This is a genomic window from Aeromonas sp. QDB68 (assembly GCF_027707405.1).
In the GTDB taxonomy this organism is placed as follows: domain Bacteria; phylum Pseudomonadota; class Gammaproteobacteria; order Enterobacterales; family Aeromonadaceae; genus Aeromonas; species Aeromonas caviae.
This window is the reverse complement of sequence record NZ_JAPCIQ010000002.1, coordinates 55,808-149,318: the sequence shown is the minus strand read 5'-3', so window position 1 is coordinate 149,318 and position 93,511 is coordinate 55,808. Positions and strand designations below refer to the sequence as shown.

Below are 93,511 nucleotides of genomic sequence, written 5' to 3'. Positions count from 1 at the left end.
CAGGCAGCCTGTCAAGGTATTCGAAGAGTACCGTCAGGCGGCATAGGCGAGTGTCGCACTTCGAAGTTGAATTCGCGTTTTGGTGAGGGCAGTGGCAAGATGAACGACTCCGACCCCTCCATCAACCGCGACGGTTACGATCCCCGCTCCCGTGGCTGGTATCAGGAAGCCATGGCCAAGGGCGGCATGATCGTCACCAAACCCTACCTCGACGTGGCCTACAACATTCTGGTGGTGACCCTGGCCCAGCCGGCCCAGGGCGGCGTGGTGGGGGGGGATCTCTCCATCGCCTCCCTGGTGGATGACATCACCAAGATGAAGCTGCCAGCGGACGGCTTCGCCATCCTGATGCACAAGGATGGCACCGTCATCGCCTACAAGGATGCGGCCAAGGCGATGAAGCCAGCCAGCGAGATCGACAACGATCTGACTAATGCCCTGATCGAGCAGAGCAAGGCGAGCAACAGCCTGGTGCCTGCTTTCTTCGACAACGAGGGGCGTGACAAGCTGCTGTGGGCGACGGACATTCCGGACACCGACTGGGAGCTGGTGCTGGTACTGGACAAGAGCACCCTGGAGGCGCCGCTCTCCTCCCTGCTGATGACCCAGCTCGGCCTGGCCCTGCTGGTGCTGGTGGGCAGCATTCTCGCCATCTCCTGGCTGGTCAGCCTGCTGCTCGGTCCCCTCACCAAGGTGTCCCAGGCCCTGGCCCGCATCGCCGACGGTAACGGCGATCTGACCCAGCGCATCAAGATCGACGCCAATGACGAAGTGGGCCAGCTCGCCGGCAGCTTCAACCGCTTCGTGGGCAGCCAGCATCAGCTCATCGCCAACATCCGTCAGCTTGCCAACGAGCTGAACGCCGATGCCGAACGCAGTCTGGTGACCAACCAGGCCGCGGTGGAAGAGCTGCAGCGCCAGCAACAGGAGGTGACCATGGTCGCCACCGCCGTCACCGAGATGGCGAGTGCCACCATGGAGATCGCGGGCAACGCCGAGAACACCGCTGCCGCCGCCCAGCAATCCGCCCAGAGCAGTGAACAGGGCAAGATCCTGGTGAACCAGACTCGCCAGTCCATCAACAACCTGGCCGAGGAAGTGGGGCAGGCGACCGGCGTCATCGGTGAACTGAGCCGTCACGCTCAGGCCATCTCCGGCATCCTCTCCACCATCCAGGGCATCGCCGAGCAGACCAACCTGCTGGCGCTGAACGCGGCCATTGAAGCGGCCCGTGCCGGCGAACAGGGTCGCGGTTTCGCCGTGGTGGCGGACGAGGTGCGGGTGCTGTCGCGCCGTACCCAGGATTCCACTCAGGAGATCCAGTCCACCATCGAAACCCTGCAACAGACCACGGCCCGCGCGGTGAGCCTGATGCAGACCAGCCAGGGGCTGGCGGACAACAGCGTGAAGGATGCCGACGCTGCCGCTGCGGCTCTGGAGGAGATCACCCAGGCCGTCAGCCTCATCTCCGACATGGCGGGCCAGATCGCCACCGCCGCTGAGGAGCAGACCCAGGTGACCGGTGAAATCACCCAGAACACCACCGCCATCAAGGATGTGAGCGACGAGATCACCGCTTCCGCCATGCGCGACCTGGATCAGGCGCACAACCTCAAGGGGCGTGCCACCAACCTGAACCAGCAGGTGTCGACCTTTATTTTGTAAGGAAGGTCAGGCCGCAGTCCTACCGTGGCGTCAGTAAAAAGCCCCGCACCTTGGTGCGGGGCTTTTTGTTGCCTGCCGTCGGCCCCTTGGTGGGGCTCGGCTGCACCGTCGTGGCAGCGTAACCCGTGGTGCCCAAGCGTCCAGGGGCCAGCAAGCAAAGAGCCCACCGCAAGGTGGGCTCTGTCATACGGGGCCTGCGTCCGGGATCACAGGAAGGGCAGGGCCAGGAACAGCTTGATCACCACGGCGTTGATGATGTCGATGAAGAAGGCACCGACCATGGGCACCACCAGGAAGGCCAGGTGGGAGGGGCCAAAGCGCTGGGTGATGGCTTGCATGTTGGCAATGGCAGTGGGGGTGGCGCCGAGGCCGAAGCCGCAGTGACCCGCCGCCAGCACGGCCGCATCATAGTTGCGCCCCATGACCCGGAAGGTGACGAAGATGGCGTAGAGCGCCATCGCTACCGTCTGCACGGCCAGCAGTATGAAGATGGGCAGGGCCAGGCTTGCCAGCTCCCACAGCTTGAGGCTCATCAGCGCCATGGCGAGGAAGAGCGACAGGCTGACGTTGCCGAGCAGGGAGACCTCACGGTCGCTCACTTCGTGCCAGTTGAGCAGGGTGAGCAGGTTGCGCAGCAGCACGCCGACGAACAGCACACAGACGAAGATCGGCAACTCGAAGACGCCGCCCTTGAGGTAGAGGGCCAGCATTTCGCCCCCTTTCAGGCTGATGGCGATGAGTGCCAGGGTCTCGATCAGGCTGAAGGTGGTGAGCGGGCGCTCCATGTCCGGCATCTCGAAGCCCTGGGGGGCGCCGTCACGGTTGTGCTCCTCACCGGGCACCTGCACTTTCTTCACCAGATAACGGGCCACCGGGCCGCCGATGAGGCCCCCCAGCACCAGGCCGAAGGTGGCACAGGCAATCGCCAGCTCGGCGGCGGATTGCACGCCGTATTTCTCGGTGAAGATGGAGCCCCAGGCCGCCCCGGTGCCGTGGCCGCCGGATAGGGTGATGGAGCCGGCCAGCAGCCCCATGTGGGGATCCAGCCCCAGCAGGGTGGCCAGACCCACCCCCAGGGTGTTCTGCACCAGCAGCAGGCCGGTGACCACCAGCAGGAAGGTGGCCACCGCCTTGCCGCCGCGCTTGAGGCTGCCCAGATCGGCGGAGAGGCCGATGGAGGCGAAGAAGGTCAGCATCAGGGCCGTCTGCAGGCTGGTATCAAATTGCAGTTCGATCTGCAGGGTGGAACGCAGCACCAGCAGCACCAGGGCAACCACCAGGCCACCGGCCACGGGTTTGGGGATGTTGAAAGTGCGCAGGGGTCCTATCTTGTTGACCAGCAGGCGGCCAAGCAGCAGCACCAGGGTCGCGGCGACCAGGGTGGCGTAGGCATCAAGTTGTAGCATTCAGTGCTCCCATGTTGATCGGCTGTGTCTTTGGCGAGAAAGACTCACGGATCCAGCCGGGATGAAACAGAGTGGCGAACGCGCCAGTGACAGAGGGGCCGCAGCCCCGTCCCTCTGCAAAAGAGGGGGTCGACACGAGCCCGTGTTCGTCGGGCGTCCAGATGAGATTTGTGAAAAATCCGCCGGATAATAGCAAAAAACACCAAGTACATCCACATATGTCACATTAATGATTAAAACATGGTGTTAACATGGCATTTAAAACTGCCTCGCCGAGTGTGCTCCGGATCGCAACAATGCTGCTGCCGCTGTCATTTGCAGCGGCACTCTTTATAATTCGCCCGGTTCCGCCCCCACGGGAGGACACAGACCCTCAAGAGGTCTGCTGATGACCGATATTGAGCCCGCCCGCACCATCTGAAGGACGGGGGCTGTATCGGTTGAGCCCTGTTTGATTTGCCGGTTTCCAGTCCAGAGAGAGGAGAGGGTGTGAAGAAGTCCATCTACATTGCCTACACAGGCGGCACCATAGGGATGCAGCGTTCCGACCACGGTTATGTACCGATGGCGGGCTTCATGGAGGACTGTCTGGCACGGATGCCCGAGTTCCATCGACCGGAAATGCCCGATTACCATATCCACGAATATGCCCCCCTCATCGACTCTTCCGACATGACGCCGGCAGACTGGCAGCGCATCGCCGAGGATATCAAGGGCAACTACGACAAGTACGACGGTTTCGTCATTCTGCACGGCACCGACACCATGTCGTTCACCGCGTCTGCGCTCTCCTTCATGCTCGAAGATCTGCACAAGCCGGTCATCATCACCGGCTCCCAGATCCCCCTGGCCGAGCTGCGCTCGGACGGTCAGCAGAACCTGCTCAACGCCCTCTATATCGCGGCCAACTACCCGATCCACGAGGTGACGCTCTTCTTCAACAACCAGCTCTATCGCGGCAACCGCAGCAAGAAGGTGCATGCCGACGGCTTCCACGCCTTCGACTCGCCCAACTACCCGCCCCTGCTCAATGCCGGTATCGCCATCTCCCTGGAGGCAGGTGAGCTGGGCGTGCCGTGCGATCGCCCCCTGGTGCTGCACGACATCACCCCCCAGCCCATCGGGGTGGTGACCCTCTACCCGGGGATCTCGGCTGAGGTGATAGCGAACATCCTGCAACAGCCGGTGCGTGCGCTGATCCTGCTCTCCTTCGGGGTGGGCAATGCGCCCCAGAACCCGGCCATGCTGGCGCTGCTCTCCGAGGCATCTGCCCGGGGCGTCATCATCGTCAACCTGAGCCAGTGCCTGCACGGCAAGGTCAACATGGGGGGTTATGCCACCGGCAACGCCCTCTCCCGTGCGGGAGTGATCTCGGGCTTTGACATGACCGCCGAGGCGGCGCTCACCAAGCTGCACTTCCTGTTGAGCCAGGATCTGCCGGCGCCACGCATCCGCGAGCTGATGCAGCAGTCCCTGCGCGGGGAGTTGACCCCCTGACTTTCCCTCTCACCCTAACCCTCTCCCAGCGGGAGAGGGGATAGATCGAGGTGGCGAGGTTTGCCATGAAGATCGCCGGCAGGTGGCCCGCTGACTGCTCGCAGGTGCGTGCCAGCTCCCTTCTCCCCTGGTGGAAGAAGGGCCGGGGATGAGGGGGATGAGTCATCCTGCATAGAGAGGAAAAAAAGAGGGGAGCCATTATGGCTCCCCTCTTTCGTTTCGTTACCGCGATAGGTGACGTGCGGCCTGTCTCAGTGGCTAAGGTCGACCCGTACTATCTCTTCCTCGTCGCGATACTGACGCTTGAGCTCGCTCTTGCTCTTCATCACGATCTCGCCGTCACGGCCGATGTTCATGTGCTCGGGGTTCTCAAGGTGCATCGCCTGCCAGGCCATCACGGCCTGCAGGGAAGTGGCCTTCTGCTCCTCTGTGAGGGGCTTGCCATCCGGCCATTTGCCGAGCTCGACCGCAGTCTTGAGCCGCTCGTACACCTCTTTGGGCATCTGCGCTATCGCTTGTTGAAACGTCACTTGCTGAGACGACATCCGGCCTCTCCTTGAAAATTGAGCCATGAACACGGGTTCAGGCGGGCAGATCCTGTCGGACTATACCGGTAGATCCTGGCGGACTACGCCAGCCATCTGCTCCATCACCCGTACTACCTGACAACTGTACCCGAACTCGTTGTCATACCACACGTAGAGCACGCAGTGATCCCCCTCGGCGATGGTGGCCTGGGAGTCGACGATGCCCGCAAAACGGGAGCCCACCATGTCGGAGGAGACCAGCTCGGTGCTGGCACTGAAGTCGATCTGGCGATGCAGGGCCGAGCTCAGTGCCATCTGCTGCAGATAGGCGTTGAGGCTCTCCCGATCGGTGGTCTGTTCCAGCGACAGGTTGATGATGGCCAGGGACACGTTGGGTGTGGGCACCCGGATGGCGTTGCCGGTCAACTTGCCCTTGAGCTCCGGCAGCGCCTTGGCCACCGCCTTGGCGGTGCCGGTGCTGGTCATCACCATGTTGAGGGCGGCGCTGCGACCGCGGCGCTCGCCCTTGTGATAGTTGTCGATGAGGTTCTGATCGTTGGTGTAGGAGTGGACCGTCTCCACGTGGCCATGGCGGATGCCGTACTTGTCCTGCATCACCTTGAGCACCGGGGTGATGGCGTTGGTGGTGCAGGAGGCGGCGGAGACTATCTTGTCATCCGGGCCTATCACCTCGTGGTTGACCCCGAACACCACGTTCTTCATCTCCCCCTTGCCGGGGGCGGTCAGCAGCACCCGGGCGGCGCCGCGGGCCTTGAGGTGCTCGGACAGCCCCGCCTCGTCACGCCAGACGCCGGTGTTGTCAACGATCAGCGCATTGTCGATGCCGTAGGCGGTGTAGTCGATGTCGGCCGGGCTGTTGGCGTAGATCACCTGGATGAAGGTGCCGTTGGCGATGATGGCACTGCGTTCTGCATCCACCTCGATGGAGCCGTTGAAGGGGCCGTGCACCGAATCGCGGCGCAACAGGCTGGCACGCTTCTCCAGATCCCCGTCGCGACCGCCGCGCACCACGATGGCGCGCAGGCGCAGGGAGTTGGCGGCGCCGGTGCGCTCGATGAGCAGACGGGCCAGCAGGCGGCCGATGCGACCGAAGCCGTAGAGCACCACGTCGGTCGGGGCGGGCACGGCACTGCGGTTCAGGGCCGGTGCCAGCTTGGCGCGCAGATAGTCCTCGATGCCGGCTTCATCCTGGTGATCCTGCCAGTAGCCCACGGCCAGTTTACCGAGATCGACTTCGGCGGCGGTGGGGTTCAGGGCGACGATGGCGCGCAGGAGAGGGAAGCTTTGCTGGATGGGCAGCGGGGTGCCCTGGTGGCGGCGAACGACCCGGTGGGCCTTGAGGATATCGATGGTGGAGGCGTTTTGCAGCGGGCGTCCGTAGAGGGTGATCTCTATCCCTTGCTGTCGGTAGAGGCGACCTATCAAGGGTTGCATGGCTTCGGCGAGCTCCTGGCTCTCCTGCCACGCCTGCAAGTAGTGCTCGTGGGTCATTAACCAGATCCTTTTATTTCACGTTGTTGAAGCAAGTTGCCTGGGCAAATTGAAATTCGTCGAAGGCAGATCAGTGTAGGGCTGATGGTTTCGTTATATTATTCTGCAATCGCGGCCTTATACGGCGCGCGCATTGTAATGGATATGTAGCCTGTTTGCTAGTTGGCGGTGGCCGGTGCGGGTTGCGATTGTTATCAACCAGATGTGAACCATGACCCTATTCTCACAGCGTCCGTTACTGCTTTCCCTCGCTTGTTGCCTGACGTTGACGGCCTGCGACGACGACAGGATCCACAACATCTGCTCCCAATATCCCGCCCTGTGCGCGGACCTGGTGGACGACGGCTGGTGTCGCTATGAGCGCAGCGACGTCATTCGCGGTCGTTACTATCTCCAGGAAGAGGGGACGGACAGGCGCAAGTACGATCTGATGCGCGGCCTGGAGCGTTATCTGCAGTGCGCCGAGCACTCCACCAACATCGAGTACAAGCGGGCCAGGGAGCAGAAGAGCCCCAGAGTGGAAGGGATGCTGGCCGCCGGCCGTCAACTGGAGCAACTGGATGCGCAGACCCGGGGTTCCCGAGATCCCTACCTGTTGCTCTGGCACTGGACCAACAACACCAGTCCCGAGGCCCGCGCCAGCTTCCTCGCGCAGGAGGGGACGCCGAGCCTCGAGGAGCCCGAGCTGCAACTGGCGCTCGGCGGCATTTATGCCAAGAGCGAGCCCGAGAAGGCCATCAGGCTGATGCACCATGCGCTCTCCCTCTATCGGGAGGGGGACAAGGTCAACAGCCGGATCCTCACCGCCCTCAGCACCCTCTACATGGGGCAGAAGCGATTTGATCAGGCCTATCTGTGGGGCAAGGTGAGCGAGTCATTCCAGGAGAGCCCCGAGGTCTCCGCCACCCGGCTCGGCATTTACCATGCCATCGGCAAGGAGGATCAGGAGACGCTGGACGACCAGGCGGCCACCATCGTCGATGCACTCAGGCAGGGAAGCTACCGCACACCATGAATCCGACCCTGTCAGAAGCCCGGGAGTGGGCCCATCCCTTCGATATCCGCCTCGTGCACGGCCAGATCCGCGGCGAGGACAGGGTGCTTGAACGGGCCACGGTGAGGGCCGTGGTGATGCGTGGTGATCGACTGCTGCTGGTGCACTCCCGCGTCAATGGGGATCTCATGTTCCCCGGGGGCGGCATCGAGCACGGGGAGGCGCACGATGCGGCCCTGGCCCGGGAGCTGCGGGAAGAGTGTGGCGCCGAGCTGGTGGCCGTGGGCCCCCTGCTGGGAGAGACCCGGGAGTATCGTGCCGCGCGCGAGCCGGATTACGATGCCTACTGCATCCGCTCGTCCTATTACCTCTGCCGGGTCGGGGAGGACTGGAGTGCACCGCGCCCCCAGCCCTACGAGATCCGGCTCGGCTTTACGCCGGGCTGGTTCCCCCTGGCCGAGGCACTGCAAACCAACAAGACCCAGCTGGCGGGTCCCTGTCCCCAGTGGACGGCGCGAGAGACCCGGGTGCTGGCAGAGTTGCACCGCTGGCAAGCGTCCGGCTTGCTGACCTGACAAGGCCGCTTGCCCCATAAAAAAACCGCCTGTCGGCGGTTTTTTTATGGCTGTCCCCGGCGTCAGGGGAGACAGACCGGGCAGAAGGCGTAGGTGCCCTGGGGATCGTTGAAGCGGGTCAGCGGGTCCAGAGTGCGGTTCATCTCCAGCAGCGCCTTGCCAAGCCCGGTGGGCAGCCAGCTTTGCAGGTGCGGGGCCAGCGCCTGGGCGCTGCTGTCAAACAGCTCGCGCAGGAACTTGTCCCTGGCCGACTCTTCCGGTGCGATGGGGGTGACCTGCCAGCTCTTGAGGTTGGCGAGATCGGCGGCCGCCTTGAGGGCGTCATCCAGATTGCCAAACTCGTCCACCAGCCCCAGTGCCTTGGCATCCTGCCCGGTCCAGACCCGGCCTTCGGCGGCTTTTTCCGCCTCTTCCGGGCTAAGGCCCCGGCCCTTGCCCACCAGGCCGACAAAGCGCTGATAGGTGTCTTCCACGCTCAGTTGAATGGCTTCACCCACGTGATCCGGCAGGGCGCGGGTCAGCCCGACCCCCACGAAGTCGGTGGTGCCGACGCCGTCGGTGTGTACCCCGTACTGGGAGAGCGCCTTGTCGATGGTGGCGAACATGCCGAACACCCCGATGGAACCGGTGAGGGTGGTGGGGGAGGCGAAGATCTTGTCCGCATCGGCGGAGATCCAGTAGCCACCGGAGGCGGCGTAGCTGCCCATGGAGATGACCACCGGCTTGCCCGCCTGTTTCAGGGCCAGCAATTCGGCGCGGATCTGCTCGGCGGCGAAGGCGCTGCCGCCGGGGCTGTCCACTCGCAGCACCACGGCTTTCACCTGATCGTCACGGCGGGCCTCGGCCAGCAGATCGGCAAGGCTGTCGCCACCGATGGTGCCGGCAGGCTGGACGCCATCCATGATGGCGCCGCTGGCGGTGATGAGGCCAACCTCATCCTTGCCGCTCTGGGGGTACTGTTCCGGGATGGCGGCCAGATACTCTTTCAGGCCCACGCCCTTCCAGCCGTGATCATCGGCCTCGCCCACTTCCTTGATCACCGCCTGGGTCATCTCGTCGCGGGTGGCGAGCTGATCCACCAGACCGTTATCGAGGGCGTAGCTGGCCGCATTGCCACCGGCCTTGCGCAGCAGTTCGAGGAAGTGATCCTTGTTCGGTGCCACGGCATCCGGCTCGATCTCCCGTTGCTCCGCCACGTCGGCCACATAGGATTGCCACAGCTGATCCAGCCAGCGCTGGTTCGCCTCCTTGCTCTCGGGGGACATCTCGTCCCGGGTGTAGGGCTCGACGAAGGACTTGTAGGTGCCGACCTTGAAGACGTGCGGGGTGATATTGAGCTTCTCCAGTGCCGACTTTATGTAGGTCTGGTAGACACCCAGCCCCTCGATCAGCACGGCACCACTCTGGTTGAGCAGCACGTGGTCGGCGTGGGCGGCGAGCAGATAGGCCCCCTGGCTGTAGTAGTCCGCCATGGCGATGACCGGCTTGCCGCTCTCCTTGAAGGCGTCGATGGCGGCCGTCACCTCCTGCAGTTTGGAGAGGCTGGCCCCTTGCAGACCCTGGGGCTTGATCACCAGCGCCTTGATGCGATCGTCATTCCCCGCGCTCTTGATGGCCCACAGCAGATCGGAGAGGACGATTTCGCTTGGCTGCTCGTCCCCCTTGTCCATCTGCCTGAGCAGTTGCACCGTGGGATCGGTCTGGGTGCGCTGTTCTACCAGCACACCGGAGAGATTGAGGGTGAGCGCCCCCTCGATGGGGGTGCTTGGGGTCTCGCTCTGGCTGACGCTGAAGACGATGACCAGCACGACGAGAAGAAACAGCAGGTTGACCAGCATCAAGCGGGTAAAGTTGAGCAGGCGCCAGAGGCTGCGAAAGAGCCATCCCAGACCTTTGAAAATAGACATAGCTGCGTTGTCGCCCTGTTAATGGGTTGAGAGCAGCCATTATTAACCAGTTGCGCAGCCAATTGCCATTTCCCCTTGAGTCGACTGCCCCCCGCCACTTCGGAACACGGCTGTTCGCTGAAAAAATGTCCAAACATTTGTTTGAAAAAGAGTTTTCGATTCTTTACTCTAGCTCCAGTTTGATAACAAAAAATTAACTGAAAGGCCCGATGAGCCGGCCCCATCTCCACCCACCCCCTTCTTTTTACTGCCCGTCACCCGAGGCAGCCAGGAAGGCTGGAGCATGACCCCGTGCACATCGACCTCGACAAGGAGTGCATCATGAGCCGTTATCCCACGCTGCTGACCCCCCTCGATCTGGGTTTTACCCAGTTGCGCAACCGCGTACTGATGGGGTCCATGCACACCGGCCTCGAGGAGGAAAAGGGGGGCTTTGACAAGCTGGCCGCCTTCTATGGTGAGCGGGCCCGTGGCGGGGTCGGTCTCATCGTGACCGGCGGTATCGCCCCCAATTTGCGGGGGCGGCTGGTGCCCCACGGCTCTCAGCTGAGCTTTCCCTGGCAGGTAGCCAAACACCGCAAGGTGACCGAGGCAGTGCACCAGGAAGGGGGCAAGATAGCGCTGCAGATCCTTCATGCGGGCCGCTACGCCTACCATCCGTTCAGCCTGGCGCCGAGCGCCCTCAAGGCTCCCATCTCCCCGTTCAAGCCGCGGGCCATGAGCGAGCGGCAGATCCGCGGCACCATTCGCGACTTCGCCGCCACTGCGGCGCTGGCCAAGGCGGCCGGTTATGACGGGGTTGAGGTGATGGGGTCGGAAGGCTATCTCATCAACCAGTTCATCTGCGAGCGCACCAACAAACGCACCGATGGCTGGGGCGGCAGCAGTGAAAACCGCATGCGCTTCCCGGTGGAGATTGTCCGCGCCATGCGGGAGCGGGTGGGCACGGATTTCATCATTATCTTCCGCCTCTCCATGCTGGATCTGGTGGAGCAGGGCTCCTCCCTGGAGGAAGTGATCGCACTTGGCCGGGCACTGGAGCAGGTGGGGGTCACCCTCATCAACACCGGTATCGGCTGGCACGAGGCGCGCATTCCCACCATCGCCACCAGCGTGCCGCGCGGTGCCTTCAGCTGGGTGACCGCCGAGTTGAAAAAGCACCTCAAGGTGCCCCTCATCACCACCAACCGCATCAACACCCCCGAGGTGGCGGAGCGCATCCTGGCGGGGGGGGAGGCGGACATGGTCTCCATGGCGCGCCCCTTCCTGGCGGACCCCGAATTCGTCATCAAAGCGGCTGAAGACAGGGCGGACGAGATCAATACCTGCATCGCCTGCAACCAGGCCTGCCTCGACCACGTGTTCAAGCAAAAGCGTGCCTCCTGCCTGGTCAATCCCCGCGCCTGTTTCGAGACCGAGTTGACGTTTGGCCGGGTGCCCCAGCCCAAGAAGCTGGCGGTGGTGGGGGCGGGTCCTGCGGGGCTGGCGTTTGCCTGCTACGCCGCTGAGCGCGGCCATCAGGTGAGCCTGTTCGATCAGGCGAGCGAAATCGGCGGCCAGTTCAACTTTGCCAAGCAGATCCCGGGCAAGGAGGAGTTTCACGAGACCCTGCGCTACTTCGCCAAACGGCTGGAGAAGTGCGGCGTCGAGCTCTATCTGGGCCAGCGCCAGAGTGCCGAGAGCCTGCTGGGCGGCGGTTTTGACGAGGTGATCCTCGCCACCGGCATCCGCCCGCGCACTCCCAATATCCCGGGTATCGAGCACCCCAAGGTGTTGAGCTATCTGGATGTGCTGCGGGATCACAAACCAGTCGGCCAGGCAGTGGCGGTCATCGGCGCCGGCGGCATCGGCTTTGACGTGGCCGAATACCTGGTGGAGAAGAGAGGATCACCGGATGCCGCAAGCCATCGCGATCACTGGCTCAAGGAGTGGGGCATCGACAAGCAGCTCGGCGAGCGCGGCGGCTTGACTACCCCCGAAATCGATGCCCCCGAGCGCCAGATCTGGTTGCTCCAGCGCAAGGAGAGCAAGGTGGGCGACGGCCTTGGCAAGACCACCGGCTGGATCCATCGCACCGTGCTCAAGAATCGCAAGGTGCAGATGCTCTCCGGCGTCCAGTATCTGCGTATCGACGATGCCGGGCTTCATATCCAGGTGGGCGACCAGCAGCAGTGCCTGCCGGTGGATCAGGTGATCATCTGTGCCGGACAGGAACCCCTCAAGGAGTTGCAGGCTGGTCTGCAGGCTGCTGGCAAGCCGGTGCACATCATCGGCGGTGCCGACGTGGCCGCCGAGCTGGATGCCAAACGCGCCATCCGGCAAGGGGCGGAGCTGGCTGCCGTCATCTAGCCTCCCGACCCTTTCGTATCCTGACAAACCCCCTGAACCCCAGGGGTTTTCTTCATCCAGTGCTGTGCTAAGGTAGCGCCATCATCGCCTTTGACAAGGAACTGCCCCATGGATGCCCTCCATCTGTTACTCAATCGCCACTCCTGTGGTCGTCTGGCCGAGCCTGCCCCGAGTGGCGAAGTGCTCGACAATATCCTCAAGGCCGGGCTGCGGGCGCCGGATCACGGCACTCTGACCCCCTGGCAGTTCATCCTGTTCGAAGGGGAGGGGCGTGAGCGCCTGGGGACATTGCTGGCCGATGCCGCCCATGCCCGTGGCGAGGATGCGGACAGTGTCGAGAAGTGCCGCGCCGCGCCACTGCGTGCTCCCCTGGTGATCGCGGTGGCGACCCGTTATCAGGCGCACCCCAAGGTACCGAAACTGGAGCAGGAGCTCTCTGCCGGTTGCGCCCTGATGGCGATGCAGATGGCGGCCCAGGCCCAGGGCTTCAACGGCATCTGGCGTTCCGGCTGGTTCATCTTCGACGAGCAGATCCATGGTGCACTGGGGCTGGCACCGGAGGATCAACTGGTGGGCTTCCTCTACCTTGGCACCCCCATGCTGGAGGCCCGCAAGCTGCGCGAGCTGCCCATCCAGGACTTCGTGCGCAGCTTCTGAAGCGCATAACGCCAAAAGCCCTGATTATTCAGGGCTTTTTTGTTTTCTGACAAAGCCGTCAGGCTGTACTGATAAATACGCACTTGCCAAGAGGGTAGAAGGGGGTTGACCGGACATTTTTTGAATTGTGAGAGATTCTTCTCACTCCTGGTTTATTACGCTATGTAAAACGTTTGCGCCACGTTATTATCCCACTGCCAGTTTAGAAGGTGACCCCTTCTAATTTTCTGCGATGAGAGTCGCAATTCCGTAGCACCTTTTTAGAGCCCAATGTCTTGATGACATTGGGCTTCATTTTTTGTAGGGCTGGCACGTCAGCGTTCTTTCTCCTCTGCCTCTTCTCTACCTCACCCGGCCTCTTTGTGGCGATCTTTTGCACAGCCATTGATGTGGCCTCGATTGGAATCAGGATCAGGGTCAAATATCCTGCATTTGCAGGTGAAATCCGGCCCGGGATCCGCCAGTATCGGCAGAGACAAGAGAGTCAGAGGCTTCCCTTTGACGTCGACTGTCCGCACCTTTGCCATTCGGAGGCCATATGTGGTTCAACCGCAAGCTTGAAAAAGAGAATCAACAGCTCAGGGAGGCGATGCTTCTCAAAGAGCAGCAGTACCAGAGCGAGCTGGCCGAATTGCGTGCCACCATCGGTGAATACGAGCACATGCAGCGCACTAGCCGGGAACGTGGCGATCTCTTCAATCAGGTGATCTCCTGCCAGAACCAGGGAGGTGAGATGCTGCAGAGCGTGCGGGAAGCGCTGGCTGGCAGTGCCGAGCACCTGATGGCGGAAAAGGGAGCGCTCTGCGAGCTGGATCAGCTCTTTGCCCAGACCCGGGGCGCCATCACCCGTCTCTCCGATCGCGCCCATGCCATCACGGATGAGGCGGCTCGCAGCCTCGCTGCCGTCCATCAGCTCGATGCCAGCACATCCGCCATCAATCAGTTCGTGACCGCCATCCAGGGCATTTCGGATCAGACCAACCTGCTGGCACTCAATGCGGCCATCGAGGCGGCCAGGGCCGGTGAAGCTGGTCGAGGTTTCGCCGTGGTCGCCGATGAGGTGCGTCAGCTAGCGAGCAAGGCCCATGAAGCCAGCAGCCAGATAGAGGTGTTGGTCAGACAGATAGTGGCCCAGGCGCAGGAGATCAAGTCCATCATCGATGACAACCAGGCCAGTGCCGCCGAAGTGGCGACCTCCTCCTCCCAGATCGATGTGGTGGTGACCCAGGTGTTGGCACAATCTGGCCGGATGCAGCAGGTGATCCACAGCGCGGCCACCACCTCCTTCCTCAATACCACCAAGCTGGATCACGCCGTCTGGAAAAACACCATCTATCGGCTCATCGATCAGCAGCATTTTCACGAGCCGGTGAGCGACCACGCTCAGTGCAGGCTGGGCAAATGGTATTTCGAGGGGCAGGGTGCGGAGCTCTTCGCCCACAAGCCGGGCTTTCGTGAACTGGACGGGCCCCACAAACGGGTCCACGAGAGCGGCAAGGCCGCCCTGCACGCGCGCGAGCAGGGGGATATCAAAAGCATGGTCGAGCAGCTCAAGACCATGGAAAACGCCAGCATGCAGGTGGTGCACTGCATCGACCGCTTGCTGGAAAGCGCCTGAGCGAGCCTCGGGCCTTCCGCTCAACCTTTGACTGGTAGCAGCCGTGCCGGGTTGCCTGCCACCCTGGCACCGGCCGGTACATCTCTGGTCACGACCGAGCCCGCACCCACGACGGCTTCCCGCCCTATGGTGACGCCGGGAAGCAGAATGGCGCCGCCGCCTATCCAGACCCTGTCTTCGATGGTGACCGGCAGCGCCGTCTCAACCCCCTGAATACGCTCATCGGCGTCCAGCGCATGGGCGGCGGTGTAGATCTGCACGTTCGGCCCAATCATTACCTCGGCGCCGATGCGAATGGAGGCATTGTCCAGCAGGGTGGCCCCCATGTTGATGTAGCTGCCCTTGCCAAGGTGGATGTGGCGGCCATAGGTGCAGTAGAAGGGCGGGCAGATGAAGGCACCCTGTGCCAGCTCGCCGACGATCTGCAGCAGCAGTGCCAGCTGTTCATCCTCCTCGTCGCTGCGATTGAAGCGGCGGTACAGGCGGGCCGTCTCCCGGCGCAACAGATCCAGCTCTGGCGCCATGCAGTTGTAAGGCTGGCTGGCGATCATCTTCTCGTATTCGGTCATGACTGGGCCTCGATGGGGGGAGGAAGAGAGGATAAGCCATCGGGAGGCAGAGAAGCGTGAGGCTCTCCCCAGAGTGGGCAGAAGGAGAACGGCGTCCGGAAACGACAAGGGCACCCTGCTGGGGTGCCCTTGTCGTTCAGCGACCTAAGTGTTGCCGCTGTGGCCTGTTGCTTGTCAGCCGAGTGTGCGGCCGATGGGTTGGCAACTGCCGTGGCTTGTTTTGCGGCCGATGGGTTGGTTGCCACAGTAGCTTGTTGCTTATCAGCCGAGTTTGCGGCCGGAGAGGCGGCACCACTCTTCCTTCACCGCAGTCGGGTCCATCTCGAACCACTGGCCGTAGATGGTCTCCAGCTCCGGCGCCTGGCTTTCCAGCACGCCGGAGAGGGCCATCAGGCTGCCCGCCTTGCCGTGGCCGGCGATAAGCGGCGCCAGCTCCCGCAGCGGGCCGGCCAGGATGTTGGCGACCACCACGTCCGCTTCGACGTCTTGCGGTTGATCCGCCGGCAGGTAGAGTTCGATCTGGTCGGCTACGCCATTTCGCTCGGCGTTGTCACGGCTGGCCTGGATGGCCTGAGGATCGATGTCGATACCGATGACACGGGCGGCCCCCAGTTTCAGGGCGGCGATGCCGAGGATGCCGGAGCCGCAACCAAAGTCGACTACGGTTTTGCCGGCCAGATCCAGCCCGTCCAGCCACTGCAGGCAGAGCGCCGTGGTGGGGTGGGTACCGGTACCGAAGGCCAGGCCCGGGTCCAGCATGACGTTGACCGCATCGGGGTTCGGCACGTCGCGCCAGCTCGGACAGATCCAGAGCCGCTCGCCGAACTGCATGGGGTGGAAGTGATCCATCCACTCGCGCACCCAGTCCTTGTCTTCCAGCTGTTCGACCTTGTAGCCCACGTCTTCACCGAAGATCTGCTGGAAGAAGGTGATGGTGGGAGCCGGATCGGTTTCGGCATCGAACAGTCCCATTACTTCGGTCTCGCCCCAGAGCGGGGTTTCACCAGGCATGGGCTCATAGACGGGCACATCCTTGGCATCCATAAAGGTCACCGCCTGGGCCCCACGCCCCAGCAGCATGTTGCTCACCTTGTCTGCGGTCTTGGCAGTGGCGTTGATTCGAATTTGTATCCAGGGCATGGCGTCGGCTCTTCATAAATGTGAAACCGCGGGATTCTATCATCATGGGCCCGTGCTGTCGTGGTTTGACCATGGCCTCATGGGGAAGGGAGGTAACTCTGCCAAGTTGGCACGGTTAATGTATTCCTTCATGGGTGACGGGAAGCAACTTGTTCCCGCTGAATGCTTTGCTCTATGAAGTTCCGTCATCTTTTTTCAGCCACCTTCGGGTGGCTTTTTTTATGCCGGTGCGCTGAAAAGCGGTTAATTGGGAGGGAAAAGCAGAGATTGGCACGCTATCTGCAAAGTTACAGATGTCCTGCATAAGGATATGTGTGTGATTGTTACCCCAACGTTCAGGTTTTTAGGGCCATCCCGACGGGATGGCCTCTTTTTTATGGTTTTTTCGGGGGAGATGCCCGTCAGGGACAAAGGTCACCTGCGGGGCTGTGCACTCTTGGGGCTTGTCACTGGTGATTTCACCCCATGATGGTGCATTTATTTACCTAAAAGGGAATAGGCTGGACGGTAAGCCCCGCCTGGGCTGTGCCTCAGCGATGGAAGCCGCTCATGTCGATCACCAGCTTGCCCACCATGCGACCCGCTTCCAGCTCGGCATGAGCCCGGGCCAGGGTGAGGGGCGTCAGTTCGGGCACCACCTTGCTGAGGGTGGTCTTGAGCACCCCTTCATCGATCAGGGCCGCGACCCGGCCGAGCAGGTTGTGCTGTTCTATCATGTCCGGGGTCTGGAACAGGGAGCGGGTAAACATGAACTCCTGGCTGAAGGTGACGCTCTTGGGTTTGAGCAGACCCAGATCCCAGGGGTCACTGGACTCGGCGATGGTGCAGATATGACCAAACGGACGGATGAGGCTGGCCATGGTGTTCCAGTGCTGCTCGGTGGCGTTGGTGCAGAAGATGGCATCCACCTCGCTGATGCCGAGCGCCTTGAGCTCCGCCTGCAGATGGTGATGGCTCACCACCTGGTGGGCCCCCATGTCCAGGCACCACTCCCGGGTTTCGGGGCGCGATGCGGTGGCGATCACCTCCATGCCGGTGAGCTGGCGGGCGAGCTGGATGGCGATGGAACCGACCCCGCCGGCGCCCCCGATGATCAGCAGTCGCCCGGTGCTTTCGCGGGTAAGGCTCATGCGCTCGAACAGGGTTTCCCAGGCGGTGATGGCGGTGAGCGGTAGGGCGGCGGCTTCCAGATCGGTCAGGGTGACTGGGGCGATGGCGGCAATGCGTTCGTCCACCAGTTGCAGGGCGCTGTTGCTGCCCGGGCGGCTGATGTCGCCGGCATACCAGACCCTGTCACCGGCCTTGAACAGGGTGACGTCGCTACCGACGGCGATCACCTCGCCCACGGCGTCCCAGCCCAGCACGCGGGGGCTGCTTTCGACCTTGTCCTTGGGGGCGCGTACCTCGGTGTCGACCGGATTGATGGAGGTGGCGTTGACCCGTACCAGCAGATCCCGCGGGCCCGGTGTCGGATCGGGTAGATCGCTCTCGATGAAGCAGTGGGGGTGGTTGCTTGGCAGATAGTGAGTCAGGGCGATGGCTTTCATGGCTTTTCCTTTCAAATAGCAGTGTTCGGGATTGCCACTCACTCTAGTCTGGATGATTATCAAGATTAAGATGGGTAATTGGTAAAGACTGTTTGAATATATGAACAATGTCGAACTGGAGTTGATGGGGCTGTTCGCCACCGTGGTGGAGCAGGGGAGCTTCACCGGGGCGGCCGAGGTGCTCGGCATGCCCAAGTCCTCGGTGAGCCAGAAGATCTCGCGCCTTGAATCCCGGCTCGGGGTGAGGTTACTGCAACGCACCACCCGCAGGCTCAGCCTGACACCCCAGGGGGAGGTCTATGTGGCCCATTGTCAGGAGCTGCTGGCACTGGCGCGCAGCGCCAATCTGGCGATGGCGCGGTTGCGCGCGGCTCCTGGAGGGCGGGTGCGGATCACTGCTCCCGAAGCCACGGGAACCTTGCTGCTTGGCCGGATACTGGCCGAATTTCGCGCCCTCTATCCCGAGGTGGTGCTGGAGCTGACCCTTTGCGATGAACAGCTGGATCTGGTGGGGGAAGGTTACGATCTGGCGCTGCGGGCGGCGCCGCTGAAAGATTCCAGCCTCATCTGCCGGCGCATCGGCCAGGTGGCGCGCCATCTGGTGGCATCTCCCGGTTACCTGGCGGCCAACGGGACGCCGCTCCAACTCTCGGAGCTGGCCGGACACGCCTGCCTGGTACATGGCTCCTTGCCGGTGTGGCCATTGCAGGAAGGGGGCTGGCGCCCTCGCGGGGCCTGCCAGAGCAACAGCCTGCTGGCGCTGCGGGAGCTGGCACTCCATGACGGGGGGATTGCCCTGCTGCCGGCCCATGTCTGCGGCGACGATCTGGCGGCGGGGCGACTGCTCAAGGTGCTGCCGGATCTCCTGGTTCCGGTGAACCCCTTCTATCTCATCTACCCGAGCCGGGAACACCTGGCCCCCGCCCTTCGCAGCCTGATGGACTTCGTGGCCGAGCGTCTTCCCTTTGCCTGATCACTGGTGCTGGCTAAGGGGAGCCTGAGCCGGTTCGAGACCGAGCGGGACCGACTGGCGTTCCGCCAGCATGCGGATCTGCCCTTCGATGAGGCCTGCATGGGGGCCGAGCACCAGCACCAGCTGATGTTCGTTGAGCACGACCCAGGAGAGGCAGCCCAGTCTGGCCAGGCAGGATTGATCCACCAGGGCCATGTCGCGAACCCGCAGGCTGAGGCGGGTCAGGCAGACGCTCATGGCCTGCAGGTTGTCCATGCCCCCCAGCATCTTGAGGTACTGGATAGCCAGCATCTGGGGATCGGTGGGGGCCACGGTCGCGAGCCGGGAGAGATCCTCGGCGATGGGCTTGCCCGGCAGACTGAGGGGGGCGTGTTCCAGCAGCCGGGAGAAGAGCAGGGCATAGACGACGAAGAAGAGGATGCCCAAGGGGATGAGCCAGAAGCTGTGCAGACCGGCGTGGTAGCTCAGCACCAGATCCAGCAATCCGGCAGAAAAGTAGCTGCCCACCTGGATGTCGAGCCCGCTGCAGATGGCCAGCGACAGCCCGGTCAGCAGGGCATGGGCCAGAAACAGCCAGGGAGCGGTGAAGGCAAACAGGAACTCGATGGGCTCCGTGATGCCCACCAGTGCCGAGGTGAGCGCCAGGGTGAGCAGCAGCCCTCCCTGGGGCAGTTGCTGCATCCGCTGGCGATGGATCCAGATGGCAAAACAGGCACCGGGCAGGCCGAACATGATGACCGGATAGAGCCCGGCCACATAGCCTTCATGCAGCGGCTGGGCGGTCGAGAGGGCTTGCAGGTTGCTCTCCCCGAGCCCGATGAGGCTGCCCAGCACCTGGTGCAGGCCGAGGGGGATCAGCAGTCGGTTCAGCACGCCGTAGCAGAAGGCGCCAAAGGGCGTGGTGAGCAGATCGGAGGCGAGCAGGGTGAGCCCCTGTTCCAGCAGCGGCCAGAGGATGGAGAGGGGGATCACCAGCAGCAGGCAGGCCAGCGCCGAGAGCAACATGCCCGGCAGATCTTCCTGCAGGGGGCGCAACCAGCCCGGCAGCCGCAGAGCGCGGGCCCGGGAGCAGACCATGGCGGTGACGAGCCCGGCCAGCTGGCCGCAGATCATGTCCGCATGCAGCCCGGGCACCAGGGTGCCCAGCGCCGAGCTCAGCAGCAGGAAGTTGACCGCACCGGCGAGCGCCTGGGCTCCTTGCCCCTGGCGACTCAACCCGAAGGCGATGGCCACCGCATAGATGAGCGGCATCTGGCTGAAGAGGGCGCGACCGGCGAGGGAGAGCACGGCGAGATCCAGCACGTCCGGTTGGCCGAGCCGGTGGAGCAGGGCGGCCAGGGGCAGGATGGAGACGGGCAGCAACAGGGCATAGCCGAGGCGCTGCAGGGACTGGGTCAGGATCTTTCTGGCGTTCTGGACTGGCATGGGGGCACGGTATTTGTGACGTGGCGCACATTTTACCCGTGAGCCCCCATTTGGGAATAGGCGAGCCTTCCTTTATTGATCCTTTTCTTAATTTTGATCAAACAATCGACGGACACGCTGATCCGGGGCAGGAGTGAGCAGGCTGACCAGGACAAAGGCCGCCAGGCCAAGGGCCAGGCTCGGGACGATGGCGTGCAGACCGGCCAGCTTGATCCCCCACTGGCTCAAGGTGCCGTAACAGAGGATGCCGCAGACCATGCTGGCCAGGGCTCCCGGGCCGTTGGCCCTGGACCAGTAGAGGCCGAGCACCAGGGGCCAGAGGAAGACCGCCTGCAGGCCGCCGAAGGCGAGCAGGTTGAGCCAGATGATCATCTCGGGGGGCTGGAGCGCCGCCAGCAGCACCAGGGTACCGAGGATCAGGGTGCAGAGCAGGGAGAGGCGCGGCACCCGGACCTCCAGCTTCTCCTGCCTGGGGTTGAGGTAATTGAGGTAGAGATCTTTCACCAGGGTGGCGGAGGCCTGGATCAGCTGGGAGTCGATAGTAGACATGATGGCCGCCATGGGGGCGGCCAGGAAGACCCCGGCCAGCCAGGGGGGGAGCACCTCCATCATCAGGGAGGGCATGATCTTGTCCGGGCTGTCCATGCCGGGCAGGATGGCGCGGCCCAGCGCCCCGGCCAGGTGCATGCCGAACATCAGCAGGGCGCAGACGATGGTGCCGATGAGGATGCCCCGGTGCAGCGCCTTGCTGTCCCGGTAGCCAAAGCAGCGCAGCGCAGAGTGGGGCAAGCCCACCACCCCGATGCAGACCAGCACCCAGAAGCTCAGCATGAAGGGCTGGGTCAGCATGTCGCCGGCCCCCTGGGGGCTCACCAGCTTGGGATCTATCTCCTTGAGCTGGTGGACAAGATTCGGCAACCCGTCACCGGCGATGAGGATGCCCGCCAGCAGGGCGCCAGTGCCGATGAGCATGACGATGCCTTGCAGGGCATCCGTCATCACCACGGCGCGAAAGCCGCCGATCACCGTGTAGAGCAGCACGCAACTGGCAAACAGGAAGAGCCCCTGCTGATAGCTGAGGCCGGTCGCCGTTTCCAGCAGACGGGCGCCGCCGATGAACTGCACCACCATGGTGGCGATGAAGGCGAGGATGATGGTGACCGAGCCCAGCACGACCACCGCCCTGCTCTGGTAGCGGGCCCACAGCATGTCGTTGATGGTCACCGCGTTGACCCGGCGGGCGATGATGGCGAACTTCTTGCCAAGCACCCCCAGAGTGAGCCAGACGGTGGGCAGCTGGATCATCGCCAGCAATACCCAGCCGAGGCCGACCTTGTAGGCGGCACCCGGCCCGCCGATGAAGGACGATGCAGAGGTATAAGTGGCCACCAGGGTCATGGCGAGCACCAGCCCCCCCATGCTGCGGTTGCCGATGAAGTACTCCTGCATGAAGTTGCCGCCGGTCCGGTGGCGACTGGCCCAGAAACCGACCCCCAGTACCAGCACCAGGTAGATGCAGAGCGGCAGCATCAGCTCAAGATTCATGGGGTGGTACCTCGCTATCCAGGGGAATATCGACGAACAGGCGATCCACCATGAGGGCGCAGAGGCCGATGAACAGCAGGGGCATCAGGATGCAGCTGAGCAGGAACCAGAGGGGCAGGTCCCACAGCTCGAGATCCTCGGGGATGAAATAAGCCGAGCCATACCAGGCGACAAAATAGAGCAGGGTCAGCAGCAGGCAGAAGGCTGCTTCCCGACGGGCGAGTGCGAAACGGTTCACTGTGGCCTCCGACGAGTGAGCGGGGCGCAAGAATAACAAAAAAGGGCCATGTCGCCATGGCCCTTTTTTACGTTGGCGATCCGGGTGGATCGCGCAATATCCCGATGAAAGGGGTCTTTGCAGACCCGACTTCTTGTGCTGGGAGTGGCTGTTCTGTGCTGCCACCGTACTCAATGGGTCGGGCCTCAAGCCATTACAGACCCAACTTCTTGTGCAGGTAGTGGATGTTAGTGCCACCGTGCTGGAAGTTTTCGTCCTTCATGATCTCTTTTTGCAGGGCGATGTTGGTCTTGATCCCTTCCACCACCAGCTCGTCGAGGGAGTGACGCATGCGGGCGATGGCCACGTCGCGGTTCTCCCCGTAGCAGATCAGCTTGCCGATCATGGAGTCGTAGTAGGGGGGGACCTTGTAACCCGCATAGATGTGGGATTCCCAGCGCACGCCCAGGCCGCCCGGCGCGTGGAAGCGCTGGATGAGACCGGGAGAGGGCAGGAAGGTGGCCGGATCTTCGGCATTGATCCGGCACTCGATGGCGTGGCCACGAATGCGGATGTCTTGCTGGGTGATCGACAGGGGCTGACCGGCGGCAATGCGCAGCTGCTCCTTGATGAGGTCGACGCCGGTGACCATCTCGGTGACCGGATGCTCCACCTGGATACGGGTGTTCATCTCGATGAAATAGAACTCGCCGTTCTCGTACAGGAACTCGAAGGTACCTGCACCGCGGTAGCCGATCTCGAGACAGGCGCGCACACAGCGCTCACCGATGAACTTGCGCATCTCGTCGGTGATGCCGGGGGCCGGCGCCTCTTCCACGACCTTCTGGTGACGGCGCTGCATGGAGCAGTCCCGCTCACCCAGATAGAGGGCGGTACCCTGACCGTCAGCCAGCACCTGGATCTCGATGTGGCGCGGGTTCTCCAGGTACTTCTCCATGTAGACCATGTCGTTCTTGAAGAACTGGCCCGCTTCGGATTTGGTCAGCGCGATGGCGGAGGCCAGTTCGGCCTCGTTGCGCACCACGCGCATGCCGCGACCACCACCGCCACCGGCGGCCTTGATGATCACCGGATACCCGATCCGCTTGGCGATGGCGGCGTTGCGCTTGGCATCGTTGTCCACCGGGCCGTCGGAGCCGGGTACGCAGGGCACGCCCGCCTTCTTCATCGCCTCGATGGCGGAGACCTTGTCACCCATCAGGCGAATGGTCTCGGCGCGCGGACCGATGAAGATGAAGCCGGATTTCTCGACCACTTCGGCGAAGTCGGCATTCTCGGAGAGGAAGCCGTAGCCCGGGTGGATGGCGACGGCACCGGTCACCTCGGCGGCGGCGATGATGGCCGGCACATTGAGGTAGGACTCACCGCTGGCAGGTTTGCCGATGCAGATGGTTTCGTCCGCCAGGAGCACATGCTTGAGCTCCCGATCGGCAGTGGAGTGAACGGCCACTGTCTTGATCCCGAGCTCTTTGCAGGCGCGCAGGATCCGCAGGGCAATTTCACCGCGGTTGGCGATGACTACTTTGTCCAACATGGGTGGCATTTTCCCTTATTCGATGATGAACAGCGGCTCGTCAAACTCGACGGCCTGACCATTTTCAACCAGGATCGCTTTGATCACGCCGGCCTTGTCAGACTCGATTTGGTTCATCATTTTCATGGCTTCGACGATGCACAGGGTGTCGCCGACATTGACGTGCTGACCGACTTCCACGAACGCCTTGGCTTCCGGGCTGGAGGAGCGGTAGAAGGAGCCCACCATGGGGGAGCGCATCAGATGACCGCTCGGGGCGGCATCGGCAGCAGGCGCAGCGGCTGCTGCCGGAGCAGCGGCAACCGGTGCGGCAACCTGAGCTGCGGCCTGGGGCATGATCATCTGCGGGGCAACGCTAACCTGGCCGGAGAAATTACGGCTGATGCGAACGGACTCTTCCCCTTCGGAGATTTCCAGCTCGGCGATGCCGGACTCTTCAACCAGTTCAATCAGCTTCTTGATTTTGCGGATATCCATTAGCATTCTCTTTCTTCTTTATCTGATCAGTGATTATCAAGCCGCGCGCAACTGATGCACGGCCGCGGTTAAAGCGAATTGGTAACCATCGGCACCCAACCCGCAGATCACCCCCTTGGCGACATCAGACAGATAGGAGTGATGACGGAAGGGCTCCCTGGCATGAACGTTTGACAGGTGAACCTCGATAAAGGGGATGGCCACACCCAGCAGGGCATCGCGCAGGGCAACGCTGGTATGGGTGAAGGCGGCGGGATTGATGATGATGAAATCCACCTGGCCCATGGCCTGATGGATGCGGCCGATCAGCTCGTGCTCGGCATTGGATTGCAGATGTTCCAGGGTGACACCGAGTTCGCTGGCGCTGCGCGTCAGATCGGCGACGATCTCATCGAGCGTCTTGCTGCCGTAGATTCCCGGCTCCCGCTTGCCCAGCAGATTCAGATTGGGGCCGTTAAGCAGGAGGATTCGGTGATGTTGCGACATATTGAGTACATCCTCGATGATTATGCTGCTATCTATCAGCTATCTTTGGACTACCAAAAATCTAGCCAATTTTTGCACAAATCGGTGTGCCCTGACACACAGATTTCGCAATTATATTGATTTCGTGAAAATTAGCAGCATTTTACTGGTCTAATCTCTACATCTGGCTATTTATTGGCCTGATTTACCCGCAAGCCCTGCTTGCCACCGAACTCTGCCTTGTCTGGATCCCGAAGACAACAAAGCCGGCACGTGGCCGGCTCTGTTGACGTGGGGAAGAGACTCACGCCGCTTCCGACTTCTCGCGGATCAGCTTGTCCACGACCCCCGGATCCGCCAGGGTGGAGATATCCCCCAGGCTGTCGGTTTCGCCGGTGGCGATCTTGCGCAAGATACGCCGCATGATCTTGCCGGATCGGGTCTTGGGCAGCCCTTCGGCCCAGTGGATCACGTCCGGGGTCGCGATGGCGCCAATCTCCTTGCGCACCCACTCCTTCACTTCCTTGTGCAGCTCGCGGCTCGGCTCTTCCCCGGCGATCAGGGTGACATAGGCGTAGATGCCCTGTCCCTTGATCTCGTGGGGAACACCCACCACCGCCGCTTCGGCGATCTTCGGATGGGCCACCAGAGCGGACTCGATTTCGGCGGTGCCCATGCGGTGGCCGGAGACGTTGAGTACATCATCCACCCGGCCGGTGATCCAGTAGTAGCCGTCCTCGTCGCGACGGGCACCGTCGCCGGTGAAGTAGCGACCCGGGAAGGTGGAGAAGTAGGTCTGCTCGAAGCGCTCGTGATCGCCGAACACGGTACGCATCTGGCCGGGCCAGGAGTCGGTGATCACCAGGTTGCCCTCGGTGGCGCCCTCCAGCGGCTCACCCAGGTTGTCCACCAGAGCAGGCTGTACTCCGAAGAAGGGACGGGTGGCCGAGCCGGGCTTGAGCGCGGTGACGCCGGGCAGCGGAGTGATGAGGATGCCGCCGGTTTCGGTCTGCCACCAGGTGTCGACGATGGGGCAGCGCTCGTCGCCGATGGTGCGGTAGTACCACTCCCAGGCTTCCGGGTTGATGGGTTCACCCACCGACCCCATGATGCGCAGGCTGGTGCGGGAAGTGCCTTCGACAGCCTCCTTGCCCTTGGCCATCAGTGCGCGAATGGCGGTGGGGGCGGTATAGAGGATGGTGACCTGGTGTTTGTCCACCACCTGACTCATGCGGTTGGTGGCCGGGTAGTTGGGCACCCCTTCGAACATGACGGTGGTGGCGCCGTTGGCCAGCGGCCCGTAGACCAGATAGGAGTGACCGGTGACCCAACCCACGTCGGCGGTACACCAGTAGATGTCCTCTTCGTGGTAGTCGAACACGTATTTGAAGGTGAGGGCGGCATAGACCAGATAGCCGCCCGTGGTGTGCAGCACACCCTTGGGTTTGCCGGTGGAGCCGGAGGTGTAGAGCACGAACAGGGGATCTTCGGCGCCCATGGCTTCGGGCGGACAATCCGGGCTGGCGGCATTGACCGCATCATGCCACCAGATGTCTCTGTGCTCGTGCCAGGCCACGTTGCCACCGGTGCGCTTGAGGACGATCACCTTGCTGACCTTGGTATCCGGGTGGGTAAGGGCCTCATCCACGTTCTTCTTGAGGGGGATGGGGCGACCGCCTCGCAACCCCTCATCGGCGGTGATGACGACGGAGGCGCCGGAGTCGATGATGCGGCCCGAGAGCGCCTCCGGCGAGAAGCCGCCGAAGACGATGCTGTGCACGGCCCCGATGCGGGTACAGGCCAGCATTGCGATGGCCGCCTCCGGCACCATGGGCATATAAAGGCAGACCATGTGGCCACGCTTGACCCCCTGGGCTTTGAGCACGTTGGCAAACTTGCACACTTCGGCGTGCAGTTCGCGATAGGTGATCTTGCGATCTTCAGCTGGGTTGTCCCCTTCCCAGATGATGGCGACCTTGTCGCCGCGCTCGCTCAGATGACGATCCAGGCAGTTGGCCGAGACGTTGAGCAGACCATCCTCATACCACTTGATGGAGACGTGGCCCGGATCGTAGGAGGTGTTCTTGACGCGGGTGTAGGGGGTCATCCAGTCAAGGATCTTGCCCTGCTCCCCCCAGAAGGCGTCCGGATCCTGCACCGACGCTTGATACATGGCTTCATAACCTTCCTTGTCCAGCAGGGCGCCGTTGCCGATGTGGGCCTTGACCGGGTAGACCTTGCTCTCGCTCATCTCTCACTCCTGTGAATACATTTTCTTAATGATTGAGTAACAACTTATACCTTTGGTTCCCGAGGGCAATTAGACTTTTGGATAGCGACGAAGTTAGCAGGTGAGAGGACACGTTGAGGGCAAAGAAGGGAGCCATGGGCTCCCTTCTTTGCTTTCGTGGTGGCGCGGCCAAGGCTCAATGGCGGAGGGGGAGCAGGGGAGGCAGGCTGGGTTCTGGCAGGGGATGGCTGAACAGGTAGCCCTGTCCCTCTTCGCAACGCAGGGATTGCAGGAACTGGCGCTGGGGCTGGGTTTCTATCCCTTCCGCCGTAACGGCCATGCCGAGGGAGGTGGCCAGCTGGACTATGGTACGGCACAGCTCGCGGCTGTGCTTGTCGTCGGGCAACGCCTGGACGAAGGCCCTGTCTATCTTGATGCGATCGATGGGCAGGCTCCTGAGCAGGCTCAGGGAAGAGAAACCGGTGCCGAAGTCGTCGATGGCGATCTGTACCCCCAGCGCCTTGAGGCGGGTGAAGAGCCGCAGACTGTGATCCACGCTCTGGATGATGCTCTCGGTCACCTCGATCTCCAGCCGCTCGGCAGGAAAACAGGTCTCGGCCAGAATGGCTGTCACCCGCTCCACGTAGTCGTGGGAGCGCATCTCCCTGACCGACACATTGACCGAGAGCCTGGGCACGGCGAGCTCTTCGGCCAGCCACTGCTGCCCTTGCCGGCAGGCGGTGCGCATCACCCATTCGCCCAGCGGTTCGATGAGACCGCACTCCTCTGCCACCGGAATGAAACGGTCCGGGGATATCATGCCAAGGCTGGGATGCTGCCAGCGGATCAGGGCCTCCAGGCCGCTGAGATGACCATCCGCCAGATCCGTCATGGGTTGGTAGAGCAGGCGGAACTGTTGCTGCTCAATGGCCTTGAGCAGTCCCTGCTCCAGCAGCATCCGCTCCCTGGTCTGTGCCGTGATGTCGGGGGAGTGGAACAGATAGCCGTTGCGGCCACGGCGCTTGGCTTCATGCATGGCGTTGTCCGCCGCGCTGATGAGGCTGTCCGGGGTCTGGCCATGCTCCGGATAGAGGGAGACGCCGATGCTGGCGGAGAGCCTCACCCGCTCCTGGCCGATGTCGGCGGGATCGTGCAGCCTGCGTTGCAACCCCTCGATGAGACCCAGCAGATCCTGGGTCTCCCTGATGGCGGGCAGCAACACCAGAAATTCGTCTGCCCCCAGCCGGATGGCGATGTCTCCGGGGCGCAGACAGTGGCGAATGCGGTCTGCCGACAGCTTGAGCAGCAGATCGCCGGCACTGTGCCCCAGGTTGTCGTTGATGAGCTTGAAGCCGTCGAGATCGATGAACAGCAGCGCCAGGACGTGGTGGTTCACCCTGGCCGTCTCTATCTCCAGGGTGAGGCGCTCTTGCAGCAGATGGCGATTGCCGAGATCGGTGAGGGGATCGTAATAGGAGAGGTGCTGCAAGCGGGCTTCGGCCTGATAGAGACGCAGTGCATGGCGGTGGGTCATCTCCTGCAGGCCGGGTGACGCGGGTGCGTCGAGGTGGGGGCCTGTCTGCGCGGATTCCCTCATCACGAGGAAGATGCCGCTGAAGGAGCCGTCCTCATCCAGCACGGAGCTGACGCTCACTTGCCAGCGTGCGGGGGAGGCCGCGCGGGAGAGACCGACCGTCTCCACCTCAAATGCGCATCGGGGGGCCCCTTGTCGCAGTTGTTGAAACAGCGGGAGCAGCTGGGGAGTCTGGGCAGGGACAATGTCGAACAGCGTCTTGCCCGGGTGCTCTGCCCGCGCGAGGCCGGTCAGTTCGGCAAAGCGTCCGTTGACGTCGCGGCACCTGAATTCGTGATCGAAGACTCCAATCCCGACGGGCGCCTGGGCGAACAGTTGTTGCAACTCGTAGGGAGAGAGCGGGCCTGACAAATGCCGTGTCGGAACCGATTCGGGTAGCACTTTTTCCATGGAGGCTCCTGAATTGATTGCTTTGTCATTTGGACGACTGTGTCAGTATGGCAGGAAGTGTCAGGAGAGAAAGAAAGTGTGAGAAGGGTGTGAAATCAACGAGATGTCAGCCTTTCTGGCGGCCAAACGCCTGGATCCCGCGAACAAATACCAGCCAGCCCACCAGATGAAACGGCAACGCCATGGCGTAGAGCACCAGCCAGTGGCTCTCGGTGCCGCTGCTGTTGATGAAATCTGTCCAGGCGGCGAGCAGGGCCAGCATGCCCGCTATCTGGAAGCGGCGACGCAGCACCACTTCCACCCCGAGATTGGCGAGGTAGAGGGTCAGCAGGATGCCGGCAAAGCCGGTGAGCTGGGCGGTGCCGTAGAGCGCGCGGTCCGGGTTGAACAGCAGCGTCACGAGGGGAGTGAGACCCTGATCCAGCGGGATCAGGGCCAGCAGCCAGCATGCGATAAGAAGCAGGGCTGTCTTCATGCCGGGCTCAGTCGGCGGACGGTGCCGGTTTGACCAGGGAGAGGTAGTTGGCGTCCATCTTGAGGAACACCCCCAGCAGGCGGGCACTGGCACCGTAGAAGCCAAACGTGTCGGCGGCCCGGCAGGCCTGCTCGAAGCGCTCGAACCAGCCCAGCAGGTGACCGTGCAGCAGGGACTCCTGCTCGCCAAGCCACGCCTCGCGCTGGTCGGCGGTGGTCGACTCGGCGGCGCGGATGATGAGGCTGCCCATCAGATCCAGCTCGATGGCCAGATGATCGGCAGGCTCATTGTACTTGTCGCTGACATTGATGCCGAGGCGAGCGAGGCGTGCCTGCATCTCGGTCATGGGGGCCTGCATCAGCTGCTTGCCTTCGCCCCGGTAGAGGGATTCGTAGGGCAGGGCACCCTGCTCGGGAGCGCTCAGGAACAGGCCGGCGAAGTCGGCGGCCAGGGCCGTCTGGCGCTCGGGGCGCACCAGCAATCGGGCGATGGCGTCGTTGAGCTCAGCCACGGCTTCGCGCATGGGATCGAGAGTGGAGAGGCTCTTCAAGAAGCTGCGCACGTCATAGGTGTCGTATTCAGCGATCTGTGCATCACTGAGTTCGGCAGCAAACAGGGTGGAAAACCACCAGTAAAGCTCGGCCCGGCGTTCGCTGGTCGCCATGAATTCCTGCATTTTTCCTCCGTGGATGACAATCGGGAGCCTTGATGGCCCCCGATTCTAACGACTTTAAAAATAAAGGAAACTCATGGGGCCTTTTGGCCGGATAGCGCCAGGCGAGGGGGTCGCATTCGCGGGATCACCGTGGGCGACGAGGAGGCCGACCTACTCCTCGACGCGATAGAGCACCTGCTTGCAACGGGGGCAGATGTGCTGGCGGCGGTAATCCATCTGGTGCACCAGGCCGACCTCCCGCTGCTGATGATGACCGCAATGGATGCAGAAAATGAGATCCCCGTCGGCGGCGCCGGGATGGGCCGCCAGGTACTGCTCCCGTGTGGGAAGTGTCTCCCAGTTGGCGGTGCAGGCACCCTTGCGGCTGGCGGTGTAGTAGACCCAGTAGAAGAGAGCGAAGACCGCGACAATCACGAACAGCATCAGATGATCCATCATGGCGTTTCCCCTTGTGTTCCGGGATGGCAGGGAGCGACACCCGCTCGTGCAGATGTCCCATGGCCTAAAGATGTTATCTGTTAGTAAATGCTATATCCATGATCTGGCTCTGGTTTTCATCGCCTTGCCCGGGAAGCGGGGACGATGGCTGGAGCCGGATTGCTGGTGTGGGGAGGCCGGGGGGATGAGCGAAGCCAGGGGGCGGGATTCGAAATTTGCGACGTATTTTACATTTTATAAACAATTTTTTGGGTGGTTGGACTGTCTCTTTGATCCAGCTCACGTTACAATGCGCGGGCCCACTTCACCTATCGCGCAAACGATTTTCAGGAGATAAACGGATGTTGAAACGTGACATGACCATCGCCGGCTATGATCCAGAGCTGTGGCAGGCCATCACAGACGAGACCCGTCGTCAGGAAGAGCACATCGAGCTGATTGCGTCCGAGAACTACACCAGCCCCCGCGTCATGGAAGCCCAGGGCTCCCAGTTGACCAACAAGTACGCCGAAGGCTACCCGGCCAAGCGTTACTACGGCGGTTGCGAGTATGTGGATGTGGTTGAAACCCTGGCCATCGAGCGCGCCAAAGAGCTGTTCGGTGCCACCTACGCCAACGTGCAGCCGCACTCCGGCTCTCAGGCCAACAGCGCCGTCTACATGGCCCTGCTGCAACCGGGCGACACCGTGCTCGGCATGAACCTGGCCCACGGCGGTCACCTGACCCACGGCTCCCCCGTCAACTTCTCCGGCAAGCTGTACAACATCATCCCCTACGGCATCGACGAGTCCGGCAAGATCGACTACGACGAGATGGAGCGCCTGGCCGTTGAGCACAAGCCGAAGATGATGATCGGCGGCTTCTCCGCCTACTCCGGCATCGTCGACTGGGCCCGCATGCGCGAAATCGCCGACAAGATCGGTGCTTACCTGTTCGTGGACATGGCCCACGTGGCCGGTCTGATTGCCGCCGGCGTCTACCCGAACCCGGTGCCCCACGCTCACGTGGTCACCTCCACCACCCACAAGACCCTGGCCGGTCCGCGCGGTGGTCTGATCCTCTCCGCCGCCGACGACGAAGATCTGTACAAGAAGCTGAACTCCGCCGTCTTCCCGGGTGGTCAGGGCGGCCCGCTGATGCACGTCATCGCCGGCAAGGCCGTGGCCTTCAAGGAAGCGCTGGAGCCCGAGTTCAAGACCTACCAGGCCCAGGTCGTGAAGAACGCCAAGGCCATGGCGGCGACCTTTATCGAGCGCGGCTACAAGATCGTCTCCGGCGGTACCGACAACCATCTGATGCTGGTTGACCTGATCGGTCGCGAGCTGACCGGCAAAGATGCTGACGCAGCCCTCGGCAAAGCCAACATCACCGTCAACAAGAACTCCGTACCGAACGACCCGCGTTCCCCGTTCGTGACCTCCGGCGTGCGTATCGGCACCCCGGCCATTACCCGCCGCGGCTTCAAGGAAGCCGAGTCCATTCAGTTGGCCAACTGGATCTGCGACGTGCTGGACAGCCACGACAATGAAGAAGTGCTGGCGACTGTGCGCGAGAAGGTGCTGGACATCTGCCGCCGCTTCCCGGTCTACGCATAATCAGCCTGACCTTCAGGTTGAAGACCAATGCCACCCTCGGGTGGCATTGTTTTTTGCAGCGTCTGGCAAGATGAGACAGAGGTGATCATGTGCGATGACATGGAAGAGGACGTGCTGGAGGCGTCACTGCGGCAGACGGTTCGCGCCCTGTACCACTTTCGCGCCAGCGAACAGGGACTGCTGGCCTGGGATGTGCGCCGCTTGATCCGGCTGAGCCGCAACCTGCCGGTGCAGGCGGTGGCACTCGGCGAGATTGCCGAGCTTGACCGCGACCACTGGTACGGCCATGGCGACGCCACGCCCACGGTGCGCAGCGTGGTGGCGCATTGCCAGCTCATGATGGCGGCGGATCTCGCCTATCCCATCCTGCTGGACAGCGCCGGTCGGGTGATGGATGGCATGCACCGGGTGGGCAAGGCGCTGATGCTGGGTCACAGCCATGTGGCTGCTCGCCGGTTCGCGGCGGATCCTGCCCCCGATTACCAGGATTGCGACCCCGAGGCGTTGCCCTATGACGACTGAGTCCTGCCCGAAGGTCTGGCTGGTTGTCCCTTGTTTTCATGGGCTTTTACCGGTTCTGGATGGCCGTGTTACACTGGCCGGCCTAGCGCCAGCCCCCGGGGCCCGCGCCCATTTTCATCCACGCCGGAGGTCAGATGCATTGCCCTTTCTGTAGTGCCGTTGATACCAAGGTGATCGATTCCCGTCTGGTGGCCGAGGGCCATCAGGTGCGCCGCCGTCGCGAATGCCTGCTCTGTCACGAGCGTTTTACCACCTTCGAAATGGCCGAACTGGTCATGCCCCGCGTCATCAAGTCCAACGGCTCCCGCGAGCCCTTCAACGAAGACAAACTGCGGGCCGGCATTCTGCGGGCGCTGGAGAAGCGGCCGGTGAGCATGGAGGCCATCGAGAAGGCGGTCAACCACATCAAGTCCCGCCTGCGGGCCACCGGTGAGCGGGAGGTGGCCTCCCAATTGGTGGGCAATCTGGTGATGGATGAGCTCAAGAGCCTGGACAAGGTGGCCTACATCCGCTTTGCCTCCGTCTACCGCAGCTTTGAAGACATTCGCGAATTCGGGGAAGAGATCGCCAAGCTGGAGAAGTAACGCCGGCCTGCGGCTCCCTATGTGAATAAGAGAGGGCCTGCCGTTGCGGCAGCGCCAGTTGTCACACCAGTGAGACATCTAGATAGCGCATCGTTGCACTGGTGAAAAAGTATGAGGGCGTGCGGCCGCATCCTGCGATGTGTGTGCCCGTCGCCATGGCGTCAGATGCCATGGCCGATCTGCCCGAGAAGGCGTGCGGCAAGCGCGTACACCCTATTTTCTTGTCCCATCGGATGGCCGTGCCACCGGGGACAGGTTGCTGGACACAGGAGCCCGGATGTTTAGTCAAGACGATTACCAATGGATGAGCCGGGCCCTCGAACTGGCCCGGCGCGGCCGTTACACCACGGCCCCCAACCCCTGCGTCGGCGCCGTGCTGGTGAAGGCCGGCGTGGTGGTGGGGGAGGGCTGGCACAAGCGGGCCGGTGAGCCCCATGCCGAGGTCTATGCTCTGCACGCGGCAGGGGAAGAGGCCCGCGGTGCCACCGCCTATGTGACCCTGGAGCCCTGCTCCCATCATGGTCGCACGCCGCCCTGCGCCGAGGCGCTCATCAAGGCCGGGGTGACCCGGGTGGTCGCCGCCATGGTGGATCCCAATCCCCAGGTGGGCGGGCGTGGCCTGCGGATGCTCTCTGAGGCGGGGATCAAGACCGATTTCGGCCTGCTGGCCGCAGAAGCCGAGGCCCTCAATCCCGGTTTCTTCAAGCGGATGCGCACCGCGTTTCCGCTGGTGACGGTCAAGCTGGGGGCGAGCCTGGATGGTCGCACCGCCATGGCGAGTGGCGAGAGCCAGTGGATCACCTCTGCGGAGGCGCGCCGGGACGTGCAGCGGCTGCGGGCCCGTCACGATGCGGTCCTCTCCAGCGCCGAGACCGTGCTGGCAGATGGCGCCTCCCTCACCGTGCGCTGGGACGAGCTGCCCCCCTCGGTCAAGGCGGTCTATCCCAAAGAGACCCTGCGCCAGCCACTGCGGGTCATCGTGGATTCGCAAAACCGGCTCACCCCGGATCTGCCCCTGTTCCAGAGCGAGAGCCCGGTATTGCTGGCCCGCCACAAGGCATCCGGTGAGTGGCCCGCCTGGGTGCAGCAGCTGGAGGTGCCGCTGCTGGATGGCAAGCTGGATCTGGTCAGCCTCTTCATGCTGCTGGCCAAACAGAACGTCAACTCGGTACTGGTGGAGGCGGGGCCGCGGCTGTGCGGCGCCCTGCTGGAGAAGGGGCTGGTGGACGAGCTGGTGCTCTATCAGGCGCCCAAACTGATGGGGGATGAGGGGCGCGGCCTGTTCCATCTGCCGGGGCTGACCCGGCTGTTCCAGGCTCCCAAACTCAACCTCAAGGATGTGCGCATGCTTGGCCAGGATATTCGCATCACTGCGAAAATAGCCTGATTTTTCAATGTTCACGGGGGCATCCATCGCCCCCGTCATCAGCAAGGTGATCTGCATGTTTACCGGAATTATCGAAGCGGTGGGAACCCTGGCCGAGCTGCGTCGCCAGGGGGAGGACATGGCCCTCACCGTGCACGCGCCGACCCTGGGCTTCAGTGACGTCAAGCTGGGCGACTCCATCGCCACCAACGGCGTCTGTCTCACCGTGGTGGCGCTTGGGGATCACAGCTACACCGCCGACGTCTCCCTGGAAACCCTCTCCCGCACCGGTTTTTCTGCCGCCAAGGTGGGGGATCCGGTCAACCTCGAGAAGGCGTTGATGCCCACCTCCCGCCTCGGCGGCCACCTGGTCTCCGGCCACGTGGACGGTATCGGCGAGGTGAAGAGCAAATCGTCCAGCGGCCGCGCCATCGAATACTGGATCAAGGCGCCGGGGGAACTCTCCCGCTACATCGCCGAGAAGGGGTCGATTGCGGTGGATGGCATCAGCCTCACCGTCAACGCCGTGCAGGGGGATCTGTTCCGGCTGACCATCGTGCCCCACACCGCCCAGGAGACCACCATCGCCCGCTGGAAACCCGGCTACCGGGTCAATCTCGAGGTGGACCAGATAGCCCGCTATCTGGAGCGGCTGATGACGGGCAAGCGCGAGCAGAGCAGTGCTTCTACCCTGACCCTGGAGAAGCTGGCCCAGTCCGGATTCTTGTGAGCCGTTTTGACGGGAAAACGCGGTTCTGTGATCCCGCGCGGATTGAAACGGGGCCGCGTGCCCCCATCTAGAGCACAATACGCAGTATCAAGTCGAGCCGACTGGCTCAATCCCCAAGCATGTTGATGGAGTAGCCCATGGCGCTGAGCACGACCCAGGAAATCATTGCCGATATCAAGGCTGGCAAGATGGTGATCCTGATGGATGACGAAGACAGGGAGAACGAAGGGGACCTGATCATGGCCGCCTCCTGTGTCCGCCCGGAAGACATCAACTTCATGGCGCGCTACGGTCGTGGCCTCATCTGCCTGACCCTGACCCGGGATCGCTGCAAGCAGCTGGCGCTGCCGCTGATGGTCGATCGCAACAATGCCCAGTTCTCCACCGCCTTCACCGTCTCCATCGAGGCGGCGGAAGGGGTGACCACCGGCATCTCCGCCGCCGACCGCGCCGTCACCGTGCAGGCCGCGGTGGCGCCCCATGCCAAGGCCGCCGATCTGGTGCAGCCCGGCCACATCTTCCCGCTGATGGCGCAGGATGGCGGTGTGCTGACCCGCGCCGGCCACACCGAAGCGGGCTGCGATCTGGCACGGCTGGCCGGCTTCGAGCCTGCCTCCGTCATCGTCGAGATCCTCAACGAAGACGGCACCATGGCCCGGCGCCCGGATCTCGAGATCTTCGCCGAGGAGCACGGCATCAAGCTCGGCACCATTGCCGACCTTATCGAATACCGCAACCAGCACGAGACCACGGTAGAGAAGGTGGCCGAGTGCAAGTTGCCCACCGAATACGGCGAGTTCGACCTCGTCACCTTCCGCGACACCATCGACAACCAGGTGCACTTCGCCCTGAAGAAAGGGGACGTGAAGGCCGACCAGCCGACCCTGGTACGGGTGCACCTGCACGACGTGCTGAGCGATCTGCTGCTCACCGACCGCCACAGCGCCCGCAGCTGGCCGCTGCCCAAATCCATGGCCCGCATCGCCGACGAGGGCGGGGTGCTGGTGATCCTGGGGGCGGAAGCCCATGGCGCCGAGCTGCTGGCCAGGGTCAAGGGTTTTGAAGCCGCCGACAAGGGGCTGGCACCGGAAGGGGCCAAGTGGCAGGGCACCTCGCGCCGGGTCGGCGTCGGCTCCCAGATCCTCAAGGCGCTGGGGGTCGGCAAGATGCGCTTGTTGAGCTCCCCCAAGAAGTACCATGCCCTCGGTGGCTTTGGTCTGGAAGTGGTGGAGTACGTCGGCGAGTAAGCGCTGCGTACGGTTGAATTCATCACCATGGCCGCCCGTTGCGGCCATGGTTTTTTGTCGCGGCTCTGTTGTGCTAGAATGCGTGCACTTTTGAGCCCGGCCCCTAATTGATTGCACAGAGACAGGATTTCCAATGAAGATTATCGAAGGAAATATCGCCGCTCCCGAGGCGCGTGTTGCTATTGTCGTTGCCCGTTTCAACAGCTTCATCAATGACAGCCTGGTGAACGGCGCGCTGGACGTGCTGAAGCGTCAAGGTCAGGTCCAGGAGAGCAATCTGACCCTGGTGCGCGTACCGGGGGCCGTCGAAATTCCCCTGGCGGCCAAGAAGCTGGCCAAGAGCGGTCAATACGACGCCATCGTCGCACTCGGCACCGTCATCCGCGGCGGTACCTACCACTTCGAACTGGTAGCGAGCGAGAACGGCAAGGGTCTGGCCCAGGTAATGATGGAATACGACATTCCCGTTGCCTTCGGCGTGCTGACCACCGAAAACATTGAACAAGCCATCGAACGCGCCGGTACCAAGGCGGGTAACAAGGGTGCAGAGGCTGCACTGAGCGCGCTCGAAATGATCAACGTCCTGAAACAACTGGACGTGTAACGAGGAGAAATGCATTGAAACCGTCCGAGCGCCGTAAGGCCCGCCATTGCGCCACCCAGGCCATCTACCAGTGGCAGATGACCCAGGCCAACGTGGGCGACATCGAAGAGCAGTTCAAGATCGATCAGGACACCAAGGGTGTGGACCTGAACTATTTCCGCGATCTGCTGTTCGGGGTAGCGGTCCACTGCAACGAGCTGGACAAGGTGTTCGCGCCTTTCCTCTCCCGTCCGCTGGAAGAAGTGGACATGGTGGACAAGGCGATCCTGCGTCTGGCGACCTACGAGCTGACCCGTCGTGAAGATGTGCCGCCGCGCGTGGTGATCAACGAAGCGATCGAGCTGGCCAAAGCCTTCGCCGCCGATGACAGCCACAAGTTTGTCAACGGCGTCCTGGACAAGGTGATCAAGACGCTGCCCAAGCGCTGATCCTGCTGTCCGTCAGCAATTAAGAGAGGAGCCAGCTTATTGCTGGCTTTTTACTGTATGGGTGAATTTGAGCTGATTGAGAAGTACTTCAAGGTCCCCCACGCCCGCAAGGACGTGGTGATGGGCCCTGGAGATGACTGTGCCCTGCTGACCCTGCCCCCCGACGCCCAGTTGGCGGTGAGCACGGACACCCTGGTGAGCGGCGTGCACTTCTTCCCCGACATGGATCCGGTGGATCTCGGCTACAAGGCGCTGGCGGTCAATCTCTCCGATCTGGCCGCCATGGGTGCCGAGCCGCGCTGGGTCTCCCTGGCCCTGACCCTGCCCGCCATCAACGAGCGCTGGGTCGCCGGTTTCGCCGAAGGGTTCCTCGAGCTCGCCGAGTACTACAACGTGGCGCTGGTGGGGGGAGACATGACCCGCGGGCCCCTCTCCATCACCGTCTCGGTGAAAGGATCTGTCCCGGCAGGTCGCGCCCTGATGCGCAGCGGCGCCAAGGCCGGTGACGGGGTCTACGTGACCGGTACCCTGGGAGATGCCGCCCTGGCGCTCTCCCACCTGCTGGGCAAGCGCACCCTCAACGAGAACCAGCTGGCGGCCGTGTTGCCGCGCCTCGACCATCCCCATCCCCGCATCCTGGCCGGTCAGGCCCTGCGCGGGCTGGCCAGCAGCGCCCTGGATCTCTCAGACGGCCTGGCGTCCGATCTCGGCCACATCCTCAAGGCGTCCGGTGTGCGGGCCCAGATCGATCTCAATCTGCTGCCCCTCTCCCCCGTGTTGCAGGATGCGGTGCCGGCCATGGATGCCTGGCAGCTGGCCCTGGCCGGGGGCGACGACTACGAGCTCTGCTTCACCGTGCCCCAGGAGCATCACGGCGCCCTGGACACGGCGCTGGCCAATTGTGGCGTGAAGTTCACCCGCATCGGTCGCATCCTGGCCGGGGAGCCTGGCATCGACTACCTGCAGGACGAACAATCCGTCGAACTGCACCTCAAGGGCTGGGATCACTTCGCATGATGTCTTTCAAGATAAAGCCCGAGCTGACGCGGCTGAACCTTAAAAACCCGCTCCACTTTCTGGCGGTGGGGTTTGGCTCCGGCCTCTCCCCCAAGGCGCCGGGCACCATGGGGACCCTGGCAGCCATCCCGCTCTATCTCTTGGTGAGCGGGCTGCCGACCTCCTGGTTCATCGCCCTGCTGGTGGTGGGTTTCGTGGCGGGCATCCGCATCTGCCAGAGCGCCACCGACGCCATCGGGATGCCGGATCACGGGGCTATCGTCTGGGACGAGGTCATCGGATTCGGGGTCACCATGATTGCGGCCCCGGCCGGCTGGGAGTGGGTGCTGGCGGGCTTCGTGCTGTTTCGCCTGTTCGACGTGCTCAAGCCCTGGCCCATCTCCTGGTTCGATCGCCGCATTCACGGCGGGCTTGGCATCATGCTGGACGATCTCATTGCCGGCCTGTTCGCCCTGGCCTGCATGCAACTGCTTGCCCACTGGTGAGGGGAGGTGGCTCCCGAACGCCCTCTCGCTGTTTTTCACTCCTCTCCTCTTGCAAAGAGGCCGGATATACCGCACACGCATGCCCTGAGGGGCCTGCGTTTTTTTGTATGCAATCCCTCCCGGCTTGCCGTGCCGGCGGGCCTGTGGCCCAGGTTGATCCTTCTGCATTGTCCCTATTTAGCTCTGCCTATTTTTCCTTACTCCGGATATGCTGCCGTCAAAAAATCATTTCACATAAATATTCACTACTCATTCGAGGCTGGCCAGCATAATGCTGATAGTGAATAAGATGGTTTGTTGCTATTTTGTTGAAACATAATTGGTTGATGGTCTCGCATTGCCAGCGTAATCTCTGGTAATGTGACTTTTATCGACATTTTAACCCCAGGGTGTCGGCATTCTCTGGGCAAAGTATTGCGAAATTGTATAACTGGATCATTTACACCCGCGGGCAAACCGACTAACTTACTCGCGGGTTATTCCAAAAAAATGCAAAAAACCCGCCCGGATCGCTGGTTTGGCTGCCTCATGGATTGAGCGTTAATTACACAACAACGGCTCTCGAGCAGTACCAAGGCACAACCAGCATCTGCGGCTGATTTACGGACGAATTATTTGGGACGGATGTCCCCCGCAGAGGTAACCATGTCCTTGCTTGAAGTCAAAAACTTGCGGATCGAGTACCCCTCCCGCTACGGGGTGCTTGCCGCGGTCAAGGATCTCTCTTTTTCTGTTGAAAAGGGCGAGATCGTCGGCGTCGTCGGTGAGTCCGGCGCTGGCAAATCCACTATCGGCAACGCCGTCATCGATCTGTTGAGCCCGCCCGGTCGCATCGCCCGTGGTGACATCTACCTCAACGGCGAGCTCATCTCCGGCAAGAGCCAGAACGAGATGCGGGCCATTCGTGGCTCGCGCATCGGTTTCATCTTCCAGGATCCCATGACCTCCCTCAATCCGCTGTTCACCGTGGAGCAGCAGCTGGTGGAGACCATCCTCGCCAACACCGACCTGTCCCGCGAGGCGGCCTTTGCCAAGGCCCTCGAGCTGATGGGGGCGGTGGGGATCCCGAACCCGGACGTGCGCATCAAGCAGTATCCTCACCAGTTCTCCGGTGGCATGCGCCAGCGGGTGGTGATCGCCATCGCCCTCTCCGGGGATCCCGAGCTCATCATCGCCGATGAGCCGACCACGGCGCTGGACGTCTCCATCCAGGATCAGATCCTCCAGCTCATCCGCAACCTGTGCAAAGAGCGCCAGGTAGGCTGCATGCTGGTGACCCATGACATGGGTGTGGTCTCCAACGTCACCGACAAGGTGGCGGTGATGTACCGCGGCGATCTGGTGGAGTTCGGCACCACCGAACAGGTGCTGGGCCGCCCCAATCACCCCTATACCCGCAGCCTCATCTCGGCGGTGCCCCGCTCGGATGTGAAGCTGGTGCGCTTCCCCCTGGTCTCCTATATCGAGGATGCCGGTGCGGCGGATACCAGCATCGATCTCAAGACCCACTGGCTCGGCCAGAGTCAGGACGAGCGCACCTATGAAGGTGCGCTGCTGCGGGTGGAGAACGTGGATCTGAAGTTCGTCACCAAGGATTCCATCTTCCCGAGCCGCCGCCAGTACGTGCGCGCCTGCAACAACATCAGCTTCGAAATCTTCGAGGGTGAGACCTTCGGCCTGGTGGGGGAGTCGGGCTCCGGCAAATCCACCATCGCCCGTGCCATCACCGGGCTCTATCCGCCTGATACCGGCAAGATTGTCTTCGAGGGGATCGATCTCACCGCCCTGAAAGGGGAGCACGAGCGTCGCCCCCTGCGCCGCCAGATGCAGATGGTGTTCCAGAACCCGTACTCTTCGATGAACCCGCGCATGAAGGTGCGTGACATCATCGCCGAGCCGATCCGCTTCCACCGCCTCGCCGAGAGCGAGCGGCAGATAGAGCAGATCGTCGGGGACCTGCTGGATCACGTGGGCCTGGGCCGCGGCGCCGGGGTCAAGTATCCCCACGAGTTCTCCGGTGGCCAGCGCCAGCGCATCTCCATTGCCCGCGCCCTGGCGACCCGCCCGCGCTTCCTCATCTGCGACGAGCCCACCTCGGCGCTGGATGTCTCGGTGCAGGCCCAGATCCTCAACCTGCTCAAAGACTTGCAACAGGAGCTTGGGCTCACCATGCTGTTCATCAGTCACGATCTGCCGGTCATCCGTCAGATGTGCGACCGCATCGGTGTGATGCAGCACGGTCATCTGGTGGAAGTGGCCGAGACCGAGAAACTGTTCACCAATGCCGAGCATGAGTACAGCCGCAAGCTGATCTCCCTCATGCCGGAATTCAAGGGAATGTCCCGCGAGGGGCTGGAAATCGCAAGCTAGGAAAGCACCGGTTCGCCGGTTTGTCTGTCAATAAAAAGCCAAAAGCATGGAGAAAGACATGAAGAAAGGATTATCCAAGATCGCCATGGCGCTGTTCGCCGCTGGTCTCGCGTTCAACGTTTCTGCTGCCGACATCAAGGTCGCCGTCGCGTCCGACGCCACCTCTCTGGACCCGCAGGAGCAGCTCTCCGGTCAGACCCTGGAGATGTCTCACCTGGTGTTCGACCCCCTGATGCGTTACACCCAGGATCTGCAGTTCGAGCCGCGTCTGGCCGAGAAGTATGAGCGCATCGACGACAAGACCGTCCGTTTCCACCTGCGCAAGGGTGTGAAGTTCCACTCCGGCAACGACTTCACCGCCGATGACGTGGTATGGACCGTCAACCGTCTGAAGGCCTCCCCGGACTTCAAGGCGATCTTCGACCCCATCGCCGAAGCCAAGAAGGTGGATGATTTCACCGTGGATCTCGTCACCGCCAAGCCGTTCCCGCTGGTGCTGCAGACCGTCACCTACATCTTCCCGATGGACTCCAAGTTCTATAGCGGCAAGACCGAGGCGGGCAAGGACAAGGCCGAGATCGTGAAGAACGGTGACTCCTTCGCCTCCACCAATGTCTCCGGTACCGGTCCGTTCAGCGTCAAGTTCCGCGAGCAGGGCGTGAAGCTGGAATACGTGCGCAACGCCAACTACTGGGACAAGGCCTCCAAGGGCAACGTCGAAAACCTGACCGTGGTACCGATCAAGGAAGACGCCACCCGTGTTGCAGCCCTGCTGGGCGGCGACGTGGACATGATCTACCCGGTTGCCCCGAACGATCTGGAGCGCGTGAAGAACGGCAAGGATTCCCAGCTGGTCACCCTGTCCGGTACCCGTGCCATCATCATCGAGCTGAACCAGAACACCAACCCGGCGCTGAAAGACAAGCGCGTGCGTCAGGCGATCAACTACGCCATCAACCAGGTGGGCATCGTCGACAAGATCAACAAGGGCTTCGGTACCCCGGCCGGCCAGCTGAGCCCGAAAGGCTACGCAGGCTACAACGAGGCGCTCAAGCCCCAGTATGATCTGGCCAAGGCCAAGGAGCTGATGAAGGAAGCCGGTTACGAGAAGGGCTTCAAGATGAGCTTCATCTCCCCGGCTGCCCGCTACGTCAACGACGTCAAGATTGCCCAGGCCGTCTCCGCCATGCTGTCCAAGATCAACATCAAGGTGGATCTGAAGACCATGCCGGTGGCCCAGTACTGGCCGGAGTTTGACAAGTGCGCCGCTGACATGCAGCTGATCGGCTGGCACTCCGACACCGAAGACAGTGCGAACTTCTTCGAGTTCCTGACCTTCACCAAGGATGCCAAGACCGGCATGGGTCAGTACAACTGCGGCGGTTATGCCAACGCAGAAGCTGACAAGATGGTGATGGAAGCCAACACCGAGACCGATCCTGCCAAGCGTGCCGCCATCCTGCAGAAGGTGGAAGCCATGCTGATCGACGACGCTGCCTATGTGCCGCTGCACTGGGAAGACCTGGCCTACGGTGCCAAGAAGAACGTCGACATCAAGCCGGTGGTCAACGTGATGAACTTCCCTTATCTGGGTGACCTGGTGGTCAACAAGTAAGCGAAGCGTTTAAGGAAGGACCCGGCGGGGCACCCATGGTTGCCCCGCCATTAACAGAAGCCTGTGCCAAGACACAGGCCACGTAGAAGGACAAGCATGTTTACATTCCTGCTGAAACGGTTCTATCAGGCCGTGATAGTGATGTTCGTCATCAGCCTGGTCGCCTTCTCCATCCAGGACAACCTGGGGGATCCGCTGCGCGAGCTGGTGGGACAATCCGTCTCCGAGTCCGTGCGCCAGGAGCTGCGCGACAAGATGGGACTCAATGATCCCTTCCTCGTGAAATACAGCCGCTTCTTGAAGAACGCGGTACACGGGGATCTGGGCACTTCCTATTTCTTCAAGCGACCAGCCCTCGAGGTTATCCTCGACAAGCTGGTGGCTACCCTTGAGCTGGTGTTTGCCGCCGCGCTCATCATCGTCGTGGTCTCCATTCCGCTGGGGGTTTATTCGGCGATAAGACCGCGCAGTTTCCTGACCAAGCTCATCATGGCGGTGAGCAGCATCGGCATCTCGATCCCGGTCTTCCTGACCGCCATCATGCTGATGTACCTCTTCTCCATCCAGCTGGGCTGGCTGCCTGCCTATGGCCGTGGCGAGACTTACAACCTGCTGGGCTGGGAGTCGGGATTCTTCACCTGGGACGGTATCCTGCACCTGGTGCTGCCTGCGGTCTCCCTCTCGTCCATCATGCTGCCGCTGTTCATCCGGCTGGTGCGCTCGGAGATGCTGGAGCAGCTCTCCTCCGAGTACGTCAAGTTTGCCCGTGCCAAGGGGCTGGACAACAACAAGGTCTACTACCAGCACGCCCTGAAGAACACCATGCTGCCGGTCATCACGGTGGGCGGTGTGCAGATCGGGACCATGGTGGCCTACACCATCTTGACCGAGAGCGTGTTCCAGTGGCCGGGGACCGGCTTCCTCTTCCTTGAGGCGATCCACCGGGTCGATACGCCGCTGATCACCGCCTACGTCATCTTCGTGGGCCTGATCTTCGTGGTGACCAATACCCTGGTCGACCTGCTCTACGGGTTGATCAACCCGACCGTCAACCTGACCGCCAAGGGGTAACAGATGACTAATGCTGTAACTGCAAGCCCAAGCCGTTGGGCACGCTTCAAAAATTCCGACATCGTCTACTACTTCCTGCGGGACAAGGTAGCCATGTTCAGCTTTGCGGTGTTTGTGGTCTTCGTGCTGGCGGCCCTGCTGGCACCCTGGATCGCACCGCACAACGTCTATGACCAGACCAGCTTCGATCTGATGGATGCGGAGCTGCCCCCCTCCTGGCTGGAAGGGGGCGAGGCCCGCTTCTGGCTCGGGACCGACAACCAGGGACGCGACATCTGGAGCACCATCCTCTATGGTGCCCGCATCTCGCTGACCATTGGTCTGTTCGCGGTGGGGCTGCAGCTGGTGCTCGGTATCGTCATCGGTCTGATGGCCGGTTACTTTGGTGGTCGCATCGACAACCTGCTGATGCGCTTTGCCGATGTGCAGCTGTCGTTCTCCACCATGATGGTGGCCATCATCATCTCCGCCATCTTCCAGGCGACCTTTGGCTCCGAGTTCTACTCGAAGTTCGCCATCCTGATGCTGGTGGTGATCATCGGTATCGCCGAGTGGCCCCAGTATGCCCGGACGGTGCGCGCCTCCGTGCTGGCGGAGAAGAAGAAGGAGTATGTTGAAGCGGCTCAGGTGATGGGGTTCCGCGCCCCGCGCATCATGTTCCGCCACATTCTGCCGAACTGCCTGTCGCCCATCCTGGTCATCTCCACCGTGCAGGTGGCGAACGCCATCATGAGCGAGGCGGCCCTCTCCTTCCTGGGTCTGGGGATGCCGGTTGATCAACCGTCCCTGGGGTCGCTCATCAGCGTGGGCTTCAACTACATCTTCTCCGGATCCTGGTGGATCACCGCCTTCCCGGGCCTCTGCCTGGTGGTGCTGGTGCTGGTGATCAACCTGCTGGGTGACTGGCTGCGGGATGTGTTCAACCCGAAGATCTACAAGGGCTGATAAACCTTTCCACGAACTGGCTGCGAGGCCGTGATCAAGGTTCATGTGCTGCTCGCTTATGTAGAACCAAGGAGTGCTCATGTATGTCTCGGTTCCTGAGCGGCTTGTAACCTTGTTGACGGCCTTCTCGCGACAGTATCTGAACAGGGTTGGTCTGGCACAGTGAATAACAAAAAAGGGCGCCATCAGGCGCCCTTTTTTATTGCTTGCGATAACCCTTGTCAGGCCTGCAGCCAGCTCTCGATGCGGGTCTGAATGCCCACGCTGTCCAGCCCCAGCAGGGCGTAGATCTCATCCTGGGTGCCCTGCTCGATGAAGCGGTCCGGCAGGCCGAGGTTGAGCACCGGTTTGCACTGCTTGCAGCCCATCAGCAGCTCGTTCACCGCAGAGCCTGCACCGCCCATGATGGCGTTGTCCTCGAGGGTGACGAACTGATCGTGGGAGGCGGCCAGAGAGAGCACCAGCGCCTCGTCCATGGGTTTGACGAAGCGCATGTCCACCAGGGTGGCATCCAGCGCCTCGGCGGCTGCTCTGGCCTGTTGCAGCAGGGTGCCGAACGCCAGGATGGCGGTCCCCTTGCCCTCGCGAACGACGCGTCCCTTGCCGAGGGGCAGGGCCTGCATCTCGCTCTCGGCCTGGATACCGGTGCCGCTGCCACGGGGGTAGCGCACCGCCACTGGCCCGTTGCACAGATAGCCGGTGTAGAGCATCTGGCGGCACTCGTTCTCGTCGGACGGGGTCATCACCACCATGTTGGGCACGGTGCGCAGGAAGCTGATGTCGAACGCCCCCTGATGGGTCGGGCCGTCGGCCCCCACCAGACCGGCCCGGTCGATGGCGAAGAGCACCGGCAGGTTCTGCAGCGCCACGTCGTGGATCAGCTGGTCATAGGCCCGTTGCAGGAAGCTCGAATAGATGGCGACCACGGGTTTCTGGTCGGCGATGGCGAGACCGGCGGCGAAGGTGACCGCATGTTGCTCGGCGATGGCCACGTCGAAGTAGCGATCCGGATATTGCTGGCTGAATTTCACCAGACCGGAGCCTTCGCGCATGGCGGGAGTGATGCCGACCACGCGCTCGTCCTTGGCGGCGATATCGCACAGCCACTGACCGAAGATGGCGGAGAAGGTGGGTTTGCCACCGGCACTCTTGGGCAGGGCACAGTCATCCGGGTTGAATTTGGGGACGGCGTGATAGCCGATGGGATCTTTTTCCGCCGGCTCGTAGCCCTTGCCCTTTTTGGTCTTGACGTGCAGCAGCTGGGGACCCTTGAGGTTGCGCATGTTGCGCAGGGTTTCGACCAGGGCATGGATGTCGTGACCGTCGATGGGGCCGATGTAGTTGAAGCCGAACTCCTCGAACAGAGTGCCGGGTACCACCATGCCCTTGAGGTGCTCCTCGGCCCGCTTGGCGAGCTCCTTGACCGGCGGCAGACCCGCCAGCACCTTCTTGCCCCCCTCGCGAATGGTGGTGTAGAGCTTGCCGGACATCAGCCTGGCGAGGTGATTGTTCAGGGCCCCCACGTTCTCGGAGATGGACATCTCGTTGTCATTGAGCACCACCAGCATGTCCTTGTGGACGTCGCCGGCGTGATTGAGGGCCTCGAAGGCCATGCCGGCGGTGATGGCGCCATCACCGATGACCGCGACCACCTTGCGGCCAAGCCCTTCGCTCTCGGCCGCCACCGCCATGCCGAGCGCTGCCCCGATGGAGGTGCTGGAGTGGCCCACGCTGAGCACGTCGTACTCGCTCTCTTCCCGCCAGGGGAAGGGGTGCAGGCCATCTTTCTGGCGAATGGTGTGAATGCGCTCCCGTCGTCCGGTCAGGATCTTGTGGGGATAGGCCTGGTGGCCTACGTCCCACACCAGCCGATCGAAGGGGGTGTTGTAGACATAGTGCAGGGCGACCGTCAGCTCGACGGTGCCAAGGCCGGAGGCGAAGTGGCCGCTGGAGCGGCTCACCGAGCGCAGCAGATACTCGCGCAGCTCGTTGCACACCACGGGCAGCCGCTCGAAGGGGAGGGATCGCAAATCGACCGGCGTGTCCGCGAGGGCCAGGTTGGGGAAATCGCTAATATCAACGCTCATATTGTTACTGTTATCCAGCGTTTAGTGGGTTCGCTCGATGATGTAATCGGCAAACGCTTCCAGAATGTCGGTATTGTAGGGCAAGGATTGCAGGGCTGTTAAGGCCTTGTCATGCAGTTCGCGAGCCAGCTCACGGGCATTGTCGAGTCCGAGCAGGGCCGGATAGGTACTCTTTTCCAGCGCCAGATCCGAGCCTTGCGGCTTGCCCAGGGTGGCGGTATCGCCCGTGATGTCGAGGATGTCGTCCTGCACCTGGAAGGCGAGTCCGATGGCGGCGGCATAGGTTTGCAGGGCGGTGAGGGTGGCGGGTTCCACGTCAGCCTTGCACAGGGCGCCGATGGTCACGGCGCACTCGATGAGGGCCCCGGTCTTGTGGCGGTGCACCTGCTCCAGCTCGGCGAGGCTGATCCGGCGCCCTTCGGCGTCCAGATCCAGTGCCTGACCGCCGCACATACCGAGATAGCCGGACGCGCGGGCCAGGGCACTCAGCATCCGCACCCGGTTGGCCATCAATGTATCGGGCATGGGGTGGTCGGCCAGAATGGAAAACGCCAGGGTCTGCAGGGCATCGCCCGCCAGGATGGCTGTGCCTTCATCGAAGGCCTTGTGTACGGTGGGCTGACCACGACGCAGGTCGTCGTCATCCATGGCGGGCAGGTCGTCGTGCAGGAGGGAGTATGCGTGAATGCACTCCACGGCGGCGGCGGGGCCATCCAGCAGTTCGCTCTTGACGCCCAGCATCTCGCCGACGGCATAGACCAGGAAGGGGCGCACCCGTTTCCCACCGAGCAGCAGGCCGTATTTCATCGCATCCCGCAGACGTGGCGCCATGGCGGGCAGGGCGTCAAGCTGTGCCGAGAGGCAGTCGTCGATGCGGCGCCGATGCAGGCGGGAGAAATCGTCCAGGGTCACTCACTCCTCTCCTTGTTCTGCTCGAAAGGGGACCGCTTGCTCGCTGCCATCGGCCTGGGTCAGGAGGATCTGGATCTTCTGCTCGGCCTGTTCCAGCTTCTGCTGGCCGGCGCGCACCAGATGGATGCCCTGTTCGAATTGTTTGAGTGCCTCCTCGAGGGGGAGCGAGCCCTGTTCGAGTTGATGCACTATGGTTTCCAGCTCTTCCAGGGTGGCATCAAAACTCAGACGGTCGATTTTTTTACTGGCCATGTCCATCCTCGGGGATTGAAAAAAACGGCTCATCTTAACATCGACCGGCCACAGGGGGGAGGCAGAAAAACGCGGCGTCCTCAAACTATCCTGACCCTGGCCGATAAGAAGGGCATGCAACCACGCATTGCCGATCGGCGATTGCGGTGTGCCGGGCTTGCTGCCGGGGACGCAATAGCAGAAAATTCAACGCAATATAATTAGACGGCACGTTCGGCGACAGGAGTAGGGATGTGGATTTAGGGAGTCTGATAGGCTTAGTGCTGGGGTTCGGGGTCGTGGTGTACGGCATGTTGCTGGGCGGCCCCATGAGCATGTATGTGGACATGCCATCGGTCTACATCACCATACTGGGGTCCGTGTTCATCTGCATGATGAAATTCAACCTCGGTCAGTTTCTGATGGCCTTCAAGGTCGCGGGCAAGGCCTTCATGTACAAGGGGGACAAGCTCGACGATCTCATCACCAAGGCGGTGGAACTGGCGGATGCGGCCCGCAAGGGGGGCTTTCTGGCCCTGGAGGCGGCGGAGATCCCCAATACCTTCATGAAGAAGGGCATCGACATGCTGGTGGACGGTCATGATGCCGACGTAGTGCGTGCGGTGATGGAGAAGGACATCGAACTGACGTCCGAGCGTCACGCCACGGCCATCAAGGTGTTCCGCTCCCTGGGGGATCTCGGTCCGGCCATGGGCATGATCGGTACCCTGGTGGGGTTGGTGGCCATGCTGGCCAACATGAGCGACCCCAAATCCATCGGTCCGGCCATGGCGGTGGCCTTGCTGACGACCCTGTATGGCGCCATCGAGGCCAACATGATTGCCATCCCCATCGCTGACAAGCTGGAACTGCGTAGCGGCGAGGAACAGTTGAGCCGCACCCTGATCCTCGACGCCATCATGGGGATCCAGGATGGACAGAACCCGAGGGTGATCCAAGCCATGTTGCAGAACTACCTGAATCAGTCCAAACGCAACAACGGGACCGAATAGGAGCGCACAGATGGCAAAGTGCAAGTGCCCGCCTCCCGGATTGCCCGGTTACATGGGAACCTTCGCGGATCTCATGTCTCTGCTGATGTGCTTCTTCGTGCTCTTGCTCTCCTTTGCCGAGATGGATGTGCAGAAGTTCAAGCAGATCGCCGGTTCCATGGAGAAGGCGTTCGGGGTGCAGAACATCCTGGAGGTCAAGGATATCCCCAAGGGAACCTCGGTCATCGCCCAGGAGTTTCGTCCTGGTCGCCCCGAGCCGACGCCTATTGACACCATCATGCAGCAGACCATCGACATGACCCAGACCGAGCTGGATTTCCAGCCAGGGGATGCGGACAAGGCGGGTGGACATGACAAGACCGAAGGTCAGCAGAGCGGCGGCGATACCGCCCAGGAAGCCCAGAAGGCGCAGGAACAGTCCAACACCCTGGCCAAGGCACTGGCGGAGCAGATGCAGGCCCAGATCCAGGATGGGGCCATCGAGATAGAGGCGCTGGGTCAGCAGATCATCATTCGCATTCGCGAGAAAGCGGCGTTCCCGGCGGGATCCGCCTTCCTGCAACCCCAGTTCTGGCCGGTGATCCGCAAGGTGGCTGTGCTGCTCAAGGATGTGCCGGGGGAGATCACCGTCTCCGGCCACACCGACAATGTGGCCACCGAGGACGAGTTGTTCCAGTCCAACTGGGAGCTTTCATCCCAGCGGGCGGTGGCGGTTGCCCACCAGATGATCAAGGTGCCCGGTTTTGACGGCAATCGTCTGGTGGTGCAAGGGATGGCGGATTCCCAGCCGCTGGTGCCCAACAACAGCCCAGAGAATCGGCGCATGAACCGACGTGTCGAGATCGCCATCATGCAGGGCAAACCGACGGTGTCGGCCCCGCTTGGCGTCTCGGAATCCAAGTAACGCTGGCCCAAAGCAGGATCCCGCTCGCAGGGGCTGACATGGATTTTGTGGCGGCTTCATATTAAGATGCCCCATCCGAACCGACAGCTGCGGCTCTCTTTTGATTGCCGCAGCTTCTCTTTATAAAGCAACCCAGGTTTCGACTATGAATCATACTCCGATGACTGTTCGCGGCGCTGAAAAGCTGCGTCAAGAGCTCGATTATCTCAAGACCGAGCTGCGTCCCCAGATTATCGAAGCGATTGCTGATGCCCGTGAACATGGCGATCTGAAAGAAAATGCCGAATACCATGCCGCCCGCGAGCAGCAGGGTTTCTGTGAAGGCCGCATTCAGGAAATCGAAGGCAAGCTCTCCAATGCCCAGATTATCGATGTCACCAAGATTGCCAACAATGGCCGCGTCATCTTCGGCGCAACCGTGACCCTGCTCAAAAGTGAAACGGAAGAGGAAGTGGTCTACCGCATCGTGGGAGACGACGAGGCGGACATCAAGCAGAACATGATTTCCGTGAACTCCCCCATTGCCCGCGCCCTGATCGGCAAGGAAGTGGATGACGTTGCCATCGTCAAGACGCCGGGTGGCGATGTGGAGTACGAGATCCTGGAAGTTGCCTATCTCTGATTGAACGTCGGGGAAAGAGACAGGGGAGCCGGGCTCCCCTGTTGTCTTTAGTCACCCTGATAGGCCTGGACGAAGGCGTCCTGGTGGCGCTGGAAGAGCCAGTCCCGCAATTGTTCCTGATCCTCCTTGCCCAGCCGGAACTGGACGGCCCAGTCATGGCGATGTGGATTGGCATCCACGTGCCTGACGAGGGTGCCTGTCATGGCCAAGGGAGGGAGATCCTCGATGCGAAGGTATCCGCCAAGTGGATCTCCCTTGGCAAAGGCGTCCGGCAAGCCAGCCACGATGAGACCGCCAAGGGAGAGGCTGTATACCTCGTACTCCGCGTCTTCGGTGCAAAGCACGGCCTTTTCGTCGAGTCGCCAGGCGCGCAGATGGGGCGAACCCAGCTCGGTAATGGTCGGCGCGGCGATGCGCAGCTCGGCGTGGCCCTCCTCTGCCTGGGTGCAGTGGAGCGGGAAACGCAATTGGTAGCCGGCGATGCGGGCTTCGAGTGTCAGGGGCTTGGCTCGCTGCAACAGGCTTTGGAGAGGAAGGGGCAGGGGGCCGCGCAGGTATTGGCTGGTGGCAATGTCTTCATCGTTTCCCAGGTCCCGCAGCATGGCCAGTTCTTCATCGGTGAGGAGCTGATGCTTGTCCATAGTGGGTGTCCACGGCTATTCATCGCAGGTTAAGGGCCTGGCAACTATTTTGGCAAGCGACTTGGGAAGAAGGGAAATGAAGGAAAGAGCGAATGCTCTTTCCTGTTACTTGCGCGGCAACTGGATCTTGGGCTCTTTGGCCTGACGGTAGATGGTCAGTACATGGCCCATGCTCTGTACCTTGATGGCGCCGGTCTCGCGAACGATGGCATCCATCACCAGCTGTTTCATCTCACGATCTTCAGACGCAACCTTAACCTTGATCAGCTCGTGGTGGTTCAGCGCCAGATCGATCTCGGCCAGCACCCCTTCGGTCAGACCGTGTTGTCCCAGCAGGACGACCGGCTTCAGACTGTGGGCCAGGCCCTTGAGGTACTGTTTCTGTTTATTGTTGAGAATCATGGCAATTTCTTCATAAGTCAGGGTTGAAAGGGGCGTATTCTACCCCCACTTAGCCCTTAATACTAATAACCCTTGTGGTTTTTTAAAGTCGACAATCATGACCCAGAAAAAACGTTCCCCCAGTTCAACCCGCTGGTTAAAAGAACATTTCGACGACCAATACGTCAAGAAAGCCCAGAAGTTGGGACTGCGCTCTCGCGCCGTTTTCAAGATCGACGAGATCCAGGGCAAAGACCGGCTGCTCAAGCCGGGGATGACGGTAGTGGACCTGGGGGCTGCTCCCGGTGGCTGGTCCCAATTTGCTATCGACCAGGTCGGTGACAAGGGGCGCGTCATTGCGTGTGATATTTTGCCGATGGATTCCATTGCCGGTGTCGATTTCCTGCAAGGGGACTTTCGGGAGGAAACTGTACTCGGCGCCTTGCTGGAGCGAGTCGGCCCCGACAAGGTGGATGTCGTCATGTCGGACATGGCGCCCAACATGAGCGGCACCCAGCAGGTGGATCAGGCCCGTGCCATGTACCTGGTGGAACTGGCGCTGGACATGTGCAATCAGGTCCTGAGCAGTAATGGCAGTTTTGTAGTCAAGGTGTTCCAGGGGGAGGGGTTTGATGCCTATCTCAATGAAATACGTAGACTTTTCTCTGTCGTCAAGATTCGAAAACCAGACTCGTCCCGTGCACGTTCACGAGAAGTCTACATTGTGGCTACCGGTTTTAAACTGTAGTACCCTAACCCTCATCGTTAACTGTCAGTCTGCGAGGTCATTGATTTGAGTGACATGGCGAAAAACCTAATCCTGTGGCTGGTCATCGCCGTCGTGCTGATGTCGGTGTTCAATAGCTTCAGCCCCAGCGATACCACCAGTCGCCAGCTGGACTATTCCAGCTTCGTGAAAGAAGTGACCCAGGAGCAGATCCGTGAAGTGCGGATGGATGGCAAGGTCATCAATGGCGTCAAGCGCACCGGTGAACGTTTCACCACCATCATTCCTGCGCCGGATCCCCAACTGCTCAACGACATGCTCAACCATAACGTCAAGGTGATGGGTGAGAAGCCGGAAGAACCATCTCTGATCACGTCCATCTTCATCTCCTGGTTCCCGATGCTGTTGCTGATCGGTGTCTGGGTCTTCTTCATGCGTCAGATGCAGGGCGGCGGCGGCAAGGGTGCAATGTCGTTCGGCAAGAGCAAGGCTCGCCTGATGAGCGAAGATCAGATCAAGACTACCTTCGCCGACGTAGCCGGTTGTGACGAGGCAAAGGAAGAGGTCAAGGAGCTGGTCGACTATCTGCGTGACCCGACCAAATTCCAGAAGCTGGGTGGCAAGATCCCGACCGGCGTCCTGTTGGTAGGTCCTCCCGGTACTGGTAAGACCCTGCTGGCCAAAGCCATTGCAGGCGAGGCCAAGGTGCCGTTCTTCACCATTTCAGGTTCGGACTTCGTGGAAATGTTCGTGGGTGTCGGTGCCTCCCGGGTGCGTGACATGTTCGAACAGGCCAAGAAATCCTCCCCCTGCATCATCTTCATTGATGAGATCGATGCGGTCGGTCGCCAGCGTGGCGCCGGTCTGGGAGGTGGTCACGATGAACGTGAGCAGACCCTGAACCAGATGCTGGTTGAAATGGATGGTTTTGAAGGCAATGAGGGCATCATCGTCATCGCCGCCACCAACCGTCCCGACGTACTGGATCCTGCGCTGCTGCGTCCGGGTCGTTTCGACCGCCAGGTCGTGGTCGGCTTGCCGGATGTTCGCGGTCGTGAGCAGATCTTGAAAGTGCATATGCGCAAGGTACCGTTGGCGGATGATGTCAATCCGGCGCTGATTGCCCGTGGTACCCCTGGTTTCTCCGGTGCTGATCTGGCCAACCTGGTGAACGAGGCTGCCCTCTTCTCTGCTCGCGAGAGCCGCCGAGTGGTCTCCATGCTGGAGTTCGAAAAGGCGAAGGACAAGATCATGATGGGGGCGGAACGTCGCTCCATGGTGATGAAAGAGTCCGAGAAGGAGATGACGGCCTATCACGAAGCGGGTCACGCCATCATTGGTCGCGTGGTGCCGGATCATGACCCTGTCTACAAGGTCTCCATCATTCCGCGCGGCCGTGCGCTGGGTGTTACCATGTACCTGCCGGAGCAGGACCGCTGGAGCCACTCCAAGCAGCATCTTGAGTCCATGATCTCCAGCCTGTATGGCGGTCGTCTGGCGGAAGAGTTGATCTACGGTGCCGAGAAGGTATCGACCGGTGCATCCAACGACATCGAACGTGCGACCGACATCGCCCGCAAGATGGTCACCCAGTGGGGCATGTCCGAGCGTCTCGGCCCCATGCTCTACGCAGAAGAGGATGGTGAAGTATTCCTCGGCCGCAGCATGGCCAAGGCCAAGCACATGTCTGACGATACCGCCCGCATTATCGATGCAGAGGTCAAGCAGGTCATCGATCGCAACTATGATCGTGCCAAGCAGATCCTGCTGGACAACATGGATGTGCTGCACACCATGAAAGATGCATTGATGAAGTACGAGACCATCGATGCCAAGCAGATCGATGATCTGATGGCGCGTCGCGAGGTCCGTGCTCCCAGCAACTGGCATGATGAGCACGGTGACACCCCGCAAGGTGGTGCCAGCGTGAACAACGGGCCGGAGGCCACGGCGCCGGCTGAAGAGGGCAGTGCACCTCTGAGTGACATCGACAAGGCGAACGATGTCCCGGCCAAATAAGTTGCCATGATACAAACCCCGGGCTTGCCCGGGGTTTTTCTTTGCACGAAGAGTTTGCAGCTCTTGTTGGAGGTAGTTGAAGCAATGCAGTTAATCAGCAAGGGACGTCCCCTTTCTCTCGACCGTCCCCATGTCATGGGCATTCTCAATGTGACGCCGGACTCCTTTTCAGATGGTGGCCGCTTCAAGCAGATCGATCTGGCGTTGGGTCATGCCCGCGACATGGTGGCCGATGGGGCCACCCTTATCGATATAGGTGGCGAGTCGACCCGCCCGGGCGCCCCCGACGTGAGCGAGCAGGAGGAGCTGGACAGGGTCATCCCCGTGGTGGAGCGCATGGTCGCCGAGCTGGATGTGATGATCTCCCTCGATACCTCCAAGGCGATTGTCATGCGGGAGGGTTGTGCTGCAGGTGGTCACCTCATCAATGATGTCCGCGCCCTGCAAGAGCCGGGAGCGCTGGGCGCGGCGGCCGAGGCTGGCGTACCGGTATGCCTCATGCACATGCAGGGGCAGCCCCGTACCATGCAGGTGGAGCCGCACTATGACGATTTGCTGGGGGAGGTGAGAGCCTTCTTTGACGAGCGGATTGCCGCTTGTCTGGGGGCCGGTATCCCGCGTGAGCATCTGGTACTGGATCCAGGCTATGGCTTTGGCAAGACGCTGGCGCACAACTATCAGCTGCTGGCAAAGCAGGCGTCACTGCTCGATTACCAACTTCCGCTCTTGGTGGGCATGTCACGAAAGTCTATGATAGGCAACCTGCTTGACCGCCCGGTAGCCGAGCGGTTGGCTGGTAGTCTGGCCTGTGCCCTGATCGGGTTGCAACATGGCGCCAGGATCATCCGGGTGCACGACGTGCGGGCCACCATGGATGTCTTGCGTACAGGCTGGATGACCATGACGGGACAAGATTTCATATCCAAATAGAAAAACGAGAAACAGACAATGACCAGAAAGTACTTCGGCACCGACGGCGTGCGCGGCAAGGTGGGTGAATACCCGATCACCCCGGATTTCGTCATGAAACTGGGCTGGGCCGCCGGCAAGGTGCTCTCCAAGAAAGGGACCAAGAAGGTGCTGATCGGCAAGGATACCCGTATCTCCGGTTATATGCTGGAGTCGGCACTGGAGGCGGGGCTCTCCGCCGCCGGTCTCAAAGCCATACTGATGGGACCCATGCCCACCCCGGCGGTTGCCTACCTGACTCGCACCTTCCGTGCCGAAGCCGGCATCGTCATCAGTGCATCCCACAACCCCTATTACGACAACGGCATCAAGTTCTTCTCCGCCGACGGCACCAAGCTGCCCGATGATGTCGAGCTGGCCATCGAAGCCGAGCTCGACAACGAACTCAAGTGCGTGGAGTCCGCGGAGCTTGGCAAGGCGCAGCGCATCGATGATGCGGCTGGTCGCTACATCGAATTCTGCAAGAGCACCTTCCCCTCCAATCTGAGCCTGGAAGGGCTGAAAATGGTGGTGGATTGCGGTCATGGTGCCACCTACCACATCGCCCCTTCCGTCTTCCGCGAGCTGGGTGCCGAAGTCATCGCCATCGGCTGCAGCCCGGATGGGCTCAACATCAATGACGGTGTCGGTTCCACCGCACCGGAGGCGCTGGCCGCCAAGGTTCAGGAATGCAAGGCAGATCTCGGCGTCGCCTTCGACGGTGACGGCGACCGTCTGGTGATGGTGGACAGCACTGGTTACATCATCGACGGGGATGAGATCCTCTACATCATCGCCCGGGATGCCCTGCGCCATGGCCGCCTCAAGGGCGGTGTGGTGGGCACCCTGATGGCCAACATGGGGCTGGAGCTGGCGCTTCAGACCCTGGGCATCCCCTTTGCCCGTGCCAAGGTGGGTGACCGCTACGTGCTTGAGATGATGAACGAGAAGGGCTGGCGCATCGGGGGCGAAAACTCCGGTCACATCATCTGCCTGGATCAGACCACCACGGGGGATGGTATCGTCGCCGCCCTGCAGGTGCTGACGGCCATGCGCAGTGCCGAGATGCCGCTGGCCAAATTGCGTTCGGGCATGAGCAAGTTCCCGCAAGTGCTGGTCAATGTGCGCTTCGCCGAAGGCAAGGATCCGCTGACCTCCAGTGTCGTTCAGCAGGAAGTGGCGGCAGTGGAGCAGGAACTGGCCGGCCGTGGCCGGGTGCTGCTGCGCAAATCTGGCACCGAGCCCCTGATCCGGGTCATGGTCGAAGGTGAACACGAACAGCAGGTGTGCGATATGGCAGAGCGCATCGCCAAACAGGTCGAATCGGCGTTTTAATGAACAAACAAGGCGGCTTTTTAGTCGCCTTGGTTGTATCTTGTTCAAACGATTCGAAAATTTGAAAATAGCACTTGTCAGCTGAGCATCCTCTGGATATTATCAGCCCCGCTTTCGCAAGGGAGTTGCCGATGGGACATCGCAAGCCGTTTGTAGCAGCCAACTGGAAGTTACACGGTAGTAGGTCGCAGTTAGAGCAGTTTACGAGTCAGTGCGCAGAGCGCATTGATGAAGACGTAGATGTGGTCTTGTGTCCATCCCATGTGCATCTCGGTTTCACGGCCGAACTGCTCGGTGAGCAGGGAAGAGTGAAGCTGGGGGCTCAGAACGTGAGCCAGCACAGACAAGGCGCTTATACGGGTGAAATCTCGTGTGAGATGCTAGTCGAGGCAGGTTGCCGATATGTACTTGTTGGCCACTCCGAGCGCAGGCGTCTCTTTGGTGAGACCAGTTTTATAGTCGCAGAGAAGTTTGCGGCAGTCAGAGCAGCAGGTCTGATACCCATACTTTGTCTTGGTGAGTCAGGCGCGGCGAGGCAGGCAAGAAGAACCTTTGAGGTGATTGCCGAGGAACTGGACATCGTCATAGAGAAAAATGGCGCGATGGCTTTCGATAATGCTATCATCGCCTACGAGCCAATCTGGGCTGTAGGTACAGGTAAATGCGCCACACCCGAGCAGGCACAAGAGGTTCATTCCTTTATTCGCAGTCGCTTGGCGGAGGATACTCCGGTAATAGGTGAGAAAGTCAGAATCATCTATGGTGGGAGCGTGACACCGGCCAATGCACAAGATTTGTTTGCGCAGTCCGATATTGATGGCGGTCTGATAGGCAGGGCAAGTCTTGATGGCGAGGCGTTTTTAGGAATAGTTGAAGCGGCAAAGGGTGCAAGTTAAATGTACGAGATTCTTTTGGTCGTTTATCTGCTGGTATCGCTGGCTCTGATTGGTCTGGTGATGATTCAGCAAGGTAAAGGGGCTGATATGGGCGCCTCCTTCGGCGCAGGGGCATCGAATACTGTGTTCGGCTCCGGTGGTTCAGGCAGTTTCCTGACCCGCACAACAGCGATTTTGGCTACTCTGTTTTTCTTGATTAGTCTGGTTCTGGGTTCCATGTCCAGCAACAAGGTCAAACAGGGTAGTGAATGGGAAAATCTGCAACAGACTCAACAAGTTGAGCAGAGCAAAGCGCCAGTGAAGAAAGATACTGACGTTCCCGAATAAGAGTTTTGCCGTGGTGGTGGAATTGGTAGACACGCTATCTTGAGGGGGTAGTGCTCTAGGGTGTGCGGGTTCGAGTCCCGCCCACGGCACCAATTAAGCAGTGAACCCGGGTAACCGGGATGTTATAGCCACTGAGTCTTGTCTCACGAGAGTGAAGTGGCTATAATCTCGCACGATTTCGGACGCGGGGTGGAGCAGCATGGTAGCTCGTCGGGCTCATAACCCGAAGGTCGTCGGTTCAAATCCGGCCCCCGCAACCAAATTTCACGCATTTCCTACGCTCAGGAAGGCGGTCGCTGCGAGGCGACAATCAGGGTAAAGCGCCAAGCCCCGATTTGACATCGGGGCTTTTTGTTATGTGCAATTTACTCTGAATCTATTTCTATCTGGGCTATATGCCCTTTTTTCGTTTTTCGGAGGGTGACTTTGGCTACGTTGGAACAACGTTTGACCGATCTGCTCGAGGCTCCGGTCGTTGCCTTGGGTTTTGAACTGTGGGGTATCGAGTTTATCCGTGCGGGTAAGCACTCGACCCTGCGCGTTTTCATCGACTCGGAGCAAGGCGTGACGGTGGAAGACTGTGCCGAGGTGAGCCGCCAGGTCGGCGCCATCATGGATGTCGAAGATCCCATCTCCGAGGAGTACTACCTTGAGGTGTCTTCCCCGGGTCTGGATCGTCCACTGTTCAAGGTCGCCCAGTTCGAAAAATACGTTGGCCAGGAGGCGGCGGTAACGCTTCGGATGGCAACAAACAACCGCCGCAAGTTCAAAGGCGTAATCAAAGCCGTGCAGGGGGACATGATCACTCTGACGGTAGATGGTAAGGACGAGGTGTTGGCTTTCACCAATATCCAAAAAGCGAACATAGTGCCGAACTTTGGTTAACGAGGCTATCGGATATGAATAAAGAGATTTTGCTGGTCGTTGACGCTGTGTCCAACGAGAAGGCTGTCCCCCGCGAGAAGATTTTCCAGGCTCTGGAGACTGCGCTGGCGACTGCGACCAAGAAAAAATACGAAGGCGAGATTGAAGTGCGTGTCGAGATCGATCGCAAGACCGGTGACTACGACACCTATCGCCGTTGGGTCGTGGTGGCCGATCAGGCTTCCATGGAGAACCCGTACGGGGAAATCACCCTCGAAGCCGCTCAGATCGAGCAGCCGGATATCCAGATCGGCGACTATGTTGAAGACCAGATTGACTCTGTGACCTTCGACCGTATCACCACCCAGACCGCCAAGCAGGTCATCGTGCAGAAAGTGCGCGAGGCTGAGCGTTCCCAGGTCGTTGACCAGTTCAAGGACAAGGAAGGCACCATCATCAGCGGCGTGGTCAAGAAGAGCAACCGCGACAACGTGATCCTGGATCTGGGCAGCAATGCCGAAGCCGTGATCTTCCGTGACGACATGCTGCCCCGTGAGACCTTCCGTCCCGGCGACCGTATCCGTGGCCTGCTCTACGCCGTGCGTCCGGAAGCCCGTGGTTCCCAGCTGTTCGTCAGCCGCTCCAGCCCGGACTTCCTGAAAGAGCTGTTCCGCATCGAAGTGCCGGAAATCGGCGAAGAGATGATCGAAATCATGGGCGCCGCCCGTGATCCGGGTTCCCGCGCCAAGATCGCGGTCAAGACCAACGATCGTCGTATCGACCCGATCGGTGCCTGTATCGGCATGCGTGGTGCCCGCGTTCAGGCCGTCTCCGCCGAGCTGAGCGGTGAGCGTGCTGACATCGTGCTGTACGATGACAACCCGGCCCAATACGTGATCAACGCCATGGCGCCAGCCGATGTGGCCTCCATCATCGTCGATGAAGACAACCACACCATGGACATCGCCGTGGAAGCCGCCAACCTGGCCCAGGCCATCGGCCGCAACGGTCAGAACGTGCGTCTGGCCTCCCAGCTGACCGGTTGGGAACTGAACGTGATGACCGTCGAGGACATGCGTGCCAAGCACCAGGCCGAGAACGACCGCATCCTGACGCTGTTCACCAGCACCCTCGATATCGACGACGATTTCGCCGGCCTGCTGATGGAAGAGGGCTTCTCCACCCTGGAAGAGATTGCCTTCGTCCCGGTCAACGAGCTGCTGGCCATCGACGGTCTGGATGAAGACATGGTCGAAGAGCTGCGCAAGCGTGCCAAGGATGCCCTGACCACCAAGGCCCTGGCCAAAGAAGAATCCTTTGAAGGCGTCGAGCCTTCCGAAGAACTGCTCAATCTCTCCGGCCTCGGCCGTGAAATGGCCTATGCCCTGGCCGCTCGCGGTGTCGGCACCCTGGAAGATTTGGCAGAGCAAGGTATCGATGACCTTGCCGACATCGAAGAGTTGACCGCCGAGAAGGCTGGTGAGCTCATTATGGCTGCTCGCAATATCTGTTGGTTCGGAGAAGAGCAGTCTGAATAAGGTCAAACGGAGGAAAATGAATGGCAGAAGTATCAGTTAAGCAACTTGCCACTGACATCGACACGCCGGTTGATCGTCTTCTCCAGCAGTTTGTCGATGCCGGCATCGTGAAGAGCAAGGCCGACGACATGGTCAGCGAGTCTGAGAAACAGACTCTGCTGGCACATCTGAAGAAACAGCATGGAGGTGACGAGGTCACCGCACCTGCTCGCATGACCTTGCAGCGCAAGACCAAGAGCACCCTGAGTGTTCAGGGGACTGGTGGCAAGAACAAGGAAGTGCAGGTAGAAGTGCGCAAGTCTCGCACCTATGTAAGACGCTCGGCGCTGGAAGATGAACAGCGCCAGGCGGAAGCCGAGGAAACAGCGCGTTTGGAAGCAGAAGAAAAAGCTCGTCGCGAGGCCGAAGAGAAGGCCCGCCTCGACGCTGAAGAGAAGGCTCGCCGTGAGGCTGAGCAGGCTCGTCGTGAAGCTGAGGAAAAGGCGCGGATCGAGGCACAACAGAAGGCTCGACAGGCTCAACAGCCCGCCAAAGCAGCCGGTAGCACAGCTCAGCAAGAGGCAGAAAAGATGGCCAAGCGCGAAGCAGAAGAACTGAAGCGCCAACAGGAACAGACAGCTTTGCAAAAAGCTGAAGAACTCGCCGCGAAGAAAGCCGAAGAGGCTCGCATCATGGCGGAACAGAATGCGGCCCGCTGGGCTGAAGAAGAAGCGGCTCGCGCCAAAGAGAGCAGCGATTACCATCTGACCACCAACAAGCACGCGCAAGCGGCCGAAGATGAGTTGGATCGTAAGGAAGAGACCAGCCGTCGCACGGCTGCCGCTGCCAAGGCGCCGAAGAAAGTCGGCCGTCGCGAAGACGACCGCAATGACCGCAACTCCCGCGATCCCCGTGCCCGCAAAGGCAAGCGTGGCAAGATGGCCATGCCGAACGCCATGAAACACGGCTTCAACAAGCCGGCTGCTGTGGTCAACCGTGACGTCGTCATCGGCGAGACCATCACAGTGGCGGAGCTCGCCAACAAGATGGCCGTCAAGGGCGTTGAAGTCATCAAGGTGATGATGAAGATGGGTGCCATGGCCACCATCAACCAGGTGATCGACCAGGAGACCGCTCAGCTGGTCGCCGAGGAGATGGGTCACAAGGTAGTGCTGCGCCGTGAGAACGAGCTGGAAGAGGCGGTACTTAGCGATCGTGACGAGACCTCCGAAGCCAAGCCGCGTGCGCCGGTCGTGACCATCATGGGTCACGTCGACCACGGCAAGACCTCGCTGCTGGACTACATCCGTAAAGCCAAGGTCGCGGCGGGCGAAGCCGGTGGCATTACCCAGCACATCGGTGCGTACCATGTACAGACCGACAGCGGGATGATCACCTTCCTGGATACCCCGGGTCACGCGGCGTTTACCTCCATGCGTGCTCGCGGTGCCAAGGCGACCGACATCGTTGTGCTGGTTGTTGCAGCTGACGACGGTGTGATGCCGCAAACCATCGAAGCTATCCAGCATGCCAAGGCGGCCGGTGTGCCGCTGGTTGTTGCGGTGAACAAGATCGACAAGCCTGAAGCGGATCCGGATCGCGTCAAGACCGAGCTGGCCCGTTACAACGTCATGTCCGAAGACTGGGGTGGCGATTGCCAGTTCGTGCACGTCTCCGCCAAGTCTGGCGAAGGCATCGACGACCTGCTGGAAGCCATCCTGATCCAGGCCGAAGTCCTGGAGCTGAAAGCGGTGGTTGACGGCATGGCCAACGGCGTCGTGATCGAATCCTTCCTGGATAAAGGTCGTGGTCCGGTTGCCACCGTGCTGGTACAGGAAGGTACTCTGCGTCAGGGCGACATCGTTCTGTGTGGTCTTGAGTACGGCCGGGTTCGCGCCATGCGTGACGAACTGGGTCGCGAGATCAAGGAAGCCGGTCCCTCTCTGCCAGTGGAAATTCTGGGTCTGTCCGGCGTTCCCTCTGCCGGTGACGAAGCCACGGTCGTGCGTGACGAGAAGAAAGCCCGTGAAGTGGCGCTCTACCGTCAGGGCAAGTTCCGCGAAGTCAAGCTGGCTCGCCAGCAGAAGGCCAAGCTGGAAAACATGTTTGCCAACATGACCGAGGGCGAAGTGTCCGAAGTGAACGTGGTGATCAAGGCCGATGTACAAGGCTCTGTGGAAGCGATCTGCGATGCGCTGGTCAAACTCTCCACCGACGAAGTGAAGGTGAAGATCGTGGGTTCCGGCGTAGGTGGCATCACCGAAACCGACGCGACCCTGGCCGCGGCTTCCAGCGCCATCCTGGTGGGCTTCAACGTCCGTGCCGACGCTTCTGCGCGCAAGGTCATCGAATCCGAGAGCCTGGATCTGCGTTACTACTCCGTGATCTATGACCTGATCGACGAAGTGAAGCAGGCCATGAGCGGCAAGCTGGCCCCCGAGTATCGTCAGGAGATCATCGGTCTGGCTGAAGTGCGTAGCGTCTTCAAGTCGCCGAAGTTCGGCGCCGTTGCTGGCTGTATGGTTACCGAAGGTGTGGTCAAGCGTTCCAACCGCATTCGCGTTCTGCGTGACAACGTGGTTATCTATGAAGGCGAGCTGGAATCCCTGCGCCGCTTCAAGGATGACGTCAACGAAGTTCGCAACGGCTACGAGTGTGGTATCGCGGTCAAGAACTACAACGACGTGCGCGAAGGCGACCAGATCGAGGTGTACGAGACTGTTGAAATTCAACGGACTCTGTAAGCCGAGAGTTAGACAAAATAGGGGGCCGCGGCCCCCTTTTATCGCAGGATAGAATATGGCCAGAGAATTCAGCCGGACCCGTCGGGTCGGACAGCAGATCCAGCGTGAAATCGCGCTGATCCTGCAGCGCGAGGTGAAAGACCCGCGCATCGGCATGGTGACCGTCTCCGACGTGGAGGTCTCCAAGGACCTCAACTATGCCAAGGTTTATGTCACCTTCTTGCAACTGGAGAATGACGCCGAGCGCATCAAGGAAGGGCTCAAGGGCCTGACCGAGGCTGCCGGTTACATCCGCAGCCTTCTGGGTAGCGCCATGCGTCTGCGGGTGGTGCCCGAGCTGCGTTTCTACTACGACCAGACCCTGGTCGAGGGGATGCGCCTCTCCAACCTGGTGACCAACACTGTGCGTGAAGACAAGCGTCGCATGACTGAAGCCGGTCGTGACGAAGAGCAATCCGCACCGGATGACACGACTGAGGATAACGCCTGAGATGTCTCGTAGACGTCGTTTCAAAGGCCGTGACGTACACGGCATCCTGCTGCTGGACAAACCGACCGGCCTGACTTCCAACGATGTGTTGCAGAAGGTCAAGCGGATCTACAACGCCGCCAAGGCTGGCCATACCGGCGCCCTGGACCCCCTGGCCACCGGCATGTTGCCGATCTGCCTCGGGGAGGCCACCAAGTTCTCCCAGTATCTGCTGGAAGCGGACAAGCGCTATGAGGTGACCGCCAAGCTGGGCGAGCGCACTAATACCAGCGACTCCGACGGCGAGGTGGTCTCCACCCGTCCGGTGAACGTGGCCGTGGGCACCCTGATCGAGGCGCTGGACCAGTTCCGCGGCCCCATCATGCAGGTGCCGTCCATGTACTCCGCCCTCAAGCACAACGGCCGCCCGCTCTACGAATATGCCCGTGAAGGGATCGAGATCGAGCGGGAAGCCCGTCCCATCACCATCTTCGAACTCAAGCTGCTCGGCTTCGAGGGGGACGAGGTGAAGCTGGAAGTGCATTGCAGCAAGGGTACCTATATCCGCTCCCTGGTGGACGATCTGGGGGAAGTGCTGGGCTGTGGCGCTCACGTCACCCAGCTGCGTCGCACCCAGGTGGCGAGCTACCCCTACGAGCGGATGCTGACCCTGGAGCAGCTCGAGTGTATCTTCGAGCAGGCCAAGGCCGAAAGCATTCCGCCACGGGAGCAGCTGGATCCCCTGTTGCTGCCGATGGACACCGCCGTGGCCTCCCTGCCCGAGGTGAACATGCTGGTCGCCGTGGCCGCCTATGTGAACCAGGGTCAGGCCGTGCAGGTGGCAGGTAGCCCCCAAAGTGGCCAGGTCCGCATGACGGTTGGCCCGGAGCGCGAATTCATCGGGGTTGGCGAGATCGATGACGAGGGGCGCGTGGCGCCCAAGCGTCTGGTTCGCTACCACGACGAGGAGTGATCCTCAGGCGGTATCGGTCTGTCACGCGTCTTTCCCGTTGCGAAAAGGGGCGGGGACGATTATGATACCGCCCTCATTTCACGGCTGAATTAGAGATTGGCTGTGAACCTTTAAACACTCTACTGGAGTAATACCATGTCTCTAAATGCTGAGATCAAAGCTCAAATCGTTGCCGACAACGCTCGTGGCGTCAACGACACCGGTTCCCCCGAAGTGCAAGTTGCCCTGCTGACTGCCCAGATCAACCATCTGCAAGGTCACTTCAAGGAGCACGCCAAGGATCACCACGGTCGTCGCGGTCTGCTGCGCATGGTTTCCCAGCGTCGTAAGCTGCTGGACTACCTGAAGCGTAAAGACGTTCAGCGTTACGCTGCTCTGATCGCCAAGCTGGGTCTGCGTCGTTAATCGATCATCAGATTTCGCAAAAAAGGGGAACCGCGAGGTTCCCCTTTTTTATTGCCCGTTTCAAACAGGATGCAGGCCGTTGCCTGCCTCACAGAATTGACGTCCGCGCTTACCTTTTGATGCGAATCAAGTATACTTGCACGCGAATTTAAAGCGCCAAATTGTTAAAAGGAAATTCACGTGAATCCTATTGTAAAGTCATTCCAGTACGGTCAACACACCGTCACACTGGAAACCGGTGTGATGGCCCGTCAAGCCACTGCGGCCGTCATGGTCAGCATGGACGATACCTGTGTCTTCGTGACTGTCGTTGGCAAGAAAGAGGCCGATCACGGCCGTGATTTCTTCCCGCTGACCGTCAACTATCAGGAGCGTACCTATGCTGCTGGTCGTATCCCGGGTGGTTTCTTCCGTCGTGAAGGCCGTCCGAGCGAGGGTGAGACCCTCATCTCCCGTCTGATCGACCGTCCCATCCGTCCGCTGTTCCCGGAAGGCTTCCTCAATGAGGTTCAGGTGGTTGCCACCGTCATGTCCGTGAACCCGGCCGTTTCTCCCGACATCGTTGCCATGATCGGTGCCTCCGCGGCCCTGGCCATCTCCGGCATCCCGTTCGGCGGCCCGATCGGTGCAGCCCGCGTGGGTTACATGAACGGCCAGTACGTGCTGAACCCGACCACCACCGAACTGCCCCAAAGCGATCTGGATCTGGTGGTTGCCGGTACTGCCAATGCGGTGCTGATGGTGGAATCCGAAGCGGCCATCCTCTCCGAAGAGGTGATGTTGGGCGCCGTGGTCTACGGTCACGAGCAGATGCAGACCGTGATCAACGCCATCAATGAATTCGCTGCCGACGTCGGTACCAAGCCTTGGGACTGGACCCCGCCTGCCGTCAACGAAGCGCTGAAAGCCAAAGTTGCCGAACTGGCCACCGCTGAGCTGGGTGAAGCCTACCGCATCACCGAGAAGGCTGTTCGCTACGAAACCATCGCTGCCATCAAGGGCCGCGTGGTCGAGCAAGTCATCGCATCCGGCGTGGAAGAAGATGCCAAGAAGATCGGCGAAGAGTTCCACAGCCTGGAGAGCCGCATAGTCCGTGGTCGCGTCGTACGTGGTGAGCCGCGTATCGACGGTCGCGATCCGGAAATGATCCGCGCCCTCTCCGTCGGTACCGGCATCCTGCCCCGTGCCCACGGTTCTGCCCTGTTCACCCGTGGTGAAACCCAGGCCATCGTGGTGGCCACGCTGGGTACCGAGCGTGACGCCCAGAACATCGACGAGCTGACCGGCAACCGCGCCGATCGCTTCATGCTGCACTACAACTTCCCGCCCTACTGCGTCGGCGAGACCGGCATGATGGGCAGCCCGAAGCGTCGTGAGATCGGTCACGGCCGTCTGGCCAAGCGCGGCGTTGCTGCCGTGATGCCGAGCGCCGCCGAGTTCCCGTACGTGGTGCGCGTGGTCTCTGAAATCACCGAATCCAACGGCTCCTCCTCCATGGCGTCTGTCTGTGGTTCCTCCCTGGCGCTGATGGATGCCGGTGTGCCGATCAAGGCCTCCGTTGCCGGTATCGCCATGGGTCTGGTGAAGGAAGAAGAAGGTTTCGTCGTGCTGTCCGACATCCTGGGTGACGAAGATCACCTGGGCGACATGGACTTCAAGGTAGCCGGTACCAGCGAAGGTGTGACCGCGCTGCAGATGGACATCAAGATCGAAGGCATCACCAAAGAGATCATGGAGATAGCGCTGAAGCAAGCTCGTGGCGCTCGTCTGCACATCCTGAAAGTGATGGACGAAGCTATCCAGGCTCCCCGTGCTCAGATCTCCGATTTCGCACCGCGCATCCACACCATCAAGATCAATCCTGAGAAGATCAAGGATGTGATCGGCAAGGGTGGTTCCGTGATCCGTGCACTGACCGAAGAGACCGGCACCAACATCGAGCTGGATGATGACGGTACCGTTCGCATCTCCGCCGTGGCCAACGAAGCCGCCATGGAAGCGATCCGCCGCATCGAGGCCATCACCGCCGAGATCGAAGTGAACCGCATCTACGAAGGCAAGGTCGTGCGCCTGGCTGACTTCGGCGCCTTCGTCAACATCCTGCCGGGTAAAGACGGTCTGGTGCACATCTCCCAGATCACCGATGCCCGCGTACAGAACGTGGCCGACTTCCTGAAAATCGGTGACGTGGTGAAGGTGAAGGTACTGGAAGTGGACCGTCAGGGCCGTGTGCGTCTCTCCATCAAGGAAGCGAACGCACCGACCGAAGCGGCTGCTGCTCCTGCTGCCGTTGCCGTCGAAGAGCCGGCTGCCGAATAAGGCTGCCGTATGTGAAAGAGCCGACCCTTGGGTCGGCTTTTTTGTGCCTGTCGCCCGGCATGGCGCAGATTGTCTCCTTGTTCCTTTTGGCGCCCCTTGATATAAGGGACGACCCCGCTTCGTTGGCAAAAGGAATTGCAGCATGTCATGGGCCTACCTCAGGCAGTTTCCTTCCCTGGTCTGGATCGTCATCCTGGGCACTTTCATGGTGCGTACCACCTTCTTCATGGTCTGGCCCTTTCTCTCCATCCTGCTCTACCGTGACTACGGACTTTCGGCGACCCTGATAGGCGCCATCCTGGGGGCCACGGCGGCGCTTTCCACTCTTGTCAGCTTCTATGGCGGCTGGCTCTCGGACAAATGGGGGCGGCGCAACATCCTGCTGTTCGGCTGCCTGGTTTCCGCCGCCAGCGTGGCCCTGCTCGGCCTCTCCCACCAGGTGGGCTGGCTGGCACTCGGGGTGATCGGCAGCGGACTCTCCTACGGTCTCATCGACTCACCGGGCAAGGCACTGATGGCCGACAATCTGGCCGAGCCCAAAGCCCGTGAGCTGGCGCTGCACCTGCGTTATTTTCTGCTCAACCTGGGGGCGGCCATCGGTCCTCTGCTCGGCGTCACCTATGGCCTGAGCGCGCGTCAGGAGACCTTCCTGTTGCTCAGTGCCAGCTATCTGCTGCTTGGCATCGTCTTTGTCATCGGGTTCAGGCTGGCAGGTTGCCACACCAGCCAAGCGGCCGGGCCCGGCATGCGTGCCGTGCTGCGGGTGCTCTGGCAGGACAGGGGGTTTCTGCTGCTGATCATGGCCAATCTGCTGCTGATGCTGGTCTATGCCCAGTTCGAGTCGCCCCTCATCCAGTATCTGACCCGCGCGGGGACGCCGGAGGTGGAGCGGCTCATCGGCTGGCTGGTGACGACCAATGCGCTGACCATAGTGATGCTGCAGTTCCCCCTGCTGCACCTGACTGCCCGCTGGTCCACGCGGCGCAAGCTGCAACTCGGGGTGGCGCTCTTTCTCGGCGCCCAGTTGCAGTTTGCGCTGGGGGATACCGCCATCTGGTGGCACTGGATAGTGGCGGTGATCCTCCTGAGCGTCGGGGAGTGCATCCTCTTCCCCTTGCTCAATGTGCTGATCGATCAGATGGCACCTGGTCATTTGAAGGGGAGCTATTTCGGGGCGGCCTCCATCTCCGGACTCGGGGTGGCCATGGGGGCCTTGCTGGGAGGCTGGGTGCTGGCCCATTGGGGCGGGAGCTGGCTTTACGCCCTGATGGCGCTGCTCTGCCTGGTGATCCTGATGCTCTATGGTCTGAGTACCCGGACCTCGCGCCCAGCACTGGTCCGGGCCGGGCCCTGACGGCTAGAAGGTCAGCACCTTGTCGGCGGCCAGAGTCCATTGGGCCAGCAAGGGGAGGGTGCCTATCTCTATGCCCTCGACAAGGGGTAGCGGGGTGATGCCGCGCGCATCGGTGCAGCTCTTGCAAAGCCGGATCCGGGTGCCCTGAGCCAGCAGTATCTCCAGCATCTGGCGCAGGTTGTAGCCCTCGGCCGGAGCCTGCCCGGCCAGAGCCGCAGTGACGGCATCCGACATCAGGAAGAGGTTGAGGTCTACCTTTCCCTCCTCTTTGAGGGCGATGCCGAGGCGCAGGGCATTGAACAGGGACTCGCTGCCATAGGGGGCGCCGTTGGCAATGATGAGAATGTGTTGGGTCATGTGGCTCTCCTGATTGAAAGGGCCATTGTAGCTTTGGCGAAAGCGGCCCGGCATGATGCAGAGCACACTCTGTCGTAGCCCGGCCCCGTGTGTCTTGACCTCACACAGGGAGTCAGGTCTCATGGACGGCCATCCAGTATGACAGAACAAAGAGGTTGTTATGTGGAAGATCGCCGGAATAGGCTTATTGTTGTTGGCCGGACAAGCCTATGGTAGTGAAAACATCGGCTGCAAGGCCAGACAGCAGGCCGTGACGGATCAGCTTGCGTTCGCCAGGGCGCACAACAACCAGGAGCAGGTAGCCGGCCTTGAGCGGGCACTGCGCAACCTGGAGGCCCATTGTACCGATGCCGGGCTCCTTGAGGAGCAGCAACGCAAGGTGGTCAAGCAGAGGGAAGAAGTGGAAGAGCGGCTGGCCGAGTTGCAGAGTGCACGGGTATCGGGCAAGCCGGACAAGATTGCCAAGAAGCAGTCCAAGCTGGAGGAGTCCCAGGCCGAGTTGCTGGAAGCCCAGCGCGAACTCGAGGCGCTGCAAAAACTGGTCAAATCCTGAGGGAAGGGCAGCGCAATAGAAAAAGCCGGGCATGCCCGGCTTTTTCTATTTCTGGATAATGCACACCACGAGTGTCAGACGCTGACTGCCTGTGCATCCGCACAAACTTCTCCATCCGCTGATCTTCGGTTTCCACCCTATGGACGGGATTCCGGAGGATGCAGTCGATAGGGCGCAGACGCTGATGCAGGTGCTACAGCTACTGCCTGTGCATCCGCACGAACTTTTCCATCAACTGATCTTCGGTCTCCACATGGGCGGGATCCCAGATGATGCAGTCGATAGGGCAGACGCTGATGCAGGTGGGCTTCTCATAGTGGCCGACGCATTCGGTGCAGCGATCCGGGTCTATCTCGTAGATCTTGCTTCCCAGGGCGATGGCCTGGTTCGGACACTCCGGATCGCACATGTCACAGTTGATGCACTTGTCGGTGATGAGCAGTGCCATCTCAGGCCGCCGAGTGAGGTTGACGGGTATCCTCGCGCTCGCCGAGGTTGCGCAGCAGGATGCCGTAATTCACGTCGATCTCCTTGGGAACCGGCACGTAAACCACATGGCCGTTGCCCGGCGCGGTGTCGATGAGCTCACCCTTGCGGTTTTGCATCTGCTCCAGGTTGAAGCTGAGGTTGCCCTGGGGGGTCATCAGCTCCAGGCTGTTGCCCAGCAGGAACTTGTTCTTCACCTCGACCTCGACCATGTCACCGTTGCGACCTGTGATCTCGCCGACGAACTGCTGGGTGTCGGAGACGGAGTAACCGTAGTCGTAGTTCTGGTATTCGCTGTGGTTGTGACGGCGCAGGAAGCCCTCGGTGTAGCCGCGGTGGGCCAGGTTCTCGAGGGTGCCCATCAGGGTCGGATCGAATGGACGGCCAGCCACCGCATCGTCGATGGCCTTGCGATAGACCTGGGCGGTACGGGCGCAATAGTAGAAGGACTTGGTACGGCCTTCGATTTTCAGCGAATGAACGCCCATTTTGGTCAGGCGCTCGACGTGCTCGACGGCGCGCAGATCCTTGGAGTTCATGATGTAGGTGCCGTGCTCGTCTTCAAACGCGGTCATGAACTCGCCCGGGCGGTTGGACTCTTCCAGCAGCACCAGGGCATCGGTCGGCTTGCCTGCGCCCAGGGTCGGATCCACCTTTTGCACGGCGATGGGCTCCTGGCGGTGGACGATCTGGCCCACGTCATCTTCCTTGCCCTCGTGCACCTTGTACTCCCAGCGGCAGGAGTTGGTGCAGGTGCCCTGATTGGGGTCACGCTTGTTGATGTAGCCGGAGAGCAGGCAGCGGCCGGAGTAGGCCATGCACAGCGCCCCGTGGACGAAGACCTCCAGTTCCATCTCCGGCACCTGCATGCGGATCTCCTCGATCTCGTCGAGAGACAGCTCGCGGGAGAGGATGGCACGGGTCAGGCCCATCTGATGCCAGAACTTCACCGTGGCCCAGTTGACCGCGTTGGCCTGCACCGAGAGGTGGATAGGCATGTCGGGGAAGGCTTCGCGCATCATCATGATGAGGCCGGGGTCGGACATGATGAGTGCATCCGGCTTCATATCCACCACGGGGCGCATGTCGCGGATGAAGGTCTTGAGCTTGGAGTTGTGGGGCTGGATGTTGGCCACCACATAGAACTGCTTGCCGAGGGCATGGGCCTCGTTGATGCCGAGCTGCAGATTCTCGTGATCGAATTCGTTGTTGCGCACCCGCAGGCTGTAGCGCGGCTGGCCCGCATAGACGGCGTCTGCGCCATAGGCATAGGCGTAGCGCATGTTCTTGAGGGTCCCGGCAGGGGAGAGCAATTCTGGTCTGAACATGTTGGACTCTTTTATCTGATTGCAAATCAGGACGGCGCCACCTGATGGCGTCGTGTGGGTTCATCGGTGGCGCGACCGTCTTCGACGCACGGCCATCCGATGGGGGTACATCGGAGCAGGAGGTGACTCGATACTCCGGATATACGGGGTGCGAGATTGTACTCGTGACCGCCTCGTCATGCAATTTGGGACGGCCTTGACATGCCTGCGCCATGTTCATTTTACGCTCAGACTGGGGTTGCTAGAGTGCAAGGGGTGAAAGATGCCCCCGAGTTGGCAGTGAAATGGATCTTTTCGGCGAAAAAGACCATCTCCAAGTTGAAATTTTGCCCTGCTCGGGAAAGAATGCGCGCTCGGTTGTTGGTCCCCGGTGACGGGCCCACAAGAGACCGATGATGAGCAGGGCAAAGGCCCACAGGAACAGGAAACCATACAGGAATTTTATGAATCCCCTTCGCATTGCCGCTTCGGCTCTTTTATGTACGCTGGCGCTGGTCAGCCAGCAGGCCGCCGCCGTTGAATACCCGCTGCCTGCAGCCAACAGCCGCCTGATCGGTGAGAACCAGGAATACGTGGTGCCCGCAGACAACCGTCCGCTGGAGCAGATCGCCTCCGACTTCCAGCTGGGTCTGACCAACATCATGGAAGCCAACCCGGGCGTCGACCCCTACTTGCCCAAGGCGGGCAGCACGCTGATCATTCCCCATCAGCTGATCCTGCCCAACGCTCCCCGCGAAGGGATCGTCATCAACGTGGCGGAGATGCGTCTCTACTACTACCCGAAGGGCAAGAACGTGGTGCATGTGCTGCCCATCGGCATCGGCCAGCTCGGGGTCAACACCCCGGAGAACTGGATCACCAAGGTTGAGCGCAAGCGTGCCAACCCGACCTGGACCCCGACCGAGAATATCCGTCGCCGCTACGCCGCCCAGGGCAAGACCCTGCCCGCGGTCTGGCCGGCCGGCCCGGACAACCCCATGGGCCTGCACGCGCTCTACATCGGCAACCTGTACGCCATCCACGGCACCAACGCCACCTTCGGCATCGGTTTGCGGGTGAGCAGCGGCTGCGTGCGCCTGCGCGCCGACGACATCAAGTACCTGTTCGATCACGTGCCGGTCGGCACCCGCGTCCAGTTCGTCAACCAGCCGGTCAAGACCACGGTCGAGCCGGATGGCGGTCGCTACATGGAAGTGCACGAGCCGCTGTCGCGCACCGAGGAAGAGTTCAACTCCACCGCCTCCGTGCCGCTGCCCATGACCCCGGCTACCACCCGCTTCATCGCCCATGCTGACAGCGATTCCAACGTGGTCAAGCAGGTGCTGGAACAGCGTACCGGCATCCCGACCCGCCTCAATCCAGAGGCGTAATGGCCGGCAAGTGCAGTTAAACAACAACGGCGACCATCAGGTCGCCGTTGTTGTTTCTGTGTATCCGGACGTCAGCTGGCTGGTGGGGCATAGAGGGCCAGCCAGTTGCCTTCGGTATCCTCGATGATGACCCGGGAGCCATGACCGCTGCCGATGCTGTGCAGAGGCTCCAGCACCCGCCCGCCGAGCCGGGGGACCAGCAGCTCCGCCTCCTGCAGCCTGTCACCGAGGGAGAGATAGATGAGGGGACCGGCACCGCCGGGCTGGTGATATTTGTCCATGGGGCCGAGACAGGCCGCCGCGTTGCTGCCGTCGTGGCGCAGCATGGCAAAGCGCATGGTCTCTTCCTGGATGGGGGTGACCTGCACATCGAGCAGGGCCGAGTAAAAGTCCATGGCGCGATCCAGATCCCGTGTCGGAATATCGGCCCAGACCAGGGTGTTGTCCATCGTCGTATTCTCCAGAGTTCCCGGCCAACGCGGTCGGTGGCTCTTTGAGGTTAGAAGTGGCTGTCGGGGGGCGCCATGGATAAAAAAAGCGGCGCCTGATGGCGCCGCTTGAAGGGGGAGGAGCCGAGTAAGGCTCCCCCTCTTATTTGCCGGCAATGCTGAGCCCGCCAAAGCGGATCAGCGGGGCATAGAAGTCCTTGCCATCGTCGTGATGCAGCTGGTTGCCGACCGCTTCCAGCTCCCCGAGCAGACGATAGAAGTTGCCCGCCACCGTGATGCCGCGTACCGGTGCCACGCGCTCGCCATTTCGGCAGAGGAAGCCGGAGGCGCCGAACGAGAAGTCGCCGCTCACCGCATCGGCCCCGGAGTGCAGGCCGTCCAGCTTGACCAGCTCCAGGTACTCACCGCTTTGTACCTCGGCCTCGCCGTGGGGGCCGAGCCCGAACACCAGGTGACGAGGGGCCACGTCCAGGGCACTGCGGGCACTGCGGGCGGCTGCACCGTTGCTTGTCACGCCGAAGTGGCGGGCGGTGGCGCTGTTGTGCAGCAGGGTCTTGAGCTCCCCCTCGCCGATGAGCAGGAGATCCGAAGTGGCGGCCCCTTCGCCGTCAAACGCCTTGATCTTCATGCCCCCCGGCATATAGGCACGACTCTCCAGGGTGAGCCAGCGAGAAGCCACGCTTTGGCCCAGCTTGTCGCGCCAGGGGTTGATCCCCTGCTGGGCCCACTTGCCAGACAGTGCGGACTGGAAGCAGCCAAACAGGCTGGCAAAGCAGTGGGTGCTGAAGATGACGCTGTAGCGACCGCTCGGCACCGCCTCACCCATCAGCAGGCCATCGGCCACGGCGTGGATCTGGCGGATGAGAGGCTGGCTCTCCAACTCGTCGAAGCGTCGTGCGTACTGTCCCTGGTAGTGCATGGACTGGCGGCCCTCTCGCTCGATGAGAGCGGAGCTGTGGCAGCCGACGCTGAATTCCTGATGTTCGCAGAGGCTGCCCTGGCTGTTGGCAAGCCAGAGGCGGCTCTCCCCCTCGAAGAAGCCGTTGTAGGGGGCGCCGGTCACGTCCGGCAGGGCCAGCATGTCGGACTCGAGGCGCAGGGTCAGGGCGATCTTCTCTTCCACCGCCGTGGTGTCGGCCTGATGTATCTCGGCGCAGTCGGTGATGAGCCGGCTCTGCTGCACTGTGATGCGCTGATCCGGGTCCACCTTGGCGAAGCGGCCGGCATCCAGCGCATCCTGCACCATGGCGTCCAGGGCCGACGCGTCGAGGGACTCGGAATAGGCGATGCCGACCCGGCCTTCCTTGATGAGGCGAATGCCGATCTGCTGGCTGCTGGTGACCTTGTATTCACTGAGTTCGCCCTTGTCGGCCTTGAGGGAGAAGGCCTTCTCCTGATTGGCGATGACGTCTGCCTCGGCACCCAGATCGGCGACCTGCTCCAGCAGACGGGCAAGCAGTTGGTTCATGTCGAGTTGGCTCATCAGGCGTTCCCTCCGACCAGGATATTGTCAACCTTGAGCGGCGGCTGGCCGACTGAAACGCGAATGAGGCGGGAGATGGAACCGCATAGAGTGTCATGGATGTTCATCAGGCGTTCCCTCCGACCAGAATGCTGTCAACCTTGAGCGGCGGCTGGCCGACCGAGGCGGGAATGGATCCGGAGACCGAGCCGCACATGCCGGCGGAGAGGGCCAGATCGCGCCCCACCATGGAGATCTCCTTCAATACCTGCGGGCCGGTGCCGATCAGGGTGGCCGACTTGAGGGGCCGGGTGATCCTGCCCCCCTCGATGAGGTAGGCCTCCTGCACGTTGAAGTTGAACTCGCCGGTACCGGGCTGCACAGAGCCACCCCCCATCCGCTTGGCATAGATGCCGTGCTCCACGGTTGCCAGCATGTCGTCGAGGCTGTAGTTGCCCGGTTCGATATAGGTGTTGCGCATGCGGGAGGCGGGGGCGAACTTGTAGGATTCCCGGCGCCCGGAACCGGTGCGGGCGTAGCCGGTGCGAAGGGCCCCCATTCTGTCCACTAGGAAGCCGGTCAGCACGCCGTCCTTGATGAGCTGGGTGTGCTGGGTCGCCATCCCCTCGTCATCGACGTTGATGGAGCCCCAGGCGTTGCCCTGCAAGCCCTCGTCCACCGCGCTGACCGCGGGGTTGGCGATGAGCTGGCCCATCTTGTCGTGGAACACGGATGCCTTTTTGGCTACCGAGGTGGTCTCCAGCAGGTGACCGCACGCCTCGTGGAAGATGACGCCGCCAAAGCCGCTCTCCATGATGACCGGCAGCTTGCCGCTCGGGCAGGGGGCGGCGCCCAGCTTCACCAGTGCCTGGCGGGTAGCGGTGAGAGCCAGCTCGCGGGGATCGATGCTCTCGGCATGCTCCCATCCCTTCATGGCACCGGGGGCTTCATAGCCTACACTCTGCTCGCCCCCGTCAAGGGCGATGGTCTGAGCCATGATGCGGTTGTAGTGGCGGCGATCGCTCACCTGCACCCCTTCGCTGTTGAAGATCTCCACCTCCTGCTCCCAGCCGAGCACGTTGCCCGAGAACTGGCTCACCTTGTCGCTCTCGGCGCGGGCCGCAGCGTCCATGGCATGCAGGTAGGCGATCTTCTGCTCCAGCAGCTTGTCGGCCGACAGCGGCAGAGCGATCGGGTTGCGGTCGGTCAGGCGGGTGAAGTCAAAGGCAGTGGCGGTGACCACGGGGTCACGCCTGTCCTTGGCCGCCAGCAGGGTAACGATGCGCAAGAGCTCGTTGCGATCGGCCAGGTTGGTGTAGCCGTAGAGCACCTTGTGGCCGTAGCACAGGCGAACGCCGATACCGAAGTCGAGACCACCGCTGATGTTCTCTATCTGGCTGGAGAGCAGGCTGAGCTGGCTGCGGCGCTTGTGCTCCACAAACAGCTCGGCGAAATCGGCACCCAGCGCCAGCGCGTGATCGAGCACGTCGCGTGCGATGGCGGGGGCCAACAGGGAGAATGAAGTCATAGAATATCCTTTTCTGGTCTGTCCGTTTGCTTCCGACACCCGGCGTTGTGTTGTTATGGGGTGTCGACCTCATTGTTGCAGACCAGAAGCAAAAAGTCGCTATAGCGTCAGCCGATGATACCAAACGAGAAAATCGGTGCGATTTATGCGCCCGGCAGCCCGAGCGCAGGCTACCGGCAGGGGAGGTTGGCGCCGCTCATGGCGCTCGTTTTATATGAGGTTGACCCACTGCTCGATACGGGGTCGGTCTGGTCGTCCAATGGCTGGCGTCGTCGAACATCCAGGCGATCAGGGTCAGAGCAGTTCGTGGATCTCGCTCAGGATCTGGTCGACCCACTGCTCGATACGGGGTCGGTCTGGTCGCCCATTGGCCGGTGTCGTCGAACATCCAGGCGATAAAGGTCAGAGCAGTTCGTGGATCTCGCTCAGGATCTGGTTGACCCACTGCTCGATACGGGGTCGATCTGGTCGCCCATTGGCTGGCGTCGTCGAACATCCAGGCGATCAGGATCAGAGCAGTTCGTGGATCTCGCTCAGGATCTGGTCGACCCACTGCTCGATGCGGGGTCGGTCTGGTCGTCCATTGGCTGGCGTCGTCGAACATCCAGACGGCCAGGGTCAGAGCAGTTCGTGGATCTCGCTCAGGATCTGGTCGACCCACTGCTCGATGCGGGACTCGGTCTGGTCGTACTGGTTGGCGTCATCGAGGGCCAGCCCGACGAAGTGACGGCCATCGTCGATGAGCGCCTTGGAGGCGTCAAACTCGTACCCCTCGTTGGGCCAGTAGCCCACCAGCTTGACTCCCTTGGGGACCAGCTGATCGTGCAGCAGGCCGAGGGCATCCTGATACCACTCCCCATAGCCCAGCTGATCGCCCATGCCAAACAGGGCGATGATGCGTCCCTCCAGATGCAGGTCGGCGATGTCTTCCCAGCGGGATTCCCAGTCCTCCTGCAGCTCGCCGAAGTCCCAGGTGGAGATGCCCAGGATCAGGATGTCGTACTCCTGCATGCGGGCGAGGGGCACATCCTTGATGTTGTGGAGATCGACCAGCTCGGGGCCGATGAGGGCGCGGATCTTCTCGGCGGCCATCTCGGTGTAGCAGGTGGTGGAGCCATAAAACAAACCTATCTTCATCGCTCTTCTCTTGATCGCAGTCGGCAAGGGGCGTGACCGGCACAGCGGCGCCCGGGGGGAGGGCGCCAGTCTAGCAGATTGCGCCGGGCTCTTCACCGCCTGAGAGGATGTGCAGCCTTGCCTTGCGGCCCGGGTGGGTCGGCACGTTACAATGGCGACCTGTTTCCCTGAGCGCGGCGCACCATGAGCAAAGCAGAATCCCATCCCCTGATCGAGCCGTTTCTCGACGCCCTCTGGCTGGAGCGGGGGCTTTCCGACAACACGGTCAGCTCCTATCGCAGCGACCTGGAAAAATTTGCCCTCTGGCTCGATGAGCAAGGCGGTTCCCTGCTGCTGGCGGGGCTGGACGACATCCAGCACTACCTCGCCTGGCGGGTGGACCATCAGTTCGCGGCCAGCAGTACGGCCCGTTTCCTCTCGGCCCTGCGCCGCTTCTACCAGTATCTCAATCGCGAGAAGCTGCGCAGCGACGATCCCACCGTGCTGCTGGAGGGGCCAAAGCTCCCCAAAAAGCTGCCATCGGATCTGAGCGAAGCCGAGGTGGAGGCGCTGCTGCAAGCCCCCCTGGTGGACGATCCGCTGGAGCTGCGGGACAAGGCAATGCTCGAGCTGCTCTACGCCACCGGGCTGCGGGTGTCCGAGCTGGTGGGGCTGACCGCCGAACACGTCAGCCTGCGCCAGGGGCTGGTGCGGGTGGTGGGCAAGGGCAACAAGGAGCGCCTGGTCCCCATGGGGGAGGAGGCGGTGCACTGGCTGGAGCGCTACTACCGGGAGGCGCGTACCCTGCTCCTCGGCGGCACCAGCTCGGACGTGGTGTTCCCCTCCAAGCAGGCGCGCATGATGACCCGTCAGACCTTCTGGCACCGCATCAAGCTCTATGCCCAGCGCGCCGGCATCCAGGGCGAGCTCTCCCCCCACACCCTGCGTCACGCCTTCGCCACCCACCTGCTCAATCACGGCGCCGATCTGCGAGTGGTGCAGATGCTGCTGGGCCACGCGGATCTCTCCACAACCCAGATCTATACCCACGTGGCCAACGAGCGGCTCAAGGCACTGCACGGCCAGCACCACCCCAGAGCCTGATCGCCTCACCTGCCTTGCAACAAAAAACCGCCCGAAGGCGGTTTTTTTTCAGCACACGACAGGGAGGAAACGGTTATTTCCCCTGCTGGGATTTCAGCAAGTCGCGGATCTCGGTCAGCAGCTCCTGATCCTTGGTGGGGCCGGCCGGGGCAGCGGCTTCCTCTTCCTGCTTCTTCTTCAGGGTGTTGATGGCCTTGAGCCCCATGAAGATGGCGAAGGAGATGATCAGGAAGTCGATACAGGTCTGGATGAACTTGCCGTAGGCGATGACCACGGCAGGGGCATCCCCTTCGGCGGCCTTCAGGGTCACGGCGAGATCGCTGAAATCCACGCCCCCCAGGATCAGCCCGATGGGGGGCATGATCACGTCTCCCACGAAGGAGGAGACAATCTTGCCAAAGGCGGCACCTATGATGATACCGACAGCCATGTCGATCACATTGCCCCTGGATGCAAAGGCCTTGAACTCTTGAATCAGACTCATTTTTCCCCCTAGAAATGGACGAAGTGCCACCTGAGCGCACGTCGATTTGAATAATAAAACATCAGCAAAACAGAGGGATGACTAAAGATGTCTCCCGTCGTCCTGATTAGCTTGCGGGGCTCAAGCCCGATTGGCAACCTGTCATCCCGTGATTTTTTCTTGCGGACGTTATTAATCAATCACTAATTAAGGTCTTTGGGAGAGGGAATTGTCTGGGTTACCTTATGAGACCCTTCAATCATGCCAAGTGAATGAGCTGATGCGATATTTACTGCTGGGAATGATGCTGCTGTGCGCTTTTGCGGCCAGCGCGGGGATGGACCCCCATGTGTTGAAACAGACCATAGAGCAGCGCCTCGGTGTGCAGGTCTACCTGGTGGACGAGACCCCCATGCCGGGCCTCTATCTGCTGGGCACGGCCCAGGGACTGCTCTACAGCGATGCCAGGGGAGACTATGTGCTGCAGGGCTCCATGCTGGATCTGGCCCACGACATGAGAAACCTCACCCGGCTCAGCCAGCAGCAGCAACGCAGGCTGGCGCTCTCCCAGATAGGGGAGGCCCGGCTCTGGCTCAAGGCGCCGAACGAGCGCTACCGGGTGACCCTGTTTACCGATCTCGGCTGCCGCCGCTGTCACGCCGTGCTGGACGAGTTGCCGCAATTGCAGGAAAGAGGGGTGAGCGTGCAGTTGCTGCCCCTGGCTGCCCCCTTCGTCGAGCTGGCCGAGACGCAGGCGCTCTGGTGCGATCCCAGGCTGCTGCGCGAACTCAACTTCAGCGATCGTTTGCCTGAGAGCGGCTGTAATGCGATCCTTGCCCATCATATCGGCCTGAGCCAATGGCTCGGGATCAAGGCGTCACCGAGCTGGGTCCTGCCCAATGGCGACTTGGTGCGCGGTTACCAGAGCCCCGAACAACTGCTCAAGATACTGGATCACATCAATGCCCCTGCAAATCCGTCGTCGTCCGCGAGTTGATGATTCCCATCTGCCCGCCACCCTGCACCCGCTACTTCGCCAGATCTTCGCCAGCCGCGGGGTAGAAGATCCCGCTCTGCTGGAGCGCAGCGCCAACCAGCTGCTGCCGCCCCAGCGTCTGTTCGGCATGGCGCAGGCGGTGCCGCTGCTGGCCGAGGCGCTTACGGCGCAAAAACGCATTCTCATCGTCGGTGACTTTGACTGCGACGGCGCCACCAGCTCGGCCCTGTGCGTGCTGGCCTTGCGCGCCATGGGGGGGCACCACATCGATTTTCTGGTGCCCAACCGCTTCGAGTTCGGCTATGGCCTCACCCCGGAGATCGTCGAGCTGGCGGTGGCCCGCGGCGCCGAGTTCCTGATCACGGTGGACAACGGCATCTCCAGCATCGCCGGGGTGGCGGCGGCCAAGGCGGCCGGCATGCAGGTACTGGTTACCGATCACCATTTGCCCGGCCAGGAGCTGCCTGACGCCGACGCGATAGTGAACCCCAACCAGCATGGCTGCGACTTCCCCTCCAAGTCCCTGGCCGGGGTCGGGGTCGCCTTCTATCTGATGGCGGCTCTCAACACCCATTTGCGCCAGAGCGGCTGGTATGAGCGCCAGGGGCTGCGCGCCCCCAACGTGGCAGATTACCTGGATCTGGTGGCCCTCGGCACCGTGGCCGACGTGGTGGCGCTGGATGGCAACAACCGCATCCTGGTCCATCAGGGGTTGCAGCGGATCCGGGCCGGCCGTTGTCGCCCCGGCATCCAGGCGCTGGTGGATGTGTCGGGCCGCGACGGTCGTCGCCTGTGCGCTGCCGATCTCGGCTTTGCGCTGGGGCCGCGCCTCAACGCGGTGGGCCGGCTCGATGACATGTCCCTCGGGGTCGCCTGTCTGCTCTGTGACGACATCAACCTGGCGCGCCAGTTCGCCTCCGAAATGGACAGCCTCAACCAGGAGCGCAAGGAGATCGAGCAGGGGATGCAGCAGGAGGCGCTCGCCACTTTGGAGCAGATCCGTTTTCGCGACGGCGAGGTGCCCTCCGGCATCGTGCTGCACCGAAACGAGTGGCATCAGGGGGTGGTGGGGCTGGTGGCCTCCAAGGTGAAGGAGAAGTACTACCGCCCGGTCATCGCCTTTGCCGAGAGCAGCGAGACCGAGCTCAAGGGCTCCGGGCGCTCCATCCCGGGGGTGCACCTGCGCGATGCGCTGGAACTGCTCGATACCCGCCACCCCGGCTTGATGGGCAAGTTTGGCGGCCACGCCATGGCGGCCGGGTTGACCCTGCCCAAGGCCAATATCGAGGCCTTCGGGCGGGCTTTTGAGGCGGTCATCGGCGAGCTGGTGACCCCTGAGCTCTTGACCGGGGTGCTGCTCACCGATGGCGAACTGCTGCCGGACGAGCTCACCCTCGAGCTGGCGGAGCTTATTCGCGCCTCCGGCCCCTGGGGTCAGGCCTTCCCCGAGCCGCTGTTTGACGGCGAGTTCGTGCTGGTGCAGCAGCGGCTGGTGGGGGAGAAGCACCTCAAGATGATGCTGACCACGGATTCCGGCCACGCGGTGGATGCCATCGCCTTTGGCGTCGACTTGCAGCGCTGGCCCGATGCTTCGGTGAAGCGGGTGCGGCTGGTCTACCGGCTCGACGTCAACGAGTGGCGTGGCAACCGCAGCGTGCAGTTGTTGGTGGAGCATCTGGAAGCCGCCGGCCTCTGATCCCGCGAGTCTCTCTTGCTGTCGATGACGGCCACCTCAGGGTGGCCGTTTTTTTATGGTGTTAACCCGGATGTTGTCGTTGACCCGTCTATTGCTTCACAGTTTAAGCTTCCCTTCATCGGGTCACGGACCCCACTGCGAGTCGCTGTCATGAAAATATCCGAACTGGCCCGGCGCTGCGGCCTGGCCCGCTCTACCCTGCTCTATTACGAGAAGCTGGGGGTGATTACGGGCACGAGGGGCGCCAACGGCTATCGCCACTACGACGATGACGATCTGCAGCGGCTGCGGATGGTACAGGCCCTGCAGGCAGGTGGTCTCAGCCTCAAGCAGTGCCTCGCCTGTCTGGCTGGCGAGATAGATCAGGCGGCATTGCAGGCCCGGGTCAGGGAGCTGGATGAAGAGCTGGCGCGGATGCAACGCGCCCGGGATCTGCTGGCGGATCTCGCCGGTTTGCGTGCGCACTCCGGCGACGAGTTCAAGGCCTGGCAGCGGCAACTGCAGCATCAAGCCCCGCAGGCTTACTTTGCCTGGGTGATGAAGCAGGGATTCAGTGAAAAAGCGCGTTACCACCTGCAGTGGCTCAGCAAAGACATGAATGAACATGAGCGCTACATCCGGGATTTCAAGCTGCTGCTGGATGGCATGAGCTATTGGGGGCCGGGCGATAGCCTCTTCACCCAGCAGCAATTTGCCGCGCTGCCCAGCCAGCCTCGCCGGATCTTCGACATGGGCTGCGGGCGCGGCTCCGCCACCCTGGCGCTGGCACAGGTGACGGACGCCACCATAGTGGCCATCGATCTGGACGAGGAGGCGCTGGCCGCCGTGGCGAGATCGGCCAGCGCGGCTGGCTTTGAGCAGGTCACCACCCTGTGCGCCAACATGGCGGCGCTGCCGGCGGACCTGGTCCCCGCCGATCTCATCTGGGCCGAGGGGAGCGCCTACACCATAGGGGTGGCCAATGCGCTCAAAGCCTGGCGGGCGTACCTTGCCGATCCTGATGCCTGCCTGGTGCTGAGCGACCTGGTGTGGCTGACTGACACGCCCCCAGAGGAGGCGCTGGCGTTCTGGCAGCGAGATTATCCCGCCATGCAGACCCTGGCGGGCCTGCTCAAAACGGTGCAGGAGGCGGGTTATCGCTGTCTGTGGCACACCCCGTTGCCGCCAAGGGCCTGGGACAACTATCTGGATCCCATCGAGCGCAATCTGGCGCGCCACAGTGCCGAGCTGGGGGATAGCCCAGCTTGGCAGGATCTGAGCCGGGAAGTGGCCATTCACCGCCAATACCTGGGCAGCTATGGCTATGTGATCTGCTGCCTGCAGGCAGTCTGATCAGGTCATCCATTGCAAGATAACAAACGGTGAAAACCTTATGAATATTCTCATTCGACCTGAAACGGGCGCCGATCACGACGCCATTGAAGCGCTGACCGTGGCCGCGTTCCTCAATGCCCCCCATACCGATCACAACGAACAGCTGATCGTGCGTGACCTGCGCCAGGCCGGGGCACTCAGCCTGTCGCTGGTGGCGGAGCAGGCGGGGCGGGTGGTCGGCCACCTCTGCTTCTCGCCGGTCACCATCAGCGATGGCAGCCCGCACTGGTATGGCCTTGGCCCCATTTCCGTCTCCCCTGCGCTTCAGGGCAGGGGGCTGGGGTCACGGCTGATGGACGCGGGTCTGGCCGAGCTCAAGGGGATAGGGGCGGCCGGCTGCGTGGTGCTGGGGGATCCCGGCTTCTACGGCCGTTTCGGTTTCGTGCCCGAGCCGGGGTTGACGCTGCCCGGCGTGCCAGCCGAGTACTTCATGGCCCGCTCGTTCGGTGCTGCCATGCCCAGTGGCGAAGTGTGTTACCACCCGGCCTTCCAGCAGGGGTAAGCCCTCACCTTGAGGAAGATGAAAGCCGCTTTCTCAAGGTGGTGCAACCTTGCCGGTTTTAGGGAATGGGGCGGTGTTTAATATCGCTCCTGTTAATATCTCATGGTGGAAAATGCAATAAGTGACGGTATTGTGATATATTCCACCTGTAATTTTTCTTGACGGACAGCCCCCTTGTCATCCTCTCGCCGCCCCTCGTCATGGCCGATGGTGCTTGCCATCGCCTGCCTTCTCTGGCTTGCCGCTGCGGCGGCGGCAGGGGTCGTTGCAACTAAGGGAATGGAGACGCAAGGGCAGGAGCGGCCGATGCTGTTCCATGAGCCAGCGAACCCGGGGCTTGCCGACAACGTCAGCCTGCCGCCCGCCTCCCAGTGGCGGCTCGGTTTCGAGCAGGGACGGCGACTGGAAGGGGCCGCTCATGCCGAGCTCTACCAGATGCTGCTGGCCTGGTTCCAGCACGAGATCCTCGGCCTGCTCTGTGGCCTGCTGTTCTTCCTGCCCCTCATCTACCTCAGGCAGCGGCCCGACTACTTCGGCGCTCTGCACACACGGCGGCTTCGCTGCCACCACCTGCAATATCGCTTCTGCCAGGGCGACTAGGTTCACCAGCCGGGCGCCTGCCCGTTTGATCCCCGTCATTGAGTACCGCTGACCGGGCTGCTCGGCAGTCTGGCGGCTGCCGTGGTCATTACCGGGTGCTGCGCCAGCTCTCTCTGTAAACGTCATCTTCGCGACTGGCCGTTGGCCGGGCGCGGACGTGCTCTTATTGCAACCAAGTGGTGAACTCATTCATGGACTATTACGTCAATCTCTTCATCCAGTCGATCTTTGTGGAAAACCTGGCGCTGGCCTTCTTCCTTGGCATGTGCACCTTCCTGGCCGTTTCCAAGAACATCAACACCGCCTTCGGTTTGGGCATGACGGTGCTGGTGGTCATGGTAATCGCCATCCCCCTCAACAACCTGATCTACCGCCATATCCTGCGTCCCGAGAGTACCTTCCTCGGGGAGTTTGATCTGGGCTTTCTCGATTTCATCGTCTATATCGGGGTGCTGGCGGCCCTGGTGCAGGTGATGGAGATGGTGCTGGACAAACATTTCCCGGCGCTCCATCACGCGCTCGGTATCTATCTGCCGCTGCTGACGGTGCACTGCGCCATCTTCGGCGGGGTGATGTTCATGGCCCAGCGGGATTACGACTTCATCGAATCCGTGGTCTACGGGGCGGGCTCAGGGCTGGGCTGGCTGCTGGCCATCGTCGCCATTGCGGGGTTGCGCCAGAAGATGAAGTATTCGGATGTGCCAGAGGGGCTACGGGGGATCGGCATTACCTTCATCGTGGCCGGGCTGATGTCCCTCGGCTTCATGTCTTTTTCCGGCATCTCGCTCTGAGCCATGGGCCGGGTGGTGGCCCAATGAAGGTGCTCAATCCAGACGCTTTGCCATGTTGTAGCCGGTGATGGTGAAGCCCAGCGCCTGATAGAGCGCCAGTGCCCTCGGGTTGTCATGGGCCACCCTCAGCTTGATCTGGTGGATGCCTAGGGGGGCGAGCTGCGCTTCCAGGGCGGCCATGGCTGCCTTGCCGAGGCCGCGACCACGATGGGGCGGTGTCACATAGAAGTCGTAGATGAAGGTGGTGCCGGCGGCGCCGTCGATGGCGTGCCAGAGATAGCCCAGAGGCTCGCCCGGCGCGTTCGAGGCTTCAGGTACCATGGCGAGCAGGTGATGACCCGGGGTGGCGACACCCAGTGGCAGGAGCTGCTGCAACGAGGCGTCGGCCTGACGGTGGGCGTCAGGCAGCGCCATCCCGTGGTTGCTGGCAAGATCCTGGGCGTAATCCTCGATGAAGTAGTCGCGATAGGCGGGAAAGTCTGCGTCACGCAGGGGGATCAGGCGAACGGTGAGAGTCGGCATCCGGCACAGCACTCCAGAGAAGGGGAGTGGCCACGTTACGCCAGAACGGCGCCAATCACAAAGGGACAACCGCTGCCTGCGCGGTGACGGCGATAAAAAAAAGAGCGCCCAGAGGCGCTCTTTTTTCTGCCAGCAGGAAAAGAGGCTTATTTGACCTCTTCCCCCTTGGCTTGCAGGTCTGCGTGGTAGGAGGAACGCACGAAGGGACCGCAGGCGGCGTGGCTGAAGCCGAGATCCATGGCCACATCCTTGAGTTCGTCGAACTCTGCGGGCGGCACATAACGCTTCACCGGCAGGTGGTGGCGGCTCGGTTGCAGGTACTGGCCCAGGGTCAGCATGTTGACGCCGTGCTCGCGCAAGTCCTTGAGTACCTGCACGATCTCTTCGTTGGTTTCGCCCAGACCCATCATGACGCCGGACTTGGTCGGCACGTGGGGGTGCATCTCCTTGATGCGGCGCAGCAGCTCCAGCGACCACTTGTAGTCGGCACCCGGCCGGGCGACCCGGTACATGCGCGGGGCGGTTTCCAGGTTGTGGTTGAACACGTCAGGCGGGGTCTCGCGGAACACCTCCAGCGCCTGCTCCATCCGGCCACGGAAGTCCGGGGTCAGGATCTCGATGCGGGTCTGCGGGCTGTGCTCGCGGATCTGCTTGATGCAGTCGGCGAAGTGCTGGGCACCGCCGTCCCGCAGATCGTCGCGGTCCACCGAGGTGATCACCACGTATTTGAGCCCCATCTCCTTGATGGTCAGCGCCAGCTTCTTCGGCTCCTCCGGATCCAGCGGCAACGGACGGCCGTGGGCCACGTCGCAGAAGGGGCAGCGGCGGGTACAGATGGCGCCCATGATCATGAAGGTCGCGGTGCCGTGGTTGAAGCACTCCGCCAGGTTGGGGCAGGAAGCCTCTTCACACACAGAGTGCAGCTTGTTTTTGCGCAGGGTGCTCTTGATGTGCTCGATCTTCTGGCTCGACGGCGGCAGCTTGATCCGCATCCACTCCGGCTTGCGCAGCACTTCCTCGTTGGGATCCGGCATGAATTTCACCGGGATCAGGGCCATCTTGTCGCCATCGCGCAGCTTGACGCCCGGCTCCATACGAACGGGTTTGCTCATGATTCACTCTCGGTGTTTGTTATTGTCTGGTTGACGGTCACCAGAGGCCTTGCGGCTCCCTCGTGACCACGGGGCATGGGGTTGCTCATGCCGCCTCTTCGGTATTCGTGATCTCTTGGTAGCCAATCAGGCGGGCCAGCTCCGTCACCAGCAGGGACTGTGCCTCGGCGACGCTCTGTGGGCCGCCCAGGGCGCTGGTCTGGGTCATGGCCATGCCCGCATAGCCGCACGGATTGATGCGCAGGAAGGGAGTCATGTCCATGTTGACGTTGAGGGCCAACCCGTGGAACGAGCACCCCTTGCGAATGCGCAAGCCCAGGGACGCCAGCTTGGCCTCCATACCCAGATCGCTCTTCACGTAGACGCCCGGGGCATCGGCCTTGGCGTAGGCCTCAATATTGCTTTTGGCGAGCGTGTTGATGATGGCGGTTTCGAGGCAGGTCACCAGCTCCCGTACCGAGAGCTTGCTGCGGCGCACATCCACCAGCACGTAGAGCACCAGCTGGCCCGGGCCGTGATAGGTCACCTGGCCACCGCGATCACTCTGCACCACCGGGATGTTGCCGGGGGCGAGCAGGTGTTCGGCCTTGCCGGCCTGACCCTGTGTGTAGACGGGGTCATGCTCCACCACCCAGAACTCGTCCGGGGTGTCGGGGGTGCGATTGTCGGTGAACGCCTTCATGGCGTCCCACACCGGCTGGTAGGGGCGACGGCCCAGCTGTCTGACGAGCAGTTGGCCGGCTGACGGTTGTGGCTCGGCGGGCGTTTCGAGTGACATCTTTCCTCACTGGCGGCGCGGTGTCGGTACGGTCGCCGCTGCGACCGGGCGGCAAATAATCAGTCGCCCCGGTGGCGGGGCGAGAGAGGCAACTTACAGGACGTAACGAACCAGCTCGATCTTGCCAAGGGCGGTATACATGGCCTCGATGTGTTCCTTGCTCTGGGCGGTGACCGTCACCCGTACCGAGTGATAGTTGCCCTTGGAGCTAGGTTGAACGGTCGGGCTGTAGGTGCCGGGAGCATGTTGCTGCAGCACTTCCACCACCATGTCGGGCAGGGCGGGATCGGCCACGCCAAGCACCTTGAACGGGAACTTGCAGGGGAACTCCAGCAGTTCATCAAACTTGGTATTCATCTACTTCACCTTTCTGGGTCGCCGGGACGCGACGTCATCTTTACGTCTTTGAGGGCCGCCGAAACGGTCCCCTCATCTGCCCCCAGGGGACAGTTCCCAGTCTATATGGGCATGAGCCGCCTCGGGATCAAGACCCGGCGGTGCGGCAAGACGTGGAAATGCTGCTTTTTACCACAAATCGTCAGTCGGCGGAACCTGCAGATTACAGGGTTATTGACTGGACAGACCGCAAAAGACAGGAGCGGCGCCTGTTGGCGCCGCTGCTTGAGGAAGGGTCTGTTACTTGAACCAGCTGGAGACCAGCATCACCAGGTAATCCCACAGGCGGCTCATCAGGCCACCTTCCTGCACCTCTTCCAGGGCAACCAGGGGAACCTGCTTGATCTCCTTGTCCCCTTGCTTGAGGTACACGGTGCCGACGCGCTGGCCCTTGGCCAGGGGCGCCTTCAGCTCGCTCTCCAGCTGGAAGTCCGCCTTGAGGTTGTTGCCCTGGCCACGGGTGACCAGCACGGAGACGTCCTTGTCGACCCCCAGCTTCACTTCCGGCTTGTCGCCCATCCAGATCTTCTGGGTGACCAGTTCGGTGCCCGCCTTGTAGGGGGTCAGGCTCTGGAAGAAGCGGAAGCCGTAGGTGAGCAGCTTCTTGCTCTCGGCAGCGCGGGAGGCCTCGCTGTTGGCCCCCATGACCACGGCGATCAGGCGCATGCCTTCGTTGTTGGTGGCGGAAGAGACCAGGTTGTAGCCGACCTGGCTGACGTGACCTGTCTTGATGCCGTCAACCTGCAGGGATTGGTCCCACAGCAGGCGGTTGCGGTTGTGCTGGGTGATGCCGTTGAACACGAAGGACTTCTGGGAGTAGATCTTGTACTCCTCCGGCTGATCGTGGATCAGGGCCTGACCCAGGCGGGCCATGTCGCGGGCGGTACTGTAGTGGCCCTCTTCATCCAGGCCGTGGGGGTTCTTGAACTGGGAGTCCTTCATGCCGAGCTTGGCGGCCCAGGCGTTCATCAGGCTGGCGAAGGAGTCGGTGCTGCCTGCCAGGTGCTCGGCCATGGCGACGCAGGCGTCGTTGCCGGACTGGATGATGATGCCCTTGTTGAGATCATCGACGGAGACCTGCTTGCCCACCTCGATGAACATCTTGGAGGAGTCGGAGTAGTTCTTGGACCAGGCGTTCTGGCTGATGGTCACCATGTCGGTGCCCTTGATGTTCCCTTTGTGCAGCTCGTCGCCGACGATGTAGGAGGTCATCATCTTGGTCAGGCTGGCGGGGGGCAGACGCTCGTCGGCGTTCTGCTCGGCCAGCACCTGGCCCGAGAAGTAGTCGATCAGGATGTGGGCCTTGGCGGAGATCTCGGGCGCGGCAGGCACCACCATGGGGGCGCTGTTCAAAGTGGGGACCGGCTGGGCACTCGGCAGGGCCGAATCCGGGGTCGGAACAGGCTGGTTGGCCTGAGCGGTGGCGCTTAACAGGGAGGCCAGAATAACGGAGCGGGCAAATTTGGACATCTTGAAATTCCTGGTGCCTGGATGGGATGTACCCAAGTTGAAAAAAAGCGGGCCCCACTATACCAGATGTGCGTGTCGGTCATAGTCCGAGATGCGACCTGGACGGGATTTTATGGGATGGTCCCCGACCTCGCGTCGTATCCCGGCGCGAGGTCGGGGCGGGTATCAGGGCACGATGAAGGCCTGCTCCAACCCACCCTGGCGGATCTGCTCGAGCAGAGGGGCCTGCTTGTCGCTGGCCACGGGTCCGAGCAGGACGCGGAAGACGGCGCCATGTGCCACCACCTGGTACGGCACGCCATAGCGCTGGGTCATCACCTTGCCCATGGCCTCGGCCCGCGCCTGCGAGCCGCTGGCGAGCACCTGGATCATCTTGCCCTGGGTCGCACCGGCCTTGGGGGGGGAGACGGTGGTGGTTGCCGTGGCGGCAGGAGCAGGCGCGGCCTTGGCCGGTGCCGTGGGGGCCGGCGTCTCGTTCGCGAAGGAATTGGCTGCTGGCGCCGCAGGCTCCATGGGCGTCATCGGGGTCATGGGCACCATCTCTACCATCTGATCCGGCTGATCGGTGATGAGTTCGAGGCGCACCCGGGCCTCACCCCCTTCCACCATCTCCAGCTGCGCGGCGGCGGCGTGGGAGAGATCGATGAGGCGATCGCTGCCGAAGGGGCCGCGATCATTGACGCGAACTATGGTCTCCAGACCGTTGTCCAGATTGGTGACCCGCACGTAGCTTGGCAGGGGCAGGTTGCGGTGGGCGGCGCTGAACAGGGTGCTGTCCTGCACGTCACCGTTGGCAGTCTTGTTGCCGTCCAGATCCCGGGAGAGCCAACTGGCAGTGCCTTCCTCGCTGTAGTGCTTGACGTCGCGCCACACCTCAAACTTCTGCTTGCCGATCCAGTAGTCCCGGTTGCCGCTCTCGCTCATGGGTTCGGGGCGGGGAATGGCGCCGGTCGCCTGGGGAATCTCGATGACCTGGGGCTTCTCCTGGGGGATGGGCTCTGGCGGCAGCGGCTGGGGCTCGGGTTGGCTGCTACAGGCGGCCAGCAACAAGGTCAGGCTGAGGGGAAGAAGTTTGTGGCTGTAATGCATAAGCGTCCTGGATTGCTTGACTGAGTTGATGCACCGCCATCGCATAGAGAGGGCTGCGATTGTAGCGGGTGATCACGTAAAAATTGTGGCGCGCGACCCAGTATTCCGGTCCTTCGGCCTGCTCCATCGCCAGCAGTTTTACCGGCGTCTCGGGTGACGGCGGTGTGGCGACTTCTATGCCCGCAGCGGCCAGCTCTGCCCAGCGGTGTCTTAGCTCGGGCTCGGGTGCAAGCAGGGTACCTACTGGCGCCAATCCGATCAAGGCGGGCTCCACCACCGGCTCGCCCCAGCGCCAGTGGTGCAGGGCGAAGTAGTTGGCCACGCTGCCGATGGCATCTGCCGGGTTGGCGAAGAGATCCCGCTTGCCGTCTCCGTCGAAGTCGACCGCGTAGTGGCGGTAGCTGGAGGGCATGAACTGGCCCATGCCCATGGCGCCGGCATAGGAGCCCTTGAGATTGGTGAGCGGCCACTTCTCTTCCCGGGCAAGCAGCACCAGCTGGGCAAACTCCTTGGCGAAGAAATCCGCCCGTTCTGGGTAGTGGAATCCCAGGGTGTAAAGGCTGTCGAGCACCGGATGGCGGCCCATCTGTCGACCGTAAAAGGTCTCGATGCCGATGATGGCGACGATGAGGGAGGCGGGGACCTGGTAGGTCTGCTCGGCCCGTGCCAGGGTGGCGGCATGGCGCTGCCAGAATCCCACTCCGTCCCGGATGCGCTCCGGGGTGACGAACAGCGGCCTGTAGCGGTGCCAGGGCTTGGCTTCCCAGGGGCGGCGGATGGTGTCCAGTACCTCCTGGCGCAGGCTGGCCTGGGCGGCGGCGGCCTGCAACTCTGCCAGCGGCACCTGCTGCTGCTCGGCCAGCAGGCTGAGCCGGGCCGGCGAGACGGCAGCACCCGCCGTCAGGGTGCACAGAGATAGAGCCAGCCAGCCGAGCCGCATCAGGCGAGCAGCCGCCTGTGGGTCTGGATGGACATCAGAACGCCGAAGCCCGCCATCAGGGTCACCATGGAGGTGCCGCCGTAGCTCACCAGTGGCAGGGGAACTCCTACCACTGGCAGGATGCCGCTTACCATGCCCATGTTGACGAACACATAGACGAAGAAGGTCAGGGTCAGGGCGCCCCCCAGCAGGCGTTCGAAGCTGTTCTGGGCCTGCATGGAGATAAACAGGCAGCGGCTGATGATGTAGAGGTAGATGACCAGCAAGAGGGCCACTCCCACCAGACCGAACTCCTCGCTGAAGACGGCGAAGATGAAGTCGGTGTGGCGCTCTGGCAGGAATTCGAGCTGGGACTGGGTACCTTGCAGCCACCCCTTGCCGAACACGCCGCCGGAGCCGATCGCAATCTTGGACTGGATGATGTGATAGCCGCGACCGAGCGGGTCCTTCTCCGGGTCCAGCAGCATCAGCACCCGCTGGCGCTGGTAGTCGTGCATCAGGAAGAACCAGAGTACCGGCATGAAGGCGCAGATGAGCAAGACCGCGAGCCCGATGAGCCACCAGCTGATCCCCGCCAGGAAGATGACGAAGAAGCCGGAAGCGGCCACCAGGATGGAGGTGCCGAGATCGGGTTGGGCCGCGATCAGCAGGGTGGGCAGCAGCACCATCACCAGGGCGATCATCACATGGCTGAACTTTGGCGGCAGGGAGTGCCGGCTGAGCCAGGCGGCCACCATGATGGGCATGGAGAGTTTCATCACCTCGGAGGGCTGGAACTTCATGAAGCCGAGATCGAGCCAGCGCTGGGCCCCCTTTCCGATATGGCCGAACACGTCCACCGCGATGAGCAGCAGCACCACCACCGCAAACAGGGGCACCGACCAGCGGGCATAGAGGGAGGGCGGCAGCTGGGCCATGCCGATCATCAGACCGAAGGCCAGGGCGCCGCGCACCAGCTGGCGCACGATGGAGTCGAGATCCTGGCCCGAGGCGGAGTAGAGCACCACCATGGAGAGGGCCATCAGGGTCAGCAGGCCGAGCAGCAGCGGCAGGTCGATGTGCAGCTTGTACCAGATGCTCTGCTGGCGGGCAGAATTACTCATTGGGAAACGACCTCACTCGGTTGGGACGGCTTTTCCGGTGCCGGTGGCAACTGGGGTTCCGGCGGCAGCAGATAGGCATCCAGCATGTGGCGGGCGACCGGTGCCGCCATGGCGCTGCCGCCCCCGGCGTTCTCCAGCACCAGGGCGACCACCGCCTTGGGTGCCTCGAAGGGAGCGAAGGCGACGAACAGGGCGTTGTCGCGGTGCTCCACCTTGGTGGTGGCCGCGTTGTAGACCTGGTTCTCTTTCAGGCCCACCACCTGGGCGGTGCCAGACTTGCCCGCCGCCTTGTAGGGGGTATTGGCGAAGGCGCGGCGCCCCGTCCCTTCGTGGCCGTTGATGACGCGCCACATGCCGTCCTTGGCCACCTGCCAGTAGGTATCGCTCTTGGCGGCGATGGCCACGTTCGGGTTGATGGGGGCGTTGACCACGCCATCGGAGGAGGCTGTGCTCTTGAGCAGGTGCGGCGTCACGTCGTGACCGTTCTGGGTCAGGATGCTGATGGCCTTGGCGAGCTGGATCGGGGTGGCGCTCCAGTAGCCCTGGCCGATGCCGATGGAGATGGTGTCCCCCTGGTACCAGGGTTGACGCCAGCGGGCCATCTTCCAGTCCCGGGAGGGCATGACGCCCCGGGTCTCTTCATAGAGGTCCACGCCGCTGTACTGGCCGAAGCCGAACTTGGTCATGTAGCTGTTGATCTTGTCGATGCCGACCCGGTAGGCGAGATCGTAGAAATAGGTATCCGCCGAGACCTCGATGGCGCGATAGACGTCGAGCCAGCCGTGGCCCCAGCGGCGCCAGTCCCGGAACTTCTTGGTGGTGCCCGGGATGGAGAAGCTGGGCCCGCCGAAGTAGCGGTAATTGGGGGTGATCGCCCCCTCATTGAGCCCCATCACCGCCATCATGGGCTTGACGGTGGAGGCGGGGGCATAGATGCCCTGGGTGGTGCGGTTGACCAGCGGCCGGGCGGGATCGTTGAGCAGCGCCGAGTAGTTGGCGCTGGAGATGCCGGTCACGAACAGGTTGGGGTCGTAGCTCGGGCTCGACTCCATGGCCAGGATGGCGCCGGTGTTGGGCTCCATCATCACGATGGCGCCCCGGCGGCCGGCCAGCAGCTCCTGGGCTTTCAACTGCAGGCGGATGTCGATGTTGAGGTAGATGTCCTTGCCGGGCTCGGGGGGCTGGAATTTCAGGGTGCGCACCACCCGGCCGCGGTTGTTCACCTCGACCTCCTG

Annotated in this window: 88 protein-coding genes, 2 tRNA genes and 2 pseudogenes (1 of these 92 only partly in view); 50 read left to right on the top strand and 42 right to left on the bottom strand. The window is 61.7% G+C overall.

Features of this window, described 5'->3' with window-relative positions; all coding sequences use genetic code 11:
• The coding region (locus PG892_RS01380; RefSeq protein ID WP_270825090.1) for a methyl-accepting chemotaxis protein at positions 1-1,665 on the top strand (1,665 nt) is incomplete at its 5' end.
• Between the two features lie 206 nt (positions 1,666-1,871).
• Here PG892_RS01380 and gltS read toward each other — a convergent pair.
• The gene (gene gltS / locus PG892_RS01375; protein ID WP_041215692.1) at positions 1,872-3,071 is read right to left on the bottom strand and encodes a sodium/glutamate symporter; all 1,200 of its coding nucleotides are present in this window, start codon (positions 3,069-3,071) and stop codon (positions 1,872-1,874) included.
• 489 nt (positions 3,072-3,560) lie between these two features.
• Here gltS and ansA point away from each other — a divergent pair, with 489 nt between their 5' ends.
• Positions 3,561-4,568, top strand: coding sequence for an asparaginase (gene ansA, locus PG892_RS01370; protein ID WP_010675424.1), 1,008 nt, complete (start codon positions 3,561-3,563; stop codon positions 4,566-4,568).
• A gap of 251 nt (positions 4,569-4,819) precedes the next feature.
• Here the strand turns inward: ansA and PG892_RS01365 are convergent, their stop codons facing one another.
• A complete protein-coding gene (locus tag PG892_RS01365) occupies positions 4,820-5,113 on the bottom strand; it encodes a YeaC family protein (protein WP_010675423.1) in 294 nt (97 codons plus the stop codon).
• Positions 5,114-5,173: 60 nt separating this feature from the next.
• A complete protein-coding gene (locus PG892_RS01360; RefSeq protein ID WP_270825089.1) occupies positions 5,174-6,607 on the bottom strand; it encodes a glyceraldehyde-3-phosphate dehydrogenase in 1,434 nt (477 codons plus the stop codon).
• A 211-nt stretch (positions 6,608-6,818) separates the two neighbouring features.
• Between PG892_RS01360 and PG892_RS01355 the strand changes: the two genes are divergently transcribed.
• Positions 6,819-7,622 (top strand): DUF2989 domain-containing protein, encoded by an 804-nt coding sequence (locus PG892_RS01355; protein ID WP_270825088.1) that lies wholly within the window; start codon positions 6,819-6,821, stop codon positions 7,620-7,622.
• A complete protein-coding gene (locus PG892_RS01350) occupies positions 7,619-8,176 on the top strand; it encodes an NUDIX domain-containing protein (protein ID WP_048207040.1) in 558 nt (185 codons plus the stop codon). Before PG892_RS01355 ends, PG892_RS01350 begins: the two co-directional genes overlap by 4 nt.
• Before the next feature lie 62 nt (positions 8,177-8,238).
• On the opposite strand, the gene sppA is transcribed toward PG892_RS01350, so the two are convergent.
• Positions 8,239-10,083: a signal peptide peptidase SppA gene (gene sppA, locus PG892_RS01345; protein ID WP_210556605.1), complete on the bottom strand. Its 1,845-nt coding sequence runs from the start codon at positions 10,081-10,083 to the stop codon at positions 8,239-8,241.
• 321 nt (positions 10,084-10,404) lie between these two features.
• On the opposite strand from sppA, the gene PG892_RS01340 reads away from it, so the two are divergent.
• The 3 genes from PG892_RS01340 to PG892_RS01330 all read left to right on the top strand — a co-directional run bounded on the left by PG892_RS01340 (position 10,405) and on the right by PG892_RS01330 (position 14,707).
• Positions 10,405-12,432 (top strand): NADPH-dependent 2,4-dienoyl-CoA reductase, encoded by a 2,028-nt coding sequence (locus PG892_RS01340; protein ID WP_210556603.1) that lies wholly within the window; start codon positions 10,405-10,407, stop codon positions 12,430-12,432.
• Between the two features lie 108 nt (positions 12,433-12,540).
• On the top strand, positions 12,541-13,089 hold the full coding sequence (locus tag PG892_RS01335; protein ID WP_010675416.1) for an NAD(P)H nitroreductase: 549 nt from the start codon (positions 12,541-12,543) through the stop codon (positions 13,087-13,089).
• A 538-nt stretch (positions 13,090-13,627) separates the two neighbouring features.
• Positions 13,628-14,707 (top strand): methyl-accepting chemotaxis protein, encoded by a 1,080-nt coding sequence (locus PG892_RS01330; protein ID WP_210556601.1) that lies wholly within the window; start codon positions 13,628-13,630, stop codon positions 14,705-14,707.
• A 20-nt stretch (positions 14,708-14,727) separates the two neighbouring features.
• Here the strand turns inward: PG892_RS01330 and PG892_RS01325 are convergent, their stop codons facing one another.
• The 3 genes from PG892_RS01325 to PG892_RS01315 form a co-directional block, all read right to left on the bottom strand.
• Positions 14,728-15,276 (bottom strand): sugar O-acetyltransferase, encoded by a 549-nt coding sequence (locus PG892_RS01325; RefSeq protein ID WP_210556595.1) that lies wholly within the window; start codon positions 15,274-15,276, stop codon positions 14,728-14,730.
• Positions 15,277-15,537: 261 nt separating this feature from the next.
• On the bottom strand, positions 15,538-16,416 hold the full coding sequence (gene prmA, locus PG892_RS01320; RefSeq protein WP_111896452.1) for a 50S ribosomal protein L11 methyltransferase: 879 nt from the start codon (positions 16,414-16,416) through the stop codon (positions 15,538-15,540).
• Between the two features lie 530 nt (positions 16,417-16,946).
• Positions 16,947-17,963: a zinc-binding alcohol dehydrogenase family protein gene (locus PG892_RS01315; RefSeq protein ID WP_270825087.1), complete on the bottom strand. Its 1,017-nt coding sequence runs from the start codon at positions 17,961-17,963 to the stop codon at positions 16,947-16,949.
• 100 nt (positions 17,964-18,063) lie between these two features.
• Between PG892_RS01315 and PG892_RS01310 the strand changes: the two genes are divergently transcribed.
• Positions 18,064-18,936 (top strand): LysR family transcriptional regulator, encoded by an 873-nt coding sequence (locus PG892_RS01310; protein WP_042014452.1) that lies wholly within the window; start codon positions 18,064-18,066, stop codon positions 18,934-18,936.
• Here the strand turns inward: PG892_RS01310 and PG892_RS01305 are convergent, their stop codons facing one another.
• The 11 genes from PG892_RS01305 to PG892_RS01255 form a co-directional block, all read right to left on the bottom strand.
• The gene (locus tag PG892_RS01305; protein ID WP_270825086.1) at positions 18,937-20,361 is read right to left on the bottom strand and encodes a PTS transporter subunit EIIC; all 1,425 of its coding nucleotides are present in this window, start codon (positions 20,359-20,361) and stop codon (positions 18,937-18,939) included.
• 87 nt (positions 20,362-20,448) lie between these two features.
• A complete protein-coding gene (gene panF / locus PG892_RS01300) occupies positions 20,449-21,906 on the bottom strand; it encodes a sodium/pantothenate symporter (RefSeq protein WP_043153258.1) in 1,458 nt (485 codons plus the stop codon).
• Positions 21,896-22,144, bottom strand: a complete 249-nt coding sequence (locus PG892_RS01295; RefSeq protein WP_039040309.1) for a YhdT family protein — start codon at positions 22,142-22,144, stop codon at positions 21,896-21,898. The genes panF and PG892_RS01295 overlap by 11 nt, the downstream gene beginning before the upstream one ends.
• Positions 22,145-22,337: 193 nt before the next feature.
• On the bottom strand, positions 22,338-23,678 hold the full coding sequence (gene accC / locus PG892_RS01290) for an acetyl-CoA carboxylase biotin carboxylase subunit (protein ID WP_010675406.1): 1,341 nt from the start codon (positions 23,676-23,678) through the stop codon (positions 22,338-22,340).
• A gap of 15 nt (positions 23,679-23,693) precedes the next feature.
• Positions 23,694-24,155 carry an acetyl-CoA carboxylase biotin carboxyl carrier protein gene (gene accB, locus PG892_RS01285; protein ID WP_270825085.1) on the bottom strand — a complete coding sequence of 154 codons (462 nt, stop codon included), beginning with the start codon at positions 24,153-24,155 and terminating at the stop codon, positions 23,694-23,696.
• Between the two features lie 36 nt (positions 24,156-24,191).
• The gene (gene aroQ / locus PG892_RS01280) at positions 24,192-24,641 is read right to left on the bottom strand and encodes a type II 3-dehydroquinate dehydratase (RefSeq protein WP_039040307.1); all 450 of its coding nucleotides are present in this window, start codon (positions 24,639-24,641) and stop codon (positions 24,192-24,194) included.
• A 283-nt stretch (positions 24,642-24,924) separates the two neighbouring features.
• Positions 24,925-26,871, bottom strand: coding sequence for an acetate--CoA ligase (gene acs, locus PG892_RS01275; RefSeq protein WP_039040306.1), 1,947 nt, complete (start codon positions 26,869-26,871; stop codon positions 24,925-24,927).
• A 175-nt stretch (positions 26,872-27,046) separates the two neighbouring features.
• A complete protein-coding gene (locus PG892_RS01270; protein WP_270825084.1) occupies positions 27,047-28,834 on the bottom strand; it encodes an EAL domain-containing protein in 1,788 nt (595 codons plus the stop codon).
• 106 nt (positions 28,835-28,940) lie between these two features.
• A complete protein-coding gene (locus PG892_RS01265) occupies positions 28,941-29,309 on the bottom strand; it encodes a hypothetical protein (RefSeq protein WP_045525778.1) in 369 nt (122 codons plus the stop codon).
• Positions 29,310-29,316: 7 nt separating this feature from the next.
• Positions 29,317-29,985 carry a molecular chaperone TorD gene (gene torD / locus PG892_RS01260; RefSeq protein ID WP_270825083.1) on the bottom strand — a complete coding sequence of 223 codons (669 nt, stop codon included), beginning with the start codon at positions 29,983-29,985 and terminating at the stop codon, positions 29,317-29,319.
• A gap of 150 nt (positions 29,986-30,135) precedes the next feature.
• The gene (locus PG892_RS01255) at positions 30,136-30,423 is read right to left on the bottom strand and encodes a hypothetical protein (RefSeq protein ID WP_010675399.1); all 288 of its coding nucleotides are present in this window, start codon (positions 30,421-30,423) and stop codon (positions 30,136-30,138) included.
• Between the two features lie 341 nt (positions 30,424-30,764).
• Between PG892_RS01255 and glyA the strand changes: the two genes are divergently transcribed.
• The 14 genes from glyA to PG892_RS01185 all read left to right on the top strand — a co-directional run bounded on the left by glyA (position 30,765) and on the right by PG892_RS01185 (position 45,002).
• Positions 30,765-32,018: a serine hydroxymethyltransferase gene (glyA, locus tag PG892_RS01250; RefSeq protein ID WP_010675397.1), complete on the top strand. Its 1,254-nt coding sequence runs from the start codon at positions 30,765-30,767 to the stop codon at positions 32,016-32,018.
• Positions 32,019-32,105: 87 nt separating this feature from the next.
• Positions 32,106-32,540, top strand: a complete 435-nt coding sequence (locus PG892_RS01245) for a hypothetical protein (protein WP_010675396.1) — start codon at positions 32,106-32,108, stop codon at positions 32,538-32,540.
• A 134-nt stretch (positions 32,541-32,674) separates the two neighbouring features.
• Entirely contained in the window at positions 32,675-33,124 is a 450-nt protein-coding gene (gene nrdR, locus PG892_RS01240; protein WP_010675395.1) for a transcriptional regulator NrdR, read from the top strand.
• Positions 33,125-33,401: 277 nt separating this feature from the next.
• Positions 33,402-34,511 (top strand): bifunctional diaminohydroxyphosphoribosylaminopyrimidine deaminase/5-amino-6-(5-phosphoribosylamino)uracil reductase RibD, encoded by a 1,110-nt coding sequence (ribD, locus tag PG892_RS01235; RefSeq protein WP_010675394.1) that lies wholly within the window; start codon positions 33,402-33,404, stop codon positions 34,509-34,511.
• Positions 34,512-34,566: 55 nt separating this feature from the next.
• The gene (locus tag PG892_RS01230; RefSeq protein WP_010675393.1) at positions 34,567-35,220 is read left to right on the top strand and encodes a riboflavin synthase; all 654 of its coding nucleotides are present in this window, start codon (positions 34,567-34,569) and stop codon (positions 35,218-35,220) included.
• Between the two features lie 137 nt (positions 35,221-35,357).
• Positions 35,358-36,467, top strand: coding sequence for a bifunctional 3,4-dihydroxy-2-butanone-4-phosphate synthase/GTP cyclohydrolase II (gene ribBA, locus PG892_RS01225; RefSeq protein WP_010675392.1), 1,110 nt, complete (start codon positions 35,358-35,360; stop codon positions 36,465-36,467).
• Positions 36,468-36,600: 133 nt separating this feature from the next.
• On the top strand, positions 36,601-37,071 hold the full coding sequence (gene ribH / locus PG892_RS01220; RefSeq protein WP_010675391.1) for a 6,7-dimethyl-8-ribityllumazine synthase: 471 nt from the start codon (positions 36,601-36,603) through the stop codon (positions 37,069-37,071).
• A 14-nt stretch (positions 37,072-37,085) separates the two neighbouring features.
• Positions 37,086-37,499: a transcription antitermination factor NusB gene (gene nusB / locus PG892_RS01215; protein WP_010675390.1), complete on the top strand. Its 414-nt coding sequence runs from the start codon at positions 37,086-37,088 to the stop codon at positions 37,497-37,499.
• 57 nt (positions 37,500-37,556) lie between these two features.
• Positions 37,557-38,516, top strand: coding sequence for a thiamine-phosphate kinase (gene thiL / locus PG892_RS01210; protein ID WP_029314772.1), 960 nt, complete (start codon positions 37,557-37,559; stop codon positions 38,514-38,516).
• Positions 38,513-39,001, top strand: a complete 489-nt coding sequence (locus tag PG892_RS01205) for a phosphatidylglycerophosphatase A family protein (protein ID WP_010675388.1) — start codon at positions 38,513-38,515, stop codon at positions 38,999-39,001. Before thiL ends, PG892_RS01205 begins: the two co-directional genes overlap by 4 nt.
• 645 nt (positions 39,002-39,646) lie before the next feature.
• Positions 39,647-41,371, top strand: a complete 1,725-nt coding sequence (locus tag PG892_RS01200; protein WP_010675387.1) for a dipeptide ABC transporter ATP-binding protein — start codon at positions 39,647-39,649, stop codon at positions 41,369-41,371.
• A gap of 58 nt (positions 41,372-41,429) precedes the next feature.
• Positions 41,430-42,986, top strand: a complete 1,557-nt coding sequence (locus PG892_RS01195) for an ABC transporter substrate-binding protein (RefSeq protein ID WP_010675386.1) — start codon at positions 41,430-41,432, stop codon at positions 42,984-42,986.
• A gap of 96 nt (positions 42,987-43,082) precedes the next feature.
• Complete coding sequence (locus tag PG892_RS01190) at positions 43,083-44,057, top strand: ABC transporter permease (protein ID WP_010675385.1); 975 nt, start codon at positions 43,083-43,085, stop codon at positions 44,055-44,057.
• A 3-nt stretch (positions 44,058-44,060) separates the two neighbouring features.
• Positions 44,061-45,002: an ABC transporter permease gene (locus PG892_RS01185; protein WP_029314771.1), complete on the top strand. Its 942-nt coding sequence runs from the start codon at positions 44,061-44,063 to the stop codon at positions 45,000-45,002.
• Positions 45,003-45,223: 221 nt separating this feature from the next.
• On the opposite strand, the gene dxs is transcribed toward PG892_RS01185, so the two are convergent.
• From dxs to xseB, 3 genes are read right to left on the bottom strand one after another with little or no spacing between them, the layout of a single operon-like run.
• The gene (gene dxs / locus PG892_RS01180; RefSeq protein ID WP_010675383.1) at positions 45,224-47,089 is read right to left on the bottom strand and encodes a 1-deoxy-D-xylulose-5-phosphate synthase; all 1,866 of its coding nucleotides are present in this window, start codon (positions 47,087-47,089) and stop codon (positions 45,224-45,226) included.
• 21 nt (positions 47,090-47,110) lie between these two features.
• On the bottom strand, positions 47,111-48,001 hold the full coding sequence (gene ispA / locus PG892_RS01175) for a (2E,6E)-farnesyl diphosphate synthase (protein ID WP_010675382.1): 891 nt from the start codon (positions 47,999-48,001) through the stop codon (positions 47,111-47,113).
• A complete protein-coding gene (gene xseB, locus PG892_RS01170) occupies positions 48,002-48,253 on the bottom strand; it encodes an exodeoxyribonuclease VII small subunit (protein WP_010675381.1) in 252 nt (83 codons plus the stop codon).
• Between the two features lie 233 nt (positions 48,254-48,486).
• Between xseB and pomA the strand changes: the two genes are divergently transcribed.
• From pomA to greA, 3 genes are all read left to right on the top strand, one after another.
• Positions 48,487-49,245: a flagellar motor protein PomA gene (gene pomA / locus PG892_RS01165; protein ID WP_029314770.1), complete on the top strand. Its 759-nt coding sequence runs from the start codon at positions 48,487-48,489 to the stop codon at positions 49,243-49,245.
• 10 nt (positions 49,246-49,255) lie between these two features.
• A complete protein-coding gene (locus tag PG892_RS01160; protein WP_029314769.1) occupies positions 49,256-50,149 on the top strand; it encodes a flagellar motor protein MotB in 894 nt (297 codons plus the stop codon).
• Positions 50,150-50,294: 145 nt separating this feature from the next.
• Positions 50,295-50,771 carry a transcription elongation factor GreA gene (gene greA, locus PG892_RS01155; RefSeq protein WP_010675378.1) on the top strand — a complete coding sequence of 159 codons (477 nt, stop codon included), beginning with the start codon at positions 50,295-50,297 and terminating at the stop codon, positions 50,769-50,771.
• A 47-nt stretch (positions 50,772-50,818) separates the two neighbouring features.
• Here the strand turns inward: greA and PG892_RS01150 are convergent, their stop codons facing one another.
• Positions 50,819-51,412: a PilZ domain-containing protein gene (locus PG892_RS01150; RefSeq protein ID WP_010675377.1), complete on the bottom strand. Its 594-nt coding sequence runs from the start codon at positions 51,410-51,412 to the stop codon at positions 50,819-50,821.
• Positions 51,413-51,517: 105 nt separating this feature from the next.
• Positions 51,518-51,814, bottom strand: a complete 297-nt coding sequence (gene yhbY / locus PG892_RS01145; RefSeq protein ID WP_010675376.1) for a ribosome assembly RNA-binding protein YhbY — start codon at positions 51,812-51,814, stop codon at positions 51,518-51,520.
• Positions 51,815-51,911: 97 nt separating this feature from the next.
• Between yhbY and rlmE the strand changes: the two genes are divergently transcribed.
• The 16 genes from rlmE to PG892_RS01065 all read left to right on the top strand — a co-directional run bounded on the left by rlmE (position 51,912) and on the right by PG892_RS01065 (position 68,690).
• Positions 51,912-52,541, top strand: coding sequence for a 23S rRNA (uridine(2552)-2'-O)-methyltransferase RlmE (rlmE, locus tag PG892_RS01140; protein ID WP_010675375.1), 630 nt, complete (start codon positions 51,912-51,914; stop codon positions 52,539-52,541).
• A 45-nt stretch (positions 52,542-52,586) separates the two neighbouring features.
• Positions 52,587-54,539 carry an ATP-dependent zinc metalloprotease FtsH gene (gene ftsH / locus PG892_RS01135; RefSeq protein WP_010675374.1) on the top strand — a complete coding sequence of 651 codons (1,953 nt, stop codon included), beginning with the start codon at positions 52,587-52,589 and terminating at the stop codon, positions 54,537-54,539.
• An 84-nt stretch (positions 54,540-54,623) separates the two neighbouring features.
• Entirely contained in the window at positions 54,624-55,469 is an 846-nt protein-coding gene (gene folP, locus PG892_RS01130; protein WP_270825081.1) for a dihydropteroate synthase, read from the top strand.
• Positions 55,470-55,487: 18 nt separating this feature from the next.
• Positions 55,488-56,822, top strand: a complete 1,335-nt coding sequence (gene glmM / locus PG892_RS01125; RefSeq protein ID WP_270825079.1) for a phosphoglucosamine mutase — start codon at positions 55,488-55,490, stop codon at positions 56,820-56,822.
• A gap of 131 nt (positions 56,823-56,953) precedes the next feature.
• Positions 56,954-57,718 carry a triose-phosphate isomerase gene (gene tpiA / locus PG892_RS01120; RefSeq protein WP_010675371.1) on the top strand — a complete coding sequence of 255 codons (765 nt, stop codon included), beginning with the start codon at positions 56,954-56,956 and terminating at the stop codon, positions 57,716-57,718.
• A complete protein-coding gene (secG, locus tag PG892_RS01115; protein WP_010633113.1) occupies positions 57,719-58,045 on the top strand; it encodes a preprotein translocase subunit SecG in 327 nt (108 codons plus the stop codon).
• 7 nt (positions 58,046-58,052) lie between these two features.
• Positions 58,053-58,137, top strand: a tRNA-Leu gene (locus tag PG892_RS01110).
• A 91-nt stretch (positions 58,138-58,228) separates the two neighbouring features.
• A tRNA-Met gene (locus PG892_RS01105) sits at positions 58,229-58,305 on the top strand.
• A gap of 166 nt (positions 58,306-58,471) precedes the next feature.
• A complete protein-coding gene (rimP, locus tag PG892_RS01100) occupies positions 58,472-58,930 on the top strand; it encodes a ribosome maturation factor RimP (protein ID WP_182954849.1) in 459 nt (152 codons plus the stop codon).
• A gap of 14 nt (positions 58,931-58,944) precedes the next feature.
• Positions 58,945-60,447: a transcription termination factor NusA gene (nusA, locus tag PG892_RS01095; RefSeq protein ID WP_039040286.1), complete on the top strand. Its 1,503-nt coding sequence runs from the start codon at positions 58,945-58,947 to the stop codon at positions 60,445-60,447.
• Between the two features lie 20 nt (positions 60,448-60,467).
• The gene (gene infB / locus PG892_RS01090; RefSeq protein WP_043153231.1) at positions 60,468-63,170 is read left to right on the top strand and encodes a translation initiation factor IF-2; all 2,703 of its coding nucleotides are present in this window, start codon (positions 60,468-60,470) and stop codon (positions 63,168-63,170) included.
• 55 nt (positions 63,171-63,225) lie between these two features.
• The gene (gene rbfA / locus PG892_RS01085) at positions 63,226-63,660 is read left to right on the top strand and encodes a 30S ribosome-binding factor RbfA (RefSeq protein WP_010675366.1); all 435 of its coding nucleotides are present in this window, start codon (positions 63,226-63,228) and stop codon (positions 63,658-63,660) included.
• 1 nt (position 63,661) lies between these two features.
• Positions 63,662-64,612 (top strand): tRNA pseudouridine(55) synthase TruB, encoded by a 951-nt coding sequence (gene truB / locus PG892_RS01080; RefSeq protein WP_010675365.1) that lies wholly within the window; start codon positions 63,662-63,664, stop codon positions 64,610-64,612.
• A gap of 135 nt (positions 64,613-64,747) precedes the next feature.
• Positions 64,748-65,017: a 30S ribosomal protein S15 gene (rpsO, locus tag PG892_RS01075; RefSeq protein ID WP_182954845.1), complete on the top strand. Its 270-nt coding sequence runs from the start codon at positions 64,748-64,750 to the stop codon at positions 65,015-65,017.
• Positions 65,018-65,197: 180 nt separating this feature from the next.
• Entirely contained in the window at positions 65,198-67,336 is a 2,139-nt protein-coding gene (pnp, locus tag PG892_RS01070) for a polyribonucleotide nucleotidyltransferase (RefSeq protein WP_029314766.1), read from the top strand.
• 142 nt (positions 67,337-67,478) lie between these two features.
• On the top strand, positions 67,479-68,690 hold the full coding sequence (locus PG892_RS01065) for an MDR family MFS transporter (protein ID WP_042880137.1): 1,212 nt from the start codon (positions 67,479-67,481) through the stop codon (positions 68,688-68,690).
• 3 nt (positions 68,691-68,693) lie between these two features.
• On the opposite strand, the gene PG892_RS01060 is transcribed toward PG892_RS01065, so the two are convergent.
• Entirely contained in the window at positions 68,694-69,047 is a 354-nt protein-coding gene (locus PG892_RS01060; protein ID WP_010675361.1) for a DsrE/DsrF/TusD sulfur relay family protein, read from the bottom strand.
• Positions 69,048-69,207: 160 nt separating this feature from the next.
• Between PG892_RS01060 and PG892_RS01055 the strand changes: the two genes are divergently transcribed.
• Positions 69,208-69,600: a DUF1090 domain-containing protein gene (locus PG892_RS01055; RefSeq protein WP_171864897.1), complete on the top strand. Its 393-nt coding sequence runs from the start codon at positions 69,208-69,210 to the stop codon at positions 69,598-69,600.
• 85 nt (positions 69,601-69,685) lie between these two features.
• On the opposite strand, the pseudogene PG892_RS22560 reads toward PG892_RS01055, so the two are convergent.
• From PG892_RS22560 to trhP, 3 genes and pseudogenes are all read right to left on the bottom strand, one after another.
• Positions 69,686-69,792, bottom strand: a pseudogene (locus PG892_RS22560) (YfhL family 4Fe-4S dicluster ferredoxin); the annotation flags it as partial.
• Between the two features lie 7 nt (positions 69,793-69,799).
• A complete protein-coding gene (locus tag PG892_RS01050; protein ID WP_041212510.1) occupies positions 69,800-70,048 on the bottom strand; it encodes a YfhL family 4Fe-4S dicluster ferredoxin in 249 nt (82 codons plus the stop codon).
• 1 nt (position 70,049) lies between these two features.
• Positions 70,050-71,414 (bottom strand): prephenate-dependent tRNA uridine(34) hydroxylase TrhP, encoded by a 1,365-nt coding sequence (trhP, locus tag PG892_RS01045; protein WP_010675357.1) that lies wholly within the window; start codon positions 71,412-71,414, stop codon positions 70,050-70,052.
• Between the two features lie 443 nt (positions 71,415-71,857).
• Here trhP and PG892_RS01040 point away from each other — a divergent pair, with 443 nt between their 5' ends.
• On the top strand, positions 71,858-72,784 hold the full coding sequence (locus PG892_RS01040; protein WP_010673738.1) for a L,D-transpeptidase family protein: 927 nt from the start codon (positions 71,858-71,860) through the stop codon (positions 72,782-72,784).
• 71 nt (positions 72,785-72,855) lie between these two features.
• Here PG892_RS01040 and PG892_RS01035 read toward each other — a convergent pair whose 3' ends face one another.
• The 5 genes and pseudogenes from PG892_RS01035 to fldB all read right to left on the bottom strand — a co-directional run bounded on the left by PG892_RS01035 (position 72,856) and on the right by fldB (position 77,360).
• A complete protein-coding gene (locus PG892_RS01035; protein ID WP_010673739.1) occupies positions 72,856-73,233 on the bottom strand; it encodes a VOC family protein in 378 nt (125 codons plus the stop codon).
• Between the two features lie 142 nt (positions 73,234-73,375).
• Positions 73,376-74,716 (bottom strand): TldD/PmbA family protein, encoded by a 1,341-nt coding sequence (locus PG892_RS01030; protein WP_010673740.1) that lies wholly within the window; start codon positions 74,714-74,716, stop codon positions 73,376-73,378.
• Positions 74,716-74,805: pseudogene (locus tag PG892_RS22615) on the bottom strand (TldD protein); the annotation flags it as partial. The pseudogene PG892_RS22615 and the gene PG892_RS01030, both read right to left, overlap by 1 nt.
• Before the next feature lie 17 nt (positions 74,806-74,822).
• On the bottom strand, positions 74,823-76,223 hold the full coding sequence (locus tag PG892_RS01025) for a TldD/PmbA family protein (protein ID WP_010673742.1): 1,401 nt from the start codon (positions 76,221-76,223) through the stop codon (positions 74,823-74,825).
• Positions 76,224-76,841: 618 nt separating this feature from the next.
• On the bottom strand, positions 76,842-77,360 hold the full coding sequence (fldB, locus tag PG892_RS01020; protein ID WP_041212516.1) for a flavodoxin FldB: 519 nt from the start codon (positions 77,358-77,360) through the stop codon (positions 76,842-76,844).
• Positions 77,361-77,543: 183 nt separating this feature from the next.
• Between fldB and xerD the strand changes: the two genes are divergently transcribed.
• Positions 77,544-78,443, top strand: a complete 900-nt coding sequence (xerD, locus tag PG892_RS01015; protein ID WP_010673745.1) for a site-specific tyrosine recombinase XerD — start codon at positions 77,544-77,546, stop codon at positions 78,441-78,443.
• Positions 78,444-78,516: 73 nt separating this feature from the next.
• Here xerD and mscL read toward each other — a convergent pair whose 3' ends face one another.
• Positions 78,517-78,927, bottom strand: a complete 411-nt coding sequence (mscL, locus tag PG892_RS01010; RefSeq protein WP_010673746.1) for a large-conductance mechanosensitive channel protein MscL — start codon at positions 78,925-78,927, stop codon at positions 78,517-78,519.
• Positions 78,928-79,186: 259 nt separating this feature from the next.
• Here mscL and PG892_RS01005 point away from each other — a divergent pair, with 259 nt between their 5' ends.
• The 6 genes from PG892_RS01005 to nqrE all read left to right on the top strand — a co-directional run bounded on the left by PG892_RS01005 (position 79,187) and on the right by nqrE (position 84,866).
• Complete coding sequence (locus tag PG892_RS01005; protein WP_029314092.1) at positions 79,187-79,903, top strand: DsbC family protein; 717 nt, start codon at positions 79,187-79,189, stop codon at positions 79,901-79,903.
• Positions 79,869-81,599 carry a single-stranded-DNA-specific exonuclease RecJ gene (recJ, locus tag PG892_RS01000; protein ID WP_010673748.1) on the top strand — a complete coding sequence of 577 codons (1,731 nt, stop codon included), beginning with the start codon at positions 79,869-79,871 and terminating at the stop codon, positions 81,597-81,599. Before PG892_RS01005 ends, recJ begins: the two co-directional genes overlap by 35 nt.
• A gap of 150 nt (positions 81,600-81,749) precedes the next feature.
• Complete coding sequence (locus PG892_RS00995; protein ID WP_010673749.1) at positions 81,750-82,931, top strand: MerR family transcriptional regulator; 1,182 nt, start codon at positions 81,750-81,752, stop codon at positions 82,929-82,931.
• A 40-nt stretch (positions 82,932-82,971) separates the two neighbouring features.
• Positions 82,972-83,475, top strand: a complete 504-nt coding sequence (locus PG892_RS00990; protein WP_010673750.1) for a GNAT family N-acetyltransferase — start codon at positions 82,972-82,974, stop codon at positions 83,473-83,475.
• Between the two features lie 306 nt (positions 83,476-83,781).
• Positions 83,782-84,075 carry a hypothetical protein gene (locus PG892_RS00985; RefSeq protein WP_010673751.1) on the top strand — a complete coding sequence of 98 codons (294 nt, stop codon included), beginning with the start codon at positions 83,782-83,784 and terminating at the stop codon, positions 84,073-84,075.
• A 191-nt stretch (positions 84,076-84,266) separates the two neighbouring features.
• On the top strand, positions 84,267-84,866 hold the full coding sequence (gene nqrE, locus PG892_RS00980) for an NADH:ubiquinone reductase (Na(+)-transporting) subunit E (protein WP_010673752.1): 600 nt from the start codon (positions 84,267-84,269) through the stop codon (positions 84,864-84,866).
• A gap of 33 nt (positions 84,867-84,899) precedes the next feature.
• Here the strand turns inward: nqrE and PG892_RS00975 are convergent, their stop codons facing one another.
• The 9 genes from PG892_RS00975 to mrdA all read right to left on the bottom strand — a co-directional run.
• Positions 84,900-85,388, bottom strand: coding sequence for a GNAT family N-acetyltransferase (locus PG892_RS00975; RefSeq protein ID WP_010673753.1), 489 nt, complete (start codon positions 85,386-85,388; stop codon positions 84,900-84,902).
• Between the two features lie 146 nt (positions 85,389-85,534).
• Entirely contained in the window at positions 85,535-86,500 is a 966-nt protein-coding gene (lipA, locus tag PG892_RS00970; protein ID WP_010673754.1) for a lipoyl synthase, read from the bottom strand.
• An 85-nt stretch (positions 86,501-86,585) separates the two neighbouring features.
• Positions 86,586-87,278, bottom strand: coding sequence for a lipoyl(octanoyl) transferase LipB (gene lipB / locus PG892_RS00965; protein WP_010673755.1), 693 nt, complete (start codon positions 87,276-87,278; stop codon positions 86,586-86,588).
• A 93-nt stretch (positions 87,279-87,371) separates the two neighbouring features.
• Positions 87,372-87,635 carry a DUF493 family protein YbeD gene (gene ybeD / locus PG892_RS00960; protein ID WP_010673756.1) on the bottom strand — a complete coding sequence of 88 codons (264 nt, stop codon included), beginning with the start codon at positions 87,633-87,635 and terminating at the stop codon, positions 87,372-87,374.
• Between the two features lie 279 nt (positions 87,636-87,914).
• Positions 87,915-89,144: a D-alanyl-D-alanine carboxypeptidase family protein gene (locus tag PG892_RS00955; protein WP_010673757.1), complete on the bottom strand. Its 1,230-nt coding sequence runs from the start codon at positions 89,142-89,144 to the stop codon at positions 87,915-87,917.
• A gap of 165 nt (positions 89,145-89,309) precedes the next feature.
• Positions 89,310-90,233 carry a septal ring lytic transglycosylase RlpA family protein gene (locus tag PG892_RS00950; protein WP_029314093.1) on the bottom strand — a complete coding sequence of 308 codons (924 nt, stop codon included), beginning with the start codon at positions 90,231-90,233 and terminating at the stop codon, positions 89,310-89,312.
• On the bottom strand, positions 90,175-91,173 hold the full coding sequence (mltB, locus tag PG892_RS00945; protein ID WP_010673759.1) for a lytic murein transglycosylase B: 999 nt from the start codon (positions 91,171-91,173) through the stop codon (positions 90,175-90,177). The genes PG892_RS00950 and mltB overlap by 59 nt, the downstream gene beginning before the upstream one ends.
• Positions 91,173-92,276 carry a rod shape-determining protein RodA gene (gene rodA, locus PG892_RS00940; protein ID WP_010673760.1) on the bottom strand — a complete coding sequence of 368 codons (1,104 nt, stop codon included), beginning with the start codon at positions 92,274-92,276 and terminating at the stop codon, positions 91,173-91,175. The genes mltB and rodA overlap by 1 nt, the downstream gene beginning before the upstream one ends.
• Positions 92,273-93,511: the 3' portion of a penicillin-binding protein 2 gene (gene mrdA, locus PG892_RS00935; RefSeq protein ID WP_010673761.1), read on the bottom strand. It continues 675 nt past the right edge of the window; only the last 1,239 of its 1,914 coding nucleotides appear in the window; its start codon lies beyond the right edge, outside the window; its stop codon occupies positions 92,273-92,275. The genes rodA and mrdA overlap by 4 nt, the downstream gene beginning before the upstream one ends.

Coding starts and splice junctions, on each gene's coding strand:
- gltS (WP_041215692.1), bottom strand. CDS start 3,071: ATGCTACAACTTGATGCCTACGCCACCCTGGTCGCCGCGACCCTGGTG.
- PG892_RS01365 (WP_010675423.1), bottom strand. CDS start 5,113: ATGTCGTCTCAGCAAGTGACGTTTCAACAAGCGATAGCGCAGATGCCC.
- PG892_RS01360 (WP_270825089.1), bottom strand. CDS start 6,607: ATGACCCACGAGCACTACTTGCAGGCGTGGCAGGAGAGCCAGGAGCTC.
- PG892_RS01355 (WP_270825088.1), top strand. CDS start 6,819: ATGACCCTATTCTCACAGCGTCCGTTACTGCTTTCCCTCGCTTGTTGC.
- PG892_RS01350 (WP_048207040.1), top strand. CDS start 7,619: ATGAATCCGACCCTGTCAGAAGCCCGGGAGTGGGCCCATCCCTTCGAT.
- sppA (WP_210556605.1), bottom strand. CDS start 10,083: ATGTCTATTTTCAAAGGTCTGGGATGGCTCTTTCGCAGCCTCTGGCGC.
- PG892_RS01340 (WP_210556603.1), top strand. CDS start 10,405: ATGAGCCGTTATCCCACGCTGCTGACCCCCCTCGATCTGGGTTTTACC.
- PG892_RS01335 (WP_010675416.1), top strand. CDS start 12,541: ATGGATGCCCTCCATCTGTTACTCAATCGCCACTCCTGTGGTCGTCTG.
- PG892_RS01330 (WP_210556601.1), top strand. CDS start 13,628: ATGTGGTTCAACCGCAAGCTTGAAAAAGAGAATCAACAGCTCAGGGAG.
- PG892_RS01325 (WP_210556595.1), bottom strand. CDS start 15,276: ATGACCGAATACGAGAAGATGATCGCCAGCCAGCCTTACAACTGCATG.
- prmA (WP_111896452.1), bottom strand. CDS start 16,416: ATGCCCTGGATACAAATTCGAATCAACGCCACTGCCAAGACCGCAGAC.
- PG892_RS01315 (WP_270825087.1), bottom strand. CDS start 17,963: ATGAAAGCCATCGCCCTGACTCACTATCTGCCAAGCAACCACCCCCAC.
- PG892_RS01310 (WP_042014452.1), top strand. CDS start 18,064: ATGAACAATGTCGAACTGGAGTTGATGGGGCTGTTCGCCACCGTGGTG.
- PG892_RS01305 (WP_270825086.1), bottom strand. CDS start 20,361: ATGCCAGTCCAGAACGCCAGAAAGATCCTGACCCAGTCCCTGCAGCGC.
- panF (WP_043153258.1), bottom strand. CDS start 21,906: ATGAATCTTGAGCTGATGCTGCCGCTCTGCATCTACCTGGTGCTGGTA.
- accC (WP_010675406.1), bottom strand. CDS start 23,678: ATGTTGGACAAAGTAGTCATCGCCAACCGCGGTGAAATTGCCCTGCGG.
- accB (WP_270825085.1), bottom strand. CDS start 24,155: ATGGATATCCGCAAAATCAAGAAGCTGATTGAACTGGTTGAAGAGTCC.
- aroQ (WP_039040307.1), bottom strand. CDS start 24,641: ATGTCGCAACATCACCGAATCCTCCTGCTTAACGGCCCCAATCTGAAT.
- acs (WP_039040306.1), bottom strand. CDS start 26,871: ATGAGCGAGAGCAAGGTCTACCCGGTCAAGGCCCACATCGGCAACGGC.
- PG892_RS01270 (WP_270825084.1), bottom strand. CDS start 28,834: ATGGAAAAAGTGCTACCCGAATCGGTTCCGACACGGCATTTGTCAGGC.
- PG892_RS01265 (WP_045525778.1), bottom strand. CDS start 29,309: ATGAAGACAGCCCTGCTTCTTATCGCATGCTGGCTGCTGGCCCTGATC.
- torD (WP_270825083.1), bottom strand. CDS start 29,985: ATGCAGGAATTCATGGCGACCAGCGAACGCCGGGCCGAGCTTTACTGG.
- PG892_RS01255 (WP_010675399.1), bottom strand. CDS start 30,423: ATGATGGATCATCTGATGCTGTTCGTGATTGTCGCGGTCTTCGCTCTC.
- glyA (WP_010675397.1), top strand. CDS start 30,765: ATGTTGAAACGTGACATGACCATCGCCGGCTATGATCCAGAGCTGTGG.
- PG892_RS01245 (WP_010675396.1), top strand. CDS start 32,106: ATGTGCGATGACATGGAAGAGGACGTGCTGGAGGCGTCACTGCGGCAG.
- nrdR (WP_010675395.1), top strand. CDS start 32,675: ATGCATTGCCCTTTCTGTAGTGCCGTTGATACCAAGGTGATCGATTCC.
- ribD (WP_010675394.1), top strand. CDS start 33,402: ATGTTTAGTCAAGACGATTACCAATGGATGAGCCGGGCCCTCGAACTG.
- PG892_RS01230 (WP_010675393.1), top strand. CDS start 34,567: ATGTTTACCGGAATTATCGAAGCGGTGGGAACCCTGGCCGAGCTGCGT.
- ribBA (WP_010675392.1), top strand. CDS start 35,358: ATGGCGCTGAGCACGACCCAGGAAATCATTGCCGATATCAAGGCTGGC.
- ribH (WP_010675391.1), top strand. CDS start 36,601: ATGAAGATTATCGAAGGAAATATCGCCGCTCCCGAGGCGCGTGTTGCT.
- thiL (WP_029314772.1), top strand. CDS start 37,557: ATGGGTGAATTTGAGCTGATTGAGAAGTACTTCAAGGTCCCCCACGCC.
- PG892_RS01205 (WP_010675388.1), top strand. CDS start 38,513: ATGATGTCTTTCAAGATAAAGCCCGAGCTGACGCGGCTGAACCTTAAA.
- PG892_RS01200 (WP_010675387.1), top strand. CDS start 39,647: ATGTCCTTGCTTGAAGTCAAAAACTTGCGGATCGAGTACCCCTCCCGC.
- PG892_RS01195 (WP_010675386.1), top strand. CDS start 41,430: ATGAAGAAAGGATTATCCAAGATCGCCATGGCGCTGTTCGCCGCTGGT.
- PG892_RS01190 (WP_010675385.1), top strand. CDS start 43,083: ATGTTTACATTCCTGCTGAAACGGTTCTATCAGGCCGTGATAGTGATG.
- PG892_RS01185 (WP_029314771.1), top strand. CDS start 44,061: ATGACTAATGCTGTAACTGCAAGCCCAAGCCGTTGGGCACGCTTCAAA.
- dxs (WP_010675383.1), bottom strand. CDS start 47,089: ATGAGCGTTGATATTAGCGATTTCCCCAACCTGGCCCTCGCGGACACG.
- xseB (WP_010675381.1), bottom strand. CDS start 48,253: ATGGCCAGTAAAAAAATCGACCGTCTGAGTTTTGATGCCACCCTGGAA.
- PG892_RS01160 (WP_029314769.1), top strand. CDS start 49,256: ATGGCAAAGTGCAAGTGCCCGCCTCCCGGATTGCCCGGTTACATGGGA.
- greA (WP_010675378.1), top strand. CDS start 50,295: ATGAATCATACTCCGATGACTGTTCGCGGCGCTGAAAAGCTGCGTCAA.
- PG892_RS01150 (WP_010675377.1), bottom strand. CDS start 51,412: ATGGACAAGCATCAGCTCCTCACCGATGAAGAACTGGCCATGCTGCGG.
- yhbY (WP_010675376.1), bottom strand. CDS start 51,814: ATGATTCTCAACAATAAACAGAAACAGTACCTCAAGGGCCTGGCCCAC.
- rlmE (WP_010675375.1), top strand. CDS start 51,912: ATGACCCAGAAAAAACGTTCCCCCAGTTCAACCCGCTGGTTAAAAGAA.
- folP (WP_270825081.1), top strand. CDS start 54,624: ATGCAGTTAATCAGCAAGGGACGTCCCCTTTCTCTCGACCGTCCCCAT.
- glmM (WP_270825079.1), top strand. CDS start 55,488: ATGACCAGAAAGTACTTCGGCACCGACGGCGTGCGCGGCAAGGTGGGT.
- tpiA (WP_010675371.1), top strand. CDS start 56,954: ATGGGACATCGCAAGCCGTTTGTAGCAGCCAACTGGAAGTTACACGGT.
- secG (WP_010633113.1), top strand. CDS start 57,719: ATGTACGAGATTCTTTTGGTCGTTTATCTGCTGGTATCGCTGGCTCTG.
- nusA (WP_039040286.1), top strand. CDS start 58,945: ATGAATAAAGAGATTTTGCTGGTCGTTGACGCTGTGTCCAACGAGAAG.
- infB (WP_043153231.1), top strand. CDS start 60,468: ATGGCAGAAGTATCAGTTAAGCAACTTGCCACTGACATCGACACGCCG.
- rbfA (WP_010675366.1), top strand. CDS start 63,226: ATGGCCAGAGAATTCAGCCGGACCCGTCGGGTCGGACAGCAGATCCAG.
- truB (WP_010675365.1), top strand. CDS start 63,662: ATGTCTCGTAGACGTCGTTTCAAAGGCCGTGACGTACACGGCATCCTG.
- rpsO (WP_182954845.1), top strand. CDS start 64,748: ATGTCTCTAAATGCTGAGATCAAAGCTCAAATCGTTGCCGACAACGCT.
- PG892_RS01065 (WP_042880137.1), top strand. CDS start 67,479: ATGTCATGGGCCTACCTCAGGCAGTTTCCTTCCCTGGTCTGGATCGTC.
- PG892_RS01060 (WP_010675361.1), bottom strand. CDS start 69,047: ATGACCCAACACATTCTCATCATTGCCAACGGCGCCCCCTATGGCAGC.
- PG892_RS01055 (WP_171864897.1), top strand. CDS start 69,208: ATGTGGAAGATCGCCGGAATAGGCTTATTGTTGTTGGCCGGACAAGCC.
- PG892_RS01050 (WP_041212510.1), bottom strand. CDS start 70,048: ATGGCACTGCTCATCACCGACAAGTGCATCAACTGTGACATGTGCGAT.
- trhP (WP_010675357.1), bottom strand. CDS start 71,414: ATGTTCAGACCAGAATTGCTCTCCCCTGCCGGGACCCTCAAGAACATG.
- PG892_RS01040 (WP_010673738.1), top strand. CDS start 71,858: ATGAATCCCCTTCGCATTGCCGCTTCGGCTCTTTTATGTACGCTGGCG.
- PG892_RS01035 (WP_010673739.1), bottom strand. CDS start 73,233: ATGGACAACACCCTGGTCTGGGCCGATATTCCGACACGGGATCTGGAT.
- PG892_RS01030 (WP_010673740.1), bottom strand. CDS start 74,716: ATGAGCCAACTCGACATGAACCAACTGCTTGCCCGTCTGCTGGAGCAG.
- PG892_RS01025 (WP_010673742.1), bottom strand. CDS start 76,223: ATGACTTCATTCTCCCTGTTGGCCCCCGCCATCGCACGCGACGTGCTC.
- fldB (WP_041212516.1), bottom strand. CDS start 77,360: ATGAAGATAGGTTTGTTTTATGGCTCCACCACCTGCTACACCGAGATG.
- xerD (WP_010673745.1), top strand. CDS start 77,544: ATGAGCAAAGCAGAATCCCATCCCCTGATCGAGCCGTTTCTCGACGCC.
- mscL (WP_010673746.1), bottom strand. CDS start 78,927: ATGAGTCTGATTCAAGAGTTCAAGGCCTTTGCATCCAGGGGCAATGTG.
- PG892_RS01005 (WP_029314092.1), top strand. CDS start 79,187: ATGCGATATTTACTGCTGGGAATGATGCTGCTGTGCGCTTTTGCGGCC.
- recJ (WP_010673748.1), top strand. CDS start 79,869: ATGCCCCTGCAAATCCGTCGTCGTCCGCGAGTTGATGATTCCCATCTG.
- PG892_RS00995 (WP_010673749.1), top strand. CDS start 81,750: ATGAAAATATCCGAACTGGCCCGGCGCTGCGGCCTGGCCCGCTCTACC.
- PG892_RS00990 (WP_010673750.1), top strand. CDS start 82,972: ATGAATATTCTCATTCGACCTGAAACGGGCGCCGATCACGACGCCATT.
- PG892_RS00985 (WP_010673751.1), top strand. CDS start 83,782: ATGCTGTTCCATGAGCCAGCGAACCCGGGGCTTGCCGACAACGTCAGC.
- nqrE (WP_010673752.1), top strand. CDS start 84,267: ATGGACTATTACGTCAATCTCTTCATCCAGTCGATCTTTGTGGAAAAC.
- PG892_RS00975 (WP_010673753.1), bottom strand. CDS start 85,388: ATGCCGACTCTCACCGTTCGCCTGATCCCCCTGCGTGACGCAGACTTT.
- lipA (WP_010673754.1), bottom strand. CDS start 86,500: ATGAGCAAACCCGTTCGTATGGAGCCGGGCGTCAAGCTGCGCGATGGC.
- lipB (WP_010673755.1), bottom strand. CDS start 87,278: ATGTCACTCGAAACGCCCGCCGAGCCACAACCGTCAGCCGGCCAACTG.
- ybeD (WP_010673756.1), bottom strand. CDS start 87,635: ATGAATACCAAGTTTGATGAACTGCTGGAGTTCCCCTGCAAGTTCCCG.
- PG892_RS00955 (WP_010673757.1), bottom strand. CDS start 89,144: ATGTCCAAATTTGCCCGCTCCGTTATTCTGGCCTCCCTGTTAAGCGCC.
- PG892_RS00950 (WP_029314093.1), bottom strand. CDS start 90,233: ATGCATTACAGCCACAAACTTCTTCCCCTCAGCCTGACCTTGTTGCTG.
- mltB (WP_010673759.1), bottom strand. CDS start 91,173: ATGCGGCTCGGCTGGCTGGCTCTATCTCTGTGCACCCTGACGGCGGGT.
- rodA (WP_010673760.1), bottom strand. CDS start 92,276: ATGAGTAATTCTGCCCGCCAGCAGAGCATCTGGTACAAGCTGCACATC.